The 109,443-nt window shown below is 75.6% G+C and carries 55 protein-coding genes (1 of these 55 cut by a window edge); 32 read left to right on the top strand and 23 right to left on the bottom strand.

Annotated elements, in window-relative coordinates; translation table 11 throughout:
• From AB0I11_RS05185 to AB0I11_RS05175, 3 genes are all read left to right on the top strand, one after another.
• The coding region (locus AB0I11_RS05185) for an SDR family NAD(P)-dependent oxidoreductase (protein WP_357313443.1) at nucleotides 1-20,019 on the top strand (20,019 nt) is incomplete at its 5' end.
• Nucleotides 20,020-20,045: 26 nt separating this feature from the next.
• Complete coding sequence (locus tag AB0I11_RS05180; RefSeq protein ID WP_357313438.1) at nucleotides 20,046-32,006, top strand: SDR family NAD(P)-dependent oxidoreductase; 11,961 nt, start codon at nucleotides 20,046-20,048, stop codon at nucleotides 32,004-32,006.
• Between the two features lie 91 nt (nucleotides 32,007-32,097).
• On the top strand, nucleotides 32,098-32,718 hold the full coding sequence (locus AB0I11_RS05175; RefSeq protein ID WP_357313420.1) for a TetR/AcrR family transcriptional regulator: 621 nt from the start codon (nucleotides 32,098-32,100) through the stop codon (nucleotides 32,716-32,718).
• 634 nt (nucleotides 32,719-33,352) lie between these two features.
• Here the strand turns inward: AB0I11_RS05175 and AB0I11_RS05170 are convergent.
• The 5 genes from AB0I11_RS05170 to AB0I11_RS05150 form a co-directional block, all read right to left on the bottom strand.
• On the bottom strand, nucleotides 33,353-33,652 hold the full coding sequence (locus tag AB0I11_RS05170; RefSeq protein ID WP_357313416.1) for a hypothetical protein: 300 nt from the start codon (nucleotides 33,650-33,652) through the stop codon (nucleotides 33,353-33,355).
• Nucleotides 33,653-33,763: 111 nt separating this feature from the next.
• Nucleotides 33,764-34,483 (bottom strand): 4'-phosphopantetheinyl transferase superfamily protein, encoded by a 720-nt coding sequence (locus tag AB0I11_RS05165; protein ID WP_357313412.1) that lies wholly within the window; start codon nucleotides 34,481-34,483, stop codon nucleotides 33,764-33,766.
• Nucleotides 34,480-35,331: a metallophosphoesterase gene (locus AB0I11_RS05160; protein ID WP_357313393.1), complete on the bottom strand. Its 852-nt coding sequence runs from the start codon at nucleotides 35,329-35,331 to the stop codon at nucleotides 34,480-34,482. Before AB0I11_RS05160 ends, AB0I11_RS05165 begins: the two co-directional genes overlap by 4 nt.
• A 75-nt stretch (nucleotides 35,332-35,406) precedes the next feature.
• Nucleotides 35,407-36,798, bottom strand: a complete 1,392-nt coding sequence (locus AB0I11_RS05155) for an AMP-binding protein (RefSeq protein ID WP_357313387.1) — start codon at nucleotides 36,796-36,798, stop codon at nucleotides 35,407-35,409.
• Between the two features lie 57 nt (nucleotides 36,799-36,855).
• Entirely contained in the window at nucleotides 36,856-37,140 is a 285-nt protein-coding gene (locus AB0I11_RS05150; RefSeq protein ID WP_357313382.1) for a DUF5988 family protein, read from the bottom strand.
• Between the two features lie 392 nt (nucleotides 37,141-37,532).
• Between AB0I11_RS05150 and AB0I11_RS05145 the strand changes: the two genes are divergently transcribed.
• Nucleotides 37,533-38,957, top strand: a complete 1,425-nt coding sequence (locus tag AB0I11_RS05145) for a carboxyl transferase domain-containing protein (RefSeq protein WP_357313377.1) — start codon at nucleotides 37,533-37,535, stop codon at nucleotides 38,955-38,957.
• A gap of 105 nt (nucleotides 38,958-39,062) precedes the next feature.
• On the opposite strand, the gene AB0I11_RS05140 is transcribed toward AB0I11_RS05145, so the two are convergent.
• From AB0I11_RS05140 to AB0I11_RS05120, 5 genes are all read right to left on the bottom strand, one after another.
• On the bottom strand, nucleotides 39,063-43,874 hold the full coding sequence (locus tag AB0I11_RS05140; protein ID WP_357313372.1) for a neuraminidase-like domain-containing protein: 4,812 nt from the start codon (nucleotides 43,872-43,874) through the stop codon (nucleotides 39,063-39,065).
• A 38-nt stretch (nucleotides 43,875-43,912) separates the two neighbouring features.
• On the bottom strand, nucleotides 43,913-50,881 hold the full coding sequence (locus tag AB0I11_RS05135) for a SpvB/TcaC N-terminal domain-containing protein (protein WP_357313360.1): 6,969 nt from the start codon (nucleotides 50,879-50,881) through the stop codon (nucleotides 43,913-43,915).
• Nucleotides 50,882-51,017: 136 nt separating this feature from the next.
• Nucleotides 51,018-51,815, bottom strand: coding sequence for an SDR family oxidoreductase (locus AB0I11_RS05130; RefSeq protein WP_357313356.1), 798 nt, complete (start codon nucleotides 51,813-51,815; stop codon nucleotides 51,018-51,020).
• A gap of 67 nt (nucleotides 51,816-51,882) precedes the next feature.
• On the bottom strand, nucleotides 51,883-53,088 hold the full coding sequence (locus AB0I11_RS05125) for a nucleotide disphospho-sugar-binding domain-containing protein (protein WP_357313352.1): 1,206 nt from the start codon (nucleotides 53,086-53,088) through the stop codon (nucleotides 51,883-51,885).
• A 26-nt stretch (nucleotides 53,089-53,114) separates the two neighbouring features.
• Nucleotides 53,115-53,924: an NAD(P)-dependent oxidoreductase gene (locus AB0I11_RS05120; RefSeq protein WP_357313348.1), complete on the bottom strand. Its 810-nt coding sequence runs from the start codon at nucleotides 53,922-53,924 to the stop codon at nucleotides 53,115-53,117.
• Nucleotides 53,925-54,132: 208 nt separating this feature from the next.
• On the opposite strand from AB0I11_RS05120, the gene AB0I11_RS05115 reads away from it, so the two are divergent.
• Nucleotides 54,133-56,907, top strand: coding sequence for an AAA family ATPase (locus AB0I11_RS05115; protein ID WP_357313344.1), 2,775 nt, complete (start codon nucleotides 54,133-54,135; stop codon nucleotides 56,905-56,907).
• Between the two features lie 8 nt (nucleotides 56,908-56,915).
• On the opposite strand, the gene AB0I11_RS05110 is transcribed toward AB0I11_RS05115, so the two are convergent.
• Entirely contained in the window at nucleotides 56,916-57,557 is a 642-nt protein-coding gene (locus AB0I11_RS05110) for a hypothetical protein (RefSeq protein WP_357313341.1), read from the bottom strand.
• An 895-nt stretch (nucleotides 57,558-58,452) separates the two neighbouring features.
• Between AB0I11_RS05110 and AB0I11_RS05105 the strand changes: the two genes are divergently transcribed.
• The gene (locus AB0I11_RS05105) at nucleotides 58,453-59,235 is read left to right on the top strand and encodes an alpha/beta fold hydrolase (RefSeq protein WP_357313336.1); all 783 of its coding nucleotides are present in this window, start codon (nucleotides 58,453-58,455) and stop codon (nucleotides 59,233-59,235) included.
• Between the two features lie 397 nt (nucleotides 59,236-59,632).
• Entirely contained in the window at nucleotides 59,633-62,392 is a 2,760-nt protein-coding gene (locus tag AB0I11_RS05100) for an AAA family ATPase (protein ID WP_357313333.1), read from the top strand.
• 173 nt (nucleotides 62,393-62,565) lie between these two features.
• Here the strand turns inward: AB0I11_RS05100 and AB0I11_RS05095 are convergent, their stop codons facing one another.
• Both AB0I11_RS05095 and AB0I11_RS05090 read right to left on the bottom strand, forming a co-directional pair.
• A complete protein-coding gene (locus AB0I11_RS05095) occupies nucleotides 62,566-64,224 on the bottom strand; it encodes an FAD-binding dehydrogenase (RefSeq protein WP_357313330.1) in 1,659 nt (552 codons plus the stop codon).
• Nucleotides 64,225-64,342: 118 nt separating this feature from the next.
• Nucleotides 64,343-65,677 (bottom strand): hypothetical protein, encoded by a 1,335-nt coding sequence (locus tag AB0I11_RS05090; RefSeq protein WP_357313327.1) that lies wholly within the window; start codon nucleotides 65,675-65,677, stop codon nucleotides 64,343-64,345.
• Nucleotides 65,678-65,836: 159 nt separating this feature from the next.
• Between AB0I11_RS05090 and AB0I11_RS05085 the strand changes: the two genes are divergently transcribed.
• From AB0I11_RS05085 to AB0I11_RS04990, 20 genes are all read left to right on the top strand, one after another.
• Complete coding sequence (locus AB0I11_RS05085; RefSeq protein ID WP_357313324.1) at nucleotides 65,837-66,460, top strand: response regulator transcription factor; 624 nt, start codon at nucleotides 65,837-65,839, stop codon at nucleotides 66,458-66,460.
• Between the two features lie 115 nt (nucleotides 66,461-66,575).
• A complete protein-coding gene (locus AB0I11_RS05080) occupies nucleotides 66,576-70,286 on the top strand; it encodes a VWA domain-containing protein (RefSeq protein WP_357313318.1) in 3,711 nt (1,236 codons plus the stop codon).
• Between the two features lie 3 nt (nucleotides 70,287-70,289).
• Nucleotides 70,290-70,916 (top strand): DUF4255 domain-containing protein, encoded by a 627-nt coding sequence (locus AB0I11_RS05075; RefSeq protein ID WP_357313315.1) that lies wholly within the window; start codon nucleotides 70,290-70,292, stop codon nucleotides 70,914-70,916.
• A gap of 2 nt (nucleotides 70,917-70,918) precedes the next feature.
• Nucleotides 70,919-72,940 (top strand): AAA family ATPase, encoded by a 2,022-nt coding sequence (locus AB0I11_RS05070; RefSeq protein WP_357313311.1) that lies wholly within the window; start codon nucleotides 70,919-70,921, stop codon nucleotides 72,938-72,940.
• Between the two features lie 117 nt (nucleotides 72,941-73,057).
• Nucleotides 73,058-73,861: a DUF4157 domain-containing protein gene (locus AB0I11_RS05065; RefSeq protein ID WP_357313307.1), complete on the top strand. Its 804-nt coding sequence runs from the start codon at nucleotides 73,058-73,060 to the stop codon at nucleotides 73,859-73,861.
• Nucleotides 73,862-73,934: 73 nt separating this feature from the next.
• Nucleotides 73,935-77,693, top strand: a complete 3,759-nt coding sequence (locus tag AB0I11_RS05060; RefSeq protein WP_357313304.1) for a hypothetical protein — start codon at nucleotides 73,935-73,937, stop codon at nucleotides 77,691-77,693.
• Nucleotides 77,694-78,230 carry an SUKH-4 family immunity protein gene (locus AB0I11_RS05055; protein ID WP_357313301.1) on the top strand — a complete coding sequence of 179 codons (537 nt, stop codon included), beginning with the start codon at nucleotides 77,694-77,696 and terminating at the stop codon, nucleotides 78,228-78,230.
• A 134-nt stretch (nucleotides 78,231-78,364) separates the two neighbouring features.
• Nucleotides 78,365-79,900 carry a phage tail sheath subtilisin-like domain-containing protein gene (locus tag AB0I11_RS05050; protein ID WP_357313298.1) on the top strand — a complete coding sequence of 512 codons (1,536 nt, stop codon included), beginning with the start codon at nucleotides 78,365-78,367 and terminating at the stop codon, nucleotides 79,898-79,900.
• 24 nt (nucleotides 79,901-79,924) lie between these two features.
• Nucleotides 79,925-80,368, top strand: a complete 444-nt coding sequence (locus AB0I11_RS05045) for a phage tail protein (RefSeq protein ID WP_046571933.1) — start codon at nucleotides 79,925-79,927, stop codon at nucleotides 80,366-80,368.
• Nucleotides 80,369-80,372: 4 nt separating this feature from the next.
• Nucleotides 80,373-80,822: a hypothetical protein gene (locus AB0I11_RS05040; RefSeq protein WP_357313293.1), complete on the top strand. Its 450-nt coding sequence runs from the start codon at nucleotides 80,373-80,375 to the stop codon at nucleotides 80,820-80,822.
• Nucleotides 80,819-80,977, top strand: a complete 159-nt coding sequence (locus tag AB0I11_RS05035; RefSeq protein ID WP_156313290.1) for a DUF6760 family protein — start codon at nucleotides 80,819-80,821, stop codon at nucleotides 80,975-80,977. The genes AB0I11_RS05040 and AB0I11_RS05035 overlap by 4 nt, the downstream gene beginning before the upstream one ends.
• A gap of 37 nt (nucleotides 80,978-81,014) precedes the next feature.
• Nucleotides 81,015-83,561: a hypothetical protein gene (locus AB0I11_RS05030; RefSeq protein ID WP_357313289.1), complete on the top strand. Its 2,547-nt coding sequence runs from the start codon at nucleotides 81,015-81,017 to the stop codon at nucleotides 83,559-83,561.
• A gap of 56 nt (nucleotides 83,562-83,617) precedes the next feature.
• Nucleotides 83,618-84,055 (top strand): phage tail protein, encoded by a 438-nt coding sequence (locus AB0I11_RS05025; RefSeq protein WP_357313286.1) that lies wholly within the window; start codon nucleotides 83,618-83,620, stop codon nucleotides 84,053-84,055.
• Between the two features lie 29 nt (nucleotides 84,056-84,084).
• Nucleotides 84,085-84,855: a LysM peptidoglycan-binding domain-containing protein gene (locus AB0I11_RS05020; RefSeq protein WP_046564919.1), complete on the top strand. Its 771-nt coding sequence runs from the start codon at nucleotides 84,085-84,087 to the stop codon at nucleotides 84,853-84,855.
• The gene (locus AB0I11_RS05015; RefSeq protein ID WP_357313280.1) at nucleotides 84,845-86,680 is read left to right on the top strand and encodes a VgrG-related protein; all 1,836 of its coding nucleotides are present in this window, start codon (nucleotides 84,845-84,847) and stop codon (nucleotides 86,678-86,680) included. The genes AB0I11_RS05020 and AB0I11_RS05015 overlap by 11 nt, the downstream gene beginning before the upstream one ends.
• A 26-nt stretch (nucleotides 86,681-86,706) precedes the next feature.
• Nucleotides 86,707-86,988: a PAAR domain-containing protein gene (locus tag AB0I11_RS05010; protein ID WP_357313277.1), complete on the top strand. Its 282-nt coding sequence runs from the start codon at nucleotides 86,707-86,709 to the stop codon at nucleotides 86,986-86,988.
• 5 nt (nucleotides 86,989-86,993) lie between these two features.
• Entirely contained in the window at nucleotides 86,994-87,404 is a 411-nt protein-coding gene (locus AB0I11_RS05005; RefSeq protein WP_046564914.1) for a GPW/gp25 family protein, read from the top strand.
• On the top strand, nucleotides 87,404-89,356 hold the full coding sequence (locus tag AB0I11_RS05000) for a putative baseplate assembly protein (RefSeq protein ID WP_357313271.1): 1,953 nt from the start codon (nucleotides 87,404-87,406) through the stop codon (nucleotides 89,354-89,356). Before AB0I11_RS05005 ends, AB0I11_RS05000 begins: the two co-directional genes overlap by 1 nt.
• A 28-nt stretch (nucleotides 89,357-89,384) precedes the next feature.
• Nucleotides 89,385-89,909, top strand: coding sequence for a phage tail protein (locus tag AB0I11_RS04995; RefSeq protein WP_357313268.1), 525 nt, complete (start codon nucleotides 89,385-89,387; stop codon nucleotides 89,907-89,909).
• A complete protein-coding gene (locus tag AB0I11_RS04990) occupies nucleotides 89,906-91,225 on the top strand; it encodes a zinc-ribbon domain-containing protein (RefSeq protein WP_357313264.1) in 1,320 nt (439 codons plus the stop codon). The genes AB0I11_RS04995 and AB0I11_RS04990 overlap by 4 nt, the downstream gene beginning before the upstream one ends.
• Here the strand turns inward: AB0I11_RS04990 and AB0I11_RS04985 are convergent.
• Together AB0I11_RS04985 and AB0I11_RS04980 are read right to left on the bottom strand one after the other, a co-directional pair.
• Nucleotides 91,140-94,022, bottom strand: coding sequence for a BTAD domain-containing putative transcriptional regulator (locus tag AB0I11_RS04985; protein WP_357313262.1), 2,883 nt, complete (start codon nucleotides 94,020-94,022; stop codon nucleotides 91,140-91,142). The genes AB0I11_RS04990 and AB0I11_RS04985 overlap by 86 nt on opposite strands.
• Before the next feature lie 300 nt (nucleotides 94,023-94,322).
• The gene (locus tag AB0I11_RS04980) at nucleotides 94,323-95,093 is read right to left on the bottom strand and encodes an NAD-dependent protein deacylase (RefSeq protein WP_357313259.1); all 771 of its coding nucleotides are present in this window, start codon (nucleotides 95,091-95,093) and stop codon (nucleotides 94,323-94,325) included.
• 278 nt (nucleotides 95,094-95,371) lie between these two features.
• On the opposite strand from AB0I11_RS04980, the gene AB0I11_RS04975 reads away from it, so the two are divergent.
• Together AB0I11_RS04975 and AB0I11_RS04970 are read left to right on the top strand one after the other, a co-directional pair.
• Nucleotides 95,372-96,472 (top strand): L-dopachrome tautomerase-related protein, encoded by a 1,101-nt coding sequence (locus AB0I11_RS04975; protein ID WP_357313256.1) that lies wholly within the window; start codon nucleotides 95,372-95,374, stop codon nucleotides 96,470-96,472.
• A gap of 93 nt (nucleotides 96,473-96,565) precedes the next feature.
• Nucleotides 96,566-96,724, top strand: a complete 159-nt coding sequence (locus AB0I11_RS04970; RefSeq protein ID WP_156312997.1) for a hypothetical protein — start codon at nucleotides 96,566-96,568, stop codon at nucleotides 96,722-96,724.
• Nucleotides 96,725-96,884: 160 nt separating this feature from the next.
• Here AB0I11_RS04970 and AB0I11_RS04965 read toward each other — a convergent pair whose 3' ends face one another.
• The 5 genes from AB0I11_RS04965 to AB0I11_RS04945 are packed head-to-tail and all read right to left on the bottom strand — an operon-like array spanning nucleotide 96,885 to nucleotide 102,015.
• Nucleotides 96,885-98,432, bottom strand: coding sequence for a long-chain fatty acid--CoA ligase (locus tag AB0I11_RS04965; RefSeq protein ID WP_357313253.1), 1,548 nt, complete (start codon nucleotides 98,430-98,432; stop codon nucleotides 96,885-96,887).
• Nucleotides 98,429-98,893 (bottom strand): MaoC family dehydratase, encoded by a 465-nt coding sequence (locus tag AB0I11_RS04960; protein ID WP_357313249.1) that lies wholly within the window; start codon nucleotides 98,891-98,893, stop codon nucleotides 98,429-98,431. The genes AB0I11_RS04965 and AB0I11_RS04960 overlap by 4 nt, the downstream gene beginning before the upstream one ends.
• Nucleotides 98,890-100,062: an acyl-CoA dehydrogenase family protein gene (locus tag AB0I11_RS04955; RefSeq protein WP_357313245.1), complete on the bottom strand. Its 1,173-nt coding sequence runs from the start codon at nucleotides 100,060-100,062 to the stop codon at nucleotides 98,890-98,892. Before AB0I11_RS04955 ends, AB0I11_RS04960 begins: the two co-directional genes overlap by 4 nt.
• Nucleotides 100,063-100,094: 32 nt before the next feature.
• Nucleotides 100,095-100,853, bottom strand: a complete 759-nt coding sequence (gene fabG, locus AB0I11_RS04950; protein ID WP_357313240.1) for a 3-oxoacyl-ACP reductase FabG — start codon at nucleotides 100,851-100,853, stop codon at nucleotides 100,095-100,097.
• 13 nt (nucleotides 100,854-100,866) lie between these two features.
• A complete protein-coding gene (locus AB0I11_RS04945; RefSeq protein WP_357313236.1) occupies nucleotides 100,867-102,015 on the bottom strand; it encodes an acyl-CoA dehydrogenase family protein in 1,149 nt (382 codons plus the stop codon).
• 90 nt (nucleotides 102,016-102,105) lie between these two features.
• On the opposite strand from AB0I11_RS04945, the gene AB0I11_RS04940 reads away from it, so the two are divergent.
• The 3 genes from AB0I11_RS04940 to AB0I11_RS04930 are packed head-to-tail and all read left to right on the top strand — an operon-like array spanning nucleotide 102,106 to nucleotide 105,305.
• Nucleotides 102,106-102,771 carry a TetR/AcrR family transcriptional regulator C-terminal domain-containing protein gene (locus AB0I11_RS04940; protein ID WP_357313230.1) on the top strand — a complete coding sequence of 222 codons (666 nt, stop codon included), beginning with the start codon at nucleotides 102,106-102,108 and terminating at the stop codon, nucleotides 102,769-102,771.
• A gap of 45 nt (nucleotides 102,772-102,816) precedes the next feature.
• Nucleotides 102,817-104,235, top strand: a complete 1,419-nt coding sequence (locus tag AB0I11_RS04935) for an aldehyde dehydrogenase family protein (RefSeq protein WP_357313227.1) — start codon at nucleotides 102,817-102,819, stop codon at nucleotides 104,233-104,235.
• A complete protein-coding gene (locus AB0I11_RS04930; protein WP_357313224.1) occupies nucleotides 104,232-105,305 on the top strand; it encodes an alcohol dehydrogenase catalytic domain-containing protein in 1,074 nt (357 codons plus the stop codon). The genes AB0I11_RS04935 and AB0I11_RS04930 overlap by 4 nt, the downstream gene beginning before the upstream one ends.
• A gap of 24 nt (nucleotides 105,306-105,329) precedes the next feature.
• On the opposite strand, the gene AB0I11_RS04925 is transcribed toward AB0I11_RS04930, so the two are convergent.
• From AB0I11_RS04925 to AB0I11_RS04915, 3 genes are all read right to left on the bottom strand, one after another.
• Nucleotides 105,330-108,059: an AAA family ATPase gene (locus tag AB0I11_RS04925; RefSeq protein ID WP_357313221.1), complete on the bottom strand. Its 2,730-nt coding sequence runs from the start codon at nucleotides 108,057-108,059 to the stop codon at nucleotides 105,330-105,332.
• 66 nt (nucleotides 108,060-108,125) lie between these two features.
• On the bottom strand, nucleotides 108,126-108,737 hold the full coding sequence (locus AB0I11_RS04920; protein WP_357313218.1) for a TetR/AcrR family transcriptional regulator: 612 nt from the start codon (nucleotides 108,735-108,737) through the stop codon (nucleotides 108,126-108,128).
• Nucleotides 108,738-108,783: 46 nt separating this feature from the next.
• A protein-coding gene (locus AB0I11_RS04915; RefSeq protein ID WP_357313214.1) for an acyl-CoA dehydrogenase family protein crosses the window boundary here: on the bottom strand, nucleotides 108,784-109,443 show its 3' portion. It continues 573 nt past the right edge of the window; 660 of the gene's 1,233 nt are visible here — the last part of the coding sequence; its start codon lies off the right edge, out of view — the gene reads right to left on this strand; its stop codon occupies nucleotides 108,784-108,786.

Here is a 109,443-nt window from a genome sequence, read left to right as displayed (position 1 = left end):
GGCCTCGCCACCCTCTGGCACCACCACGGCATCACCCCCGACGCCGTCCTCGGCCACTCCCAAGGCGAAATCGCCGCCGCCTACCACGCCGGCGCGCTGAGCCTGACCGACGCCATCACCATCACCGCCGCCCGCGCCACCGCCGTCACCACCCTGCACGGCACCGGCACCATGGCCTCCATCCCCCTACCCGCCGACCAGGTGGCCCCCCTCCTCCACAACCACACCGACCTGCACATCGCCGCCCACAACAGCCCCATCACCACCGTCATCGCCGGCAACCCCGACCAGGTCCAGACCCTCGTCACCGACCTGCAAGCCCGCGACATCCGCGCCCGCGTCATCGCCGTCAACTACGCCTCCCACACCCCCCACATCGAACCCCTCCACGAGGCGCTCCTCACCGCCCTCGGCGCCATCGCACCCCAGCCCTCGACGACGGCCTTCTACTCCACGGTCACCGGCACCGAGATCGACACCAGCCACCTCACCGCCGACTACTGGTATGACAACCTGCGCCAGCCCGTCCAACTGCACACCGCCACCGAAGCCCTGCTCACCGACGGGCACCACACCTACATCGAGGCCACCCCCCACCCGATCCTCACCCCCACCCTCCAACAAACCTTCGAGGCCTGGGACGGCGTCGACGAGCCCCGCGCCCTCGCCACCCTGAGGCGAGACCACAACGCCCACCGCCAGTTCCTGCACGCCCTCGCCACCGCCCACACCCACGGCCTCACCATCAACTGGCACCTCCCCGTCCCGGCCCGACACCTGCCCCTGCCCACCTATCCCTTCCAGCACCAGCGCTTCTGGCTGACCGGGTCGCCGCGCGGCAGCGCGCCCAGCCTGCACGGCCTGGCCTCCACGAGTCACCCGCTGGTCAGCGCGGCGGTCACCACGCCGGACGGGACGTACCTGGCCAGCGGCCGGATCACGGTCGAGGAGCACCGCTGGGTCACCCAGCACACCATCAACGGGCGGCCGATCCTGCCGGGCGCCGCGCTGCTCGAACTGGCCCTGCACACCGCCGCGCAGACCGAACACCGGCACGTCGAGGAGCTGACCATCCAGACGCCGGTCGTCCTCGACCCGGATGTGCCGGTCCACCTGCAGATCCACGTGCAGCCGGCGGACCGGTCCGGCCGGCGGACGATCACCATCAGCACCCGCCCGGAGAACGAGCCGGACGGACCGTGGACCGCGCACGCCACCGGCACCCTCGGCACCGCCGCCGTGGCGCCCGTGCCGCCGCCGTCGGGCTGGCCGCCGGCCGGCGCCGAGGCGTACGACATCGCGCCGTTCTACCTGGCGCTGCGCGACACCGGGCTGGACTACGGCCCGGCGTTCCGCAACATCGGTCGGGCCTGGCAGGGCGGGACCGGCACCGTGTACGCCGAGCTGACCCGGCACGCCGACCTCGACCCGACCGGGTACGCCATCCACCCGGCGGTGCTGGACAGCGCGATCCACTCGGCGGCCACGACGAGCGCCCCGGCCGCCGGCACCAGCATCGACATCCCGTTCAGCTTCACCGGGGTGACCCTGCACGGCACCGCCGGCGGCGGCCTGCGCAGCACCACCCGCACCGAGGGCAGCCGCACCGCGTTGCAGCTCACCGCGGCCGACGGCAGCCCGGTGCTGACCGTGGCGGCCGTGCACACCCGACCGCTGAACACCGCCGCGCTTTGCGCGCCGCCGGTGCACCAGCTCGTCTGGGTGGAGGCGGAACCGGTCGACCGCGCCGCCGCGTACGACATGGAGGTCTTCTCGACCGGCGCGGTCGAGGAGGTGCTGGCCGCCCCCTGGAACGCGCCCGACGTGGTGGTCTGGTCGCCCGGCGCGGACGGCGACGTGGTGGCCGCCACGCACGCGGTGGTGGCCGAGGTGATTCGGGTCGTCGGCGCCTGGTGCCGCAACGCCGACCTGGCCGACACCCGCCTGGTGGTGCTGACCCGCGGCGCGGTCGCCGCGCACGACGGCGAGGACGTGGCCGACCTGGCCGGCGCGGCCGTCTGGGGTGCGCTGCGGTCCGCGCAGACCGAACACCCGGACCGGTTCGCGCTGGTCGACACCGACGGCACGCCGGCGAGCGGGGAGCTGCTGAGCATCGCCGTGGAGTCCGGCGCGGCGCAGGCGGTGCTCCGCGCGGGCCGGCTGCTGCGGCCCCGGATCGAACGGGTCACCTCGGCCGGCGCGCCGGCCGGGCTCGACCCGGACGGCACAGTGCTGATCACCGGCGGCACCGGCACCCTCGGCGGGCTGCTCGCCGAGCACCTGGTGGCCACCGGCCGGGCCCGGCACCTGATGCTGGCCAGCCGCCGCGGCGCCGCGGCGCCCGGCGCGGAGGAACTGGTCGGCCGGCTGATCGCGGCCGGCGCGGCGGAGGTACGCGTGCTCGGCTGCGACACCGCCGACGGCGAGGCGGTGCGGGCGCTGGTCGCCGAGGCGTCCCGGGACCGGCGGCTCACCGCGGTCTTCCACACCGCCGGGGTGCTGCGCGACGCGGCGCTGCACACGCTGACCGCCGAACAGGTCGACGACGTGCTGCGCCCCAAGGTCGACGCGGCCTGGCACCTGCACGAGGCGACCGCCGGGCTGGAGCTGGACGCCTTCGTGGTCTACTCGTCGATCGCCGGCACGCTCGGCGGCGCCGGGCAGGCCAACTACGCGGCCGCGAACACCTTCCTGGACGCGCTGGCCCGCCGTCGGCGCGCTCTCGGCCTGCCCGGCACCAGCGTGGCGTGGGGTTTCTGGGCCCGGGCCAGCGGCATGACCGGGCACCTCGGGGCGGACGAGCACGCCCGGATCACCGCGTCGGGGCTGCTGCCGCTCCCCGACGAGCAGGGTCTCGCGCTGCTCGACGCGGCGCTGGACAGTGGGCTGCCGCAGGTCGTGGCGACGCTGTGGAACCTGCCGGCGCTGCGCGAGCGGGCCGGCCGCGGCGACCTGCCGGATCTGCTGCGCCCGCTGGTCCCGGCCACCGACGCCCCGGCCGGGCCGGCGGCGGCCGGCGGCGACCTGGGCGAGCGGCTGGCCGGTCTGGACCCGGCGGGCCGCCGGCAGGCGCTGCTCGAGGTGGTACGCGCCGAGATCGCCGTGGTGCTCGGGCACAGCGACCCGGCGGAGATCGGCGCGGCGCAGCCGTTCAAGGACCTCGGCTTCGAGTCGCTGACCGCGGTGGAACTGCGCAACCGGCTGGCCGCCCTGACCGGGCTGCGGCTGCCCACCACCCTCGCCTTCGACCACCCGACGCCGGCCGCGCTCGCCCAGCACCTGGCCGCCCTGCTGGCCGGGGCCGAACCGGCCGGCCCGGTCGCGACGCTCACCGGTCCGGCCGGCGCCGACGAGCCGATCGCCATCGTCGGCATGGCCTGCCGGTTCCCCGGCGCGGACAGCCCGGAGCAGCTGTGGCGGCTGCTCGCCGACGGCACCGACGCGATGGGCGACTTCCCCACCGACCGGGGCTGGCAGCTGGACACCCTCTACTCGCCGGACCCGGACCAGCCGGGCACCACGTACACCCGGCACGGCGGGTTTCTGACCGGCGCCGACCGGTTCGACGCCGACTTCTTCCAGATCAGCCCGCGCGAGGCGCTGGCCACCGACCCGCAGCAGCGGCTGCTGCTGGAGACCGCGTGGGAGGCGCTCGAGCACGCCGGCATCGACCCGGCGTCGGTGCGGGGCAGCGTGACCGGCGTGTTCACCGGCGTGGTCGCCCAGGAGTACGCCCCGGCCACCCTGGCGCCCCCGGCCGACCTGGCCGGCTACCTGCTGACCGGCAACACCACCAGCGTGGCGTCCGGCCGGATCGCGTACGCGCTGGGGTTGCAGGGGCCCGCGATCACCATCGACACGGCCTGTTCCTCGTCGCTGGTGGCGGCGCACCTGGCGATCCGCGCCCTGCACGGCGGCGAGTGCTCGCTGGCCCTGGTCGGCGGGGCGACCATCATGGCCACCCCGAAGATCTTCGTGGAGTTCGCCCGGCAGCGGGGCCTGGCCGTGGACGGGCGGTGCAAGTCGTTCTCGGCCGAGGCGGACGGCACCGGCTGGGGCGAGGGCGCGGGGCTGGTGGTGCTGGAGAAGCTCTCCGACGCCCGCCGCAACGGGCACCGGGTGCTCGCGGTGATCCCCGGCTCGGCGGTGAACCAGGACGGCGCGAGCAACGGGCTGACCGCGCCGAACGGGCCCGCGCAGCAGCGGGTCATCCAGCAGGCCCTGGCCGCGGCCCGGCTCTCACCGGCCGAGGTGGACGCGGTGGAGGCGCACGGTACGGGCACGGTGCTCGGCGACCCGATCGAGGCGCACGCGCTGCTGGCCACGTACGGGCGGGACCGGGCCGAGCCGTTGTGGCTGGGGTCGATCAAGTCGAACATCGGGCACACCCAGGCGGCGGCGGGCGTCGCCGGCATCATCAAGCTGGTCCTCGCCCTGGAGCACGACCTGCTGCCGCCCAGCCTGCACGCCGCGACGCCGAGCAGCCGGGTCGACTGGGAACTCGGCTCGGTGGCCCTGCTGACCGAGCCGCGGCCGTGGCCGCGCCGGGCGGAGCGGCCACGCCGGGCGGGCGTGTCGTCGTTCGGCATCAGCGGCACCAACGCGCACCTGATCATCGAGGAGGCGCCGGACGCGCCGGCGGCGGCGCCGGTCGAGGCGCCCGCGCCGATGCCGTGGCTGCTGGCGGCGCGTACCCCGGGGGCGCTGCGCGACCAGGCGGCGCGGCTGGTGGAGGTGCTGGACGAGCGGCCGGACCTGGCGCCGGCCCGGGTCGGGCACGCGCTGGCGACCAGCCGGACCGCGTTCGACCACCGCGCGGCGATCGTCCCGCCGGTGGACGACCCGGACGGTGAACCGCACACCACGGCGGACCTGATCGCCGCGCTGCACGCCCTCGCGGCCGGTGCGGCGCACCCCGGCCTGGTGCAGGGGTCGGTGCGGGACGGGAAACTGGCGTTCCTGTTCACCGGCCAGGGCGCCCAACACCCCGGCATGACCGCCGACCTGTACGCCCGTTTCCCGGTCTACGCGACCGCGCTGGACGAGGTGTGCGCGGCCCTCGACCCCCACCTGGACCACCCGCTGCGGGAGGTCATGTCCGGGGCGCACACCGACCTGCTCGGACAGACGCTCTACACCCAGCCGGCGCTGTTCGCCGCGGAGGTCGCCATGGTGCGGCTGCTGGACAGCTTCGGGGTCCGACCGGACTACCTGATCGGGCACTCCATCGGGGAACTGAGCGCCGCCCACATCGCCGGAGTGCTGGACCTCACCGACGCCGCGAAGCTGGTCACCACCCGGGCCCGGCTCATGAACGCCATGCCGGCCGGCGCCATGCTCGCCGTCACCGCCCCCCTGGACCGCGTCCGGCCGATCCTGAACGCCCATCCCGACGTGGCTCTGGCCGGACACAACAGCCCGACCTCACTGGTGCTCGCCGGCGACATCGACACCATCGAGTCGATCGCCGCCCAGCTCAGCACCGACGGCATCCGCGCCCGCAGGCTGCACGTCGCGCACGCCTTCCACTCCGCCCACACCGATGCGATCCTCGACGACTTCCGCACCGCCGCGGCACAGCTCACCTACCGGCCCGCGACGCTGCCGATCGTGTCCAACCTGACCGGACAGCTCGCCACCGACGAGCAGCTGTCCGACCCCGACTACTGGACCCGCCACATCCGCGACACGGTGGCCTACGTCGCCGGCACCGAGACCCTGCACGAACTCGGCGTCACCCACTTCGTCGAGGTCGGACCCGACGCCACCCTGAGCACCCTCACCCGGGAAACCGTCACCGACGCCACCGCCGTCGCCACCCAACACCGCGGACACGACGGCACCACCGCCCTGCTCACCGCCCTCGCCACCGCCCACACCAGCGGCGTCGGCGTCGACTGGACACCGCTGCTGCCCGCCGGGCCGGTCCCGCCGGTGCCGCTGCCCACGTACCCGTTCCAGCACCAGCGGTACTGGCTGCACCACGGGACGACGGTGACCGAGCCGGGGGACCTCGGCCTGGCCGGCGCCGGGCACCCGCTGCTGGGGGCGACGCTCGCCCTGGCCCACCAGGACACCCACCTGTTCACCGGCCGCATCTCCACCACCACCCACCCCTGGCTGGCCGAACACGTCATCGCCGGCACCACCCTGCTGCCCGGCACCGCCTTCGTCGACCTCGCCCTGCACGCCGGCCACCACACCGGACACCCGTACCTGGCGGACCTCACCATCGAGGCGCCGCTCGTCCTGCCCGGGCAGGGCGCGCTCGACCTGCAGGTGGAGGTGGCGCCGGCCGGCGCGGCCCGATCCGTCACCGTGTACTCCCGGCCCGCCGGCTCGGACGACGCATGGACCCGGCACGCCACCGGCACCCTCAACCCGATCGGGCCGGCGGCCACCGCGGGTGCGACGCAGTGGCCGCCGGCCGGCGCCACCCCGGTCGAGCTGAGCGACTTCTACCCCGGTCTGCACGACGCCGGGGTCGGGTACGGGCCGAGCTTCCGCGGCCTGCGCGCCGCCTGGCGGGCCGGCGAGCACCTGTACGCGGAGGTCGCCCTGCCCGACGAGGTGGACCCGGCCGGGTACGGCGTGCACCCCGCCCTGCTCGACGCCGCGCTGCACCCGATCGCCCTCACCGGCGACGACCAGGTGCGGCTGCCGTTCGCCTGGAGCGGCGTCGGACTGCACGCCACCGGCGCCCGGACACTGCGGGTGGACTTCCACCGGATCGACGCGGACACGGTCCGGCTCACCGCCACCGACCCGGCCGGCGCCGCGGTGGTGACGGTGGCCGCGCTGACCGTCCGGGCGGCACCCGAGCAGGTCGCCGGCGCCCGGGCCGGCCAACTGCTCGAGGTGGCCTGGAGCCCCGTACCGCCGGGGGTTTCCGCGCCCACCGGCGACCTGCTCTCCCCCGCCGAGTTGGCCGCGCTGCTGGACGACGACGAGCGGCCCGCGCCGGAGACGGTGCTGCTGCGCGCCACCGGCGACGGCGACGAGCCGGTGGCCGCGACCCACCAGCGGGTCGAGGAGGTTCTGGGGCTGCTGCAGCGGTGGCTCGCCGACGACCGGTCCGCCGCGGCCCGCCTGGTGGTGGTCACCAGCGGCGCGGTGGCGGCACGGGCCGGCGACGAGGTGACCGACCTGGCCGGCGCGGCGCTCTGGGGCCTGGTCCGCAGCGCCCAGGCCGAGCACCCGGACCGGTTCCTGCTGGTCGACGCCGACGAGGTCCGCGACGAGCGGCTCGCCGCGGCGACCGCCGCCGGTCAACCGCAGCTCGCCGTCCGCGACGGCGAACTGCTGGCCCCGCACCTGACCCGGCTCGCGGCGCCGGCCGAGCCGGCAGCGCCGCCGTTCGACCCGGACGGCACGGTGCTCATCACCGGCGGCACCGGCACGCTGGGCGGGCTGCTGGCCGAGCACCTGGTACGCGCCGGCCACACCCGGCGACTGCTGCTGGTCAGCCGGCGCGGCGGCGACGGCGCCGGCGACCTGCTCGACCGGCTGGCCGAGGCGGGCGCCGAGGCGACCGTGGCGGCCTGCGACGTCACCGACCCGGCGGCGGTGACCGCCCTGCTCGCCGGGATCCCCGCCGGGCACCCCCTCACCGCCGTGTTCCACACCGCCGGCGTGGTCGACGACGCGACGCTGCACACCCTCGCCCCGGACCGGCTGCACGCCGTGCTCCGGCCCAAGGTGGACGGCGCGTGGCACCTGCACCGGGCCACCCGGGACCTGCCGCTGGCCGCGTTCGTGCTCTACTCCTCGGTCGCCGGCACGCTCGGCAGCCCGGGGCAGGGCAACTACGCCGCCGCGAACGCCTTCCTCGACGCGCTGGCCGCACACCGCACCGCGCAGGGACTGCCGGCCACCGCACTGGCCTGGGGACTGTGGGCGCGGGAAAGCGGGATGACCGCCGGGTTGGGCCGGGGCGACCAGACCCGGATCGGCCGGGCCGGCCTGCGCCCGCTGGCCACCGACGCGGCGTTCACCCTGCTCGACCTGGCGCTCGACCAGCGGCGACCCGCCGTGGTCGCGGCGGACCTCAGCCTGAGCGGGCTGCGCGGGCTGTCGCCGGCCGGCAGCCGGCGCCACGCCGCGACCGCCGCCGCGTCGCAGGACCTGGCCGGCCGGCTGGCCACGCTCGGGGCGGCGGAGCGGCTGCGGCTGATGCTGGACCTGGTACGGGCGGAGATCGCCGGTGTGCTGGGCCACGCCGGCGCGGAGAGCGTGGCGCCGCAGCGGGCGTTCAAGGACCTCGGGTTCGACTCGCTGACCGCCGTGGACCTGCGCAACCGGCTCACCGCGGCCACCGGCCTGCGGCTGCCCGCCACGCTGATCTTCGACCACCCCACCGCGGAAGCCCTCGCCACCCACCTGCTCACCCAGCTCGACCCCACCGCCGCGCCCACCGCCGGGCGGGCCGTCGTCAGCACGGCCGCGGTGGACGAACCCATCGCCATCGTCGGGATGGCCTGCCGCTACCCGGGTGGGGTCGCCTCGCCCGAGCAGTTGTGGCAGCTCGTCGCCGAGGGGGTCGACGCGATCAGCGAGTTCCCCACCAACCGCGGCTGGCAGCTCGACCGGCTGCACCACCCCGACCCCGACCACCCCGGCACCACGTACACCCGCCACGGCGGCTTCCTGCACGACGCCGACGCCTTCGACGCCGACTTCTTCGACGTCAGCCCGCGCGAGGCCACGGCGACCGACCCGCAGCAGCGGCTGCTGCTGGAGGCCGCCTGGGAGGCGCTGGAGTCGGCCGGGATCAACCCGCAGACCCTGCGGCAGAGCGACACCGGCGTGTTCACCGGCATCATGTACAACGACTACGCCACCCGGTTGCAGCACCACATCCCGGACGGCTACGAGGGCCAGCTCAGCAACGGCAGCGCGCCCAGCATCGCCTCCGGGCGGCTGGCGTACACCCTCGGGCTGGAAGGGCCGGCGGTGACCGTGGACACCGCCTGCTCGTCGTCGCTGGTCGCCACCCACCTGGCCATGCAGGCGCTGCGCCACGGCGAGTGCGCCCTGGCGCTGGCCGGTGGGGCCACCGTGATGGCGACGCCCACCACGTTCGTCGAGTTCGCCCGGCAGCGCGGGCTCGCCCCCGACGGGCGGTGCAAGTCCTTCGCGGACACCGCCGACGGCACCGGCTGGAGCGAGGGCACCGGCCTGCTGGTGCTGGAGCGGCTCTCGGACGCCCGCCGCAACGGCCACCCGGTGCTCGCGGTGATCCGCGGCTCGGCGGTCAACCAGGACGGCGCCAGCAACGGCCTCACCGCCCCCAACGGCCCGTCCCAGCAGCGGGTCATCCGCCAGGCCCTCGCCAGCGCCCGGCTGAACCCCGCCGACGTCGACGCCGTCGAGGCGCACGGCACCGGCACCACCCTCGGTGATCCGATCGAGGCCCAGGCGCTGCTCGCCACCTACGGCCAGGACCGCGACGAGCCGCTGTGGCTCGGGTCGATCAAGTCGAACCTGGGGCACACCCAGGCCGCCGCCGGCGTCGCCGGCATCATCAAGATGGTCCAGGCGCTGCGGCACGGCACGCTGCCGCCGACACTGCACGCGCAGACGCCGAGCCGGCACGTCGACTGGGATGCGGGCGAGGTCGCCCTGCTGGCCGAGGCGCGGCCCTGGCCGGTACGCCCGGACCGGCCGCGCCGGGCCGGGGTGTCGTCGTTCGGCATCAGCGGCACCAACGCCCACGTGATCCTGGAGGAGGCGCCGGAGCGGCCGGTCGGGCCGGCGGCCGAGCCGGTCGCGCCGCTGCCGTGGCTGCTCTCGGCGAAGAGCCCGGCGGCCCTGCGCGACCAGGCGGGGCAGCTGGCCGAAATGGTCGACGCGGACCCGGCGCTGGACCGGGCGGCGGTGGCCCGCACCCTCGCGACGGGACGGGCGGCCCTCGCCCACCGGGCCGCGGTCGTGCCGGCGCTCGACGCGGCGGCCGGCGAGTTGAGCGCAGCGGACGGCGAGTTGAGCGCAGCGGACGGCGAGTTGAGCGCGGCGCTGCGGGCGCTCGCGGCCGGCGCGGCGCACCCGGGCCTGGTCCGGGGGGCGGTGAGCACGGTCGGGAAGGTGGCGTTCCTGTTCACCGGGCAGGGCGCCCAACACCCCGGCATGACCGCCGACCTCTACCACCACTTCCCCGTGTACGCGACCGCCCTCGACGAGGTGTGCGCCGCCCTCGACGTCCACCTCGACCACCCACTGCGCGAGGTCATGTCCGGCCAGCACACCGACCTGCTCGGACAGACCCTCTACACCCAGCCGGCCCTGTTCGCCGCAGAAACCGCCATGGTCCGGCTGCTCGACAGCTTCGGGATCCGACCCGACTACCTCATCGGGCACTCCATCGGGGAACTGAGCGCCGCCCACATCGCCGGCGTCCTCGACCTGCCCGACGCCGCCAAGCTGGTCACCACCCGGGCCCGGCTCATGAACACCATGCCCACCGGCGCCATGCTCGCCATCACCGCACCCCTCGAACGGGTGCAACCACTCCTCGACGCCCACCCCGACCTGAGCCTCGCCGGACACAACAGCCCCACCTCACTCGTCCTCGCCGGCGACACCGACACCATCGACACCATCGCCACGCAGCTTGCAGATGACGGCGTGCGCGCCCGGAAACTGCACGTCGCCCACGCCTTCCACTCCGCCCACACCGAGGCGATCCTCGACGACTTCCGCGAGGCCGCCGCAAGCGTCACCTACCGGCCCGCGGCCCTGCCCATCGTGTCCAACCTGACCGGACAGGTCGCCACCGACGAACAACTCGCCGACCCCGACTACTGGGCACGCCACATCCGCGAAACGGTCGCCTACACCGCCGGCACCGAAACCCTGCACACCCTCGGCGTCACCCACTACCTCGAAGTCGGACCCGACGCCACCCTGAGCACCCTCACCCGCGAAACCCTCACCGACGCCACCGCCATCCCCACCCAGCAGCGCGGACACGACGGAAAAGCAACCCTGCTCACCGCACTCGCCACCGCCCACACCAACGGCATCGACGTCGACTGGACACCCCTACTGCCCGCCGGGCCGACCCCACCGGCACCGCTACCCACCTACCCCTGGCAACACCAGCGCTACTGGCTGCACGCCGACACCACCATCAGCGACGCCGAAGACCTCGGCCTCACCACCGCCGGACACCCCCTCCTCGCCGCCACCATCGAACTCCCTCACGACCAGGGCCACCTGTTCACCGGACGGCTCTCCCCACAGACCCACCCGTGGCTGGCCGACCACACCATCGCCGGCACCACCCTGCTCCCCGGCACCGCCTTCGTCGACCTCGCGCTGCACGCCGGCCATCACACCGCACACCCCCACCTACATGACCTCACCATCGAAACCCCGCTCACCCTCGACCCCACCATCGGACGGCAACTACGCGTCGAGGTCGGGCCCTCCGACGGGTCGGAACAGGCGCCGCTGACCATCAGCTCCCGCGACCAGGACGACCCCGACGGCGAGTGGACCGTGCACGCCACCGCCTCCCTCTCCCGTACCGCCCCGGCCGCTGACTCACCGGCCGCCGGCTGGCCGCCGGCCGGGGAGCCCGTCGATGTCGACGCGCTCTACGCGACGTTCGCCGACGCCGGCGTCGACTACGGGCCCGCCTTCCAGGGCGTACGCGCCGCCTGGCGCGATGGCGACACCGTCCACGCCGAGGTGGTGCTGCCAGAGCAGTTGAGCAGCCGGGGGTACGGGATCCACCCGGCCCTGCTCGACGCGGCCCTGCACCCGCTCGCCCTCCTGCCGCTCGGGGACGGCGTCCGCCTGCCGTTCGCCTGGGCCGGGGTCACCCTGCACGCCACCGGCGCCAGCACGCTGCGGGTCCGGGTCAGCGCCGCCGGTACGGACACCGTCCGGCTCGTCGCCACCGACCCGGCCGGCGTCGAGGTGGTCAGCGTCGCGGCGCTGACCGTCCGCCCGGCGGCGATCGGGGACGCCGGCGGCAGCCGCGACCTGCATCGGGTGGCCTGGGTGGCCGTGCCGGGTGGTCGCGCCGGCGGCCCACTGCCGGCCGCCGTGGACCTGGCCGACCTCACGACCGGGGGCGGCCCGGACGGCGCGGAACTGGTGGTGGTCCGGGTCGAGCCGGCCGGCGACGAGGACGTCGTCGCGGCCACCCACGACCTCACCGAGCAGGCGGTCACCGCGCTGCGCGGGTGGCTCGCCGACGACCGGTACGCCACCGGCCGCCTGGTCGTGCTGACCCGGGGCGCGGTGGCGACCCGAGCCGGCGAGGACATCGACCTGCCCAGCGCCGCGCTCTGGGGTCTGGTCCGCTCCGCCCAGTCGGAGAACCCCGACCGGATCGTGCTGGTCGACGCCGACGCCGCCGGGGAGGACCTGGTCGCCGCCGCGGTCGCCACGGGCCTGCCGCAGCTGGCCGTCCGGGACGGCGCGCTGCTGGCGCCCCGGATCTCCCGCGCGCTCGCCACGCCGGCGGACGCCGCACCGGAGCTGGATCCGGAGGGGACGGTGCTGATCACCGGCGGCACCGGCACCCTCGGCGCCCTCCTCGCCGAACACCTCACCACCACCGGCCAAGCCCGACACCTCCTACTCGCCAGCCGCCGCGGCCCCAACGCACCCAACGCCACCGACCTGACCACCCGCCTTCAGAACCTCGGCGCCACCGTCACCGTCGTCGCCTGTGACACCGCCGACCCCGACGCCGTCACCGCCCTCATCGGCGGTGTGCCGGACGAGCACCCGCTCACCGCCGTCTTCCACACCGCCGGCACCACCGACGACGCCACCCTGCACACCATGACCACAGACCAGGTACACACCGTGCTGCGACCCAAGGTCGACGCCGCCTGGCACCTGCACCACGCCACCCGCCACCTCCCCCTCACCGCCTTCGTCCTCTACTCCTCCGCCGCCGGCACCCTCGGCAGCCCCGGACAAGCCAACTACGCCGCCGCCAACACCTACCTCGACGCCCTCGCCCACCACCGCCACCACCAAGGCCTCCCCGCCACCAGCCTCGCCTGGGGACTCTGGGCCCACACCAGCACCATCACCGCCACCCTCGACACCACCAACCAACAACGCCTCACCCAAGCCGGCATCCACCCCCTCCCCACCCCCGACGCCCTACGACTCCTCGACACCGCCCTCCACACCACCCACCCCACCCTCATCCCCGCCAAACTCACCCCGGCAGCACTGCGCCTGTTCAACCCCGAGGTCGCCCGGCGTACGGCGGCGGACGCCTCGGCCGGCGGCCGGGGGCTGGCCGACCGGCTCACCACGCTCACCGACGCCGAGCAGGAACGCCTGCTGCTCAACCTGGTCCGGGACGAGATCGCCGGGGTGCTGGGTCACCGCGGCGGTGATCAGGTCGACCCGCGACGGGCGTTCAAGGACCTCGGCTTCGACTCGCTCACCGCCGTGGAGCTGCGTAACCGGCTCGCCACCGCCACCGGCCTGCGGCTGCCCGCCACCCTGGTCTTCGACCACCCCACCGCCGACGCCCTCGCCGAGCACCTGCACCGGCAGCTCCGGCCCACCGGGGACGGGACGGTGGCGCGTACCGCCGCGGCGGGCGGCGCCGCCGACGAGCCGATCGCCGTCATCGGGATGGCCTGCCGCTATCCCGGCGGCGTGACCAGCCCGGACGAGCTGTGGCGGCTGGTCTCCGACGGCACGGACGCGATCAGCGACTTCCCCGCCAACCGGGGCTGGCCCCTCGACCGCCTCTACCACCCGGACCCCGACCACCCCGGCACCACGTACGCCCGGCACGGCGGGTTCCTGCACCACGCCGACGAGTTCGACAACGACTTCTTCGGCATCAGCCCCCGCGAGGCCGCCGCCACCGACCCCCAACAACGACTCCTGCTCGAAACCGCCTGGGAAGCCCTCGAACGCGCCGGCATCGACCCCGACCGGCTACGCGCCACCGCGACCGGCGTGTTCACCGGCGTCATGTACAACGACTACGCGACCCGGTTCCAGCAGGTGCCGGAGGGATTCGAGGGCTATCTGGGTAACGGCAGCGCCGGCAGCGTGGCCTCCGGGCGCCTGGCGTACACGCTCGGGTTGCAGGGGCCGGCGGTCACCCTGGACACGGCCTGCTCGTCGTCGCTGGTCGCCACCCACCTCGCGATCCAGTCGCTGCGCAACGGGGAGTGCACCCTCGCGCTAGCCGGCGGGGTCACGGTGATGGCCACCCCGGGCACGTTCGTCGAGTTCGCTCGGCAGCGGGGCCTGTCGGCCGACGGTCGCTGCAAGTCCTTCGCCGAGGGCGCGGACGGCACCGGCTGGGGCGAGGGCGCCGGCCTCATCCTGCTCGAACGCCTCTCCGACGCCCGCCGCAACGGCCACCACATCCTCGCCGTCATCCGCGGCTCGGCGGTCAACCAGGACGGCGCCAGCAACGGCCTCACCGCCCCCAACGGCCCCGCCCAACAACGCGTCATCCACCAAGCCCTCACCAACGCCCGACTGACCCCGACCGACGTGGACGCGGTGGAGGCGCACGGCACCGGCACCAGCCTCGGCGACCCCATCGAGGCCCAGGCCCTGCTCGCCACCTACGGCCAGCACCGCACCGACGACCAACCACTCTGGCTCGGCTCGATCAAATCCAACATCGGCCACACCCAGGCCGCCGCCGGCGTCGCCGGCATCATCAAAATGGTCCAGGCCATCCGCCACGGCGTACTGCCGAAGACCCTGCACGCCGAGCGGCCGAGCAGCCGGATCGACTGGACGGCCGGCGCGGTCGCCCTGCTCACCGACGCCCAGCCCTGGCCGGACACCGGTCACCCCCGCCGGGCCGGCGTGTCGTCGTTCGGGATCAGCGGCACCAACGCGCACGTGATCATCGAGCAGGCCCCGGCGGGTGACCGGCCGCCGGCCGAGGCGAGCCCCGGTTCGCTGGTGGCGGACGGGGACACCACGACCGCCGTGGCCACCGGCCCGGACCGCACCTCGCCGGCCGTGCCGCTGCCGTGGTTGCTCTCCGCGAAGACCCCGGCCGCGCTGCGCGATCAGGCGGCCCGCCTGATGGCGTACGCGCAGGGCCACCCGGAGGTCGAGCCGGCGGCGGTCGCGACGGCGCTGGTCACCGGGCGGGCCGCGTTCGCCCAGCGGGCGGCGGTGCTCCCCGGTGCCGAGCCGGTCGACGCGCTGCGGGCCCTCGCCGAGGACCGCCCGCATCCCGCCCTGCTGCAACACACCGCCACCCACGGCGGCCGGACCGTGTTCGTGTTCCCCGGCCAGGGCGGGCAGTGGCTCGGCATGGGCCGCGAACTGGCCCAGCAGAGCGACGTCTTCGCCGCGCACCTCGACGCCTGCGCGACCGCCCTGCAGCCCTATGTGGACTGGGACCTGCACCAGGTGCTGCACGACGACAACCCCGACTGGCTCACCCGCGTCGACGTCGTCCAACCCGTCCTGTTCGCCGTGATGACCGGCCTCGCGGCGGTGTGGCGGCACCACGGCATCGTCCCCGACGCCGTCATCGGGCACTCCCAGGGCGAGATCGCCGCCGCCTACACCGCCGGCGCCCTGTCGCTGGACGACGCCGCCAAGGTCGTCGCGCTGCGCGCCCAGGCGCTGCGCGGGCTGATCGGGCACGGCGACATGGCCTCCCTCGCGCTACCCGCCGACCAGGTCACCGAACTCCTCCACGGCTCGGAAGACCGGGCGTACATCGCCACGGTCAACGGGCCGAACGCCACCGTCATCGCCGGCGACCCCGACGCCGTCGCGGCAGCCGTCGCCCACTGCAAGGACCACGACATCCCCGCCCGAGTGCTGCCCGTCGGCTACGCCTCCCACACCCCCCACGTCGAAGCCCTGCGCGAGGAGATCCACACCGCCCTCGACGGCATCACCCCGACCGCAACCGACGTCGCTTTCTACTCCACCTACACCGGCGACCGCATCGACACCGACACCCTCACCGCCGACTACTGGTACGACAACCTTCGCCGCCCGGTCCAGTTCCAGACCGCCACCGAAGCGCTGCTCCGCGACGGGTACGCCACCTTCGTCGAGGCCAGCCCACACCCCGTTCTCATCCAACCCATCGAGGACACCGCGGCCGACCATGACGTGATCACCATCGCCACCGCCCGCCGAGACAGCCCGGACCAGCTCGTCACCGCCCTGGCCACCGCGCACACCCACGGTCTACCCGTCGACTGGCGACCGCTGCTGACCGCCGCGGTCCCGCCGGCCGAGCTGCCCACCTACGCGTTCCAGCGGCACCGCTACTGGCTCCAGGCGCCGCCGACCATCAGCCAGGCCAGTGACCTCGGCCAGACCCGGACCGAGCACCCGTTGCTGGCCGCCGCCATCGACCTGCCCGACCAGCAGGGCCACCTGTTCACCGGCCGGCTCACCCCCACCACCCAACCCTGGCTCGCCGACCACGCCGTCACCGGCACCGTCCTGCTCCCCGGCACCGCGTACGTCGACCTCGCCCTGCACGCCGGCCACCACACCGGCCACCCCCACCTCGACGACCTCACCATCGAAGCCCCGCTCACCCTCGACCCCGACAGCGACCTCCAACTGCACGTCGAGGTCGGGCCCGACCAGGACGGGCGACGAAGCATCGCCGTGCACACCCGGCCGGCCCAGGACGATGCCTGGACCCGGCACGCCACCGGCACCCTCAGCACCGCCGGGCCCGCCCCGGCCGGCGGCGACCCCGCCGCCTGGCCGCCGCCGGGCGCCAGCCGGGTCGCCACCGACGCCCTCTACGACAGCCTGATCGCCACCGGCCTGCACTACGGCCCCGCCTTCCAGGGCGTCCGGGCCGTCTGGCGGGACGGCGACACCCTGTACGCGGAGATCCACCTGCCCGACGAGGTGCCCGTCGGCGGTCACGGCATCCACCCGGCGCTGCTCGACGCCGCCCTGCACCCGATGGCCCTCGCCGGCGGCGCCGACGGCATCCGGCTGCCGTTCGCCTGGGCCGGGGTCGCCCTGCACGCCGTGGGCGCCCGGCAGCTGCGGGTACGGCTCGAACCGGCCGGCGACGACACCCTCCGGCTGTCCGCCACCGACCCGGCCGGCAACCCCGTCGTCACGGTCGACGCCCTGACCGTACGGCCGCTGCCCGCCGGGCAGCTCGGCGGCGACCGGGCGGTCCGGGACAGCCTGTTCCGGCTCGACTGGGTGCCGGTCACCGACCTGCCCGAGGTCTCCGCGCCGCGCTGGGCGGCCCTCGGGGCGGTGCCGTCCGGGCTCGGGGCGCCGGTCGAGGCGTACCCGGATCTGGCGGCGCTGACCACGGCGCTGGCCGGCGGCGCCGACGTACCCGAAGCGGTCCTGGTGGTCGCGGACGTCGACGGCGCGCCCGGGGCCGAGCTGGCCCGGGCCGCGACGCACCGGGCGCTGGACCTGGTGCGGGCGTGGCTGTCCGCGCCGGAGCTGGCCACGTCGCGGCTGGTGGTGCTGACCCGGGACGCGGTGGCGGCCCGGCCGGGCGACACCGCGGCGGCCCTGGCCGCGGCGGCGGTCTGGGGCCTGCTGAAGACCGCCCAGGCGGAGCACCCGGACCGGTTGGTCCTGGTCGATCTGGACGGGCACGCGGCGTCCGCGCCGGCGCTGGCCGCCGCGCTGGCCACCGGTGAGCCGCAGCTCGCCATCCGCCGGGGCGCCGTGCACGCGCCGCGGCTGGCGCACGCCGGCACCGAGGGCATGCTCGCCCTGCCCGACGGGGACGAGCTGTGGCGGCTGGTCCTCACCGGCTCCGGCACGCTGGACAGCCTCGCCGTGGTGCCGCACGACGAGGCCGGGCAGCCCCTCGCCGCCGGGCAGGTACGCGTCGCGGTGCGGGCCGCCGGCCTGAACTTCCGGGACGCGCTGCTCGCCCTGGGCATGGTCACCACCGACACCCGCCCGGTGATGGGCGAGGCGTCCGGGGTGGTGGTCGAGGTGGCGCCGGACGTCACCACGGTGGCCGTCGGCGACCGGGTGATGGGTCTGATGATCAGTGGCATCGGTCCGCTGGCGCTGGCCGATCACCGGTTGATCACGCGGATGCCGGCCGGGTGGTCGTTCGTCGAGGCGGCCGCGGTGCCGGTGGTGTTCCTGACCGCGTACCACGGGCTCGCCGACCTGGCCCGGATCCAGCCGGGCGAGACCCTGCTGCTGCACGCCGCCTCCGGTGGCGTCGGCATGGCCGCCCTGCAACTGGCCCGGCACTGGGGTGTCGAGGTCTACGGCACCGCCAGCCCGCCGAAGTGGGACGCGCTGCGCGAGCAGGGCCTCGACGAGCGGCACATCGCCTCCAGCCGCACCCTCGACTTCGAGGAGCAGATCCGCGCCGCGACCGGCGGTCGCGGGGTGGACGTGGTGCTCAACGCCCTCGCCCACGAGTTCATCGACGCGTCGCTGCGGCTGCTCGACGCCGGCGGCCGGTTCATCGAGATGGGCAAGACCGACATCCGCTCCGCCGACGACGTCGCGGCCGCCCACCCCGGCGTGTACTACCAGGCGTTCGACATCATGGACCCCGGCCCGGACCGGGTGCAGGAGATGCTGGCCACGCTCGCCGCGCTCTTCGACAGCGGTGCGCTGCGGCCGCCGCCGGTCACCGTCTGGGACATCCGCCGGGCGCCGGAGGCGCTGCGCTACCTGAGCACCGCCCAGCACGTCGGCAAGGTCGTGCTGAGCATGCCGCCGCAGCCGGACCCGGCGGGCACCGTGCTGATCACGGGCGGCACCGGCGTCCTCGGCGGCCACCTGGCCCGACACCTGGTCACCGCGCACGGGCTGACGAACCTGCTGCTGACCAGCCGCACCGGGGCGGCCGCGCCGGGCGCGGCGGAGCTGCGGGAGGAGTTGACCGCGCTGGGCGCCCGGGTGACCGTGGCGGCCTGCGACGCCGCCGACCGGGACGCGCTGGCGGCGCTGCTGGACGAGGTGCCCGCCGAGCATCCGCTGACCATGGTGGTGCACGCCGCGGGCGTGATCGACGACGGCCTGCTCGCCGCACTCACCCCGGAACGGGTCGACGCCGTGCTGCGCCCGAAGGTGGACGCGGCCTGGCACCTGCACGAGCTGACCAGCGGGCTCGACCTGGCCGAGTTCGTGCTCTTCTCCTCGGCCGCCGGCACCCTCGGCACCCCCGGGCAGGGCAGCTACGCGGCGGCCAACGCGTTCCTCGACGCGCTCGCCGTACGCCGGCACGGGCAGGGCCGCCCCGCCACCGCCCTGGGCTGGGGCCTCTGGGCGCAGACCAGCACCATGACCGGCCACCTCGGCCAGGCGGACCTGGTGCGGATGGCCCGCTCGGGGGTCAGCCCGATCCCCACCGACCTGGGGCTGGCGCTGTTCGACGCGGCCCGGGCGCTGGCCCTGCCGCACGTCGTGCCGACCCGGCTGGACGTACGCGCGCTGGGCACCGACCCGGAGGCGCTGCCGGCGGTCCTGCGCGGCCTGGTCCGCCCGGCCACGCGGCGCGCTGTCACCGGGGCCGAGGCGTCCGCCGACGGTGGCGTCGACGGTTGGGGCCGGCGGCTGGCCGGGCTGTCCCGGGAGGACCAGCACGAGCAGCTACGCGGGCTGGTCCGCGCGCAGGTGGCCACGGTGCTGGGGCACGCCTCCCCCGACGGGATCGACGAGGGGCGGGCGTTCAAGGAGCTGGGCTTCGACTCGCTCACCGCGGTGGAGCTGCGCAACCGGCTCAACGGCTCGACCGGGCTGCGGCTGCCCGCCACGGTGGTCTTCGACTACCCCACCACCGAGGTGCTGGCCGAGTACCTGCGCCAGCAGCTCGCGCCCGCCGAGGCGTCGCCGGTCGACGCGCTGCTGGCGGAGCTGGAGCAGGCCGAGCGCCGGCTCGACGACATCTCCGGCGACGGGGAGTCGCGGGGCCGGCTGGCCGCCCGGCTGCAGCACCTGCTGGCCCGGCTCGAGGAGGCCGACGCGCCGCGCGCCGACGCCCCCGAGGTGGTTGCCGAGCAGCTCGCCGCGGCCAGCGACGACGACCTCTTCGCCTTCATCGACAACGAACTGTGACCACCGACCGCCGCGAGGGGCCCCACATGTCCAACGAGGAAAAGCTCCGCGACTACCTGAAGCGGGTGACCGCGGACCTGCACAGCACGCGGCAGCGGCTGCAGGCGATCGAGTCACGCCGGCAGGAGCCCATCGCCGTCGTCGGGATGGCCTGCCGCTACCCGGGTGGGGTGCGTACCCCGGAGGACCTGTGGCGGCTGCTCGTCGCGGGCGGCGACGCGGTCGGTCCCTTCCCGACGGACCGGGGCTGGCACGTCGACGACTTCTACGACCCGGACCCGGACCGGGCCGGCCGGATCTACGTCCGGGAGTCAGCGTTCCTGTCCGACCCGGGCGGGTTCGACGCGGACTTCTTCGGGATCAACCCGCGCGAGGCGCTCACCATGGATCCGCAGCACCGGTTGCTGCTGGAGACGAGCTGGGAGGCGTTCGAGGCGGCCGGGCTCGACCCGACCCGGCTGGCCGGGACCAGCGTCGGGGTCTTCACCGGCGTGATCGCGCAGGACTACGGCCCGCGCACCCACGAGCAGGCCCGATCGTACGAGGGCTACCTGCTGACCGGCACCACCACGAGCGTGGCGTCGGGCCGGATCGCGTACACCCTCGGGCTGGAGGGGCCGGCGGTCACGCTGGACACGGCCTGCTCGTCGTCGCTGGTGGCGACCCACCTGGCCTGCCACGCGCTGCGCCAGGGCGAGGTCAGCATGGCGCTGGCCGGCGGCGCGACCATCCTGCCGACGCCGCGCGCCTTCATCGAGTTCAGCCGGCAGCGCGGGCTCGCGCCGGACGGGCGGTGCAAGGCGTTCGCCGACGCGGCGGACGGGACGAACTTCGCCGAGGGGGTCGGCCTGATCCTGCTGGAGCGGCTCTCCGACGCCCGCCGCAACGGCCACCCCGTCCTCGCGGTGATCCGCGGCTCGGCAGTCAACCAGGACGGCGCCAGCAACGGCCTCACCGCCCCCAATGGACCGTCCCAACAACGCGTCATCCGCCAAGCCCTCGCCAACGCCCGGCTGAGCCCCGCCGACGTCGACGCCGTCGAAGCCCACGGCACCGGCACCACCCTCGGCGACCCCATCGAAGCCCAAGCCCTGCTCGCCACCTACGGCCAGGACCGCTCACAGCCCCTCTGGCTCGGGTCGATCAAATCCAACATCGGCCACACCCAGGCTGCCGCCGGCGTCGCCGGCATCATCAAAATGGTCCAGGCCATCCACCACGGCGTCCTGCCCAAGACCCTGCACGTCGACGCCCCCTCCACCCACGTCGACTGGACCTCCGGCGCGGTGGCCCTGCTGACCGACACCACCCCCTGGCCCGACCAGGACCGACCCCGCCGCGCCGCGGTCTCCTCCTTCGGCATCAGCGGCACCAACGCCCACGTCATCATCGAACAAGCCCCCGACCCCGATCCCGCCGGCCAGGACGCCGGCCCGCCGACTCCGACCGCCTCCACCGCCGCCAGCGCCGCCACCGCCGCCACAGCCCCAGCCGCCAGCACGCTGGCCGGCGCGGCTGGTCCGGCGGCCGCCGTAACGGCGGCGACCGGAACGACGGCGACCGGTGCGGCTGGTTCGGTGGCGGCCGGGTCGGGCACGGTCCGGGACGAGGGCGCGCCCGACGTCGCCGGCCCGGAGGTCGCCCCGCCCTGGCTGCTGTCGGCGAAGACCCCGGCGGCGCTACGCGAGCAGGCGACCCGGCTGGCCACCCACCTCGACGAGCACCCCGACCTCGACCCCGCCCGGGTCGCGCACGCGCTGGCCACCACCCGGACCACCTTCGACCACCGGGCGGCGATCATCCCGCCGCTGGACGACCCCGACGGCGAACCGCACACCACCGCGGACCTGATCGCCGCCCTGCACGCCCTCTCCGACGGCGTAAACCACCCGAACCTGGTCCAGGGGGCGGTGAGCACGGTCGGGAAGGTGGCGTTCCTGTTCACTGGGCAGGGCGCCCAACACCCCGGCATGGCCACCGACCTCTACCACCACTTCCCCGTGTACGCGACCGCCCTGGACGAGGTGTGCGCGGCCCTCGACCCGCACCTCGACCGGCCGCTGCGGGAGGTCATGTCCGGGGCGCACACCGACCTGCTCGGGCAGACGCTCTACACCCAGCCGGCGCTGTTCGCCGCAGAGACCGCCATGGTGCGGCTGCTCGACAGCTTCGGGATCCGACCCGACTACCTCATCGGGCACTCCATCGGGGAACTCACCGCCGCCCACATCGCCGGCGTCCTCGACCTCACCGACGCCGCCCACCTGGTCACCACCCGGGCCCGGCTCATGAACACCATGCCGGCCGGCGCCATGCTCGCCGTCACCGCCCCCCTGGACCGCATCCAACCACTGCTCGGCGCGCACCCGCAGGTGAGCCTCGCCGGACACAACAGCCCCACCTCACTCGTCCTCGCCGGCGACACCACCACCATCGACACCATCGCCACACAGCTTGCAAATGACGGCGTGCGCGCCCGCAAACTGCACGTCGCCCACGCCTTCCACTCCGCCCACACCGAGGCGATTCTCGACGATTTCCGCGAGGCCGCCGCAAGCGTCACCTACCGGCCCGCGGCCCTGCCGATCGTGTCCAACCTGACCGGACAGGTCGCCACCGACGAACAACTCGCCGACCCCGACTACTGGGCACGCCACATCCGCGACACCGTCAACTACACCGCCGGCACCGAAACGTTGCACACCCTCGGCGTCACCCACTACCTCGAGGTCGGACCCGACGCCACCCTGAGCACCCTCACCCGCGAAACCGTCACCGACGCCACCGCCATCCCCACCCAGCGGCGCGGACACGACGGAACAGCCAGCCTGCTCACCGCACTCGCCACCGCCCACACCAACGGCGTCGACGTCGACTGGACACCGCTGCTCGCCGGCGAGCAGGAACCCACGATCGCGTTGCCCACCTACGCCTTCCAGCACGAGCGGTACTGGCTCAGCCCGCCCGCCATCGTCACCGACGCCAGCGACCTCGGCCTCGGCAGCGCCGGTCACCCGCTGCTCGGCGCCACGCTCAGCCTCGCCGACGCCGACACCCACCTGTTCACCGGCCGGATCTCCACCACCACCCACCCGTGGCTGGCCGACCACGTCATCGCCGGCACCCCGCTGCTGCCCGGCACCGCCTTCGTCGACCTCGCCCTGCACGCCGGCCACCACACCGGACACCCGTACCTCGACGACCTCACGCTCGAAGCGCCGCTGGCCCTCGCCGGGCCCGGCGCCGTCGACCTCCAGATCGAGGTCGGGGCGCCCGACGGCGACCGCCGGCCGGTAAGCATCCACTCCCGGCCGGCGGCCGAGGAGCAGGACGGAACCTGGACGCGGCACGCCACCGGCACGCTCAGCCGTACCGCGGTCGCGGCGGAGCCGCTGCCGGCGGCGTGGCCGCCCCCCGGGGCGGCGCCCGTCGAGGTGGACACCCTCTATGCCGAACTCGTCGACGCCGGGGTCGGCTACGGCCCGACGTTCCAGGGGGTACGCGCCGCGTGGCGGGACGGCGACGTCGTCTACGCCGAGGTCGCGCTCGCCGAGGACACCGCCACCGACGGGTACGGCGTACACCCCGCCCTGCTCGACGCCGCCCTGCACCCGATCGCGCTGGCCGCGCTGCGGGACGCCCCGGCCGGCGCGCCGCCCGCGGTGCGGCTCCCGTTCGCCTGGTCCGGGGTGAACCTGGCCGCGACCGGCGCCCGGCAGGTGCGGGTCCGGGTCGCTCCCGCCGCCGGTGGGGCGGCCACCATCACCGTGGCCGACCCGGCCGGGCAGCCCGTGGTCACCGTCGAGGCGCTGGCCATGCGGGCCGCTCCCCGGCCGGGTGAGCGGCGCGGCAGTCCCCGGGACCTGCTCGCCGTGGGCTGGGTGCCGGTCGCGCCGCCGGCCGACCCGGCGCCGGCCCGGATCGCGCTGGTCGGCTCGGCGACCGTCCCCGACGGCGGCACCGACCTGCGCTACGACAGCCTGGCCGCGCTGGACGAGGCGCTCGCGGCCGGCACACCGCCGCCGGACGTGCTGGCGTTCGCCGCCCCGACCGCCACCGGGCCGGACGTCCCGGCGGGCGCGTACGAGTCGGTCCAGCAGGTCCTCGACCTGCTCCGGTCCGGGCTGGCCGACGAGCGGTACCCGGACATCCGGCTGCTCGTGCTGACCAGCGGCGCGGTCGCGGCCGGGCCCGGGGAGACCGTCGACGACCTGGGCGGCGCCGCCGGATGGGGGTTGGTCCGCACCGCCCAGTCGGAGTATCCCGGCCGGGTGCTGATCGCTGACCTGGACGGCCGGGCGTCGTCCTGGCGGGCGCTGCCGGCGGCGCTGGCCACCGACGAACCGCAGCTCGCGCTCCGCGACGGCGAGGCGCACGCGCCGCGGCTCGGGCGGCTGCCCGACGGCGGGCGGCTCACCCCGCCGGCCGGGGCGGCCGCCTGGCGGGTCGACGTGCCGGTGCCGGGGACCCTGGAGAGCCTGGCGCTGGTGCCCTGCGACGCCGATGAGCAGCCGCTCGCGCCGGGACAGGTCCGGCTGGCCGTCCGGGCCGCCGGCCTCAACTTCCGCGACGTGCTGCTGGCACTGGACATGTACCCGGGCAGCGCGCTGATCGGCACCGAGGCGGCCGGCGTGGTCGTCGAGGTGGCCCGCGACGTCACCGGCCTGACCCCCGGCGACCGGGTGATGGGCCTGGTCACCGGCGGGATGGGCCCGTACGCGGTGACCGACCGGCGGCTGCTGACCCGGATGCCGGCGGGGTGGAGCTTCGCCGAGGCGGCCACCGTGCCGGTCACCTTCCTGACCGCGTACTACGGGCTGGTCGACCTGGCCGCGCTGCGCCCCGGCGAGACGCTGCTGGTGCACGCCGCCGCCGGTGGTGTCGGGATGGCGGCGTTGCAGCTGGCCCGGCACTGGGGTGTCGAGGTGTACGCGACGGCCAGCCCCGGCAAGTGGCCCGCGGTGCGGGCGCTCGGCGTCGCCGAGGACCACCTCGCCTCCTCCCGTACCCTCGACTTCGAGCCGGCGTTCCTGGCCGCCACCGGCGGGCGCGGCGTGGACGTGGTGCTGGACGCGCTGGCCCGCGAGTTCGTCGACGCGTCGCTGCGGCTGCTGCCGCATGGCGGCCGGTTCATCGAGATGGGCAAGACCGACATCCGGCAGCCGGACGAGGTCGCCGCCGCGCATCCGGGGGTGGCGTACCGGGCGTTCGACATGATGGAGGCCGGCCCGGACCGGATCCAGGAGATGCTGGCCGAGCTGGCGGACCTCTTCGAGCGGGGCGCGCTGCGGCCGCTGCCGTTCGCCGCCTGGGAGGTGCCGGAGGCGCCGGCCGCGTTCCGCCACCTGGCGCAGGCGCGCAACGTCGGCAAGGTGGTGGTCACCCTGCCGGCGCCGCCCGACCCGAACGGCACCACGCTGGTCACCGGCGGCACGGGTACGCTCGGCCGGCTGCTCGCCGCCCACCTGGTGCGTACCGGTCGGGCCCGGCGCCTGCTGCTGGCCAGCCGGCGCGGCGCCACGGCGGCCGGGGCGGCGGAGCTGGTCGCCGAGCTGGAAGCACTCGGCGCGACGGTCACCGTGGCGGCCTGCGACACCGCCGACCCGGCGGCGGTCGCCGCGCTGCTCGCCGGGGTACCCGCCGAGCACCCGCTCACCGCCGTCTACCACACCGCCGGCGTGACCGACGACGCCGCGCTGCACACCCTGCGTCCCGAGCAGCTGCGGGCGGTGTTCCGGCCCAAGGTGGACGCCGCGTGGCACCTGCACCGGGCCACCCGGCACCTGGATCTGGCCGCGTTCGTGCTCTACTCGTCCATCGCCGGCACCCTGGGCGGGCCGGGCCAGGGCAACTACGCGGCGGCCAACGCGTTCCTCGACGCGCTGGCCCAGCGCCGGCGGGCCGCCGGCCTGCCGGGCACCGCGCTGGCCTGGGGGCTGTGGGCCGACACCAGCGGCATCACCGGCCAGCTCGACGCCACCGACCAGGCCCGGATCGCCCGCAGCGGGCTGCGCCCGCTCTCCGCGCCGGCCGCGTTCGACCTGCTCGACGCGGCGGTGGCCGGCGGCCGGCCGGCGCTGGTGCCGGTCGCGCTGGACCTCGCCGCGTTGCGCGCCCGGGCCGCCGCCGGCCCGCTCCCGGCGATGCTGCGGGACCTGGTCCGGGCCACGGCCCGGCGGGCCGCCGCCGGCGCCGGCGGGTCCGACGGGCTGGCCGGGCGGCTGGCCCGTCTCGCCGCCGACGAGCGCCGCCCGTACCTGCTCGGGGTGGTCCGCACCGAGATCGCCGCGGTGCTGGGGCACCCGGACCCGGCGGCGGTCGACCCGCGGCGGCCGTTCAAGGACCTCGGGCTGGACTCGCTGACCGCGGTGGAGCTGCGCAACCGGCTCAACGCCGCCACCGGGCTGCGGCTGCCGGCCACGCTGGTCTTCGACCACCCGACCGCCGAGGCGCTCGCCGGGCACCTGCACGAGCTGATCGACCCGGGCACCGGGTCGGCCGCTGCGGCGGCGGCCCCGGTGACCATCGCGACCGACGAGCCGATCGCCGTGGTCGGGATGGCCTGCCGGTTCCCCGGCGGGGCCGACTCGGCCGACGCGCTGTGGCGGCTGGTCGCCGACGGGGTGGACGCCATGTCCACCTTCCCCACCAACCGCGGCTGGCCGGTCGACGGGCTGTACAGCCCGGACCGGGACCGGATCGGCACCACGTACACCCGGCACGGCGGTTTCGTCCACGACGCCGACCTGTTCGACGCGGACTTCTTCGGGATCAACCCGCGGGAGGCGGCGGCGATGGACCCGCAGCAGCGGCTGCTGCTGGAGACGGCCTGGGAGACGCTGGAGCACGCGGGCATCGACCCGGCGGCCCTGCGGGCCACCCCGACCGGCGTGTTCACCGGCGTCGTCGCCCAGCACTACGCCCCCACCACCCAGCACGGCACGTCGGAGGTGGCCGGCTACCTGATGACCGGCAACACCACCAGCGTCGCCTCCGGCCGGGTGGCGTACGCGCTGGGACTGGAGGGGCCGGCGGTCACGGTGGACACCGCCTGCTCGTCGTCGCTGGTCGCCACCCACCTGGCGGTGCAGGCCCTGCGCAGCGGCGAATGCACCCTGGCGCTGGCCGGCGGGGCGACCATCATGGCCACCCCGGAGATCTTCCTCGAGTTCAGCCGGCAGCGGGGGCTGTCGCCGGACGGACGGTGCAAGTCCTTCGCGGACGCGGCGGACGGCACCGGCTGGGGCGAGGGTGCCGGGCTGATCCTGCTGGAGCGGCTGAGCGACGCCCGGCGCAACGGCCGGCGGATCCTCGCGGTGATCCGCGGGTCGGCGGTCAACCAGGACGGGGCGAGCAACGGGCTGACCGCGCCGAACGGCCCCTCCCAGCAGCGGGTGATCCGCCAGGCGCTCACCGCCTCCGGCCTCGCTCCGGCCGACGTGGACGCCGTGGAGGCGCACGGCACCGGCACCACCCTGGGCGACCCGATCGAGGCGCAGGCCCTGCTGGCCACGTACGGGCAGCAGCGCGCCGGGGACGAACCGCTCTGGCTCGGCTCGATCAAGTCGAACATCGGCCACACCCAGGCCGCCGCCGGGGCCGCCGGCATCATCAAGGTGGTCCAGGCGCTGCGCCACGCGGTGCTGCCCCGCACCCTGCACGTCGACCGGCCCAGCGGTCACGTCGACTGGGACGCCGGCGCGGTGGCCCTGCTCACCGAGACCCGGCCGTGGCCGGCGCAGGGCCGCCCGCGCCGCGCGGCGGTCTCCTCGTTCGGGATCAGCGGCACGAACGCGCACATCATTCTGGAGCAGGCCCCCGAACCGGAGGCGGCGCCGGCACCGGCGGCGTCCGCGCCGCTGCCGTGGTTGCTCTCCGCGAAGACCCCTGCCGGGCTGCGGGACCAGGCCGCGCGGCTGCTCGGGTACGTCGCGCAGCGGCCCGAGGTGGACCGGGCGACGGTCGGCGCCGCGCTGGCCGGTGGCCGGGCGGTGTTCGCGCAGCGGGCCGCGGTGCTGCCCGGCCCGGACCCGGTCGAGGCACTGCGGGCCCTGGCCGAGGACCGGCCGCATCCCGCCCTGCTCCAGCACACCGCCGCCCACGGCGGCCGAGTGGTGTTCGTCTTCCCCGGCCAGGGCGGACAGTGGCTCGGCATGGGCCGCGAACTCGCCGAACACAGTCCCGTCTTCGCCGCCCACCTCGACGCCTGCGCGACCGCGCTGCGGCCCTATGTGGACTGGGACCTGCACCAGGTGCTGCACGACGACAACCCCGACTGGCTCACCCGCGTCGACGTCGTCCAGCCGGTGCTGTTCGCCGTGATGACCGGCCTCGCGGCGGTGTGGCGACACCACGGGATCGTCCCCGACGCCGTCATCGGCCACTCCCAGGGCGAGATCGCCGCCGCCTACGCCGCCGGGGCGCTGTCATTGGACGACGCCGCGAAGATCGTCGCGCTGCGCGCCCAGGCGCTGCGGGCGCTGATCGGGCACGGCGACATGGCGTCCCTCGCCCTGCCTGCCGACCAGGTCACCGAACTCCTCACCCGGCTGACCACCCGCCCGGCCACGCCCGACAACGCCAGCCACGCCGAAGCCGACGGAAGCAACGCCGGCCCCAACGGCCACAACACCGGACCCCAGGCCTACATCGCCACGGTCAACGGGCCGAACGCCACCGTCATCGCCGGCGACCCCGACGCCGTCGCGGCAGCCGTCGCCCACTGCAAGGACCACGACATCCCCGCCCGGGTCCTGCCGGTCGGCTACGCCTCCCACACCCCCCACGTCGAAGCCCTCCGCGACCAGATCCACACCGCCCTCGACGGCGTCCAACCCACCACCACCGATGTGGCCTTCTACTCGACCTACACCGGCGACCGCATCGACACCGACACCCTCACCGCCGACTACTGGTACGACAACCTCCGCCACCCCGTCCAGTTCCAGACCGCCACCGAAGCACTGCTGCGCGACGGGTACGCCACCTTCGTCGAGGTCAGCCCGCACCCGGTGCTCATCCAACCGATCGAGGACACCGCCGACCAGCACGACATCGTCGCGCTGGCCAGCATCCGCCGGGACACCACCGACCAACTCGTCACCGCCCTGGCCACCGCGCACACCCACGGCCTGCCGGTGAACTGGCGGCCGCTGCTGCCCGCGGTGACTGCGCCGGTCGACCTGCCGCCGTACCCGTTCCAGCGCCAGCGCTACTGGCTCACCAGCCGGCCCACCACCGGTGAACCGGCCGACCTGGGCCAGGGCGCGGCCGACCACCCGCTCCTCGCCGCCGCGATCGAGCTGCCCGACCAGGAGGGCATGCTCTTCACCGGACGGCTCACCCTCGACCGGCAACCCTGGCTCGCCGACCACGCCGTCACCGGCACCGTGCTGCTGCCCGGCACCGCGTACGTCGACCTCGCCCTGCACGCCGGACACCACACCGGACACCCCCACCTGGACGACCTCACCATCGAGACCCCGCTGATCCTCGACCCGGACAGCGACGTGCAGCTCCAGGTCGAGGTGGGCGCGCCGGACGACACCGGGCGGCGGGCCCTCACCATCCGCTCCCGTGGCGACGGCCAGGAGTGGACCCGGCATGCCACCGGCACCCTCGCCGCCACCCCCACCCCGGCCGGGCCGGACCCCGAACCGGCCGGCTGGCCGCCCGCCACGGCCACCCTCGCCGACGTGACGACCGCCTATCCCGACCTGGCCTCGGCCGGTCTCGGGTACGGGCCGGCGTTCCAGGGCGTCCGGGCGGTCTGGCGGAACGGCGACGACGTGCACGCCGAGATCCGCCTCCCCGACGAGGTGGACGTCGACGGGTACGCCATCCACCCGGCGCTGCTCGACGCCGCCCTGCACCCGCTGGCCCTGGCCGGGGACGCCGGCGGCGTCCGGCTGCCGTTCGCGTGGAGCGGCGTCACCCTGCACGCCACCCGGTCCCGGGAGCTGCGGGTGCGGCTCGCCGCGACCGGCCCGGACACCGTCCGGGTGACCGCCACCGATCCCGCCGGCGCGCCGGTGGTGACGGTGGCCGGGCTGACCGTCCGCCCGCTGCCGGCCGAGCAGTTGCGCCAGGCGGGCGGCCGGAACGTGCTGCACCGGGTGGCCTGGTCGCCGGTGGTCAGCACCGGCGCGCTGCCGTCGGCCGTACCGCCGGCGGTCGGGCTGGACGACCTGGTGGCGTTGCTGGCCGCCGCCGAGCCCGTGGCGGAGACCGTCCTGCTCCGGGCCACCGGGCCGGACGCCACCGGTGATCCGCTGGCGGTGCACGAGGTGGTGGAGCGGACCGTGGCCGCGTTCCAGGCGTGGCTGGCCGACGAGCGCACCGTGGAGAGCCAACTGGTCGTGCTGACCCGGTACGCCGTGGCCGCACGGCCCGGCGACCCGGTGGCGGATCTGGCCGGGGCGGCACTCTGGGGGCTGGTCCGCGGCGCCCAGGTCGAACACCCGGACCGGTTCGTCCTGGTCGACACCGACGACCACCCGGGCAGCCTGGCGGCGCTGCGGGCCGCGGTGGCGACCGGCGAACCGCAACTGGCGGTACGCGAGGGCAGCCTGCTGGCCCCCCGGCTGGCCCGGTACCGGGCTGTCGAGGCCGCGCAGGGTGCGGGCCAGGGTGGCGTCGCCGGGGACCGCGTCCCGGCACCCGCCGCCCTGGATCCGGACGGGACGGTGCTGATCACCGGCGGCACCGGCACCCTCGGCGCGCTACTCGCCGAACACCTCACCACCACCGGCCAGGCCCGACACCTGCTGCTCGCCAGCCGCCGCGGCCCCGACGCCCCCGACGCCGCGCCGTTGGTCGACCGGCTTCAGAACCTCGGCGCCACCGTCACCGTCGTCGCCTGCGACACCGCCGACCCCGACGCCGTCACCGCCCTCATCGGCGGTGTGCCGGACGAGCACCCGCTCACCGCCGTCTTCCACACAGCGGGTGTGCTGGACGACGCCGCCCTGCACACCATGACCGCAGACCAGGTACACACCGTGCTGCGGCCCAAGGTCGACGCCGCCTGGCACCTGCACCACGCCACCCGCAACCTCCCCCTGGCCGCCTTCGTCCTCTACTCCTCCGCCGCCGGCACCCTCGGCAGCCCCGGACAAGCCAACTACGCCGCCGCCAACACCTACCTCGACGCCCTCGCCCACCACCGCCACACCCTCGGCCTCCCCGCCACCAGCCTCGCCTGGGGCTACTGGGCCCAAGCCACCGGCATGACCGGCCACCTCGACCACACCGACCAGGCCCGCATCACCCGCGCCGGCCTGCTACCCATCCCCACCGACCACGCCCACACCCTGCTCGACACCGCGCTGACCACCGGCGAACCGGTGCTGGTGCCGGTGACGCTCGACCTGGCCGCGTTGCGCGCCGGGCCGGTCCCGGCGATCCTGCGGGGCCTGCTGCCCGAGTCCCGCCGGCCGGCGGCCGGCGCCGCGCCGCAGGTGGCGCTGGCCGAGCGGCTCGGCGCCCTCGACGAGGCCGAACGCCTGCCCTACCTGCTCGGGCTGGTGCGCGAGCAGATCGCGACCGTGCTCGGGCACGCCGATCCGCAGGCGGTCGAGCCGCAGCGCACGTTCAAGGACCTCGGGTTCGACTCGCTGACCGCGGTCGAGCTGCGCAACCGGCTCAACGCCGTCACCGGGCTGCGGCTGCCGGCCACCCTGGTCTTCGACCATCCCACGGCGGACGCCCTGGCCGGCTACCTGCTGACCCGGATCCCGGTGAGCGGGGCGGGCCGCACCGGGGACGTGCTCGACGAGCTTTCCCGGCTGGACCGGGTGCTGGCCGAGGCCACCCTCGACGAGGCCACCTTCCAGGAGGTGAAGAACCGCCTCCAGCGACGGCTGGCCCTGCTGGGCAAGCGCTGGGAGCCCGCCGAGGGCGGCGACCTGGACGACCGGATCCACACCGCGTCGACGACCGAGATCTTCGACTTCATCGACCAGGAACTGGGCCGGAAGGTGGGCTGAGCAGCGGCAGTACGGCACGGCGGCGGGACCGGCCGCCGTGCCGGCCCGAAATCCATTGACGGAGTGAGTACTCACTCCGTAGTGTGGTGGCATGACGGAGACAACGAGCCGGCGCCGGGCGCCGGGGATGAGTCCGGAAGACCGACGCGAGATGATCGTGGCCGCCGCCCTGCCGCTCCTGGTCGAGCACGGTGCCGCCGTGAGCACCCTGCAGATCGCCAAGGCGGCCGGGATCGGCGAGGCGACGATCTTTCGCGCCTTCGCCGACAAGGACGAGCTGTTGGACGCCTGCCTGGCGGCGGCCCTGCGCAACGATCACGTGCTGGCCGAACTCGACTGCGTACCGCTGGATCAGCCACTGGCCGCCCGGCTGACCGAGGCCGCCGCGACCCTGCACGCCTATCTGGAGCGGATGGGCGCGGTGACCGCCGCGATGCACGCCGGCGGCCGCCGGCGCGAGCGTGCCAGGCCGGCTGACGGCGGGGCGACCGACAGCCGGGCGAACGCGGTGGAACGCACCCAGCAAGCGGTGGTCCGGCTCCTGGAACCCGATCGGGACACGCTGCGCCTGCCCGTCGAGCACCTGGCCGTCATCTTCCTCGGCATGCTGTTCGGCCGGCGGGGAACACCCGGCGGCGCGGAGACGCCGATCGAGACGTTGGTCGACGTGTTCCTGCACGGCGTGGTCGGCAAGCCGGCCGATCCCTCCTGAGCCACCGCGCCCCGCAGCGTCGGGCCACGGCCGGGAGTGTCGCCGACCGCGCACCGCCCCGGGCGGGCAGCACCGCGGGCCCCGGGATGTCACCACCCCGGGGCCCGCGGTCATCGTGCCGAGTCGGCGGCTCAGTGCCGCACGGGCGGGTCCGTGCGGCCGTTGTCCTCATCGGAGGTGAGCCGGAGCGAGCCGGTCAGGGCCGCCCAGGTGCGCCGTTCCCGCCGGCTCAGCGGCGGCGCCGGCCGAAAGTCGGGATGAGCGGCGGACCCGCCCCCGCCGGCGGGCCGGTGCGGTGCCGGAACGGCAGGGGACGCGTGCCGACCGACCGGGCCCCGCCCGGCCGGGTCATGCGCCGCCGGGCCCCGGCCGGTCAGGTCCCGACCGACCGGACCCGGCCCGACCGGGTCCCACCCGGCCTGGTCCGGGGCGGCCGGATCCGGGGCGGCCGGGGTCCAGCCGGGCGGGGGGCCGCCGGCCGGGGCGGCCCAGCCGCCGGGCCCGCCTGCCACCGGGCCGCCGGGTGGTGTGGGCGGCACCCAGCCGCTCATCGTCACGGCGAAGTGCGGCAGGATCGCCCAGCACTCGCGCCACCAGGCGCGCAGCGCCGACCGGACCCGGCTCCGGCCGTTCACTAGGCGCGCTCGCCGGACACCTTGAAGCCGCCGAACTTGCCCGCCTTGACCTTGCCCGACAGTCCGGTGCCGTGCACGGCCAGGTCGAAGGTGACCGTCATCTTCAGGTGCGGCAGCTTGGCCTTGAACTGCAGCGCGTCGCCGTCGACCGTGCCGTCGAAGATCTCGGTCGACAGGTTCTGGCCGGTGTTGACCATCGTGCCGGTCACCGTGCCGGCGTTCTCCACGAGATCGACGGACACCTGCTGGCGACCCATCGGCGACTCGATCACCAGGTTCCACTTACCGTCCACGCTCATCGTGGGGCCTCCAATCCGTGCCGGGCGACGGGTTCGACCGGGCGGCGTAGAGGGTCATCGTCCGGTACCGGACCAAAGGCAGCTTGAAGCGCGCGTTGTGGTCGTACCCGATCAACCGGACGCCGGGCGGGCGCCCGCCGGGTCGGCCGGCCGGCGCGCGGCGGGCGGCCCGGCGACCGGGACCGCGATGGCGGCGAGCACGAGGCCGCGCCGGGCCAGCCACCGGCCGGTGAAGCCGCCGAGCGGGCGGCCGTCGGGCAGCGCCGGCGGCGGCACCAGCAGCCGGGCCCGGAAGGTACCGGCCGCGGGGTCGACCGTCACGTCGGCCTCCTCGAAGTCCAGCCAGCGCCCGGTGAGCGGGTACCAGGCCTTGTAGACCGACTCCTTGATGCTGAAGAGCAGCCGGTCCCAGCGCACCGCGGGCTCGCGCCGCAGCAGCTCGGCGACCCGCGAACGCTCCTCCGGCAGGGCGATCGAGTCGAGGACCCCGGCGGGGAGCGGTTCGTTCGGCTCCGCGTCGATCCCGGTGCTGAGCAGGGTGCCGGCCCGGGCGGCGACGGCGGCCCGGTAGCCGGCGCAGTGGGTGATGCTGCCGACCGTGCCGTCCGGCCAGCGCGGCTCGCGGCGCGGCCCGGCCAGCAGCGCGACGGGCGGCACACCCAGCTCGGCGAGGGCCCGGCGGGCCAGGTGCCGGCCGGTGGTGAACTCCCGGCGCCGCTTCTCCACCGCGCCGCCCACCAACGCCTCCTCGGCCGGCAGGAGCCGGGCCTCCGCCGGGTCGTCGTACGCCTCGGCCGCGGCCACCCCGGCGGGCAGCAGCTCCTCGATCACCGCACCGGCTCCGGAAGGAGCACCCGGCGTACCGGGCGGGGTGGGGTGGCGCGCCGCCGCCACTCCCGCGGGTAGCCCAGCGAGACCTCCTCGAAGCGCACCCCGTCGTGCACGGTGGTCCGTGGGATGTGCAGGTGGCCGTAGACCACGGCGGCGGCGCGGTGACGCAGGTGCCAGTCGGCGGTCAGCTCGGTGCCGCACCACTGCGCGAACTCGGGATAGCGCAGAATCCGGGTCGGCTCCCGGACCAGCGGGTAATGGTTGATCAGCACGGTCGGTACGGCGGGGTCGAGCGCCGCCAGCCGGCGCCCGGTCTCGGCCACCCGGGCCCAGCACCAGGCCTCCCGGCTCGGGTACGGGTCGGGGTGCAGCAGCATCTCGTCGGTGCAGACCACCCCGGCGGCGTACGCCCGCTCCAGCGACTCGGCCTTGGTGGTGGTGCCGGGGGCCCGGAACGAGTAGTCGTAGAGCAGGAAGAGCGGGACCAGGGCCACCGGGCCGCCCGCTCCGGTCCAGACCAGGTAGTCGTCCTCCGGGGTGCGGATGCCCAGCTCGCGGCAGAGCCGCACCAGCTCCCGGTAGCGCGCCTCGCCGCGCAGCTGCACCGGATCCTTCCGGGGCGTCCACAGCTCGTGGTTGCCGGGCGCCCAGACCACCGTGGCGAACCGGCTGCTGAGCAGGGTGAGCGCCCACTCGATGTCGGCGAAGAGCTCGCCGACGTCACCGGCGACGATCAGGCAGTCGTCGTCCGTCTCCGGGCGCAGGCCGGCCACCACGTCCCGGTTCTCCTGGTACGCCACGTGCAGGTCGCTGACCGCGAGCAGGTTGCCGCTGCGGGTCTGCCCCACCTCGTTCACCTCCGCTGCTGTCGTGGGTGCCGACGCTAACCACGGCGGTGCGGCCCGCCAACCCCCTAACCGCCCCTAACCGGTGGTGTCGCGCAGCAACGCCTTCTGCACCTTACCGAGCGCGTTGCGCGGCAGGCGGTCGACCAGGTGCACCCGGCGGGGTCGCTTGTGCACGGACAGGTGCCCGGCGACGAAGTCGATGAGCTGCTGCGGCTCGGCCCCGTCGGCCACCACGTACGCGGTGATCTCCTCGCCCAGGTCGGGGTGCGGGGCGCCGACCACGGCGGCCTCGGTGACCGCCGGGTGGGCCAGCAGCGCGTCCTCGACCTCCCCGGCACCGACCCGGTAGCCGCCGGTCTTGATCAGGTCGATCGAGGCGCGCCCGACGATCCGGTGCCAGCCGTCCGGCCCGATCACCGCGATGTCGCCGGTGTCGAACCAGCCGTCCGGCATCGGCACCGGCTCCCGGTGCAGGTACCCGCTGAACAGCGTCGGCCCGCGGACCTGGAGCCGGCCGATGGTGCTGCCGTCGGCCGGCACCTCGGCGCCCGCGTCGTCCACCAGGCGGGTCCGCACGCCGGCCAGCGGCAGCCCGACGTGGCCGGCGCGGCGGTCACCGTCGGCGCGTCCGCTGACGGTGATCAGCGTCTCGGTCATCCCGTACCGCTCCAGCGGCGGCTGGCCGCACCAGGCGGCGAGGCGGTGGAAGACCGGCACCGGCAGGGCCGCGCTGCCGGAGACCAGCAGCCGGGCCGGGCGCAGCGCCCGGGCGGCGGCGGGGTCGGCGGCGATCCGGGACCAGACCGTCGGTACGCCGAAGTAGAGCGAGCCGCCGGCGGCCGCGTACGCCTGCGGGGTGGGCCGGCCGGTGTGCACCAGCCGGCAGCCGATCCGCAGCGGACCGAGCAGGCCCAGCACCAGGCCGTGCACGTGGAACAGGGGCAGCCCGTGGACCAGCACGTCGTCGGGGGTCCACCGCCAGGCCTCGGCGAGGGCGTCGAGGCCGGCCGCGACGGCCGCGTGCGGGATCACCGCGCCCTTGGGCGCGCCGGTGGTGCCGCTGGTGTAGAGGATCAGGGCGGGCTGCTCCGGTGCGGGCGGCGCCCAGTCGACGTCGGCGCGCCCGGCCCGCTCGACGGGCAGCCCGGGCGGTTCGCCGTCGGCGGCCGGCTCCCGGGTCGCGGTGAGCAGCAGCGCGGCGCCCGAGTCGCGCAGGATGTGCCCCCGCTCGGTCGGGCCCGCGTCGGGCGGCACCGGGACGACGGGCACGCCGGCCAGCAGCCCGGCGACGACCGCGACGGCGGTGGTCACGGTCGGCTCCGCCCGGACCGCGACGGCGGGCGCGCCGCGGATGTCCCGGGCCACCGACCCGGCCCAGCCGAGCAGCTCCTGCCGGGACAGGTCCCGGCCGCGCAGGCGCAGCGCGGCCGGGTGGTCGGCGCCGGCGTGCAGGGCGGCGAGCAGCATGCGGATCAGGCTTTCTGGACGGCGGGCGGGGCGGGTCGGTGCGGCACGCCGGACACGCTACTCGGCGACCCGGGTGCGGCCGGTCCAGCGGAACACCACCGGCTCGCCGTCGGCCGGGGCGGCCGGGTCGCGCTCGAAGTGCTCGTAGCCGCCGTTGTGCGGGAGCTTGACCTTCTGGTCGCCGGCGGCGAGCCGTTGCAGCCGCCACTCGGCGGGCAGGTGCCGTGGCCCGCCCTCCAGGACGACGTCGATGAGCCGCGCCGCCTCCACCGCCAGGCCGAGCGGGTCGCGGCCGTCGTACGGGGCGGGACAGGTGCTGGTGGGCTGCGACAGTTCGGTCATCACGGGAACCTTTCACCTCGATTTCGCCGCACCGCTTCCGTGGGCGTACGGCGCAATTCGCCGAATCGGTGGGCCGGCGACGTGAACGTGTTTCCCCCGAATGGGGACGAACCTCGAACGACGGTGGTCGAGCCGCGGATAACGCGTGGTCAGCGGGGTGTCCTGAGTGGGCGGGAGCGCGGCGACGCCGGCCCCGACCAGGGCCAAGTTATCCACATCACACCGGCCCGCCAACCCTTATCCGGACCCCTACCGAAAATGCTGGTCGGTCGATGGCCGCGCATTGCTCCGGCTTTAGTTCGCGGTCCCATGCTGGCGCGGGCGCAGCGTCTGTTCGACGACGGTTCCGGCGCCGGCCGCCGCGCCCGCCGCGCTGGAGCTGAGGAGAGAGCATGACCGTCACCGTCGTGTCCCCCGCCGTCGACGTCGAGGCGCCCACCGATCCACGGCACCCGCTGGTCCGCCTCGGCCACCTGTTCGACCCGGACACCATGGCGGTGTTCCGGCCGGCCGACGAGGCGGGGGTGGCGGTGGCGACCGGCCGGATCGCGGGCGCGCACGCGGTGGCGTACTGCACGGACGCCACCCGGATGGGCGGCGCGCTCGGGGCGCGCGGGGCCCGCAACATCATCGAGGCCATCGACCTGGCCCTGCACCGGCGCTGCCCGGTCGTCGGGCTGTGGCACTCCGGCGGCGCGAAGCTCGCCGACGGCATCGAGTCCATGGACGGTGTCGGGCAGATGTTCGCCGCGATGATCCGCGCCTCCGGCCGGGTGCCGCAGCTCTCCGTCGTCCTCGGCCCGGCCGCCGGCGCGGCCGCGTACGGGCCGGCCCTGACCGACCTGATCATCCTCTCCGCGGCCCACGGCCGGCTCTTCGTGACCGGGCCGGACGTGGTCCGCCGGGTCACCGGGGAGCAGGTGGACATGGAGACCCTCGGCGGGGCGGGCACGCACAGCCGCTCCTCCGGGGTGGTCCATGTGGTCGCCGACTCCGAGGCCGACGCCTACCAGCGGGCCCGCCGGTTCACCGCGCTGTTCGCCCGTCCCGGCGTCTTCGACCGGGGTGCCATCGCCGAGCCGCGCGACCTGCGGGCGCTGCTGCCGGAGACCTCCCGGCGGGCGTACGACGTGCGTCCGCTGGTCCGCGCCATCGTCGACCGGGACTTCGAGGAGTTGCAGCCCCGCTGGGCGCGCAACATCGTGACCGGGCTGGGCCGGCTGGGCGGGCGCACCATCGGCGTCATCGCCAACAACCCGCTCTACAAGGGTGGCTGCCTGGACTCGCTGTCGGCGGAGAAGGCGTCCCGGTTCGTGCGGATGTGCGACTCGTTCGGGGTGCCGTTGCTGGTGCTCGTCGACGTGCCCGGCTACCTGCCCGGGGTCGGCCAGGAGAGCGGCGGGGTGGTCCGGCGCGGGGCGAAGCTGCTGCACGCCTTCGGCGAGGCCGTGGTGCCCCGGGTCACGCTGATCACCCGCAAGTCGTACGGCGGGGCGTACATCGCGATGAACTCCCGCTCGCTGGGTGCCAGCGCGGTGCTGGCCTGGCCCGACGCGGAGGTCGCGGTGATGGGCGCGCAGGCGGCGGTGGAGGTCCTGCACCGCAAGGCGCTCGCCGCGGCCTCCGACGAGGAGCGGCCGGCCCTGCTGGCCCAGCTGATCGCCGCCCACGAGGTGGCGGCGGGCGGGCTGGACCGAGGGCTGTCGCTCGGCGTGGTCGACGAGATCATCGACCCGGCGGACACCCGGCGCCGGGTGGCGGAGGCGATCGCCGCCGCGCCCGCCGGTCGCGGCCACCACGGCAACATCCCGCTCTGAGCCGGAACGCCGCGCCTCCCGGCGGGACCGGGCCGGCGCCGCCGCCGGCCGTCCCGCCGTCGACGGCGCGGGCGCCCGCGCCGGACCGGCCCGCGCGGCGGTCGGTCAGGACGGCCAGGGGGGTGTCTGCCCGGTCACGGTCAGCACGAGCACCAGGTCCTCGACCAGGCCGTCGGTGAACCAGGACCGGACCGCCGCGTCGTCGGGCAGCTGGATCTCCCAGTCGCCGCTCGGGTCGCCGCCGGTGAGCGCCTGCCAGGCGGCGCCGCCGGGGCGCCGGGTCCCCACCGTGCCGCCGGTGGTGGCCACCGGGCCGGCCGCGGCCACCCGCCCCCCGCCCGTGGTGCGCGCCAGCGAGGTCACCGTGAGCTCCTCGGTGAACGCCGGTGCGCGGACCGCGAAGAGCGTCAGCTGGCTGGTGGCCAGGTTGGCCAGGTGCGGCGGGAAGTCGTCCGGGGTCAGCGGCAGCACCACCCGCATCCGCGCGGCCGGGTCCGCGACGCTGTCCGGGTTGTTCAGCTCGTACCAGGCGTCCGGGAACTGGTTGCGGACGCTGAACGACCGGTCCCCGACGAACCGCCGGTCGAGCCGCCGGATCACCTCCTGCCGGTACTCCTCGCTGTCCAGCGCGGTGTACTCGATGGTGAGCAGCACGTCGGCGATGGTGCGGTAGTCGAACGGGTTCGCCGCCTTGGGCAGCTCGAGCCGCCACACCGTGTCCACGCCCATGCCCTCGAACGGCAGCAGCATCCCGGTCTCCGGTTCGAGGTCGAAGAGCCCGGTGGCGTTGATCGGCGCGGTGACCGCGATCGACTCGGTGTCCCGCCGCAGGGTGACCGTGTCGAAGCTGTGCCGGGCCACCACGGTCCGGGAGACGCCGGATGCGGACAGCACCGCGCGGATCCCCCGGGCCGGCGGCACCAGCGCGATCAGCGACACCTTGACCCGGTTGACCAGACGCAGGTAGTGGCCGGGGAACTCCCGGTCGAACAGTTCCTCCGGGGTGGCGAAGGTCAGCACCCCGGTCCGGCGGAACTCCTGCAGCTCGTACCCGGCGATCTGGGACAGCGACAGGGTCTGGCTCAGGTGCAGCTTGCGCCGGTTGGTCTGGAAGGCGTACTGGTCCAACCGGACGATGTCCTGCAACAGCCGGGCCGAGCCGGTCAGGCCGCGCCGGTCCACGCCCGGCCCGGTGTCGTCGCCGGCCGCCCCGGCGTCCTGCCAGTAGTCCGCCGCGACGAAACCGAGCGCCGGCTCCTGCCGCTCGAAGGAGAGCTGCGCCTGGGCGAGCTGGGCCAGCGCGGTGGCCTGCTGAAGGAAGTACGCGTAGACCCGGCCCAGCACGCCGCTCATCCACGCGTGGAGTTCGGCGTTGGTGAACTTGGTGGCCAGGAACTCCGCGACCGCCTCGGCGTGGTCCTGCTGGAGCCCGGCCAGGGCCCGCTCCCCCAGCGCCAGCGCCCGCTGGTTCTCGGCGAGCAGCACCTGCTGGCCGCCGATCGCCACGTCCCTCGTGGCCTGGCCGCGCTGCACCTGCCAGTCCTCGGCACGCCGCTCGAAGCCGGCCCGCACCTCGGCGATCCGGGCGTCCATCGCGGCCAGGTCGGCGTTGCCGGACAGGTAGTCGGTCAGCATGCCGAACGGAGAGAAGCCGCCCCCGGACGCGACGCTCGTCGCCGCCGACACGACGCTGCCGAAGAAGGAGCTGATCCGCGCCTGCTCCTGCAACGACCGCGCCTCCCTCAGCCGGTCCAGCTGGGCCCGCTCCCACGAGTTGAGCCCGGCCGCCAGCCGCTTGCCCAGCGCGGTGGCCAGGTCCTGGGCCTTGTCCCGCTGCAACGTGGCCAGCCGCACCCCGGCGTCGGCGCCGGCGACCTTGAGGTCGGAGATGCCGAGTGCGGCCTCGGCCACCTTCAGGTCGTGGCCGGCCTGCAGCAGCCCGTAGTTCTCCGCGTCCACGCTCTGCAGCGCGGCGAGGTAGCTGGACTCGACCTGCTGGGCGATCGAGACCAGGTTCTTCGCCCGGTCCACCAGCACCGGGTAGCGGTACGGGCTGGGCAGGAAGGACGTTCCGTCGGCCAGCGCGGCCGGGTCCGCGAACCCGACGATGTTCAGCCCGGCGTGGATCTTGTCCAGCCCCGCGGCCGCCCGGGCCCGCAGCGACGTCCAGACCGGGTTCGCCGGGAACGGCACCTCCGGGCCGGTCTCCAGGGCCGCCTCGGGCAGCCGGAGGAGGTCCACCACCGCCTCGTACAGCGCCCGGGCCCGGGCGTTGGAGTCGGTGCCGCCGCGGGCGAACTCCGAGTCGGCGAAGCCGAGCATGCACTCCACGACGGACAGAACGGTGAACCGGGTGTAGGCGCCCTTGCGCTTGCGGGCGGTGAAGTGCGGGTTCAGTTCCTTGATCTGGGCCAGCCAGCCGGGGAAGCGGTCGAAGTTCGACCGGGTGCCGGCCTCCAGCACCAGGCCGTGGTAGATGGGTCGCTGGGCGGGCGGCAGGTGGTACGCGAACACCGTCTGGTACCAGTCCAGCGCGGTGGCGTACTCCTGCGCCTCCTGGAGCTTGCGCCCCAACGCGACCGGGACCAGCCAGAAGATCTCCCGGAGGTGCTGCGGGATCTGCGACTCCCGGGTGATCGGCTGGGCCGGCGTGCTGGCCGACGCCACCAGGGTGGCGCAGAGCGCGCGGTGCGCGGCGAGACCGGCCGCGCTGCGCCGGTCCGTCAGCTCCAGGCCGGGCACGCCCGCGCCCACCTCGGCGCGGACCGCGGTGAGGAAGGTCTGCGCCAGCGCGCGGGCGCCGTCCGGGGTGAGCCGGCGGGCCGCGGACAGGCCGGCGAGGAGATCCCGGTACGCCTTCGTCGGCGCGAGCTGGATCTCGGCGGTCACCACGTCGGTCTGGAACAGGTCGGGCTGGAGCTGGTTCTCCGGGTACGCGAACGCGCGCATCGCCGACCGCCAGCGTCGGTAGCTGACCAGCCACTGCCATTCGAGGTCGAAGGACTGCTCGTCGGCGATGGTCAGCGCCGGCCCGGTCCCGTCCGGCGTCAACCGGCCGGTACGCGCGGACACCAGCAGGGTCTGCACGGAGTCCACGGCCTGGCCGACCCGGCTGGTCCGCCCGGCCGAGGCGCGCAGGTCGAGGCAGAGCTCGCGGGAGAGCCGCTCGGCGGCCTGCTCCGGCGACTCGGGCGTGGGCCGCCGGCGGCCGAGCTCGGCGATCAGCTCGTCGCGCAGCGCCGGCAGCGCCCGCCGTTCGACCGCGTCGACCAGCGCGCGGAAGGCCGCGTCCAACGCGTCCGCCTGACGGGACCGGGCGGCCAGGGTACGCCGCCAGTCGGCGCGCACCGCCAGGTCGACCCGCCAGCGCAGCGGCCCGTCCGGCGGGCTGTCGGCCGCGGCGACGTCCGCGACGAACGTCGCCGGTTGCAGGATGACGCCGCGGCTCTGCTCGTCGGCCCGCCACTGCGGGTGCCGCTGGCCCTTCTGCGCCTGCACCAGGATCGCGACGACGTCGGACCACTCCTGGTCCAGCGTCTCGTCGGCGGCCAGCAGCGCGCGGATGCGGGCCAGGTGACGGAACGCGTCCGGCGCGAGCGCGACCGGCCGGAGTTCAGCGGCGATGTCGTCCCCCTCGGCGTCCCGGGCGGCCAGCGCCGGCAGGTCGATGGCGCCGACGTACTCGGCGACCGCGCCGTCGAACCCGGCCAGCGACCGGCCGGTGCCGGAGAGCCGGGTCTCGACCGCGGCCTGGGTGGTGGCCACCCATTCGGTCCGTTCCGTCCACACGGCACGGGCCGGATCCGTGGCCGACGGGCTGCGCAGCTGCGCCTCGTCGACCAGGTCCGGGTCGATCACCGGCAGCGCCGTGTCCGGCCCGTCCCGCTCCGCCTCGTCGGCGGCCCGCCACCGGGAGCGCAGCGCCGCCTGCCGCCACAGCAGCACGCCGGCCACCGCGAGCGGTGGGCGCAGCGGGTCGCCCGGCGCGGTGGACCGGTAGCCGAAGAGCGCCTCCAACTGGGCATCGGTGACCTGGTCCGGCGCGACGGTCAGCTCGTCGAGGCTGTCCGGCCGGCCGTCGCCGAGGTGGAACCCGAGCCGCGCGGCGAGGGCCTGCCGGAACTCGGCCGGCTCGCGGCGGGCCAGCCGCAGCTCCTCGGACGTGGTGCCCAGCTCGTTCAGCAGGGCCTCGTACGCCAGCGCCCGGGCCTGTTGGTCCAGGGCGGCCGGGGCCGGGGTGCCCATCGTCGCGCGCAGCGCCTCGACCGCGATCCGCGCCCCCGCAACGGGTTCCGCCGCCCGCTCGTAGTTCTCGGGCCGGGTCAACCGGTCCAGCGGCTGGCCCAGCCGGGCGGCCAGCGCGGCCGGCGCCGGCCCGGGCGGGGCACCGTCGACGCTGACGTACCGGGCGGCGAGGCTCAGCAGCTCGTCCAGGTAGCTGGTCGGTTCGAAGACCCGGTCGACGGGCCCGGGCACGAACGGCATCCGCACCGTCACGTCGACCGACACGGCCTGCTCGAACGGCACCCCCTCCGGCTCGGGATCCGGTTCCGGGTCCGGATCGGGATCCGGGTCGGGATCCGGGTCGGGATCGCCGCCGTGATGCGGCGGTAGCGGGGGCGGTGCGGGGTGCGGCGCCGGATGGTGCGGGTGCGGGATCTGCTCCCCGTACGCGGTCGCGGTGATGCGGACCGTCTGCCCGCCCTGGACGGCGTCCGGCAGGTGGCCGGAGCAGCTCCACGCCCCGTCGGAGCTGAGCTGCGCCTCGACCACCGGGCCGCCGGCGCCGAACTCGACCCGCACGCCCAGCACACTGAGCCGGGGGAACCCGACGCCGCGCGCCGTCGCGATGCCGGCGACCGGGACGACGAGTCCCACCTCCTCGCCGCCGACCGGGCTCTGGATCGTCAAGAGCATCGACTGCGCCACTGTTGCGCTCCTTAGCGGTTGGTCCGTCAGAACCCGAGTGAGCCGTAGCCGTAGATCCGGGTCAGACCCGAGTAGGTCTTGCCCAGCACCTCGTTGCCCTTCTCCGCGGCCACTTCGACGCTCTTCACCCCGATGTAGCCGATCGCGACGCCGGCCACGGCGATACCGCACGCCTCCGGCGCGAAGTAGCACATGATCGGGATCACCGTGCCGTTGTGGTCCTTCGCCTCCATGATCCCGACGATCGGGTACGTGGTTTCGACCCCGATCCGCACCACGTCCTTCGCCGTCGGCATCTCGCCGGTGACCAGAAGCTGGAAGCCGATCACCAGCCCGATCGCGGCCATGCTGTTCAGCAGTTCGACGTCCACCGAGCCGCGCTGGCTCGACCGGCCGGCGCTGCCGCGCGGCTTGCGCAGGGTGGAGCGGGCGGTCATGTCGCCGGCCAGGTCCCCGCCCGCGCTGAGCTTGAACAGCGGCTTCTTGATGGACTCGAAGAACTCGCGCTGGTGCTGCGCCAGCCGCGCGTCGCCGGTCTTGTAGTCGATGCCCGCGGCCAGCACGTCCTTCGCCTTGCGGCCGACCAGCTGGTCGGTGCTGGACACGCCCTTCTCCAGGATCGCGACGTCGATGGTGACCGAACCCTTCGGGGCGCCGCCGGGCTTGCCGGCGAAGTCCCAGATGTTGCCGGACGGGTCGACGATCACCTCGGTGACGATGCGGTTGGCGGCCACGTTCGGGGCGTTGAACCGGGCGCTCTCCAGGATTCCCTGCAACATGTCGTGCATCCGGGTGCCGAACGGGCTGCTGCCTTCGCCGGACAGCCGCACCTGCGCGGGTTCCAGGAAGTCGTCCGCGAGCTGCTGCAGGAAGGTGGCGATCGCCTCCACCTGCTGGTCACCGGCGCCGCTCGGATCCTGGAAGCGCAGCGGCGAGCCGGCCGCGAACCGGTAGAGGTTGGGCTGTACCCGCGGTCCCTGCGGGTCGCAGGAGAGCCACCGGCCGAGACCCGGGTGCAGGTAGCGCGCCGCGTGGTAGTTGAGTCCGCTCTCCTCGTCCCGTTCCTTGCCGGCGTAGCGGTAGCGCTTGCGGGTGAAGCTGCCGAAGGAGGTCTCCCCATACGGGGTGAACTCCTCCCGGTTCGTCGGCAGCCCGGCGCCGTCCAGCACCACGGTGGCGCTGCCGACGTGGTCGGCGAGGTGGACCTGGACCGCCGGGCCCGTGTCGGCGGGGTGCGCCGGGCCGACCCGGACCAGGGCGACCCGCCGCCGGTTGTCCAGCACGTGGATGGTGTTGTTCGCCCCGGCCGCGCCGCCGGCCGTGGCGCCGGCCCAGCGGTGGTGCTCGAACACCTCGCCCAGGTAGTGGGTCACCTCGACCGCGCCGCCCTGCCGCCGGACCAGTTTCTTCACCCGCTGCCCGCCGGCGTCGTAGAGGTACTGCGCGTGCACCGACGGCTCGGCGCCGGCCGGTTGGACGGCGAACGAGACGAGCTGGTCGGCGTGGTTCCAGGTGAAGTGCCGCGAGGTCGTCTCGGCGCACAGATTGCCGTTCGCGTCGTACCGGTAGTCGTACGGGGTGCCGCCGGTGGTCACCCGCCGCAGCCGGTTGCTCCCCGGCTCCACCGTGTGCTCGCGGGTGAAGCCACCGGTCGAGGAGTGCGCGAGCCGGACCAGCGAGCCCGCCGCGTCGTACCCGTACGTCTCCAGGTACGGCCGGGTCCGGGTCACGTCGGTGCCGCGCGGCAGGTCCGTCCAGGGCAGGACGTCGGTGGTGACGTCCGACTCCCGGCCGGTCGCCCGGCGCAGCCGGTACGCCGGGTCGTATTCGAACTGCCGGTCCAGCGCGTCCGGGCTCAACGGCAGCCCACCGCCCGGTGTCCGGTCGCGGATGGTGAGCACGTTGCCCACCAGGTCGTACTCGTAGCCGTGGTCCTGGAGCACCTGGCCGTCCCGCGCGCTGTACAGCCGGGCCAGCCGGGACGTGCGGGAGTCGTAGGCCTGCCGGGTGACCACCCCGTTGCCGTACTCGACGAGGGTGCGCTGCCCCCTGGCGTCGTAGTGGATCCGGGCCAGGTGGACGGTGTCGTCGAGCAGCATCCGGTCCAGCTCACCGGAGCGGTTGTACGACGGCCGCAGCTCGCGCCGCCGGCCGTCCACGTCGGCCGGGAGGGTGTGCCGCATGATCCGGTTGAGGGCGTCGAACGCGGTGCTCGTCCGGTACGCGGTGGGTTCGAGCAGGTCGGCCTCGTGCTCGTCGCGGGTGCGTCCCGGCGGCGGCGTCCAGTCGACCCGGAAGGCCGGCACCTGCCAGCCGTGCGCGGCCGCCTGCGCGTACCCGGCCAGGATCGGCCCGTCCGCGATCATCCGGCGGGTCGACTCCCGGACGTTGCCCTTGACGTCCACCGATTCGACGGTGACCAGGCCGGCCTCGTCGTACTGCCGGACCGCCCGCCCGAGCAGGTTGCGCGCCCGGGCCGCGTCCCGCTCGGCGGCCGGCTGGTCGGCCCGGCCGGCGTCGCCGTACTCGACGCGCTGCCGCAGGGTGACCGGGTCGTCCGCGCCGTCGCGGGCCCAGACCCGCACCGGACGGCGGAGCGGGTCGAACGCCGCCAGGTGCAGCGCTCCCCGACCGTCGCGGCTCTCGATCGCGACGTCGGACGCGTCCGGGACGGTGTCCCGCACGCCGGCGTCGACGCTCTCCATCCGCCAGCGGCGGCCGGCCAGGTCGACCCGGAAGCGGAACGCGACCCGGTCCAGCGGGTCGGTGACGGTGACCAGGTTGCCCTGGATGTCGAAGCTGGACCGGGTGACGAACCAGTCGGCCGGGTCGGCGCCGTTGCGGGTGACGCCCCGCACGGTCCGCCCGAGCGCGTCCAGCTCCGCGCTGGCCGGGGTGTTCCAGTGCGAGCGGTACGCCTCGGCCGCGCTGCCGTGGCTGCGACCGGCGTTGTCGTTGGCGTCGTAGGTCCAGCTCTCCCACGGGGTCGGGGTGACCACGTCCGGGTCGGTCAGGTCGACCGGCACGCCGAACACCACGCGCTGTTCGCTGCCGTCCGGCTGGACGGTCCGGACCACCTGGCCGCGCGGGTCGTAGCAGGTGGTGACCCGCTGCCCCAGCTGCGCCTCCCCGGGCGCGGCGAACTCCCAGCCGGTGGCGAAGAACGGCTCGTAGGCGTGCACCGGCTGGCCCTTGTTGTTGTAGACCGTCCAGCCGCTCACCGTCACGTTGTCCGGCGCGCCGGCCGGCCGGGTACGGGTCACCACCGGCCCCACCGGGAGCGACTGGTCGGTGGGGACCACGGCACCGCCGAACTGCGGGTCGCCGGCCAGGGTGTCCTCGGCGAGGGTGCGGGTCTGCACGAGCCGGCCGAACCCGTCCGAGTACTCGACCGACACGATCGCCTCGTCGCGGCGCGGCAGCGGCACGTCCGTCTGGGTGTCGTGATAGGCCCGGTGCACGGTCCGCACCGACGCCGGCTGCCCGCGCTCGGCGAAGGCCCGCAGGTCGTACTCCAGCCGGATGGTGGGCTCGACCGCGTCGCCCTCGCCCGGCGCGCCGCGGTCGTAGCGCGCGGTCACCAGCCCGATCGGCGAGAAGGACACGCTGGTCCGGTTGCCGTTGGCGTCGACCACCTCGCGGGGAAGCAGGACCCGCAGGTCGTACGCCGCCGTGGTGGTCAGGCCGGCGGGATCCACCGCCCGGACCGGCAGCAGGTCGTGCTCGTCGTACCCGAACCGGCTCTCCGCGCCGAACGCGTCCCGCGAGGCGAGCAGCAGGCCGCGGACGCCGTAGCGGTGGCACGCCCGGGTCAGGTAGTAGCCGCCGCCGTCGTACCGGTAGCCGGCCAGCGGCGCGGTCATGGCGCGGAACTCCGGCGGGTACTCGGCCGGCCACGGGTCACCGCCCGCCGGATCCAGGAAGGGCGGCCGGCCGCCCAGCTCGGCGAGGAAGTCGTCGGTGAACGCCAGCGACTCGACGCGCACCACCAGGGCGTGCTCCCCCAACTGGCCCAGGGGCAGCCCGGTGTACGGGTCGCCGTCGTAGTAGCTGCGGGCGTGGCCGACCACCCGCAGCGGCGCGGTGCCCGCGAGGACCGCGTCCCGCAGCGCGGCCACGCTCTGCCGGCCGTCGTCGCGCACCTCGACGCAGCGCGTCTCGCAGACCCGGTCGACGAGGTACCGCCCGGCGTCGTCCCGCTGGGCGTACCGGGTGGTGGTGTAGGTGGCGAGGTAGGGCTCGGCGGCCACCGGGCCGGTGGACCACGGGTCCCGCCCGCGTGGCACGGCGACGTCCAGCTGGCCGGTGGGGTTGCCGTACCGGTCCGGCTCGGTGCTGACGGTGACCCGGGTCATCGGGTCGTCGCCGCGCTCCCACTGGGTGACCCGCCGCGCCACCGGGTACGGGAAGAAGACCCGCCGCGGGCCGGCGGCCGGCTCCTCGCGCAGCCCGGACAGCGCCTCGGTCACGGTGTACGGCCGGTGCTGCCGCGCGCCGCCGTCCAGCGCGTAGAGCTCGGTGCGCAGCACCTGGCCGCGCAGCGCCCGCAGCGCGTCGCGGCGCTCCGGCCGGGCCAGCCCGGCCAGCCACGCGGCCATCGCGGTGGGGCGGGTGAGCCGCGCCGGGTCGCCCGGCCAGTACTCGTGGCTCAGCTCCAGCTCCGCCCAGTCGGCGGCGTCGGCGGCGGCGACGGGCCCGACGTGGAACCAGGTCTTCGTCAGCGTCGGTGGAGTGTCGTAGGTGTCCGCCGGGTCGACCGTCTCGGCGTCCCGCTGCTCGACCATGGCGAAGCCGCGGAACTCCCGTTCCGCCCCGTCCCAGTAGCCGTGGTGGTAGCGGTACTCGCGGGTGACCTGGCCGCCGGAGATCTGGTCGGTGGACCGGACGCGGGCCACCACCTGCACCGGGTACGGCAGCGGGGTGCGCCACCGGGTGGCCGGGTCGGCCTCGTCCCGGCGGTAGTCGACGGTCGACGGCCGGTAGTCCACGGTGGTCCGCGCGCCCAGCTGGTTGTCGACGGTGGACAGCAGGTACGGCTTGCTCCCGCCGGTCAGGTCCAGGAACCGGGGGGCCACCCGGTGGGTCCCGGCCGCGGCCCGGCTCCACAGCAGCCCGGCCATCCCGGTGCCGAGCAGGTCGGCGAGCTGGACGGCGTCCGAGTCGACCAGGTCCGGCGTGCCGGTGACGGTGACCGGCTGCTCGGTCCAGCCGTTGCCGGCCTGGTTGCCCCAGAGCAGGACCCGGCCGTGGTCGAGGTAGACGAGATCGGCCACGCCGTCGCCGTCCACGTCGCCGAGCAGCAACCGCCGCGGGTCGTACCCGGGGGGCAGGCGGGGCGCGTGCCGCATCTGGACGGCCGGCCCCCAGCGGCCGTGGCCGAGGTTGGGCCAGTACGTCACGTTGCCGTCCCGGACCAGCACGATGTCCTGCAGGCCGTCGCCGGTCATGTCGGCGAGGCGGACCTGCGGGTCGGACAGGTCGACCGCCGGCCCGGCCGCGACGGCGGTACGCTGCCAGGCCCGCCGCGGATCGGCGTCGTTGAACCAGCACTCCAGCCTGGTGCCCGAACGCAGCACGTCGGTGAGCCCGTCGCCGTCGAGGTCGACCAGCCGGACGGCCGGGTCGGCGAGGTCCACGCTCGGCGCCTGCCGGTACGGCCGGAACGAGGATCGGCTCCAGCCGGGACCAGCGCGGTCCGCGCCGAAGCTCAGCGGGAAGTAGCCGCTGCGCGCGCCGGCGGTGACGAGCAGGTCGGGCCGCCCGTCGCCGTCCGCGTCGAGGAACCGGACGCCCGCCTGGCTCAGCGCGACCGGCGGCGCCTCGTCGATCGGTCGGGGCAGGTCGAACCGCCCGTCGCCGCGGTTGCGCCACGATCGCCAGCCGGCGCCCAGCTCGACCAGGTCGGGCAGCCCGTTGCCGCGCAGGTCGACGAGGGCCAGCTCCGGGTCGTTCAGCGGGCTCATCGGTAGCCCCGGCCCGCTGATCGGGGTGAAGCGGCGGCCGGCCGGGTCGAACCCGGAGTAGCCGAACGTCAGGGACGGCAGCGCCTCCTCGCGCCGCGTCGGGCCGGACTCGTCGATCCCGACCACCTCGAGGCCGGCGAGCAGGGACACGCCGGTGAACCCGGCCTGCGCGTACGCCAACCGGTACTCGCGGGCCACCCGCTGCTGCCCGTCGGCCGCTCGGGTGACCACCCGTACGGTCCGGCAGCGCAGCGACGTCCGGATCTCGAAGCCGGCCCGGTGGTCCGAGAACGGGTCGGGCCTCGGCTCGTACTCGAACTGCACGGCGACGAGGAACGACGGCTGCGCCGGGTCGCCGTAGTCGCCGTACTCGATGCGGGACAGCAGCGGCTGGTCCCAGCGGTGCCCGTCGGTCTCCCCCCGGTCCCGCAGATAGGTGTAGCGGACCTGGTTGCCCAGCGGGTCCACGGTCCCGGTCACCCGCCACCCGAAGATCCGGTCGGCGCGGTCCGGGTCGCGTACGGTCGCCGGGTCGGGCTCGCCGGCGGCCCGGTGCGGCGTCCCGTAGTGGGTGAGCAGCCCGCCGCGGTCGCGTACCGCCCAGTAGTCGCCGGTGTCGTCGCGGACGTGCTCGATCCGGGCGAACAGCCCCTCGGTCCGGGGGCGGTAGCGGGTCCGGCCCGGGTCGGCCCCGGGCACCGGCACCAGGTCCTCGGCCCCGGACAGCAGGAAGGTGTCCTCGCCCTGATACCTCGGCACCCCGCGCGACGTCTTGCGGGTGACCCCGGGCAGGCTCAACGCCCAGCCCAACCCGAACGGTCCGTTGCCGTGCCCGGTGCTGTAGCCGAGCGCGAGCGTGGGCTGCACGCCACGCCGGCCGGGTGGGATGGCGAGCGGGACGGAGAGGTTGCCGGTGCCGGTGAAGAGGTCGGCCGAGAACGCCTCGCCCATCCCCTTGACCGCGCCGCCTCCCGTCGGCAGCGAGATCACCGCACCACCCGCGACCGGATCCGTGCCGCCGCCGTCACCCATGCCGCCGCGCCCCCTCGGTTGGCTCGACGTCCGCCCGGCCGGCGCCACATCGATCCTCGCGACATTGTCAAGCCGGCAGCGGCGCGGATCTGTCGGGTAGCTGCCCGTCCGGCTATCCGGGAACCGACCGGCGCCGTCAGGGCAGCGAGACGCCACCGTCCACGTTGAGCAGGTTGCCGGTGATCCAGGAGCCGGCCGGCGAGGCCAGGAAGACCACCGCGGCGGCCACGTCGTCGGCGGTGCCCAGCCGGCGCAGCGGCAGGGTGTCGCGCATGTTGCCGAAGACGTCCGTGCTCTCCTGCGACGACATGCCCATCATGTTCACCGCCACCCCCTCGGTGGGGATGGGGCCGGGGCCGATCGCGTTGACCCGGATGCCGTGCGGCCCCCACTCCCGCGCCCAGGAGCGGGTCAGCGAGAGGATCGCCGACTTCGCCGCGCCGGCCGGCGAGTAGAGCGGGAAGCCCCGCTCCGGATCCGGCATGAGGATCGAGATGATGGAGCCACCGCCGCCGGTGATCATGTCCCGGACGAACGCCTGGCTGACGTGGAAGGTGCCGAACAGGTCGATGTCCACCACGGTCCGGAAACCCCGCGCGCTGACCTTCTCCGCCGCCATCCGGAAGTTGCCGGCCGCGTTGTTCACCACCAGGGACACCGGGCCGAGCTGCTCGCGGACGCTCCGGGCCAGGGCCCGCACGGCCCCCTCCTCGCGTACGTCGCAGGGCACCGCCACGCAGGTGCCACCGGTGTCCACCTTCAGCGCCTCGGCCGCGGCGGCGAGCCGCTCGGCGTTGCGCGACGCGATCGCCACGGTGGCGCCGTGCCGCAGCAGGGCCCGGCTGATGCCGTACCCGATGCCGGTGCCGCCGCCGGTCACCACCGCGACCTGCCCGGCCAGCGCATCCGGCGCGAAGACCTGTCGTTCCGTCACGTCGACCCCTTCCTTCGGTCCGGGCGCACGGCCACGAACCAGCTCCCCATCTGCATGCGTCGCCGGCTCACAGCCGGGTCAGCGCGGACACCGCCTCGGCCGGACTGGGCTGGGCGGCGATCTCGGCTCGCAGCCGGGCGGCCGCGCCCGCCCAGCCCGGGTCGGCGAGCACCGTGGAGACCGCGGCGGCGATGTCGTCCACCGTGGTCGCGTCGGCCTTCAGGGCGACGCCGGCGCCGGTGGCGGCGAGCCGCTCGGCGTTGAACGTCTGATCCGGCACCGGCGTCACCATCACCTGCGGTACGGCGCAGGCCGCGGCGGTGAGCATGGTGCCGGCGCCGGCGTGGTGCACCGCCGCGGCGCAGCCGGGCAGGATGAGGTGCAGCGGCGTCTCGGTCAGCAGCCGCACCCCGGCGCCCGGGTCGCCGAGCGCCGCCCGGTCGGACTCCTTGACGGTGACCACGATCTCCACGTCGAGCCGGCGCAGCGCGGCGATGATCTCCGGGACCTGGAAGCCGTCGGCGCCGACCGCCCGGGTGTTCGACATGCTCCAGGACACGCAGACCCGGGGACGGCCGGCCGGCTCGCCCAGCCGGGCCGGCACCGCGCCCGAGCCGTTGTACGGCACGTAGCGCACCGGGATCCGGTCCGGCAGGTCGACGCTCTGCAGGCTCGCCGGGCAGGGGTCGACGGTGGCCGCCGCGTACCGGGGCCGCTCGGGCACGCCCAGGCGGGCGTAGAGGGCGCGCAGCTCGGCGGGCCACTCGGCGGGGTCGGTACCCAGGCCCGGGAAGTGGTCCAGCCCCGGCATGTACGGGCCCCACAGGTGGTGCACCAGCGGGCAGCCGGCGGCCGCCGCGACCACCGGCCCGACCAGCGTCACCGGGTCGGTGACCACCAGCTCGGGGCGCCAGCGGTCGACCAGCTCGACCAGCTCGTCGGCCATCGCGGTGGCGGCCGCCACGTGCGGGACGTGCTGGAGGTTGCGGAAGTCGCGCAGCACCTCCGGGGGCAGCGCGCGCATGCCCTCGACGCTGGCCGGCATCCGGCCCCGGGCCTGCCGGATCCGGTCGTTGAGCCCGGCCACGCCGGCCATCAGGTCGTAGCCGGCGCCGACCGGCGCCACCACCAACCCGGAGCGCAGCACCGGCTCCACCACCGGCGGCTGCCCGGCCACCCGCACGTCGTGCCCGGCGGCGCGGAACGCCCAGGCCAGCGGCACCATCGGGTAGTAGTGGCTGGACCAGGCCATCGGGATGAACAGGACACGCACGGGTACCTCCTCGGTGGGGCGGCCGGTCAGGCCGACCGGCTCAGGGCGAGGTGCCGGTCGATGACGTCCCGGTAGTAGAGCGGGCCGAACTCGGGCAGGTCGGGCAGCAGCCGGCGCAGCTTCGCCAGGGAGACCCGGTACCGCTGGTGGCCGCCGACGAGGCGCCGCCGGGCCTGCACGCCGAGCCGCCGCTCCAGGTGGTCGACGATGTCCTCCACCGGCACCGACCGGCCGGAGGCCACATTGACCACCTGGCCGGCCACCCCGGCGGCGAGCAGGCGGTCGAGGATGTGCACCACGTCGTCCAATGCGATCAGGTCCCGGTGCGCGCCACGGAAGACGTCGACCTGCCCGGCCAGGACGGCCCGGGTCAGGAAGGGCAGCAGCTGGTGGTCCGGCTGGCCCGGGCCCACCACGTAACCGAGGCGCAGCGTGAGATGCCGCACCCCCGAGTCGCGCACCAGCAGTTCCAGGCCGAGCTTGTGCCGCCCGTACGCCGAGCGCGGGGTGACCGGCTCGTCCTCCCGGCCCGGGCAGCCGGGCGCGCCGTACACGTCGGCCGCGGCCGAGGAGAGATAGACCAGCAGCCGGCCGTCGCGGCGGCACCGCGCGGCCACCTCGGCGACCCGGCACCGGTCACGGTGGTATTCCTCGGCGGTGGCGGTGCGGGTGCTGGAGACCCCGGCGGCCAGGACGGTCACGTCCGGGTGCACGTCGGCCAGGCGGGCCAGGCCGCGGCCGAGGAAACCCCGCCCCACCACCTCCATGCCCGTCCGCCCCTCGCCGATCGCCGCAGTGTCGTCGCCGAGCGGACCATCGGGACCTGAAGGATCCACAAAGCCGACCCAACACCCGCCGCCGACGGGCCCGTCCGGCGGGCGATGCGCGGGCCGCCGGCTTGCCGAACCGACGTACGGTGGCAGCCATCGACGGGTATTGCGGTGGAAACACGCGGCGGGCAGACTTCACTCGGCACTGTCGCGCGGTCACTCTTTGCGAGCCGCAACGGAGGAACAACAACGGGTCGACCGGGGGCGTTCGAGGATGACCTTGATCGAGCGGACCGACGAGCTGAACTCGTTGATCGGCGAGTTGTCCAGCACCACCGGCGGCGACGGGCGGGTCGTCCTGGTCAGCGGCCCCACGGCGGTCGGCAAGACCGACCTGGTCCAGGCCTTCGCCCGGGCGGCGAGCGAGCGGGGCGCGGTGCTGCTCTCCGCCACCGCCACCCGCGGCCACCGGGACCGCCCGCTCGGGGTGGTCGCCCAGCTCATGCGGCAGGCCGAGCCGCACTCGGCGCCGCTGCGCCAGCTCACCGAGAACGCGGTGCTGACCGCCACGCTGCACATGCACGGCGCCGACGACGCGCACCAGGTCCGCCCGGCGGTCCTGCACGGCCTCTGGAGCGAGCTGGCCACCCTGGCCCAGGCCCGGCCGATCGTCATCGTGGTCGACGACCTCCAGTACGCCGACGTCTCGTCGCTGAGCACCCTGCTGTTCCTGGCCCGCCGGGCCAGCACCGGCCGGGTGATGCTGGTGTTCACCCTCTCCGCCGACGCCGACCCGGGGCGCTCGGCGCTCCGCGGTGAGCTGCTGCGGATGCCGCACTGCCGGCGGATCCGGCTCGTCCCGCTGTCCCGGTCCGGTCTGGCGGCCCTGCTCGCCGAGGTGCCGGGCATGCGGGAGCGACCCGGCGTGGCCGCCGAGGCGCACGCGCTCACCGGCGGCAATCCGCTGCTGGCCCGCGGGCTGCTGGTGGACAACCGGCGTCCCGCCGGGGAACCGGCGGCCGGGCTGCTGGTGGGTGACGGGTTCACCCGCGCGGTGCTCTCCTGCCTGCACCGCACCGACGGGATCGTCCGGCGGGTGGCCCAGGGCGTGGCGCTGCTCGGCGACGAGAACGACGCGGCGCTGGTCGCCGACCTGCTCGACGTGCACTCCGTGCTGGTCGACGAGGCGATGATCGCGCTGCGCGCGGCCGGCCTGCTCGGCTTCGACGGTTTCCGGCATCCCCGCGCCCGGGCCGCGGTCCTGGAGACCCTCGACCCCGAGGACCTGGTGCACCTGCACGCCCGCGCCGCCGTCCTGCGGCATCGGCAGGGCGATCCGCCGCTGGAGACCGCGCGGCACCTGGTCAGCGCCGGCCATCCGAGCGCGGAGTGGACCATCGGGGTGCTCACCGACGCCGCCGAGCAGGCCCTCGCCCGCGGCGAGCTGGACCTGGCGCTGAGCTGCCTGCGCCTGGCCGACGCCCAGTGCTCCGACGCACGGCAGCGGGCCGCCATCCGCACCACGCTGGCCACCGTGGAGTGGCGGATCGACCCCGGCACCGCCAGCCGGCACCTGCCGGACCTGGCCGACGCGCTGCGGCAGGGGCTGATCAGCGGCCGGCACGAGGCCATCGTCATCGAGTTCCTGCTCTGGTCGGGTCAGCTGGACACCGCGCGCGCGGCGCTGACCCGGCTGGTGGAGCGGCCCGGACCGCCCAGCGGCGAGGCGGCGGTCACCATCGCGGCGCTCCGCCCATGGCTCGGCCACGCCTTCCCCGAGCTGGGCCGCCTGCTGGAGAATCATCAGCCCCGCTCCGCCCTGGTACGCCCGGCGCGGGTGCTCGCCGACCCGACCCTGCACCGGGTGGACGCGTTGGCCGACGCCACGCCGCACGGCGACGGCGTGGCCCGGTCCGAGCAGCTGCTGGCCAAGTGCGACCCGGACGAGCTGACCCTCGGCACGATCGTGACCTCGCTGGCCACCCTGATGTACGCCGACGAGCTGGAGAAGGCCGACTCGTGGTGCGACCGGCTGCTACGGGCCGTCGACAGCCGGCGGGCACCGACGTGGCAGGCCCTGCTGACCGCGATGCGGGCCGGCATCCTCGGCCGGCAGGGCAACCTGCGGGAGGCGCAACAGCAGGCCAACGACGCGCTGAAGCTGCTGCCGGCGGCCAGCTGGGGGGTGGCCCTGGCGATCCCGATCGCCACGTTGATCCTGACCGCGGTGGGGCTGGGCAACCTGGACGAGGCCGCCGCGTGCCTCGGGGTGGCGATGCCCCCGGGGCTGTTCCAGACCTCGTTCGGCCTGACGTACCTGCACGCCCGGGGGCGTTACCACCTGGCCGCCCGGGACGCCTCGGCCGCCCTGGCGGACTTCGAACGGTGCGGGGAGATGTTGCGCCGGTGGGGCCGGGACGAGCCGGCGATGCTGCCGTGGCGCAGCGACGCCGCCCTGGCCCTGCTGGCGCTCGGCCGGCCCGAGCCGGCCCGGGAGTTGCTGCGCGAGCAGCTGGACCTGCTCGCGCCCGGGCAGCACCGGACACGCGGGCTGACCCTGCGGGTGATGGCCGCCGCCGTCGCGCCGGCCGAACGGCTGGCCCTGCTGCACGAGGCGCTGACCCACTTCGAGGCGTCCAGCGACCGGTTGACCCTGGCCATGGTCTTCGCCGACATCAGCCGCACCCAGGAGCTGCTCGGCGCCCGGCCGCAGGCCGAGGCCGCCGCGCGCCAGGCGCAGCTCTGGGCGCGCGAGTGCGGGGCGGAGGCCAGCGTACGGCGGCTGCTGCCGGCGACGGTGCGGGTGGACGTGACGGAGGAGGCGCTGCCCGTCGTGCCCGAGGAACGGGTGACCGACCTGAGCGACGCGGAGCGGCGGGTGGCCGGCCTGGCGGCGTCCGGGCACACCAACCGGGAGATCGCCGATCAGCTCTTCGTCACGATCAGCACGGTCGAGCAGCACCTGACCCGGGTCTACCGCAAACTCAACGTCCGGCGCCGCACCGACCTGCCGTGGGAGTTGCAGACCGAGGGCGGTCGCCGGGGCTGACGGGCTGGTCAGCCGGGCCGGCGCGGTCCGGCCCGGCGCAGCGCCGCCCGGGTGAGCGCGTCGAGGCCGGCGACCGAGGTGTCGTCCCAGGGGCGCCGGACGCCGTCGGCGGCGCTGCCGCAGTCGCCGGCCACCGCCGGATCCCGGCCGTCGCGGGCCAGCAGGGCCAGGTATTCCTGCGCGGTACGGCCGGGCGGCAGTCCCAGCGCCGCGGCCGTCGGCTGACCGGGCGGCGGCCGCAGCCCGTGCCCGGCCAGTTCCTCGTTGACCTCGGCGTCCGCGGCGACCCGCCAGCGGCGCCCCAGCGGGGGGTCGGCTCCGGTCGCCGCGCCGGGCCGCAGCGGCGACCGCCTGGCGTGCCCGCGCACCAGGTGCCCCACCTGGTGCAGCAGTCGCCAGCCGAGTTCGTCGACGGGGGTGAGCAGGGCGGTCACCGGATCCACGTACGCCACCCAACGGGGATCGGCCGGGAAGGCCGCCAGGCGGCGGTCGCGGATGGCGATGCCGGAGCCGACGTCGCGCGCCGGGCGCACCGAGGTGATCACGGCCAGGACGGCGGTGGCCGCCGAAGGCACCCGGCGCACCGCCCACAGCCGGGCGGCGGCGAGCCGATCCATCACCTCGTCCAGTTCGACCGGGTCCGGCCTCACGACCTACGCCCTGGGCGGTGTCCGCCGTCCACACCGGTCGGCCCGGCCGGGGCCGGTGGCCTCGTCCTCGGTGGAACCGGCGCGGAGTCCCGGTGGCGTCCGGGCCGGCGGCGGTCCGTCCGGACACCGGTGCCGTGGTCTCCGCACGGATCTCCGACCCGGCCGGTCGCGGCCCGGGCCCGCCGCCGGCCGGCACGGGGCCCGGACGCCGGCTGCGGGCCCGCCCACGCGCTGCGTCCGTCCCGCCGGGCGCGGATGTCGGCCATGCCAGTCCTCCCCTGTTCCCGCGCGGCCACCCGCCCGCCGGCCGGGCAACGTCGACCGGCCCGCGGCGGTGGTGGTGACCGGCGCGCCGGTCCGGGGCGTGCAGGACCTCCCGCCGCGTGTGCGTGGGAGGGCCGGCGGGGTCAGCGGGCGGGGAATTCCTACCGACCGCGCGAATCGCGGTCGGAGCCTTCCCCGCCAGGTCCGCACGGGCGAGCGCGCCGTCAGCCGACCATTCCACCACCGCGATGGTGGTCCCGATGGCGAGGCCGCCCCATTTGCCGCGCCTCGGGGCCTACTGCGGACGAAGACCGTGAATTCATAGTTTGGCCGACGTACTAAGGGCCGAACGTACGAATTGCCGCCATGCGGTCAGCCTATGGCGAATTTGTGGGCTCGTCAACCAGCACTGACTACCGGAAAGTAGCCGACCGGACACCCAGCGCGGTACTCGCGCCGACCGTCCAGACTGGAGCCGGGCGGCCCCGTTTGGGGCGGCTTTGGCGGGCCGGGCCACCATCGCCGGGTCGACCCCGATCGACAGGGAAGGAGGCGGTCCGGTGACCGACCTCGATTCGTCGTGGGCCTCGGGCGGGACGCGTCCGCGCCCCCGGGGCGGAACGGAGCGAGCATGCTGACCCCGTACCTGCTGCGCGCCCCGGCCGCCACCGACGGGCTGCGGCTGTTCTGCTTCCACCACGCCGGCGGCTCGGCGGCCGCGTTCGGCACCTGGCAGCGCGGGCTCGGGCCGCGGGCGGAGGTGCTGCCCGTGCAGTTGCCGGGCCGCGAGGGCCGACTGTCCGAGCCCCGGGCCACCGACATGGCCGGGCTGGCCGACGACCTGGTGCGGGAACTCGGGGACCACTTCCGCCCGCCGTTCGCCTTCTACGGGCACAGCATGGGCGCGCTGCTGGCGTACGCCGTGGTCCGCCGGCTGCGCGACCGGGGGGCCGCGCTGCCGACGCTGCTCGCGGTCGGCGCCTATCCGGCCCCGGAACGCCCGGGACTGCTGACCGAGGTGCCCCGGATGGCGGCCGACGATCTCGCCGCGCTGCTGGTCCGCATCGGCGGCATGTCGGAAATGCTGCTCGACTACCCGGAATGGCGCGACGCCGCGATCGACCTGCTCCGCGACGACCTGCGGGTGTGCCACAGCTACCGGCACGTCCCGGACGCGCCACTGCCCACGCCGATCGCGGCGTTCGTCGGCGACCGGGATCCGTTGATGACGCCCGCCGAGGCCGCGCCGTGGGCCGGGCACACGACGGGCGGGTTCGAGCTGCAGCCGGTCCCCGGCGGGCACTTCTTCATGCGGGAGTCGGCCCCGGTGCTGCTGGGGGCGCTGCGCCGGTCCCTGGCCGCGGCCACCGCCCGGCGCGGTGTCGCGCACGCCGCACCCGGCGAGCGGGACTGATCCCGACCCGGCGCGGTGTCGCGCACGCCGCACCCGGCGAGCGGGACCGATCCCGACCGGGCACCACACCCAAGACCGAGAAATGCGACGTGTCCGCTGTCGACGGAAAGGTCACCTCGTTCATTTGTCGACCGCATTCCGTGCATCGACAACAATCCGACGTCGGTTGCCCACCCACTGGCACGGTGGCAGAATGATCGTCCTGGGGAGGAATTGTTTTGCCGCCCGCAGTTCGGTTGCATTCACCGACCTGCGGACCGCTTCATAACGTCCGGAATTGCGCCGCAGTGGGGAGGTGAATAACGCCTCCGGGGGCCGCCTCTCGGCGGCGGAGCACCCGTGTCGGCGGAACCGTTCCCCCCGCCTGAGCGCAACCTGGGGGGCTGCCGTGGGGCTGGTGGAACGGGATGCGGTGCTGTCGCGGCTGCGGACGGCGCTGCGGGACACGCTGTCCGGCCACGGCCGGCAGGTGGTGGCGGTAGGCGCGGCCGCCACCGGCAAGACGGCGCTGCTGTCCGCGTTGGCCGCCGAGTCCCGGGACGCCGGCGCCACCCTGCTGCTCGCCACCGGGTCACGGCGCGAGGCCAGGCTGCCCTACGGCGTCATCCGGCAACTGCTCGCCGGTGGCGCCGAGGAGCCGGCGCTCGCCTCCGCCGCCCGCTTCCTCGACGGCACCATCGCCCTCGGCACCATCGCTCTCGGCACCATCGCTCTCGGCACCATCGCCCTCGGCACCGTCGCCGGGTCGCCGGACCGGGCCGACCCGTCGCTGGTCGACCGGGTCTGCGCCGAGGTGCTGCGCGCCGCGCGCGCCAACCCGCTGGTGATCGCCGTCGACGACGTCGACCAGGCCGACCTCGCCTCCGTGCACTGCCTGGTCGAGCTGGGCCGGCGGATCACCGACAAGCCGATCCTGCTCTTCCTCGCCGCCTCGCCCGGCACCGACGCCGCATACGCGGCGCTGATCGACGCGCCCCGCCGGCTGCTGTTGCCGCTGGAACTGCTCTCCGCCGACGGGGTCGCCATGCTGTTGGCCCAGCACACCGACGGGCTGCTCGACGCGGCCCTGGCCACCGCGCACCACGCGGTGAGCGGAGGCAATCCCCTGCTGGTCAAGGCGCTCGTGGAGGACACCCGCAACAGCCGGGACGGCCGGCCCGGCTCGGTCGTCATCGGGGACGCCTTCACCGAGGCCCTGCTCGACTGCCTCTACCGGGGCACGCCGGCCACGCTGCGGGTGGCGCGAGCGCTCGCCGTGCTGGGTGACGCGAGCCGGCCGACCACCCTGGGCTGGCTCGCGGACGTCGACGCCGCGGCGGCACGCTCCGCGCTGGACCTGCTCACCGCGTCCGGGCTGCTGCGCGAGGGCCGCTTCCGCCACCCGGCCGCCCGCGAGGCGGTGCTGCGTCACCTCATCGCCGAGGAGGGCCCGGAGCAGCACCGGCGGGCCGCCGAGCTGCTGCACCGGGAGGGCGCCGACCCGGCCGAGGTGGCCCGGCAGCTCGTCGCCGCCGGCACACCGCCGGAGAGCTGGGCGGTGCCGGTGCTCCGGCGGGCCGCCCGGCAGGCGGTGACGGACGGCGAGCTGCACCGCGCGGTCGACCTGCTGGAGCTGGCCCACACCGGCGCCACCGAGGCGACCGACCGGACCACGCTCAAGGTGATGCTGAGCAGCGTCGAGTGGCAGCTCGACCCGTCACTGGCCGCCCGGCACCTGGCCGCGCTGGTCGCGGTGGCCCCGGACGTCGGGTTCGAGGCGAAGGCTGGGGTGACCACCGCCCAACAGCTGCTCTGGCACGGTCGGGTGGACGAGGCCATGGAGGTGCTGCGGCACGCCCGGTTCACCGGCGACGACCCGCGCACCACCCGCCTGCTGTCGCGCGCCCGCAACCTGCTCGCGTACGCGTACCCGGCGGTCGGGCGGCGGCTGCGGCGGCTGCTCGGCGATGCCTGCGGATCGCCGCCGCAGGCCACTCCGGACGGCGGGGCGGCCGAGTTGCTCTTCGCCGCCGTCGACGGGGTGAGCGGCCGGCACCGGCAACTCGAACAGCTGCTGGAACGCCGGCACGACCAGCTCAACCCGGTGGACCTGACCGCGGCGCTCATCGCGCTGATCTGCGACGACCGGGCCGACCGGGCGGCACGGTGGGCCGCCCGGCTGGTCGCCGGACGGGGCGCGGCGCTCCCGCCGACCTGGCAGGCGATCCTGGCGGCGCTGCACGGCGAGGCGGCCCGCCGGGAGGGCGACCTGCGGGTCGCCGCCGCCGAGTCCGAGCGGGCGCTGACGCTGGTCGGCCGGGACGGTTGGGGGGTGGCGATCGGCGGTCCGGTCGCCACCCGGGTGTTGACCCTGGTCTCCACCGGGCGCCTGGACGAGGCCGCTCAACTGGTCAACCAGCCGGTTCCACCGGCGACCTTCCAGACCCCGTTCGGCCTGCACTTCCTGCACGCCCGGGGCCGCTACTACGCCGCCACCCAACGCCCGGAGGCCGCGCTGGTCGACTTCCACACCTGCGGCGAGCTGATGCGTGCCTGGGAGGTCGACCTGCCCGCGCTGGTCCCCTGGCGCACCGAGGCGGCCCGGGTCTACCTGGCGTTGGGCCGGGCCGCGGAGGCCGCCCGGCTCGCCGAGGAGCAGATGCGGATGGTCGGCGACCGGCGCAGCCGCAGCCGCGGGCTCACCCTGCTGGTCGCGGCGGCCGTCAGCCCGCTGCCCGAGCGGCTGCCGCTGCTACGCGAGGCGGTGGACATCCTGGAGGCGGCCGGGGACCGGCTCGCCCTGGTGCGGGCGCTCAACGACGAGGCGGCGGCGCACCAGGCCGTCGGCAACACCATCCAGGGCCGGATGTCCACCCGCCGGGCGCGTCAGGTCGCCGAGCAGGGCGGCTTCCCCGGCTCCGGGCGGCGGACCCACGACGACGGCGGCAGCGCCGCGCTGCGGGTCGACGCCGAGCAGGTCGCCGCGCTCAGCGAGGCGGAACGCCGGGTCGCCACCCTCGCCGCCCAGGGCCTCACCAACCGGGAGATCGCCGACCAGCTCTCCGTCACCATCAGCACCGTCGAACAGCACCTCACCCGGGTCTACCGCAAGCTGCGGGTCCGCCGCCGGGCCGACCTGCCGTACCGGCTCGGCGCGGCCTCCTCAGGCCCGTCCTGACCGGCTCAGCGCGGCCTCCTCGGGTCCCTCCTGACCAGCTCGACCCGGCCCCCTCGGGTCCCTCCTGACCGGAGCCGCCGGCCGGTCGGGCGGTCCGCCGGTCGTGGTCGGTCGGTCATGGTTCGTCGGTCACGGTCGGTCGGTCCTGCCCGGAGGGCCGGTCCGCGGCGGGCTCAGGCGACCTCGGCCGCGGCGGCCCGCCCGGCGGTACGCCCGGAGAAGAGGCACCCACCGAGGAAGGTGCCCTCCAGCGCGTTGTACCCGTGCATCCCGCCGCCGCCGAACCCGGCGACCTCGCCGGCGGCGTACACCCCGCCGAGCGGTTCGCCGTCCGCGCCCAGCACCCGGCCGGACAGGTCGGTGTGCAGCCCGCCGAGGGTCTTGCGGGTGAGCACGTGCAGTTGGACGGCGATCAGCGGGCCGGCCGCCGGGTCGAGCAGCCGGTGCGGGGTGGCCACCCGGATCAGCCGGTCTCCCCGGTAGCGCCGGGCGCCGCGGATGGCCTGCAGCTGCGCGTCCTTGCCGAACGGGTTGGCGAGTTCCCGGTCCCGGGCCTCCACGAGCCGGCGCAGCGCGGCGGCGTCGAGCTGCGGGCCGCCCGTCGCGGCGGCCAGCTTGTTCATCCCGTCGACCAGCTCCGGCAGGCGGTCGGCGACCACGAAGTCGGCGCCGTGCCGCTTGAACGCCTCCACCGGCCCCGGCGCGCCGGGGCGGACCCGCTGCAGCACCTGCCGGACGCTGCGGTCGGTCAGGTCGGGGTTCTGCTCGGAGCCCGAGAGCGCGAACTCCTTCTCCAGGATCTTCTGGGTGAGCAGGAACCAGCTGTAGTCGTGCCCGGTGGCCCGCAGGTGGCGCAGCGTGGCGAGGGTGTCGAAGCCGGGGAAGAGTGGCGCCGGCAGCCGCTGGCCGGTCGCGTCGAGCCACAGCGAGGACGGGCCGGGGAGGATCCGGATGCCGTGGCCCGGCCAGACCGGGTCCCAGTTGCGCAGCCCTTCGGTGTAGTGCCACATCCGGTCGGGATTGATGACCCGGCCGCCGGCGGCCTCGGTGATGGCCAGCATCCGGCCGTCGACGTACGCCGGCACCCCGGTGACCATCCGCTCCGGCGGGGTGCCCAGCCGGGCCGGCCAGGCCCGCCGGACCAGGTCGTGGTCGCCGCCGATCCCGCCCGAGGTGATGATCACCGCCTGGGCGGCGTACCCGAAGTCGCCCACCACGGTGCGCGAGGTGGGCCGGCCCCGGGGCGCGTCGTCGGGCGCGAGCACCGCGCCCCGTACGCCGCTGACCACGCCGCCGCTGGTGACCAGCTCGTCGACCCGGTGCCGGAAGAGCAGCCGGATGCGGCCCTGCTCGACGGCGGCGCGGACCCGGCGGGCGAACGGCTCGACCACACCCGGCCCGGTCCCCCAGGTCACGTGGAACCGGGGCACCGAGTTGCCGTGCCCGTGCGCCGCCCCGCCGCCCCGCTCGGCCCAGCTGACCACGGGGAAGACGCGGAGGCCCTGCGCGCGCAGCCAGGACCGCTTCTCCCCGGCCGCGAAGTGCACGTACGCCTCGGCCCACCGGCGCGGCCAGTGGTCCTCCGGGCGGTCGAACGCGGCGCTGCCGGTCCAGTCCTGCCAGGCCAGCTCGACCGAGTCCCGGATGCCCATCCGCCGCTGCTCGGGCGAGTCGACCAGGAAGAGCCCGCCGAACGACCACCACGCCTGGCCGCCGAGGTTCTGCTCGGGCTCCTGGTCCAGCAGCAGCACCCGGCGGCCGGCGTCGGCGGCCTCGGCGGCGGCGACCAGGCCCGCGAGGCCCGCCCCGACCACGATCACATCGGTGTCCACGCCCCGACGGTAGTTACCGGGGCCTGGAAACCCCCGGCCGGGGTACGCGGGATCCGCCGTCGTGACGTTCGGGTCGCACCGGACGGGGAGCGCACCGCGCGGCTGCCGTGGCGCCCGGTCAGGTCGCCGGGGCGGCGCTGCGGGTGTAGCCGTTGAGCAGGGCGAAGTCTCGGCACTGGCCGCCGCCGCCCCCGGCGCCGTCCAGGGCCGTGCCGGCGCGCCGGCAGGTCGCCCGCAGGCTGATCACCCGGCCCGCGGGCACCTCGATCGGCGAGACCATGTGGTAGTCCAGGTCGCGGAAGTTGTTCAGGGCCACGGTCAGCACGGTCGTGCCGTCCACCACGAGATCGAGGCGTCCCTCGTCGCCCTGCGGGTTCTGCAGGAAGATGTCGGTCAGCACGAACACCCGCCGGGACGCCACCGTGTAGCGGTCGGTGCGGGAGCTGCCGGCGCCCGTCGTGACCGCGAGTCGCCGGCTGAACGACTCGCCGCCGTCCGGGATGGCCGGCACGCCGGCGCGGGCGCTGGGGCTCGGCGAGGGCGGCCGGGCCGGGTTGCTCGGCGCGGGCAGCGACGGGCGCGCCCCGGGGGCCACCGCGTCGACCGCCTGCTGAGCCTTGCTGTCCGCCTGCTGGGCGCGGTTGTCGGCGGCGCTGGCCTGCTGCGCCACCGGGGCGACCTGCTCCTGGGCGGCCTCCTCGGCCAGCGACTTCACGGTCGGGCGCAACAGCGCGTACCAGAGGCCCGCGCCGAGCAGGGCCAGCACCAGCAACGCCGCCAGCACCCGGGGCAGGCCCCGGGGCAGGACCGGCTCCTGCACGGTCGCGGCGTCCAGCGTGGCCGGCGGCGTCTCGTCGGAGGCGACCCCGACCTGGAACGGGAGGGTGACCGGGTGGCCGCGCCAGAGCAGCCGGCGGGTGCGGGCGCGCACCTGCACGAAGGCGGCCTCGCCGGGGGCCACGGTGAGCTGCGCCGGGCGGATCGCGACGGCGAGCCGGTTGTCCGGGTCGCTGCCGGTGAGCGCCAGCCCGAGCGGCACGTTGCCCAGGTTGGCCACGGAGAGCTCGTGCCGGCCGCCGCGCCGGCCCCGGGAGGTGCGGGGCAGGATCTCCGGTGCCAGCTCGGCGAAGGGCAGGACCCGCACGACGCCCTCCGGGACGACCTGCGCGTCCGGGGTCTCGGTCGGGCTCACCCGCACGGCGAACGGACGCTCGCCCGCCACCACCTGCGGCGCGCGGGGCGGGTGGAACCGGACGGCGACCGACTCGGTGGCGCCGGGGTAGACCGCGACGGTCGACGGCTCGACCGTGGTCCAGCCGGCCGGCTCGCCGAGCACCTCGATCACGTACGACTCCACGATCGGCCCGGCGTTGCGGATGTCGAGCCGGCAGCTCGCCGCACTGCCCGGGCTGACCTCGACGAGGTCGGCGTCCAGGTTGGCGTCCGTGGTCATGGCCGCGACTCTAGGAGCGTTCGGCCCGGTTCAATCAGGCGTAGAGGAAGACCTTCGGGCAACCCGGGAGGGCCGTTGAGCCCACGTTGACTGCACGATTGGTGCCGGCGGCGATACTCAGCGCGACATCCGTCCGACCGAGCGCTGCTGGGGGAGCCGATGCGCCGTCTACCGATCCACCTCTACTCCACCGATGTGATCTCCCGGGCCGGCGTGGTCAGCCAGCTCCGGCCCCGCCCGGAGGTGCTGCTGCTCGACGAGTCCGAAGCGGACCAGGCGGCCGTCGCGGTGATCGTCAGCGACAACATCGACGAGCCGACCCTGCGCACCCTGCGCGCGCTGCGCAGCCGGTCCCGGTCGGCCCTGGTGCTGGTGGTGACGCAGGCCGACGACGCCGGCCTGGTCGCCGCGGTGGAGCACGGGGTGGCCGGGATCGTGCGCCGGTCGGAGGCGAGCGCGGACCGGCTGGTCGCGGTGATCCGGTCCGCCGCGGCCGGCGAGGGCGCCGTGCCGCCGGACCTGCTCGGCCGGTTGTTGCAGCAGGTCGGGGCGTTGCAGCGGGAGGTGCTGGGGCCGCGCGGGTTGACCTTCTCCGGGCTGGCCGAGCGGGAGGTGGAGGTGTTGCGGCTGGTCGCCGACGGGTTCGACACCGCCGAGATCGCCAGCCGGCTGTCCTACTCGCAACGGACCATCAAGAACATCCTGCACGACGTGACGAACCGGCTGCACCTGCGCAACCGCTGCCACGCGGTGGCGTACGCGCTGCGCAACGGCCTGATCTGAGCCTGGCTGCCCGTTCGGGCAGCCCGCGCTGCCCCCAGGCCGGCACCGACCGGCACCACCTCACCGCCGCCCGCCCGCCACGGTGGTGGCGACAGGTGTGACCACGGGAGGTGTCGTGCGCTGGGGCAGCCGCCGCTGGGTAGTCGTGGTGCTCGGCCTGCTGGCCGGGCCGGCCGTGGCCGCGGCACCGGAGCCGCCGGGGCCGCCCGCGCCGGCCCCGCCGCCGGCCGCCGACGCCGGATACCGCCTGGGCTACACCAGCCCCGAACGCCCGACCCTGCTGGTCGCCGGCGGCGGCACCGGCCCGGCCCAGCCGCTGCTCACCGGCGCCGAGCGGGGCGACGCCGAGCAGGACGCCGACGCCCGGGCCGGCCGGCTGGTCTGGGTGGGCCGGCGGGCGGTCGACGGGAGCGCCGACCGGAACGGTGCGCTCTACCTGCGCCGGCCGGGCGCGGCACCGGCTCGGCTGGTCGGCGGGGCGGGCACGGTCGGGCAGCCGGCGCTCTCCCCCGACGGTCGACGGGTCGCCTTCACCAGCGACCGGGCCGGCAACGCCGACATCTGGGTGATCGGTGTCGACGGCACCGGGCTGCGCCGGCTCACCGACCACCCGGCCGAGGACAGCTGGCCGACCTGGTCCCCCGACGGCGGCCGGATCGCGTTCGCCAGCACCCGCGCCGACCTCGCCGGCGACATCTGGGTGGTCCCGGCCGCCGGCGGCGCCCCGGTCCGGATCACCGACGGGCCGGCCGCGGACGGGCAGCCCGCCTGGTCACCGGACGGCCGGCGGATCGCCCTCACCACCACCCGGTTCGCCCCGGCCGGCACCCCCGACGTCCGTACCGTGGCCACCGTGGCACCCACCGGCGGGCCGGTGACCCGCGCGGTGCCCGGCCCCGGCGACGCCGCCGAACCGGCCTGGTCGGCCGACGGCGCCCGGCTCGCCTTCACCACCACCCGCGACGACCCGGCCGGCGACGTGTACCTGCTCCGGGACGGTCGGGTCACCCCGGTCGCCACCGGACCGCTGCCGCAGCACGACCCGGCCTGGCGCGGCGCCGACCTGCTCTGGACCGGCACCGACGAGGCCGACAGCACCGACGTGTGGAGCGCCGACGCCACCGGCGGCGACCGCCGGGACCACACCGCGCGGCCCGGGCGGAACGAGACCGGGCCGGCGTTCAGCCCGGACGGCACCCGGCTGGCCTACAGCGCCGACCGGGCCGACGGCGGCGCCCGCGTCGTGGTGGCCGACGCCACCGGCGCCGACCCGCAGGTGCTCGCCCCGCCGGGCACCGCCGACGGCGACCGCGACACCGATCCGACCTGGTCCCCGGCGGGCGACGCGATCGCCTTCAGCCGCCAACCGGCCGACGGCGACGAGCCGTCCCGGATCCTGGTCGTCGCGGTCGCCGACGCGCGGCTGCTCGCCGAGGTGCCGATGCCGGCCTATCTGCGCGGCAGCGACGCCGAGCCGGCCTGGTCGCCGGACGGCCGGCAGCTGGCCTTCGCCCGGTACGCCACGACGCGCGACAGCGACCTGGAGACCCCGGTCGTGGACCGGCCGGCGCTGCCGGGGAGCACCTTCACGGTGACCCAGTCGGTGCGTACCCCGGAGATCCCGCCCCGGCCGGACATCGTCTTCCTGGTCGACGACACCGCCTCGATGGCCCAGCCCGGCGAGGGTGGCTCGAGCGTCATCCAGCAGCTCCGGGCCCGGCTGCCCGAGGTGATCGAGAACGTCCGGAGCAGCCAGCCGGAGGCCCGGTTCGGGCTCGCCACGTTCAGCGGGGTCGACGGCGAGGGCGGCCACGACCCGCTGATGTACTTCCCCCGCCAGCCGGTGACCGCCGACGACGCGGCCGTGCGCCGGGCCGTCGACGGCCTCACCGCGCAGAGCCCGTACGGCGTGGAGAACTGGTTCTACGCGCTGCGGCAGCTGGCCCGCAACGACCGGATCGGCTTCCGCCCGGACAGCAGCCGGGTGGTGGTCCTGATCAGCGACACCGACAGCGTGGACAAGACCGTGCCGCCGCCCGAGGAGGGCAGCATCGCCGAGGCCGACCTGACCCGGGAGTTGCAGGCCGCCGGCATCGCGCTGATCGGCGTACCGATCGTCGGGGCCGACTTCGAGCGCGGCCTGAACTACGACGGGGCGGCCGGGCGGATCACCGCGGCCACCGGCGGCCGGCTCACCGACGACAGCGACCCGGGCGGGATGATCGACGCGGTGCAGCGCGCCATCCGGGAGCTCACGGTCACCGTCCGGCCGGCCGCCACCTGCGCGGACGGGCTCTCCGTCGGGTTCGACCCGGATCCCGCGCGGGTCCCCGCCGGGCAGCCGGCGGTCTTCCGGGAGACCGTCACGCTCGCACCGGGCGCGGTCCCCGGCACCGTGCTGCGCTGCACCGTGCGCTTCGACCTCGACCCGCCGGAGGCCGGCGCGGACGCGGTGCAGGAGCTGCTGGTGCGGGTGGTCCCGCCCGGCCTGCCCCTGGTCCGCGTCGACGACGTACGGGTGGCGCCGGCCGGGCCGGACGGCGCCCGGGTGAGCTACCAAGCCTCGGCCGTGGACGCCACCGGCCGGCCGTTGCCGGTGCGCTGCGTGCCGGCCTCCGGATCCCTGTTCCCGGTCGGGCAGACCGTGGTGACCTGCACGGCGACCGACGGCGCCGGCCGGACCGGGTCCGACACGGCGCTGGTCGTGGTCGCCGATCCGGCGACCCAGGGCAGCCGGATCTGGCTGGCCGGCCTCGACGCCGGTCCCGGCGGCACGCTGACCGTCACCGACCAGCGGGACCTCAGCGCGCGGGTGGGTCCGGCCTGCCCGAGCCGCTCGGCGGACCGGGCGCCGGCCTGGTCACCCGACGGCGCCGCGCTCGCCTTCGCCGACAGCGGCTTCGACCTGTGCGTGGTGACGCCGGAGGGCGCCGACGCGCGGCATCCGCTCGCCGCCGCGGACCGGGCCGGCCGTACGGTGGCGGACCCGGCGTGGTCACCGGACGGGCGACGGATCGCCGTGGCGCTGAGCCGCCCCGAGTCGCCCGGTCTGCGGGCCGCCGAGCCGACCGACATCGTGGTGCTGCCCGGGCGCGGCGGCCCGGCCACCCCGGTGATCCGCGCGGTGGGCAGCCAACCGGCCTTCCAGCGGCTGCCGGTGCCCGACCTGAGCCTCGCCGTCTCCGTCGGCGGCCTGCCCGGCTACCTCGGCGGCGACCCGCTGCCGGTCACCTTCACGGTGCGCAACGCCACCCGGCTGCCGGCCGACAACGTCTGGCTGGACGTCGCCCCGCCGGCCCCGCTGCTGCCCCTGACCACCGCCGACCCGCGGTGCGACGCCGGCCTCCGGCTCTGCCGGCTCGGCACGCTCGGTCCCGGCGCCCAGCAGGTGGTCACCGTGCTGCTGCCGGCCCGGGCGGCGGTCACCGCCACGGTCACCGGGCGGCTCACCGCCACCGTCCGGCAGGTGCCGGCCAGCCGGATCGCGCAGGCGCCGGTCCGGGTGCTGGCGCCCCGGGTCCGGCTCGACCCGGCGATCGGCCCGCCCGGCTTCGTCACCACCGCGATCGGCGCCGACTTCCCGCCCGGCGCACGGGTGCGGCTGAGCTGGACGCCAGGCATCACCACCACCCCGGACACGGTGACCGTCGGCGCGGACGGCAGCTTCCGTACCCCGGTGCTGGTGTTGCGCAAGGACACCCTCGGCCCACGGGACCTGACCGCCGGCCGGGTCGCGGGCCGGCCCTTCGCCCCGGTACGCGCGCCCGAACCATTCCTGGTGGTGCCGCGCGACCTCGGCCCGCCGGTCTTCAGCGGCCGGGGGTGACCGGTGATCCACGAGATCGACGACGCGCTGCGCCGGCTGGTCCGCGAGGAGGCGCTGCCGAGTTCCAGCGTGGACATCGTGCTGGAGGCGCCGACGAAGGAGTGGGCGGCCCGGCGCAACGCGCCCACCGTCAACCTCTACCTCTACGACATCCGCGAGGACCTGCGCCGCCGCTCGCGCGGCCTGATCAACGAGTACGACGAGCGCGGCCAGGTGGTCCGGCGGATCGCCCCGCCCCGGTACATCAAACTCTCCTACCTGGTCACCGCCTGGACGCAGCGACCGGAGGACGAGCACCGGCTGCTCTCCGCGCTGCTGCTGTGCTTCCTGCGCTTCGACGCCGTACCGCCGACCGTGCTGACCGGCTCGGTGGCCACCACCGGGATGCCGGTGCCGATGACGGTCGCGTTGCCGCCGCCGGAGGACCGCGCCTTCGCCGACGTCTGGACGGCGCTGGGCGGCGAGCTGAAACCCTCGCTGGACCTGGTGGTCAGCACGCCCGTGGACAGCGGCCGGGAGCTGCCGGTCGGGCCGCCGGCCCGCGAGGGCGTGGTGGCCGACGTCGCGGACCGGACCATCGACGGCACCGGCGACCGGGTGCGGCACCGCCCGGCCCGCGCCGGCGGCTGACCGTGGCCGGCCACGCGGCGGCGCTGCTGCGCCGGCTCCAGCATCTGGAGCGGGCGGTACGCGCCGCGGTGGCCCGCCGCCGGGAGAGCGATCCGCAGCCGGACGACCCGTTCCGTGGGCTCTACCTCTCCGACGAGGCGGTGGACGCGGCGCTGGCCGCGGCCCGCGACCCGTTCGACCCGTGGCCGGCCGGCGACCGGACGGTGCCGCCGGGGGACGACCGGCTCGCCGCGCTGGCCGCCGCGGCCGGGCTCACCCCGCTGGACGAGGCGCTGCTGCTGGTGGCGCTCGCGCCCGACGTGGACAGCCGGTTCGAGCAGTTCTACGGCTACCTCAACGACGACGTGACCCGCCGCCGCCCCTCGGTCGGGCTGGCGCTGCGGCTGTGCGGGCTGCCCGAGTCGACCGCGCCGGCCCGGCTCCGGCTCGCCGCCGGCGCGCCGCTGGTCGACCTGGCGCTGCTGCGGGTGGACTCCCCCGACCGGCCGGTGCTCAGCCGCGGGCTGTGGGTGCCGGACCGGGTGGGCGGCTGGCTGCTCGGCGCGGACGCCCCCGAGCCTCTGCTGGTCGGCCTGGCCGAGCCGGCCACCCCGGCCGGGCCGCTCCCGCCCGGCGCGGCGCCGCTCGGCCGGGCGCTGGACCGGGCCGGGGCCCGCCTGGCGTACCTGCGGGAGCGGCCGGGCGGCAGCGCGACCGCGCTGGCGGTGGCCGCCCTCGACGGTGCCGGGCATCGGGCGATCGTGGTGGACCTGCCCCGGTTGGCCGCCGACCCGCAGCCGGCGGAGCTGGCCACCGCCCTGGTCCGGGAGGCCGTGCTCACCGGGGCGGGTCTGGTGGTGGGGCCGGTGCAGGGCGACGAGCCGTGGGCGGTCTGGTCCCGGCTGACCGCGGCCGGCGCGCCGGTGCTGGCGTACGGGGCGCAGCCGTGGGACCCGGCCTGGACGGCGCTGGCCCCGTTGCAGGTGGAGGTGGCGCCGTTGACCGCCGACGAGCGGGCCGCGGTGTGGCGGGCCGCCCTCCCCGGCGGGCTGGCCGACGGGCTGGACCCGGCCGGGGCCACCGCGCAGTTCGTGCTGGGAGCGCCGGCGATCCGGCGGGCCGCCACGGTGGCGGTGCAGCTCGCCACGGCGGCTGGCGAACCGGTCGGCGAGGCGCACCTGCGCGCCGGGGCGCGTACCCAGAACGCGGCCGGTCTGGAACGGCTGGCCCGGCGGATCGTCCCGGAGGTCGGTTGGGCGGACCTGGTGCTGCCGGCCCCGACGCTGTCGCTGCTGCGTGAGCTGGCGGGGCGGGCCCGGCACCGGGACCGGGTGCTGCGCGAGTGGCGGATGCGCCCCGGCGGCGGGCGCGGGCACGGGGTGACCGCGCTGTTCGCCGGGGATTCCGGCACCGGCAAGACCATGTCGGCCGAGGTGGTGGCCGCCAGCCTGGGGCTGGACCTGTACACGGTGAACCTGGCCACCGTGGTGGACAAGTACGTCGGGGAGACCGAGAAGAACCTGGAGCGGATCTTCGCCGAGGCGGCCGGGGTGAACGGCGTGCTGCTCTTCGACGAGGCCGACGCGATCTTCGGCAAGCGCTCCGAGGTGCGCGACGCGCACGACCGGTACGCCAACATCGAGAGCGCGTACCTGTTGCAGCGGATGGAGACCTTCGACGGGTTGGCGGTGCTCGCCACCAACCTGCGGGCCAACCTCGACGAGGCGTTCACCCGGCGGCTGGACGTGGTGGTGGACTTCCCGGTGCCCGACGAGGCGGCCCGGCGGGCGCTCTGGGACCGCTGCCTGGGCGAGCGGGCGCCGCGCGCCCCCGACCTGGACCTGGACTTCCTGGCCGGCGCGTTCGAGCTGGCCGGCGGGCACATCCGGTCGGCGGCGGTGACCGCCGGTTACCTGGCCGCCGGGGCCGCGCGGCCGGTCGGGATGGCGGAGCTGATCGGCGCGGTCGGGCGGGAGTACCGCAAGCTCGGCCGGCTGACCCTGGAGAGCGAGTTCGGCCGGTGGCTCCCGCTCGCCGTGAGCTGAGCCGTCCCGGTGCCCTTTCGGGCAACCGGCGTTGCCCACACGGCGGGTCGGTCGGCGCTGGCCGGCCGGGCGAGCGGGGTGCACGGTCGAAGCAGGCCCGGCCCGAGGGGGTAGACCATGCGCGGACACCGTGAGTTCGACTCCGAGGGGGCGGTACGCCCGGCCGGTGACCGGCCGACCGGCCCCGAGCGGGACGGCGAGTCCCTGATGTACGCGGCCGCCGCGGCCGGCCGCCCCGACGTGCTCGGCGCACCCGGCCTGCTCGGCCTGCAGCGGGCCGTCGGCAACCAGGCCGTCGGTGAGCTGCTGGAGCCGACCGCGCCGCGCTCACCCGTGCACGACGTGGTCACCTCCGGCGGCACGCCGCTGGCCCCCGAGATCCGGGCGGACATGGAGGCCCGCTTCGGCGGGCAGGACTTCGGCGACGTCCGGGTGCACACCGACCAGGCCGCGCACGACTCGGCGCGCGCGGTCAACGCGCAGGCCTACACGGTGGGCTCCAACATCGTCTTCCAGCGCGGCGGCTACGACCCGACCTCCCCGGCCGGGCAGCACGTGCTCGCCCACGAGCTGACGCACGTGGTCCAGCAGCGCAGCGGCCCGGTGGACGGCACCGACACCGGCGGCGGGGTGAAGGTCAGCGACCCGTCCGACCGGTTCGAGCGGGAGGCGGTCGCCACCGCCGACCGGCTGATGTCCGCCCCGCCCACGGCCGCCCCGGCAGCGGCGGCCAGCCCGGCCACGGCCGCCCCGGCCGCTGCCGCGCCCGCGTCGGCCGTGCAGCGCGCGGTCGACCACGACGGGCCCGACCACCCGCCGGTGCAGCGCGCCGAGGAGATGTCCGAGGAGGACGAGTCGGCCCAGACGTACGTGCAGCGGCAGGAGGCCGGCGGGGAGGAAGAGGAGACCGCCGAGCAGTAGCGGCCGACCAGCGACCTGGGCGTCGGCGAATCGTTGGGCCACTGGTGGACCCGCCCCGACCGGGAGGTGTGAGGTGAAGGCACCGGCCGAGGAGCGGGGCGGCACCCCGCACCGCGCGGCGCCCGCCCCGCCACGCGCGGCCGTCGACGCCGAAGCCGCCACCGGCGTACGCGAGCCGGCCGAGCGACCACTGAGCCGCGCCGCCGTGCAGCGGTTGCAGGCGGGGGCCGGCAACCGGGCCGTGGCGGCGCTGGTCGCCCAACGGCGGGCCACCGCCCCGCGTACCCCCGCCGCGAAGCGGCCCGCCTCCGGCGCCGGCCGTGCCGCCGCCGGGTCCGTGCAGCGCTCCGCCGCCCCGACCGCCGCGGCGAGCGGGCCGACCACCGCCGGCCCCGCCTCCGCGCCCGTCACCGTCCCCGCCGGACCGGACCTCGGCGGGCCGGCGGCCCCCGTACAGCGGCTGGCCACCGAAGCGGGCCCGGTGCAGCGGCCGGGGCCGGCGGCGGACCCGAAGTTCGCGGCGCTGAAGGCCGACGTGCGGGGCAAGCAGAAGCTGCTCGCCGCCCACCCGCCGGCCCGATCGGAGGCGGCGAAGGCGCAGGGCGCGGCGAAGCCCCCGCAGGACGACAAGGAGGCCCAGGGCAAGGCGGCCAACGCGGAGAAGATGAACGCCGCGAAGCCGGGCGAGTTCGACAAGGCGGCCTTCGTCCGGGCGGTCAACGAGGCCATCGCGGCCCAGGCGCCGAAGAACCTCGACGAGGCCGACAAGTTCGGCGGGTCGGGGAAGGCCGAGGCGGTCAAGGGGCAGGTGCAGGGCCAGGTCACCGACGGCAAGAAGGCGTCGGCCGGTCCCATCGAGACCACCACCAAGGCGCCCCCGGACACCTCGAAGGCGGTCGAGAAGCCGGTCACCCCGCTGACCGCCGACAAGCCGCCCGGCACGCCCGGCACGCCGGACCCGGCGAAGGCCGTACCGGACAAGGCGCCGCCGGAGGCGACGGACTTCTCGGCCGGGCCGAAGCAGGTCGACCAGCAGATGGCCGACGCCCAGGTCACGGAGGAGCAGCTGGCCCGCTCGAACGAGCCGGAGTTCACCGGGGCGCTGAAGGAGAAGAGCGCGGTCGAACAGCACGCCGCGACCGCGCCGGGGCAGGTACGCGCCGCCGAGGCGCGGACCCTGAACGGGGCGAAGGCGGCGGCCGGCGCGGCCGGCGCGGCCGCGATGACCGCGCTCGCCACCCAGCGCGGGAAGGCGGGACAGTCCGTCGGGGCGGGCAAGGAACAGGCGAAGTCCGCCGACGAGGCCCGGCGGGCCGCGGTGACGGCCACCCTGCAGAAGGTCTTCGACGCCACCAAGAAGGACGTCGAGGACATCCTCTCCGGCCTGGACAAGAAGGTCGACGAGAAGTTCACCACGGGCGAGAAGGCGGCGCGGGACGCGTTCACCGCCGAGCACCAGCGGCGGATGGACGAGTACAAGGACAGGCGGTACTCGGGCCTGCTGGGCAAGGGCCGGTGGCTGAAGGACAAGTTCGCCGGCCTGCCCGAGGAGGCCAACCAGATCTTCGTCACCGCCCGCAAGGGCTACGTCGACCGGATGCAGCAGGTGATCTCCGGCGTCGCGGACCTGATCGGGGCGGAGCTGACCCGGGCCAAGCAGCGCATCGCGGCCGGCCGGGAGCAGTTGCAGGCCGAGGTGAAGAAGCTCCCGGCCGACCTGCGGGCGATCGGTCAGGAGGCGGCCGGGGAGTTCTCCGGCAAGTTCGACGACCTCACCGAATCGGTGAACAACAAGGGCACCGAGCTGGTGCAGACCCTCGCCACGAAGTACAACGAGGCACTCTCGGCGGTCGACGAGGAGATCGCCGCCGAGAAGGAGAAGAACAAGGGCCTGGTCGCCAAGGCGGTCGACGCCGTGGCCGGAGTGATCAAGACGATCCTCCAACTCAAGGACATGCTGCTGGGCGTGCTGGCCAAGGCCGCCCAGGCGGTCATGGCCATCATCAAGGATCCGATCGGGTTCCTCGGCAACCTGGTCAGCGCCGTCGGTGCCGGCCTGCGTGGGTTCCTGGCCAACATCGGCGAGCACCTGAAGAAGGGCCTGGTCGGTTGGCTCACCGGGGCGATGGCCGGGGCCGGGCTGGAACTGCCCGCGAAGTTCGACCTGCGCGGCATCGTCATGATGATCGGCTCGCTGCTCGGCCTCACCTGGGCCACCATCCGCGGCCGGATCGTGCAGAAGGGCGTGCCCGAGCCGGCGATGGGCGCCGTCGAGCAGTCCGTGCCGCTGGTGCAGAAGGTGCAGGCGCAGGGGCTCGGGGGGCTGTGGGAGGAGATCCAGGAGAAGGTCGGCGACCTCAAGGCCAACCTCTTCTCGAAGATCAGCGAGTACCTGATCCCGACCATCCTGATGGCCGGCATCACCTGGATCATCTCGCTGCTCAACCCGGCGTCCGCGTTCGTCCGCGCGGTCAAGATGATCATCGACTTCGTCTCGTTCATCGTCAACCAGGGCGCGCAGATCCTCGAGTTCGTCAACTCCGTCCTCGACGCGATCGTCGCGATCGCCGGTGGCGGCGCGGGCGGGGTGCCGGCGCTGATCGAGAAGGCGCTGGCCCGCTCGGTGCCGGTGCTGATCGGGGCGCTCGCGGCGATCCTCGGCATCGGCGGGATCGCCGAGAAGGTCAAGAAGTTCTTCCAGGCGCTCAGCCGGCCGGTGATGAAGGCCGTGGACTGGGTGGTCGGGAAGATCGTCGGGCTGGGCAAGAAGCTCTGGGCGAAGCTGCGCGACCGCCGGGGTGGCCGGGCGGCCGGGGGTGAGCCGACCACCGCGCGGGAGAAGGAACGCGTCGCGCGGCAGGCCGCCGACGACGGGTACCGGGCGATCACCCAGGTGCCGGTCAGCCAGGTCCCGGGCGCCCTCGACGCGGTCTACGCCCGGTGGCAGGGCCGGGGGGTCAAGCGGCTCGAGGTGGTGCCGCTGGGCAACCACGAGTTCACCGTCGAGGCCAGCGTCAACCCGACCACCCGGTCGCAGAAGAAGGCGTCGGTGGACGTCCCGGTGCCGCCGGAGGAGCTGCGGGTGGAGCAGGTGACCGCGACGAGCTTCGCCTCCAGCACCACCGCGGCCAGCGGCAGCTTCAGCGCCGACTCCCCCGCCGAACTCACCGCGATCCTCAGCAGCGGCGCCAGCCAGCGGGACCTGGCGCTCACCGACAGCCAGCAGGGCGCGCACGCCGAGGAGCAGGTGGCCAACCACTTCCACGGCAGCTGGGAGCGGCGGCGCAACGAGATCGTCGCCGCCCTGGCGGCCCGGCGGCGACGGACCGACATCCCGCTCTTCGAACACGTCCGCATGCTGATGAACGTCAGCAAGAGCAGCTGCATCAACTGCGCCAGCTACATCGCCCGGTTCACCCGGGAGCTGCGCGGATCGTCCTCCTCGGTGCGGGTGGCGATGAAGTTCGCCTCGCTCTACAAGGGCGCCCAGGAGGTGCCCAAGTCGAACATGGACGACCACGGCGAGCTGATCCGGCTCTTCGTGGAGCAGGGACAGCTCAAGGGCACCAACCGGCTCGGCCGGCTGTGGGGGCGGATGTCGGTCTTCGGCAACCGGTCGGAACGGGTCACCGAGGTGTCCGGCACGTACAACGCGGGCAAGGCCGGCGTCGCGATCCTGCGCGACGCGGGCATCGAGGTCGACGTGCTCGACGAGGACGACGTCCGGGGCCGGGGGACCCCCGAGCAGCGCACCATCCTGGAACGCCGCAACACCCGGCTCAAGGCGGCGCTCGACGAGGTCGACGAGAAGCTGAAGGTGAGGAAGGGCTAGGTGTTGAAGCGCCGCGAGTTGGAGAGCTGGTTCCCCGACGACGAGATCGTGACCGTCCCGGAGGACGTGGTACCCGCCGGGATCACCGACCCGGACACCCGACGGACGCTCAGCGAGGTGGGCATCCCCGAGTCGTTCCTGGAGGTGCTGGAGATCGACTTCGACCTGCCGGAACGGATCCGGACGGTCGGCCAGGTCTACCGGGCCCTCGAGGAGCCGGTCCCCGACGGCGTCGACGACCTCTACCTGCTGGGCAACGCCGGCCAGGCCATGCTGGCCGTGGACGGGCGGACCGGCGCGGTGCGGCAGGTGCACCGCTCCTTCGGCTCCCGCCCCATGGCGAGCAGCCTCGAGGCGTTCGTCCGGCTGCTGGCCGCGGTGGCCGGCGAGGTCCGCCGCCGCAGCCGCCGCGAGCTGGCCGACCGGCTGCCGGACAAACTGCCCGGCTGGCTGCGCGAGCTGGACCCGCCGTCCGCGCCGGCGGCGGAGCCGGCCTGGTCGGCCTTCCTCGCCGACGTGGCCGCCAACGCCGAGTGACCCGGGTGCCCGCCCCGGCACCGGCGCTGCCCCTACGGGCAGGCAACCCTTCCCGATCACGCGTCCGCCCGGACGTGTGACCGGGCCCGGGTACGCGGGAGGCTCGTCTCGACCCTGAGGGACGAGGAGGCGTGATGCCCAACTACCTGGCGCCGGGCGTGTACGTCGAGGAGGTGGAGTCCGGCTCCCGCCCGATCGAGGGCGTCGGCACGGCGGTCGCCGCCTTCGTCGGCTTCGCCGCGCAAGGGCCGTTCAACACCCCGACCCTGGTGACCAACTGGAGCCAGTATTCGCAGATCTTCGGCGAGTTCGCCCCGGACTGCTACCTGGGCCACGCCGTCTACGGGTACTTCATGCAGGGCGGCGGCGCGGCGTACATCGTGCGGGTCGGCGGCGACCGGGCCAGCGACGAGGCCCTGCCGCCGGCGCCCGAGCCGACCGCGATCCTGGGCACCTACCGGGTGGTCGCCCGCGCGCTGCCCGAGGGCACCCCCGAGGACCTGACCGTCGAGGTCGCCGATCCACCGGAGGGTGCCGGCGACGACCGGTTCAACCTGGTGGTCAAGCGGGGCGGGCAGGTCGTCGAGACGTTCGAGTCGGTGACCACCAAGCGCGGCAAGGAGAACGTGGTCGCCGTGGTCCGGGAACGGTCCAAGCTGATCACCATCGAGGAGGCGGCACCGACCGGGCAGCTCGCCCGGCCGCGCGGCGGCGAGGTCGCGCTGAGCGCCGCCCCGCCCACCGTGAGCGCGCCGGAGAACGTCTCCGCCGACGAGTACGTCGGCGACGCGGCGGAGCGGACCGGCTTCGGCGGCCTGGAGGCGGTCGACGAGGTGACCATGGTCGCGGTGCCCGACCTGATGGGTGCCTACCAGCGCGGCGCGATCGACCTCGAGTCGGTGAAGGCGGTGCAGTCGGCGATGATCGCCCACTGCGAGCTGATGGGTGACCGGATGGCCGTCCTGGACCCGCCGCCCGGCCTGTCGCCGCAGCAGGTCAAGGAGTGGCGCACCGACCAGGCCGGGTACGACTCGAAGTACGCCACCCTCTACTACCCGTGGATCAAGGTGTTCGACCCGGTGACCGGCACCAACCGGTTCATGCCGCCGTCGGGGCACCTGGCCGGGGTCTGGGCGCGCAACGACGGCACGCGGGGCGTGCACAAGGCCCCCGCCAACGAGGTGATCCGGGGCGCGGTGGCGCTGGAGACCCAGCTGACGCGCACCGAGCAGGAGCTGCTCAACCCGCTCGGGATCAACTGCATCCGGGCCTTCCCGGGCCGGGGCATCCTGGTCTGGGGCGCGCGCACCCTCTCCTCCGACCCGGCCTGGCGCTACCTGAACGTCCGCCGGCTCTTCAACTACCTGGAGGAGTCGATCCTGAACGGCACCCAGTGGGTGGTCTTCGAGCCCAACGACGACATGCTCTGGGCGCGCATCCGGCGCACCATCAGCGCGTTCCTGGTCAACGAGTGGCGGCGGGGGGCGCTGTTCGGGCTCACCCCGGACGAGGCGTTCTTCGTCAAGTGCGACCGGGAGACCAATCCCGCCGAGAGCATCGACGCCGGCCAGGTGGTGTGCCAGATCGGCGTGGCGCCGGTCAAGCCCGCCGAGTTCGTGATCTTCCAGCTGGCCCAGATGTCCGGTGGCACCAGCCTGGTCAACGAGTAGTCCCCGTAGCGTGAGGAGGCAGTCGTGCCGCTCCCCGATTTCGACTCCGCCGTCGGCCACTCGTTCGGCCTGGAGGTGGACAGCATCGTCATCCGGCAGATCACCGAGGTGACCGGCCTGAAGATGGAGCAGGACGTCATCGAGTACAAGTCGAACACGGCGGACGGCAAGTTCGTGGTGCGCAAGGCGCCCGGCGCGCCGAAGGCCGGCGAGGTCACCCTCACCCGGGGTCTGACCTCCGACAACAGCTTCGAAAAGTGGATCAAGGACTGCCGGTTCGGCAAGATGGGCGACGCCCGCAAGGGCGGCGCGATCATCGTCTTCGACTACGAGGGCATGCCGATCAAGCGGTACAAGCTCACCAACGCGTGGGCGAAGAGCCTGGAGATCAGCTCGCTCAAGGCCGGCGACACCAGCGTGCTCACCGAGAAGCTCGTGGTGACGTACGAGGCGATGGAGGTCGAGTAGTCCGATGCGCCGCACCTCGTCCCTCGTCCCGCCGCCCGGCCCGGAGCAGGCCGAGGCACCGGCCGTCGCCCCTCGGCGCGAGACGCTGCGTACGGAGTTCCCGTTCGAGCTGCCCCGCGGGTACGTCGACGGGGCCGGCACGGTGCACCGGGACGGGGTGATGCGGCTGGCCACGGCCCGGGACGAGCTGGTGCCGCTGCGCGACGACCGGGTACGCGAGAACCCGCCGTACCTGACCGTGGTGCTGCTCAGCCGGGTGATCACCCGGATCGGCACGGTGGTGGACGTGCATCCCGGCGTGGTGGAGGACCTGTTCGCCTCCGACCTCGCGTTCCTGCAGGACATGTACCGACGGATCAACAGCGAGGGCCACACCCGGGCCAGCGTGGTCTGTCCCGAGTGCCGGCACCGGTTCGCGGTCGACCTCGCCGGTGGTCGCCTGGGGGAATCGTGACGTACGCGGCCGACCGCATCTATGCCGAGGTCGCGTACGTCGCCTACCACCTCCACTGGTCACTCGAGGAGATCCTCGACCTGGAACACGGCGAACGGCTGCGATACGTGGCCGAGATCGCCAGCATCAACACCCGGATCAGTCAGGGACGGTGACCCGATGTGGCCGTGGCGCCGGCGATCGCAGCGGACCGTGCAACGGTCCGCCGCCGACGCGACCCCCGGTCCGGCCTCGGTGGGACCCGGCGCCGCAGCGCCCCCGGAGCCGGCCGGCGCGGCCGGCCGCAGTGAGCCGCCCGCCTGGCAGGCACTGCCGCCGATCCAGCGGGTCACCCCGACGGAGCCACGGCTGAACCTGCCGGAGACGTTCACCGGCGCGCTGACCGCCTGGCGAGATCCGTCCTACCTGGCCCCCCTCGGTCACCTCGTCGGCGCGGCCGAGCCGTCGGGGGTGCTGCACGACGCCGCCCTGCCCGCCCCGGAGCCGCGCCGGCCCGAGCCGGAGCCGGCCGCACGCCCGTCCCCCGACGTCGCGACGCCGCTGCCGCTCGCCACCCCGCCGGCGCGGGGCGGCCGGCTCGCCACGCCGGTGCAACGACGGGTCGGCGACCTGCCGACCCCCGGCCTGCCGTCGGCGGAGACCGGTGCCGGACCGGCCCTGGCCGGGCCGGACGGGCCAGCACCGGCGGGTGCCCTGCCGTCGGCCCGGCCGGTGGCGCTGGAACCCGTGCCGGTCAGCCGGCTGGTGACCGCTCCGCCGCCCGCCGTGGAGCTGCACCTGCCCACCGTCGACGCCCCGGTGTGCGCCGCGGAGCCGCCCGCCGAGCCGGTCCCCGGGCCGGCCGGCCCGGCGGAGCCGGCCGACCCGCCGGCGGCACCCACCCTGGGCCAGGACCTCCCGCCGGCCGGCCTGCCGGGACCGGCCGGCGGCGGCGACGTGACCGGACCGGCGGCCGGGGTCACGGCACCGGCCACCGCCGGACCGTCCACCGTCGACCTGCCCGTGCAGCGCCTTCCGGGGGAGGCGGCGCGGCCACACCGCCGGCTCGGTCTCGGCGAGCCGATCGTGTCTCCCCTGCCCGGCCCGACACCGTCCGCGACCGGGCCCACGGACATCCCGACGGCGCAGCGCGCCCTCGACGGTGCGGCGGGCCCACGCCACCCGCCCGCCCCGGTCGACGCCGCGATGGCCGCGCGGGTGCCGCCGACCGACACCGCCCTCCCCCTCGCCCAACGGACCCCGGCCGACACCGCTCAACGGACCCCGGCCGACACCGCCCAGCGGACGCCGGAGGGCACCGCTCAGCGGACGCCGGAGGGCACCGGCCCGGCCGCGATCACCGGGCCGGCCGACGGGCCCGGTGATCCGGCCGGTGCCGTCGGCTCCGCGCCGGACCTCGATGCCCGCACCGACCCCGGCGCCGCCGTCGCCGGCCCGCACGACGCCGGCAGTGCGGCAGCGGCGGCCACTTCCGCCCCGGCGGACCAGTTGGCCGGGCTGGTCGGCGACACCTCCGTCGCCCGCCTACCGGCCGACGCCCCCGCCGAACCCGGGCCCCGGACCGGCCCGCCGGCCGCCGGCGACCTGCCGGTGACCGGCCCGGCACCCGGCGGGTCAGCGCCGTCCGGCGACGCCGCCGGCCCGCCATCGCCAACCGCGCCGGGGACCGGCGTCCCGGTCCAGACGTACCTGCCACCGGACGCCGGGGCCCCCACCGGTGCCCGGGTCGCGCCGCTGCTCTCCACCGGCGGCGGACCTGCCGGCAGCGGTGTCGACCCCGGCCGGGCGGCGCGCCCGGCCGCGCCCGGCGACCTCGGGTCGGCCGGCCCCGACCTGCCGGTGGTGTCCCGGCTGGAAGGCCCCGGCGCGGCGGCCCGGGACGCCGGGGCCGGACCCGCCGGCCAGCCGGTCACACCGGGCGATCCACCGGCCGACGGCACGCCGTTCCCCGGCCACGACGAGGCTGCGCCCGGACCGGACGGCGCGGAGCCGGGCACGGCGGCGCTGGTCGGTGGCTACGGCGAGCCCACCGGCACCCCCGGCGACCCGACCGGCGGCAGCGAGCCGTCCGCCGCCGCCCCGCTCCCGGTGGTGGCTCGGCTGGTCGGCGACCGCCCGCTGCGGCCGTTGACCGGGGAGGTGCCCGACCTGAGCGGGCCGGTGGCCCCGCCGCCGGTGCAGCGGGTGTCCTGGCAGCACGAGTCCGTCGCGGCGCCCGTCGCCGTGCCGGCGCCGTCACCCGATCCGCAGGGCCTGGCGCCGACCCACCACGACCTGCCTACCGTCGCCGGTCAGCCCGGCGCGACCGGCCCGCTCGGCACCGGCGCGGGCCACGGTCCGCTGCCCGTGCAGCGGTGGGTCGGCGCCCTGCCCGGCACCACCGCCAACCCGGGTGGGGGCGGCCCGTCGGCGACGTACCCGGGCGGCGGCGGGATTCCGCCGGCGTACCCGGGCGGGGCCGGCATCCCCCTGGCGTACCCGGGCGGGCCGGCGGACCCGGCCCGGACCGACCCGGGTGAGCGGGCCGTGCAGCGGGCCGAGACGGTCGAGCCACCGCCGGCGGACCCGCCGGCCGGGCCGGCGGCCGCACCGGCCGCCACCGCTCCCCTGCCCGGCACGGCCGCCGGGGCCGAGCCGGAGGAGCTGCTGAAGAAGTTGTACGACCCGCTGCTGCGCCGGCTGAAGACCGAGCTGCGCCTGGACCGGGAGCGGCACGGGGTCCTCGGCGGACCGGGCTGACCGGGGCCGACCCAGCTACCGAACAGTTACCAGCGCCGACCGATCAGGAGGGGTGGATGGCCAAGGACGAGGTCGCCGTCGCGATCGCCTTCGTCGTCAAGATCGACGATCAGGATCTCGGCGCGTTCAACACCTGTGACGGGCTGGGCTGCGAGGTCGTGGTCGAGCAGCGCGAGGAGGGCGGCAACAACGGGCACATCTGGCAGCTGCCCACCCGGATGAAGTTCTCCAACGTCAAGCTCTCCCGGCCGGTCACCGCGGACAGCACCAAGCTGATGCGCTGGTTCGGTGGCATGGCCAACGGGATCACCCGCAAGACCGCCACGATCGAGGCCCGCACCCTGGAGGGCACCGTCATCGCCCGGTGGGGGCTGCTCGACGTCATCCCGGTGAAGTGGACCGGGCCGCAGCTCAGCCCGGACAACCCGAAGGTCGCCGTGGAGACCTTGGAACTGGCCCACCACGGCTTCTTCGGCCCCGGAACGGGCGGCTGAGCCATGCGCGAGCAGAGCGAGGTGGCGGCGTGACGGCCTCCCCGGTCACCTTCACCGCCGCCGGCAGCCCGGCCGGCCGGGGCGGCGGCCCACCGCCGCAGCTCACCCACGCGTACCTGCAACTGCACGAACCGCCGCGCAACGGCGGCACGGCGTCCCCCGGGCCGAAGCTGGGCCAGATCCCGTTCCAGTTCAACCCGAAGGAGCTGGCGCTGACCAAGACCGCCAAGTGGAAGCGGGACGCGCAGCGCAACGCCAAGAAGAGCGGCGTGCCCGAGTTCACCGGCTCGGACCCGTGCAAGCTGAGCCTGGAGATGTTCTTCGACGCCACCGACACCATGGACAGCTCGGTGGTGAAGCGGGTGGAGGAGCTGTTCGCCTGCTGCGTGCCGACCGACGCGAGCCGCCAGCAGAAGAAGGGCTCCCCGCCGTGGGTGGTGTTCCACTGGGGCGGCATGGTGGGCTTCCCGTCCTTCGTGTCCAGCGTCAGCGCCAAGTACACCCTGTTCACCCCCGGTGGCACCCCGGTGCGGGCGCTCTGCACGGTCACCCTCGAGGAGATCTCCGGCGAGCAGCCGGGGCAGAACCCGACCTCCGGCGCGCTCGCCGCCCGGGACATCCACGTCGTCGTGGCCGGGGACACCCTGCACTCGGTGGCCTACCAGGCGTACGGGCGGGCCGGGCTGTGGCGGCAGATCGCCGAGGCCAACGACATCGACGACCCGATGCGGCTGCGGCCCGGCACCGCGCTGCTGGTGCCCGCCCCCGAAGAGCTGACGGGTGGTGCCCGTGGCCAATGAGCAGTTCGCCAACGCCCTCCTCGTCGAGGTGGGCGGCAGCCCGCTGCCCGCCGAGATCGCGTCGCTGCTGACGTACGCGGCGGTGGACGACAGCCGCAACCTGCCCGACCGGTTCGTGCTGCGCTACCGCGACCCGGACCGCAGCGTGCTGGCCAAGGGCGGGTTCGCCATCGGCGTACCGGTGCGGCTGACCGTGCAGACCTCCGACCCGGGCGGTCCCGCGCCGCTGCTGCGCGGCGAGGTCACCGCCCTGGAGTGCGAGCTGGACGCGACCGGCACGTTCACCGAGGTCCGCGGCCTCGACCTGGCCCACCGGCTGCTGCGCGGGCGGCGGGTCGCCGCGTACCCGGGAATGAGCGTGCCGGACATCGTGCGGAAGGTGGCCCAGCGGGCCGGGCTGAAGGCGGGCCGGATCGACCCGGTGGCCGGCATCGGCGGCGAGCCGGAGGCGCAGCTGAGCCAGGACAACGTCAGCGACTGGGCCTTCCTGCACCGGCTCGCCGAGCTGGTCGGCGCGCAGGTGACGGTCCGCGACGGCGAGCTGCACCTGCGGATGCCCGAGCCACCCACCGGCGCCCCGGACCCGTCCGCGCGGGCCAGCCAGGACCCGCTGGTGCTCGAGGTCAACCGGAACCTGATCGCGCTTCGGGCCGGGGTGACCGCGACCGCCCAGGTGCCCGAGGTGGGCGCCCGGGGCTGGGACCCGGCCACCAAGCGGGCGGTCAGCGCGACCGCCACCCCGACCGTGCCGGGCGCCGACGGGATCGGCGTCGACCCGGCCGAGCTGGGACGGAAGCTCGGCAGCCCGGCGTACCTGGTGGCCGACCCGACGCTGGGCACGGACGCGGCGGTCCGGACGGTGGCCGGCGCGCTCGCCGGCGACCTCGGCGGCGGGTGCGCCGAGATCGAGGGGGTGGCCAAGGGCAACGCCCGGCTGCGCGCGGGCGCCGCGGTCGCGCTGGCGAACGTCGGTGCGCCGTTCCAGGGCCGGTACGTGCTGACCAGCACCCGGCACGTGTTCAGCGAACAGGCCGGCTACACCACGGCGTTCACCGTCTCCGGCCGGTCCGACCGCTCGCTCTACGGCCTGGCCGCCGGCGGGTCCGCCGCCGAGCCCGCCGGTCGGGGCCTGGTCCCGGCCGTGGTCAGCGACGTGAAGGACCCGAAGAAACTGGGCCGGGTCCGGCTCACCCTGCCCTGGCTGGACGGGACGTACACCACCGGTTGGGCGCGGGTCGTGCAGCCGGGGGCGGGCGCGGACCGGGGCACGGTGCTGCTGCCGGAGGTGGGTGACGAGGTGCTGGTCGGCTTCACCGGCGGCAACCTCGACGCCGCGTACGTACTGGGCGGGCTGCACAACGGCACCGACGCGCCGCCGAAGCTGGACACCGACCCGGTGGACGCCGGCACCGGCCGGATCGCCGCCCGGGCGCTGGTGTCCCGCACCGGGCACCGGCTGGAGCTGCTGGAGGCCGGCAGCGGCCCGGACGGCATCCTGCTCGCCACCGGGGACCGCAAGTTCACCCTGCGGCTGGACCGCACCGGCCGCCAGATCGAGATCGTCAGCGACGGCAAGGTGAGCGTCCAGGCCCGGGACGGGATCACCCTGGACGCCGGCACCGGCCCGCTGGAACTGGCCGGCCAGCGGGTCACCGTCACGTCGAAGAGCGACGTCGGGATCGAGGGCCAGGGCCGGGTGAGCGTACGCGGCACCGGCGGCGTGGCCGTGGAGGGCGCCACCGTGAAGGTCGCCGGCCAGGGCGGCGCCGAGCTGACCGCCAGCGGCCCGGTGACGGTCCGCGGCGCGGTCGTGCGGATCAACTGAGACACCGGTGACGAAGGGAGAGAGCCGTGCCACCAGCCGCTCGCGTCGGTGACCCGACCGCCCACCCGGGGACGGTCGGCGGTCCCGGGGTGCCCACCGTCCTCATCGGCGGGCAGCCCGCCGCGACCGTCGGCACACTGCACGCCTGCTCCTTCCCCGGCACCCCGCCGCATCCGCCGTCGCCCCTGCTGCCACCGGGCTGCCCGACGGTGCTGATCGGTGGCCGGCCCGCCGCCCGGCTGGGCGACCTCGCCGGCTGCGGCGCCCCGATCCTCGCCGGCTGCCCGACCGTGCTGATCGGAGGTTGACCGGCATGGCCACGGACTTCATCGGCGCCGGCTGGGCGTTCCCGCTGCGCACCGACCCGACCGGCGGGGTCGCCCTGGTGCGCGGCGACCGCGAGGTGGTGGAGAGCATTCGGCTGATCCTCGGCACCGCCCCCGGCGAGCGGCCCGGCCGACCCGAGTTCGGCTGCGCCATCCACGAGCTGGCGTTCGCCCCGGCCGACCCGTCCACCGCCGGTCAGGTCGCCTACCAGGTGCGGCTGGCGCTGGAACGGTGGGAGCCGCGGATCGAGCTGGACGACGTGCTGGTCGACTTCGCCGACGCGGACCGCGGCACCCTGCACATCGACATCCGCTACCGGCTGCGCCAGGACAACGACCCCCGCAACCTGGTCTTCCCGTTCTACGTCATCCCCGCGCACGATCCCGGAGCCGAGTGATGGCCCTGCCCGCGCCCCACCTCGACGACCGCCGGTTCCAGGACCTGGTCGACGACGCCAAACGCCTGGTGCAGCGGCGCTGCCCGGAGTGGACCGACCACAACGTCTCGGACCCGGGGGTCACCCTCATCGAGACGTTCGCCTACCTGGTCGACCAGCTCCTCTACCGGCTCAACCGGGTGCCCGACCGGCACTACGTGAAGTTCCTCGACCTGCTCGGCATCACCCCGTTCCCGCCCGCGGTGGCCTCGACCGACGTGACGTTCTGGCTGTCCGCGCCGCGCGAGGCGGCCGTGGTGGTGCCGGCCCGCACGCACGTGGCGACCGTGCGGGCCGAGAACGTCGAGCCGGTGACCTTCGAGACGTTGCGCGAGCTCACCGTGCCGCCGTGCCGGCTGGTCCGGGTGCTGACCGTGCCGGCCGGCGGGCAGCCCACCGACCGGACCGGCGAGCTGGGCGGCCCGGACCGGGTGCCGGCGTTCGCCGATCCGCCGGCGGCCGGCGACGCCGTGCTGTTCGGGCTGGACACGGCGGTGCCCGGCTGCGTGGTGCTGCTCACCATGGACTGGGCGGTCGCCGGCCGTGGCGTGGACCCGACGAACCCGCCGCTGGTCTGGGAGGCGTGGACCGACGACGGCTGGGTGCCGTGCCCGGTCGAGCGGGACACCACCGGCGCGCTGAACCGGGCCGGTGAGGTGGTCCTGCACGTACCGGCCGGCCACACCGCGTCGGCGGTCGCCCGGCACCGCGCCGGCTGGCTGCGCTGCCGGCTGCGCGAGCCCGCCGCCGGGCAGCCGTTCTTCCACGCCCCGCCCCGGCTGGGCCGGGCCGAGGCGGCCACCGTGGGCGGGACGGTCGAGGCCTGCCACGCCGAGCTGATCGCCGGGGAGACCGTCGGCGCGGCCGAAGGGGTGCCGGGCCAGCGGTTCACCGTGCAGCGCGCCCCGATCGTCGCCGCCGACGGCACGATCGAGATCGAGGTCGGCACCGCCGAGGGCTGGCAGACCTGGCGGGAGGTGCCGAGCTTCGCCGACTCCGGGCCGGAGGACCGGCACGTCTGCGTGGACCGGGCCGGCGGCGAGATCCGCTTCGGGCCGGCCGTGCGGCAACCCGACGGCACGGTCCGGGGGTACGGGGCGGTGCCGCCGAAGGGCGCGGTGGTGCGGATCCCGGCGTACCGGACGGGCGGGGGCCGGCAGGGCAACGTGGCGGCCCGGTCGTTGACCGTGCTGCGCGACCCGGTGCCGTTCGTCTCCACGGTGACGAACCGGGCCGCCGCCACCGGCGGGGTGGACGGCGAGTCGCTGGCCGAGACGTCGGTACGCGGGCCGTTGACCCTGCGGACCCGGGAGCGGGCGGTCACCGCCGAGGACTACGAGCAGTTGGCCCGGCAGGCCGCGCCGGAGGTGCTGCGGGTGCGGTGCGTACCGGCCGGCGACGGCTCGACCGCGGTGCGGGTGCTGGTGGTGCCGGCGCTGGGCGAGCACCGGGACAGCGACGACGACGCGGCCCGGTTCGCCGCGCTGCGGCCCCGCGAGGAGACCCTGGAGCGGATCCGGGCCTTCCTCGACGTACGCCGCTGCGTCGGCGCCCGGGTGCTGGTGGAGCCGCCCTTCTACCAGGGGGTGACGGTGGTGGCGCAGGTCCGGGCCCGGTCCCGGTCCGGGTCCACCGCGGACCTGCGCCGCCGGGCGCTGCGCGCGCTCTACGACTACCTGGATCCGGTCCGGGGTGGACCGGAGGGCACCGGGTGGCCGTTCGGCCGGCCGGTGCAGTCGGGCGAGCTGCACGCCGTGCTCCAGCGGGTGGCCGGCATCGACCTGGTGGAGGACGTCCGGTTGTTCGGCGCGGACCCGACCACCGGGGACCGGGGCGAGGCCGTGCAGCGCATCGAGCTGGACGTCAGCGCCCTCGCCTTCTCCTACGGCCACCAGGTGCGGGTCACCTCGTGAGCCGGGGCGCCGAGGTCAGGAGGGGATGATGCGGGGTTCCGTGCCGGGGCTGGTCAGCCCGCACCCGATCGGGCAGCAGTTGCCCGCCATGTACCTGGAGGACGACTTCGCCCAACGGTTCACCGCCGGGCTGGACGAGGTGCTGGCCCCGATCCTGCTCACCCTCGACTGCCTCGACACCTACTTCGACCTCGAGCTGGCCCCGCCGGACTTCCTCGACTGGCTGGCCGGCTGGGTGGCCGCGCCGGTGGACGGGGACCGGTCGCCGGACGTCCGCCGGGACCTGGTCCGGCACGCCGTCGAGGTGCACCGCTGGCGGGGTACGGCCCGGGGGATGGTGCTGGCCCTGCGGGTCGCCGCCGGGGTGGCGGCCGAGGTCACCGACAGCGGCGGGGTGACCTGTTCGGCGACGCCGACCGACGCGCCGCCGCCCGACGAGACGCCGGAGGTGCGGGTACGGATCCGCGGGGAGGCCGACGAGGCGCTGGTCCGCCACGTCCTGGCCGCCGCCGTGCCGGCCCACGTCCGGGTGATCCTGGAGGCAGCCCAATGATCATCTGCGCCGAGTGCGGGGCCAGCAACGGCGACGCCGACCAGTTCTGCGGCACCTGCGGCGAGTTCCTGCGCTGGGACGCCGGTGACCCGCCGTCGGGCGGCCGGTCCACCGGGGCCGACCGCCCGGGACCGGGCCCGGGGACCGGCGACCGGTCGGGGACGGCCACCGACGTCGAGGGGCGCCCGGCCGACGGCCGGGCCGGGAACGGGCCGGCGGACGATGCGGACGCCGACCGGCGGCCGAAGCGCGACCCGCGCGCCGGCGGGCGGACCGAGGACGTCGCGACCAACGCCGGGACCACCGCCGCGACCAGCGCCGGGACCGCCGCCGCGACCACCGCCGCGACCAGCGCCGGGACCAGCGCCGGGGCGGCCGCCGGGATCAGCGCCGGGGCGGCCGCGCGGACGGGACCGGAGGCAGGCCGGGCCGTGGCGGCGCCGGACGGGACCGACCCGGATCCGGGCGGGCGAGCACCGGCTCCCCGGCAGCCCGGCGCGCCGGACCGGCGCGCCGAGCCGACCGACGCCGCGCCCGTGCCGGTGGCGCCGGCCGACGGTCCGACCGCGCCGCCGCCCCGGCTGGTCTGCCCGTCCTGCGCGGCCGAGAACGCGCCCGGCCGGCGGTTCTGCCGTGCCTGCGGCGCCGAACTGGTCGCCGCCGCCGGGCCCGCCGCCCCGCGACGCACCTGGTGGCAGCGCTGCTGGGACCGGCTGCGTCGCCGGTCGCCGGAACGCCGCTCGCTGCGCGAGCAGCGCCGCGCCGCCGGGGCGGCCCGGCGGACCCTGCTGATCGTGCTGACGCTCTGCCTGGTCGGGGTCCTGGCCATCGCCGGGCCGCCGCTGGTGCGCCGCGCCATCGAGGCGGTGCGCGACCGCACCCAGGACCCGACGCCGCTGGTGCCCGCGGCGGTGGTGGCGTCGTCCGAGGCGCCGGGGGCGACCGCGGGCCGGCTGACCGACGGGGCGAACAACCGGTACTGGGCGCCGAACGGGGTGGCCCGGGGCGCCTGGGTGGAGGGCCGGTTCGCCGAGCCGGTCCGGCTGCTCACCGTGGTGATCACGCCGGGCGTCAGCCCGCGGCGGCAGGCCTTCCTGGCCGCCGGGCGGCCGCGCGGGCTCACCGTGATCGCCGTCGGCCCGGACGGCCGGCAGGAGAAGACCGACATCGAGCTGCGCGACGAGCCCGGGGAGCAGCACTTCGACGTGCCGGCCGCGAAGGTGGTGCGGATCAGGTTGGTGGTCCGCTCGACGTACGGGCCTGGACTGCTTCCGTCCGTGGCGATCGGGGAAGCGGAATTCTTCGGTCGACGCTGATCGGGGCGGCGGCGACCACGGCCGGGTCCAGCCCGAGGGAGACGAGCACGTCGGCGTAGCGGCGGCGGGCGTGCTCCGCGGCGGCCGCGTTGCCCGCCCGGTCGTGCGCGGCGATCAGCAGCCGCCAGCCGGCGTCGTGGCAGGGGTCGATCTCGACGCAGCGGGCCGCCATCGCCACCGCCGGCCCGGCCGTCGCGCCGCTCAGGGCCGCCTCGGCGAGGCGGGCCGCCGCGTCGGCCGCCTGCCGGCGCAGCGCCTCCCGCTCGGCGACCACCCATTCCGCCGGGCCGTCCTCCGGCAGCAGCTCGCCGGTGTACGCGGCCACCACCACCCGCAGGTCGTCCAGCGCCTCCGGATCCTGCGGCGAGGCCCGCCGGGCGGCGCGTTCCACCGCCCGCCGGAACTCCCGCACGTCGCACCAGGCGTCGGCCGGCAGGGCCAGCAGGTACGCGTCCCCGTCGCGGTGCAGCAGCGTCTCCCCGCCGCCGGCCGGCAGGTGGGTGTCGAGGAACCGGCGCAGGCTGGACAGGGCCACATGCAGGGTGCGGGTCGCCGTGCCGGGGTCGGTGTCCGGCCAGAGCGCGTCGAGCAGCCGGTCGCGGTGCACCGGCCCGGCGTACATGGCGAGGATCCGGGCGACCGCGCGGGCCCGGGGGCGCAGCGGCGACCAGTTCAGCGGCTCACCGTCCAGGCAGACCTGGAAACCGCCGAAGCAGCGTACGGTCAGCCGGGCCGTGCCGGCCGTGGCGGGTGACGGCTGGGGCTCGGCGGCGGTCCAGGCGGTCACCGCCGCCCGGGGCAGCCCGGCCTGCTCGGCGACGGCGTGCACGGCGGAGAGCGCGGCGGCCCGGCCCGGCCCGGTGGGCGTACCGGCGGCCAGGGCGAGCACCCGGGCGCCCGGGGCGCCGGCGGCCCGGGCGGTGCTCTCCGCCCGGCGTACCTCGACGTCGGCGTCGGGCAGCCGGGCCCGCACGGCGGCCAGCGCGAGCAGCGACTGGGCCCAGGCGGCGAGCACTCCGGCGTCCGCCTCCCGGGCCCGGTCGAGCAACCGGCCGGCCTCCTCCGGATCGGGGCCGCCGCGCAACGACCGGGACAGCGCGGCGCACCCCGCGGCGAGCAGGGCGCCCCACCGGTCGCCGAGCCGGTCGCACTCCTCCACCACGGCGGCCGCCTCCTTGAGGTCGGCGTCGGCGCCGGCCAGGGACGGTACGGCCCGGGCGACCCGGGCGAGCCACGGCAGGCCGGCCCGGTCCGCCTCCAGGCCGACGGCGCCGACCGTGGCCGCCCCGTGCGGGTCCCCGGCGGCCAGCGCGACGGCGGCGCGCAACAGCCGGCAGGCCACGCCGACCGGACCGTCGGCGGCGGCGGCGCGGTCGAGCACCCGCACCGCCTCCACGGCGTGGCCGGCGAGCAGCAGCGCGCCGGCGCGCACCAGGGTCGCGCCGGCGCCGGCCAGCCGGTCCGCCTCGCCCACGACGACCATCGGGTGCCGGCGGGTGGCGGTCCGCAACCAGCCGGACCAGTGGCCGCGCCAGTGCGGGCCGTCCGGCAGCCAGGGGGTGACGTCGGCGCGCAGCGCGCGGCAGCGGGACCCGCCCGGTCCGGCGCCGAACATCTGCTCGGCCCGGCGCAGCAGCGGCACCGCGGCGGCGAGCTGGCCCTCGTTGATGCGGTGCTGTGCGTCGGCGAGGACCAGCCACGGGTCCTCCGCGATGAACCAGCCGGGCAGCAGGTCGGTCCACGGGTCGAGGCCCCGCACGGCGACCGCGGCACCGGCCGCGTCGAGCAGCCGGTGCACCTCGGACCACTGCTGGGCGCGGGCGAAGCAGCGGGCCGCCTCCAGGGCCACGCCCTCATCGGCGAGCAGCCGGCCGGCGCGGGCGTGCCACTCCCGCGCCTCGGCCTCCCCCAGCTCCTCGACCAGCGCCGCGGCCAGGTGCGCGCGCAGCACCTCGTGGTAGGCGAAGGACCGGCCACCGTCGTGGGTGACGGTGAACGCGTGCCGGCGCTCCAACTCCTCCAACGCGGCCTGGCCGTCGCCGCCGCCGAGCAGGCGGTCACAGCGTTCGGCGGTGAGCACCTCGAAGACGCAGGTGCGGACGAGGAACCGGCGCAGCGCCGGAGCCAGCTCGGCCAGGACCGTCCGGGTGAGATAGTCCCGGGACAGCGCCGAGCGTTTGGCCAGCGCGGCGACGGCCCGCCGACGGTCGGGCAGCGGCTGGCCCCGGGTGGAGAGGTAGTAGAGCTTCAGCCCGGCCGCCCACCCGCCGAGCCGGCGGGTCAGGGCCGCGACGTCGTCGGCGGGCAGTGGCTCGCGGTAGACGTCACGCAGCAGCCGTTCGACCTCCCAGGCGCGGAAGCGCAACTGTTCGGCGTCGATCACGACGCTGTCGGAGAACTCGTGCCGGGCCAGGATCGGCGCCGGGGCGCGGCGGGTGCCGATCAGCACGCGTACGCCCTCGCGGGTGAGCGCGTGCGCGCGGTCCAGCAGCACGGACTCCCCCGGGGTGCCCTCGATCAGGTGCAGGTCGTCGACGACCAGCAGCCCACCGGGGCCGTCGAGCAGGGTGGCGGCCATCCGCTCCAGCACCCGGAGCGGGTCGGCGTCCGACGGCACGGTGCGCAGCCAGGACATCGGCCCGGTGACGCTGCCCGCGTACTGGGCGAGCAGGGTGGTCTTGCCCGCGCCGGCGGGCGCCACGACCAGACCGAGCGACCTCGGTCGGACGTCCAGCGCGGCGAGCAGGCGCGACCGGACGAGGCTCAAAGACGGGTTGCGGGCCGTCTCCGTCGGCATCAGGCACCTCCCCCGGAGCCGACGTCCATCGAACAGTGTGCTGTGACGGGGACACCGCTCATCGTAGTCATCGAAGCACGTTCACAACCGTCGGTGATTACACACATACGACGAGACGTCAGACGATTGACGAATGCCGATCGGAGCGCATCAGGTGGCCGCCCGGCGCCGGGCGGCGCCGGCGTTGCGGGACACCGGGGCGTCGGGCGGCGCCGGCGTTGCGGGGCGTCGGGCGGTGGCGGCGTTGCGGGGCACGCGGCGGGCTTCGTACCGGCCGGGCCGGGCGGATCGCCGGGCGGGTCAGCGCTGGCCCGCGTCACCCCAGGCGGTGGCGACCAGGGCGGGGAGCACCTCGGCGGCCGGGGCGCGCAGGTTCACCGCGGCGACCGCGTCCAGCGGCGTACGGTCCGGGTTGACCTGGATGACCGAGCCGCCGAGGCGGGCCGCGACCAGGGGAATCTCCGCGGCCGGGTGGACCAGGCCGGAGGTGCCGACGGTCAGCAGCACGTCGCAGTCGGACGCGGCGTCGACCGCCGCCGCGAGCGCGTCCCGCGGCAGCGCCTCGCCGAACCAGACGACGCCGGGGCGGACCGCGCCCGCGCAGCGCGCGCAGCGGGGTGGCGGCAGCCGGCGGCCGTCGGCCGGCTCCGGGGCCCCGTCCGGCACCGGCGCCGGGTGGTCGCAGGCCGAGCAGCGCGGCGCGAACAGGCTGCCGTGCAGGTGGAGCGGGGCGCGCGAACCGGCCCGCTCGTGCAGGTCGTCCACGTTCTGGGTGATCAGGACCGTCGGCACGCGAGCCTCGATCGTGGCCACGGCGCGGTGTCCCGGGTGCGGCTCGGCGCGCCGGACAAGCTGGCGTCGCCACTCGTACCAGCCCCAGACCAGGGCCGGGTCGGCGTCGAACGCCTCGGGGGTGGCCAGGGCGTGGGCGTCGAACCGCTGCCACAACCCGGTGAGGGCGTCGCGGAACGTCGGCACCCCGCTCTCGGCCGACATGCCGGCACCGGTGAAGACGACCACCCGCCGTGCCCGGCGGAGCAGGTCCGCCGCGTCGCCCTCCGCCGGCCCCATCCCGGTCGTCCCCCTCCCGCCACGCGAGGCCAGCGTACGCCCGCCAGCGCCAGCGCCAGCGCCAGCGCCAGGGCCGGCGTCGGCGCCGGCACCGGCGACGCGGCCGCGCCGGCCGGCGGGGCGATCGGCCGGGTTGGCGAGGGCGGGGCGATCGGCCGGGTTGGGCAGGGGCAGGGCGATCGGCCGGGTTGGTAAGGGGGCCGCAGCGGCGCCGGTGGGCGGGGTTTGCCGGGTCGGGGCCCGGGAAGGACACCCTGTTGTCTCGGGTGGGAGGGCGGATGAACGGGCCGGTCAGCGACGAGTCGGTGGGTGAGCTGGAACTGGTGCACACGTTCGGCGGGGCGATGCCCACCGGGGTGAGCGTGTCGCACACCGGCCGGATCTTCGTCAACTTCCCCAAGTGGGGCGACGAGGTCCCGGCGACGGTGGTCGAGCTGCGCGGCGGCCAGGAGGTGCCGTTCCCGGACCCGGCCTGGAACAGCCCGGCCGGCGACGACGACGCGAACGCGTTCGTGTCGGTGCAGAGCGTCGTCGTGGACCCGGCCGACCGGCTCTGGGTGCTCGACACCGGCAGCCCTCTGTTCCAGCCCACCCGGCCGGGCGGGCCGAAACTGGTCCGCGTCGACCTGGACACCGACACCGTCGGTCAGGTGATCACCTTCCCGGCCGACGTCGCGCTGCCCACGACGTACCTCAACGACGTCCGCTTCGACCTGCGGCGCGGCGACGCGGGGCTGGCCTACATCACCGACTCCGCCGACTCCGGGCCCAACGGCGTCATCGTCGTGGACCTCGCCACCGGCGCGTCCTGGCGGCGGCTGCACGACCACCCGTCCACCAAGGCCGAGCCGGTGCGCACCTTCCGCCCGGTGGTCGAGGGGCGGCCGTTCCTGGAACGCCCGGCGGACGGGCCGGCCAAGCCGGTCGGCATGGGCTCGGACGGCATCGCCATCTCCGCCGACGGGTCCCGGCTGTACTACTGCCCGCTCGCCTCGCGGCGCTGGTACAGCGTCGGCACCGACGCCCTCGCCGACCGCGGCCTCGACGACGACCAGGTGGCCGCCACGGTGGTGGACGAGGGCGACAAGGGCGGCGGCTCGGACGGCCTGGAGACCGACGACTCGGGGGCGCTCTACCTGACCTCGTACGAGCAGAACGCGGTGCTGCGCCGCCGGCCGGACGGCGAGTTCGAGACCGTGGTCCACGACCCGCGGCTACTGTGGCCCGACACCATGTCCGTGGCCGCCGACGGCCACCTGTACGTCACCGCCAACCAGTTGCACCGGCAGGCGAAGTACCAGCGTGGACAGGACCTGCGCCGCCGGCCGTACGCGCTGTTCCGGGTCCGGATCGACGCCGGGCCGGTGCGTTTGCGCTGAGCCGGGCGGCTGTTTGCCGCCGGCCGGCACGGGAAGACGATGCGCCGGTGGGCGTGGGGATCGGCCTCGCGCCACGGATCAGGAGGTGCGGACATGGGTGACCGGAACCGCCTGCACGAATTGCGACAGCAGGCGCACGACAAGGGCATCGAGGGCAACTCCAAGATGACCGAGGAGCAGTTGCGCGACGCGCTGCGCAGGGTCGGCAAGGGTGAGCGGCCGGAGATGGCCAAGCAGCAGGCCCGGCGCTGACCCGGGGGCGCCGGCGCCCCCGGTGCCGGCGCCGCACCCGTCGCCGTACGCCGCTGAGCGCGCCCGGGGCGGCCGGCCGCCCCGGGTGCGGGACGCCGGCCGCCGGGAGCGGAGCCGGCAGCCGCGGGTGTCGTAGCGGACGGCCCAGTGGTTCCGCCGGTCAGTCCGTCGGCGGGGCCAGGGTCCGGCGCAGCTCCCGCTTGAGCACCTTGTGGCTCGGACCGATCGGCAGCGCGTCGACGTAGCGGACCTGCCGGGGGTACTTGTGCCGGCCCAGGTGCTCCCGCGACCAGTCGATCAGCTCCTGCTCGTCGGGCAGGCCGGGGCCGGCCGGATCCGCCACCACCACCGCGCAGACCTCCTCGCCGTGCCGCCGGTCGGGCACGCCGATCACGGCCACCTGGCCGATCGCCGGGTGCCGGGCGAGCACCTCCTCCACCTCGCGCGGGTAGACGTTGAAGCCACCCCGGATGATCATGTCCTTCTTCCGGTCGACGATGGTGATGAACCCGTCGGCGTCCTTGCGGCCCAGGTCGCCGCTGCGGAACCAGCCGTCCACCACCGCCTCCGCGGTCGCCTCGGGCCGCCCCAGGTAGCCGGCGAAGACGTTGTGCCCGCGGATGACGATCTCGCCGAGCTCGCCGGCCGGCAGCAGCTCGATCCGGTCCTCCACCTCCGCACGGGCGATCTCCACCTCCACGCCCCAGACCGGGTGCCCGATGGTGCCGGGGCGGGTGCCGAAGTGCGGCTGGTTGGTGGTCGCGGTGGGTGAGGTCTCGGAGAGCCCGTACCCTTCGAAGATCGTTGTCTGGAACGCGGCGTGGAACCGTTCGAGCACGGCCACCGGCAGCGACGCGCCGCCGGAGATGCAGAGCCGCAGCCGGGGCAGTTCGTCGCGGTCCCGGGCGGCGTCGAGCAGCGCCACGTACATGGTGGGTACGCCGTGGAAGACGTTCACCCCCTCGCACAGCATCAGGTCGATGGCCGCCGGCCCGGTGAACCGGCTCAGCAGCACCAGCGTCGCGCCGATCCGGAAGGTGCCGTTCATCGCCACGGTCTGGCCGAAGCTGTGGAACAGCGGCAGGCAACCGAGCACCACGTCCGTGCTGCGCGCGTCGTTGGCGTCGAAGACGTTGACGGTGGCGTTCATGACCAGGTTGAGGTGGGTGAGCAGGGCGCCCTTGGGCACCCCGGTGGTGCCGCTGGTGTAGAGCACCACCGCCGGATCCTCCGCGGACCGGGTGAGGTACGACGGCAGCGGTGGCAGCGGGCCGCTCAGCTCCTCCAGCCGGGGCGCGACCGCGCCGGCCGCCGCCGGCCCGACGGTCACCAGCGCGACGCCGGCCGCCGCCGCGGCGGCCGCGCCGAGCGCGAGTTGCGAGCTGTGGCAGACCAGCAGCTTCGCGCCGCTGTCGGCCAGCACGTGCACTGCCTCGTCGACGGTGAGCAGCAGGTGCACCGGCACGAGCACCGCGCCGGCGGCGAGGGCGCCGTAGTAGACCCGGGGGAAGTCCACGACGTTCGGGGCCAGCAGGGCCACCCGGTCGCCCGGGCCGATGCCCAGCTCGCGCAGGCCCGCGGCGTAGCTGCGCGCCTCCAGCCACAGCTCCGCGTAGGTGACCCGCTGCTCGCCGTCGACCACGGCGACGGTGTCGGGGTGCCGGCGGGCGGACTCGGCCAGCACCATGGCCAGCGACAGCGCGGTCACCGGGCCGCCCCCCGCAGCAGGCGGCTGACCGTCTCGGCGACGCAGACCGGCTTGCCGCCGGCGTCGCTCTCCACGGTCACCGCGGTGACGACCTGCACGCCGCCGTCCACCGGGGACACGTCGGCGACGGTCGCGGTGGCGCGTACCGCGCTGCCGACCCGGACCGGGGCGGGAAAGCGCACCCGGTTGAGCCCGTAGTTGACTCCCATGGTCACTCCCTCGACCCGGTACAGCCCGCTGACCAGCGCCGGCAGCAGGGACAGGGTCAGGTAGCCGTGCGCGATCGTGCCGCCGAACGGGCCGGCGGCGGCTCGTTGCGGGTCGATGTGGATCCACTGGTGGTCGTCGGTGGCGTCGGCGAACCGGTCGACGCGCTGCTGGTCGATCCGGAGCCAGGGGCCGGGGCCCAGCGTCTCGCCGGTCGCCGCGGCCAGTTCCTCGATGGTGGCGAAGGTCCTCATGCCAGGTGCCCGCCCAGCTTGGTGTAGCCGCGCAGCAGGTCGCGCGAGATGATCAGCCGCTGCATCTCGTCGGTGCCCTCGAAGATGCGGTACAGCCGGACCTGCCGGTACCAGCGCTCGATGGGCAGCTCCCGGGTGTAGCCCATGCCGCCGTGGATCTGCAGGACCCGGTCCACCACCCGGTTGACCATGCCCGCGCCGTAGAGCTTCGCCATCGACGAGGCGTGCCGCGGGTCCAGACCCTGGTCGACGGTCCAGGCGGCGCGCAGGATGAGCCAGCGGGCCGCCTCCAGCTCGGTCTCCGAGTCGGCGATCATCCACTGGATGGCCTGGTTGGTGCCGATCTTCGCGCCGAAGGTCTCCCGGGTGTTGGCGTAGTCGATGGCCATCCGCAGCGCCCGCTCGGCGATGCCGACCGCGTGCGACGGGATGGTGTAGCGCCCCTTGCCGATCCACTCCATGCCGAGGCTGAAGCCCTGCCCCGGCTCGCCGAGGATGTTGCGGTGCGGCACCCGGACGTCCTCGAAGACGAGCGCGGCTGGCCCGCCCTCCCCCATCGTCTGGATGAACTCCGACCGCCAGCCCATCGACCGGTCGACCAGGAAGGCGGTGGCGCCGCCGTTGCGGGCCCCCTTCTCCCGGTCGGTCACCGCGATCACGATGGCGAAGTCGGCCTCGTGGCCGCCGGTGATGAAGGTCTTCTCGCCGTTGAGGATCCAGTCGTCGCCGTCCCGGCGGGCGCTGAGCTTGATGTTGGCCGCGTCGGAGCCGGCGCCCGGCTCGGTGATCGCGAAGCAGCTGCGCCGCTCGCCCTCGATGGTCGGGACGAGGAACTCGCGCTTCTGCTCGTCGTTGGCGTGGAACAGGATGTTGTCCGCCTCGCCACCGAAGCGGAACGGTACGAACGAGCGGCCGAGCTCGGTCCAGATCAGCGACTGGGTGACGGCCGGCAGGTCCATGCCGCCGTACTCCTCCGGGGTGGCCAGCCCCCAGAAGCCGAACTTGCGGGCCTTGAGCTGCAACTCGCGCAGCTCGCTGTGCTCCAGCCCGGGCTGGTGCGCCCGTTCCCGGCGCAGCAGCTCCTGCTCCAGTGGCATCACCTCCCGGGTGATGAAGTCGCGGGCGGTGTCGCGGATCGCCCGCTCGGTGTCGGAAAGCGCGAAGTCCATGTCCCCTCCGGGTGCTGGTCCGCCGGCGCGCCTCAGCGCGCGCCGCCGTTGACGTACAGGGTCTGTCCGCTGACGTACGACGCGTCGTCGCTGGCCAGGAAGGCGATCACCGAGGCGATCTCGGTCGGCTGGGCGACCCGGCGCAGCGGGGTGTGCTCGGCGACCATCCGCTGGTGCTCCTCGGGGCTGCTGCCGACCCGCGTGGCGGTGGCGGCGGTCATCGCGGTGGCCACGTAGCCCGGCGCGACGGCGTTCACCGTGACGTTGTACGGGCCGAGCTCGATGGCGAGGGTGGACGTGAGGCCCTGCACCCCGGCCTTGGCGGCGGCGTAGTTGACCTGGCCCCGGTTGCCGAGGGCGGAGCGGCTGCTCAGGTTGACGATCCGGCCGTAGCGGGCCGCGACCATGTGCTGCTGGGCCGCCTGGCAGCAGAGGAACATGCTGGTCAGGTTGGTGGTGAGCACTGCCTCCCAGTGCGCCAGGGGCATCTTGAACAGCAGGTCGTCGCGGGTGATGCCGGCGTTGTTCACCAGCACGTGCAGCCCGCCGTACGCCTGCACCACCCGGTCGGTCATGGCGGTGACGGCCGCGGGATCGGTCACGTCGCAGCCGATGCCGACGGCCCGGCCGCCGGCCGCGGTGATCTCGGCGGCGACCGCCTGGCTGCGCGCCTCGTCGAGGTCGACCACGGCGACGGCGGCGCCCTCGGCGGCCAGCCGGTGCGCGGTGGCCGCGCCGATGCCCTGCGCGGCGCCGGTGACGACGGCGACCCGGTCGGCGAATCTGGTCACGGGTTCTCCTTGGCTAGAAGGCGTTGACGCCGGTGAGCGCGCGTCCGATGAGCAGCTGCTGGATCTGGCTGGTGCCCTCGTAGAGGGTGGCGACGCGGGCGTCGCGCAGGTACTTGCCGACCGGGTACTCGTCGATGTAGCCGTACCCGCCGAAGACCTGGACGGCGTTGTTGGCCGCGCGGACGGCGGCCTCGCTGGCGAAGAGCTTGGCCATCGACGCCTCGGTGGCGAACGGCTCGCCGCGGTCGACGAGGTCGGCCACCCGCCACACCAGCAGCCGGGCGGCGGCGGTGTCGACGGCGATGGCGGCGAGCAGTTGCTGCACCAGCTGGTGCCCGGCGATGGGCTTGCCGAACTGGGTGCGCTGCCCGGCGTAGCGGACCGCCGCGTCGAGGCAGCCCTGCGCGACGCCGACGCAGCCGGCGGCCACCGACATCCGACCCTTGGCGAGGGTGGCCAGGGCGATCCGGAACCCGCCGCCGGCCGGGCCGAGGCGGGCCGTGTCCGGCACCCGGACGGCGTCGAAGCGGAGTTCGCCGGTGGCCTGCCCGCGCAGCCCGAGCTTGCCGTGGATCTCCCGCCGGGTCAGCCCGGCGGCGTCGGTGGGCACCAGGAAGGCGGTGATGCCCTGGTGCCCCGCGCCGCCGGTGCGGGCGAAGACCAGGACGACGTCGGCGGTGGTGCCGTTGGTGATGAACGTCTTCGCGCCACTGATCAGCCAGTCACCGCCGTCGCGGACGGCCCGGGTGGTCAGCGCGGCCGCGTCCGAGCCGCTGTCGGGTTCGGTGAGGGCGAAGCAGCCGAGGGCGGTGCCGGCGCAGAGCCGGGGCAGCCACTCGGCCCGCTGCCCGGCGGTCCCGTGCGCGGCAATGGCCTTGGCGACCAGGCCCAGCGACACCGAGACGATGCCCCGGACGGCGGAGTCGCCCCGGCCCAGCTCCTCCAGCACCAGGCAGTAGGAGAGGTGGTCGCCCCCGGAGCCGCCGTCGTCCTCGCCGATGGTGAGCCCGAGGAAGCCGAGCCGGCCGAGCTTTCCCACGATCTCCGGGTCGACCGACTCGCGCCGGTCCCAGGCCGCCGCGTACGGGGCCACCTCCCGGTCGACGAACTCGGCGGCCAGTCGCCGGACGGCCGCCTGCTCCGGGGAGAGCTGAAGGTCCATGGGCATAAACTAGCGCTGCAAGTTTAATTACGTCCAGACCCCGTTGTGGCAGAGTTGCGGCGAACCGACGAGCGAACGAGGGAGGCGCGGATGCCCCGGCCGAGGCAGGCACTGCTCAGCCGGCAGCGGATCGTCGAGGCCGCCGCGGCACTGATCGACGCGGACGGGCTGGAGGGGTTCTCCACCCGCCGGCTCGCGGCCGAACTCGGGGTGCGCGGACCCTCGCTGTACAACCACTTCGCCACCAAGGACGAGATCCTCGACGCGGTGGCCGACAGCGTCACGGCGCAGGTCGACGTCTCCTTCTTCGGGAAGGTCGACTGGCGCGAGGCGCTGCGCCGCTGGGGGCACTCCTACCGGGCCGCGCTGGCCGCGCACCCGAACATCGTGCCGTACCTGGCCCGCGGTCCGGGGCGGCGGCCGGCGGCGCTGGCCATGGCCGACGCCGTCTACGGCGGACTGGTCGCGGCCGGCTGGCCGCCCTCGCGCGCCACCCACATCGGCGCGCTGATGCGCTACTTCGTGGCCGGGTCCGCGCTCGGCTCGTTCGCCCGCGGCTTCGTCGAGGACCCCGGGCTGTACGCCGAGCAGTACCCGCACCTGACCCAGGCGCACCGGCTCGCCGAGCACCAGCAGCAGGTGGACGAGGGCGCCTTCGCGCTCGGCCTCGACGCGCTGATCCACGGGCTCTGCCGCACCTACGAGGCGCACATCGGGCCGCTGCCACCCCTCCCGCCGGCCGGCGAGGCGCACTAGAGTCGAAACTTGCAGCGCTAGTTTTCGACCAGGGTGAGGGGTGCGATGGAGCCCGCACGGACCGACATCTATCTCGACGGTGCCTGGGTCGCCCCCTCCTCCGGGGGGCACATCCCGGTGCACAACCCGACCACCGAGGAGATCCTGGCGACCGTGCCGGCCGGCACGGCGGCCGACGTCGACCGGGCCGTGGCGGCCGCCCGGGCCGCCTTCCCCGGCTGGGCCGACACCGCCCCGGCGCAGCGGGCCGCCGCCCTGGACCGGCTGCACGCCGGGCTGACCGCCCGGGCCGACACCGTCGCCGAGACGGTCGCCCGGGAGCTGGGCACCCCGCTGAAGGTCGCCACCCGGGTGCAGGTCGGGCTCCCGCTGACCGTGCTGCGCAGCTACGTCGAGCTGGCCGCCCGGCCGCCCGCCGAGGAGACCGTCGGCAACTCGCTGGTGGTCCGCGAGCCGGTCGGCGTGGTCGGGGCGATCACCCCGTGGAACTACCCGCTGCACCAGGTGATGGCGAAGCTGGCGCCGGCCCTGGCCGCCGGGTGCACCGTGGTGCTCAAGCCCAGCGAGCTGACCCCGCTGACCGCGTACCTGCTCGTCGACGCGATCCACCAGGCCGGCTTCCCGCCCGGGGTGGTCAACCTGGTGCCCGGCACCGGCGCCGAGGTGGGCGAGGCCATCGCCGCCCACCCGGACGTCGACATGGTCTCCTTCACCGGCTCGACCGCCACCGGCCGGCGCATCTCCCACCTGGCCGCCGACCGGGTCGCCCGGGTGGCGCTGGAGCTGGGCGGCAAGTCCGCCAACGTGATCCTCGACGACGCCGACCTGGCCACCGCCGTGAAGGTCGGCGTCGGCAACGCCTTCCTCAACTCCGGCCAGACCTGCACCGCCTGGACCCGGATGCTGGTGCACCGGGACCGCTACGACGAGGCGCTGGCCCTGGTCGCCAAGGCCGCCGAGGGCTACCGGGTCGGTGATCCCTTCGCGGCCGAGACCCGGCTCGGCCCGCTGGTCTCCGCCGCCCAGCGGGACCGGGTGACCGGCCACGTGACCCGAGGGCTCGCCGACGGCGCCCGGCTGGTCGCCGGCGGCCCGGACGCGGTGCTGCCCGACCGGGGCTGGTTCGTCGCCCCGACCGTGCTCGCCGACGTCGACCCGGACAGCGCGCTGGCCCAGGAGGAGGTCTTCGGGCCGGTGCTCGCGGTCATCCCGGTCGACGACGAGGAGGCCGCGGTGGCGGTGGCCAACAACTCGCGGTACGGCCTGGCCGGCGCCGTCTGGTCCGCCGACGAGCAGCGGGCGCTGCGGGTCGCCCGGCGGCTGCGCACCGGAGCCGTCGACGTCAACGGCGCGCCGTTCAACCCGCTCGCCCCGTTCGGCGGCTACAAGCAGTCCGGCCTCGGCCGGGAGCTGGGCCGCTACGGGCTGGACGAGTTCCTGCAGACGAAGGCGATCCAGCGATGAGGGCCCTGGTCGCCCGGGGCGCCGGCCAGCCGCTGGCGGTGGAGGACGTGGAGTTGCCCGCCCCCGGTCCGGGCGAGGTCCGGGTGCGGGTGCGCGCCGCCGGGGTGTGCCACTCGGACCTGTCCATGGTCAACGGCACGCTGGCGGCGCCGTACCCGCTGGTGCTCGGCCACGAGGCCGCCGGCGAGGTGGTCGAGGTCGGCGCCGGCGTGGACCGGGTCCGGCCCGGCGCGCACGTGGTGCTGAACTGGGCCCCGCCCTGCCGGCGGTGCTGGTACTGCGGGCGCGGCGAGCCGTGGCTCTGCGAGCGGGCCGGTTCCCCCGCCACCGCCCGCGGCCGGACCTCGGCCGGGGAGGCGCTGCACGTCACGCTCGGCCTCGGCGCGCTGGCCGAGGAGGTGGTGGTGCCGCAGGAGGCGGTGATCGGCGTACCCGCGGAGCTGCCGTTCGCCACTGCGGCCCTGCTGGGCTGCGCCGTGCTCACCGGGGTCGGCGCGGTGCGGCGTACCGCCCGGGTGGCGCCCGGTGAGTCGGTGGCGGTGATCGGGCTCGGCGGGGTCGGCCTGTCGGTGGTCGCCGCCGCCCGGGCCGCGGGCGCGGACCCGGTGCTCGCCGTCGACGTCTCCCCCGCCAAGGCCGCGCTGGCCGCCGCCGCCGGGGCCACCGACTTCCTGCTGGCCGACGACGCGCTGAGCCGGGCGGTGCGCGACCGCACCGGTGGCCGCGGCGTCGACCACGCGCTCGAGTGCGTCGGCCGCGGCGTGACCATCCGCGCCGCCTGGCGGGCCGCCCGGCGCGGCGGGCAGGTGACCGTGGTCGGGATGGGCGCGCGCGACGACGTGGTCCAGCTGAGCGCCCTGGACATCTTCCACTCCGCGCGGACGCTGCGCTCCTCGGTGTACGGCTCGTCCGACCCCGACCGCGACGTGCCCGAGCTGGCCCGCGCCGTGCTCGACGGCCGCCTCGACCCGGCCGCCCTGATCACCGACCGGACCGGCCTGGACGGCGCCGCGGCGGCGTTCGACCGGATGGCGCGCGGCGAGGGGGCTCGCACCGTCGTGCTGCCCTGACCGTCCCCGGCCCGACCGCCCCGCTCAGTGCAGCGCGCGGGCCAGTTCGGTACGGGACCGGATACCGAGCCGGTGGAAGATGTTGCGCAGGTGGTGGTCGACGGTCCGGGTGGAGAGGAACATCCGGGTGGCGATCTCGCGGTTGGTGGCGCCCTCGGCGACCAGTTGCGCGATCCGCAGCTGCTGCCCGGTGAGCAGCCGGGCGGCCGGCAGTTCGGGGGTGCCGACCGACTCCCCGGCCGCCCGCAGCTCCGTGGTGGCCTGCTCGGCCCAGACGGTCAGCCCGAGCAGGCCGAAGGTCTCCCGGGCGGCGTGCAGGTACGCCCGGGCGTCCCGGGGCCGGCGGCTGCGGCGCAACTCGCGGCCGAGGAGCAGTTCGGTGCGGGCCCGTTCGAACGCGCCCGCGTCCGTCGGGTGCAGCCGCAGCGCGGTACGGAAGCCGCGTTCGGCCTCGGCGCTGCCGCGCGGGGCGAGGAGCCCGTGGCAGCGGGCGGAGAGCGCCCGCCGGGACGGGCTGGCGGTGCTGCTGGCCCACCGGTCGAAGACGGCGAGCGCGGCCGTGGCGGCCGGTTGCCGGGCCGCGCCGGCGGCGGCCTCCACCAGGTAGGGCGTGGCCATCACCTGGATCAGCACCTGCCCCCGGCCGGTGCCGGGACGGGCCAGCGCGCTGAGCCGGGTGGTGGCGGCGTCGTGCCGGCCGTCGACCAGGTCGAGCACCGCGAGGGCCCACTGGGCCAGGGCGCGCGGCCGGCTGTGCGGGGCGGGGCCCTCGCCGATCTCACGGATCCGGCGCAGGCTGGCGTCCCGGTCGGCGCGTACGGCCGCGAGCACCGCCAGCATGCCCAGGTGGACGCCGGCGGAGTTGACCTGGCCGCTGTCCCGGGCGATCCGCAGCCCTTCGCGGGAGGTCTCCGCCGCCGTCTCGTGCCGGCCCAGCCAGTACTCGGCGATCGCGCGCAGCTCCAGCGCCCGGGGCAGCGCGGACACCTCGCCGTGGGCCCGGGCCAGCTCGACGGCCCGCTCGGCGAGCCGGTGCGCGGCACTGTCCACCGCGACCAGCAGGCCGGCCACCGCGGCGCCGATCAGCCCGGCCGGGGTGAGCGCCGGTCCGGTCAGCCGGTTGCCGAGCACGACCGCGCGGCGCAGCGCCGGCCCGGCCCGCTCGTGGTCCCCGCGCAGGGTCGCCGCCACCCCGGCGGCCAGCGCGCTCAGCAGCTCCGCCTCGGGCGGGTCGCCGGGGCGGCGCAGGGCGGCCACCCGGCGCGCCACCTCGGCGTAGCGGAACTGGTCGCCGGTGTGGCAGACCGCCTCGCCGGCCCGGACCAGCGCGCCGAGGGCGGCGAGGCGGTCCCCGCCGGACACCGCCCGGGCGGCGGCGAGCAGGGTGGTCGCGGCGGCCGAGGGCGAGCCGCAGCGCAGCTCCAGCTCGCCGCGGATCAGCTCGGCCCGGCCGGCCACCACGGGGTCGACCGGACCGGCCGCGGCGGCGTCGGCGAGCAGCCGGCCGGCCCGCCGTGGCTGCCCGGCCGCCCAGGCGCGACCGGCGGCGGCGACCAGCCGGGCGGCGGCCTGCGCTGGCTCGGTGCTGAGTTCGGCGGCCCGGTGCAGGGCGGTCACGGCCACCTCTCCGCCGGCGGTTCCGGCCGCGGCCTCCAGCTCCGCGGCCAGCGCCGGGTCCGGGCGCTCGGCCGCGGCGGCCCGGTGCAGGGTGCGGCGCAGCAGTTGCCCGGGACCGTCGAGCACCCCGGCGAGCAGCAGGTGGGCGGCGCGCCGCTCGGCCAGCGGCGCGTGTGCCGCCACCACGGCCCGGGCCAGCGGTTGCGGCAGGCTCACCCGGTGCGGGCCGACCCGGACCAGCCCGGCCGCCTCGGCCGGGGCGAGCGCCTCGATCCCGGTGCCGGCGGCGCGGGCGGCCCGCACCAGGGTGGCCGGATCGCCGTCCTCGTCGAGCGCGGCGAGCAGCAGCACCCGCCGGGTGTCGGTCGGCAGCCCGGCCAGCCGGGCCCGGTAGCCGCGGCCCAGCGCGCCGTCGAGCGGCGGCGCCTCGGGCAGCCGCTCCTCGCCCCGGCACTGCCCGGGGGTGAGAGCGTCGGCGAGGTCGACCAGAGCCTGCGGGTTGCCGCCGGCGACCGCGGTCAGCTCAAGGGCCACCCGGGGGGCGAGCCCGGGCAGCCGGGCGGTGAGCAGCGCGGCGCCGGCCCGATCGTCGAGGGCCCGGAGCCGGTGCCGGGGTACGCCGCCGGCGACCGCGTCCGTGCCGGCGGTGAGGAGGAGGGCGACCGGCAGGTGGCCGAGCCGGCGGGCCACGAAGCCGAGCACCTCCGCGGTCGCCGGGTCACCGCGGTCGACGTCGTCGACCGTGCAGAGCAGCGGCTGCTCCCGGGCCACGGCCGCGAGCAGCCCGAGCACCCCCATCGAGAGGGCGAGCCGCTGGTCGGCCGGGCAGTCCGCCCCGGCCAGCGTCCGCCGGAGCACCTCGCGCTGCGGCTCGGCCAGGCGGTCGGCCAGGTCCAGCAGCGGGTCGAGCAGGCGTTGCAGGCCCGCGTACGGCAGGCTGGCCTCGTCGGCCAGGCCGGCGCCGGCCAGCACCTGCCAGCGGGCGGCGTGCCGGTGCGCGTAGCCGACGAGCGCGCTGCGCCCGGTGCCCGGCTCGCCCCAGACCAGCAGCGCTCCCCCGGCCTCGGGCAGGCCGTCGATCAGCCGACGGACCGCGGCGCACTCGGTGTCCCGCCCCGGCAGTCCAGCTATTTGCACTGTCGATGCAGCAACCATGCATCGAGTGTCACCTATCCGAAACCGGATGGAAAGAGCACCGGCCGGTCAGCGGGGAAGGGCCTCGGCCAGCAGCGCGCCCACCGTGCGGGCCATCACCGCCCGCGCCTGGTCCACGCCCAGCCCCAGCCCGTCGCGCAGCATCGACCAGGCCGGCCACATGCTCGCCGCGACCACCGCCTGCACCACCTGGTCCCGGCCGGCCCCGGCCTGGGCCAGCTCGGCCGCGAAGAGCTGCTCGACCTCGTCGCGGACCCGGGAGATGTGCACCAGCCGGTTGCGGTGCAGCTGCTCGGAGACCGGCTCGCGCATCTGCGCCGCCCGCGCGGACGGCGCGATCAGCTGGAGCAGCCGCGCCCGCTGCCGGCAGTACGCGTCGACCCGCTTGGCCAGCGGCAGCGCCGGCGAGATCGGCCGGTACGCGGCGTCCTGCTGGCGGAGCACCTCGGCGCCGCTGGCCTCGAAGAGCGTCTCCATGTCCTTGAAGTTGGTCCAGAGCGTACGCAGCGACACGCCGGCCCGCTCGGCGATGCGCTCACCGGTCGGCCGCAGATCGCCCTCGGAGATGAGCGCGAGGTGCGCCTCGACGATCGCCGCCCGGGTCCGCGCCGCCCGGGCCGTCCGCCCGTCCACCCGGCCGGGCGCCTGGACCCCACCCATCCGCGCTTCCCCCCTCGACGCTGCCACGCCCCACCGCCCGCCGAGTCTAGACGCGCGCCGGCGACGGGTCGGCGTGGTGTCGGCGCAGCTCCCGGCGGGCCAGCGACTGCCGGTGCACCTCGTCCGGGCCGTCGGCCACCCGCAACGCGCGGGCCCGCACCCAGAGCCCGGCCAGCGGGGTGTCCTGGCTGAGCCCGGCCGCGCCGTGCGCCTGGATGGCCCGGTCCAGCACCCACTCGACGGTCCCCGGCACCACGATCTTGATGGCCTGGATCTCGGTCTGCGCGGCCCGGTTACCGGCCGTGTCCATCAGCCAGGCCGTCTTGAGCACCAGCAGCCGGGCCTGTTCGAGGCGGACCCGGGCCTCGGCGATCCAGTCCCGGACCACGCCCTGCGCGGCGAGCGGCCCGCCGAACGCGTGCCGGTCGGCGACCCGCCGGCACATCAGCTCGACGGCCCGCTCGGCCATGCCGAGCAGCCGCATGCAGTGATGCACCCGGCCCGGCCCGAGCCGGGCCTGCGAGATGGCGAAGCCGTCCCCCTCGGCGCCGATCAGGTTCCCCACCGGCACCCGGGCGTCGACGAAGTCGATCTCCGCATGGCCACCGTGGTCGCTGTCGTCGTACCCGAAGGTGTGCAGGCCCCGGCGGACCGTGACGCCGGGGGTGTCCCGGGGGACCAGGAGCTGGCTCTGCTGCCGGTGCCG

Origin of the sequence: Micromonospora sp. NPDC050495 (assembly GCF_040655175.1) — a bacterium.
Classification (GTDB): Bacteria; Actinomycetota; Actinomycetes; order Mycobacteriales; family Micromonosporaceae; genus Micromonospora.
Note: the sequence above shows the minus strand (reverse complement) of the source record. Positions and strands in the feature narration are given on the sequence as shown.

Bases quoted from the DNA above. Each gene is read 5' to 3' on its own strand.
- AB0I11_RS05180 (WP_357313438.1), top strand. From the start codon at position 20,046: ATGTCCAACGAGGAAAAGCTCCGCGACTACCTGAAGCGGGTGACCGCG.
- AB0I11_RS05175 (WP_357313420.1), top strand. From the start codon at position 32,098: ATGACGGAGACAACGAGCCGGCGCCGGGCGCCGGGGATGAGTCCGGAA.
- AB0I11_RS05170 (WP_357313416.1), bottom strand. From the start codon at position 33,652: ATGAGCGTGGACGGTAAGTGGAACCTGGTGATCGAGTCGCCGATGGGT.
- AB0I11_RS05155 (WP_357313387.1), bottom strand. From the start codon at position 36,798: ATGCTGCTCGCCGCCCTGCACGCCGGCGCCGACCACCCGGCCGCGCTG.
- AB0I11_RS05150 (WP_357313382.1), bottom strand. From the start codon at position 37,140: ATGACCGAACTGTCGCAGCCCACCAGCACCTGTCCCGCCCCGTACGAC.
- AB0I11_RS05145 (WP_357313377.1), top strand. From the start codon at position 37,533: ATGACCGTCACCGTCGTGTCCCCCGCCGTCGACGTCGAGGCGCCCACC.
- AB0I11_RS05140 (WP_357313372.1), bottom strand. From the start codon at position 43,874: ATGCTCTTGACGATCCAGAGCCCGGTCGGCGGCGAGGAGGTGGGACTC.
- AB0I11_RS05135 (WP_357313360.1), bottom strand. From the start codon at position 50,881: ATGGGTGACGGCGGCGGCACGGATCCGGTCGCGGGTGGTGCGGTGATC.
- AB0I11_RS05115 (WP_357313344.1), top strand. From the start codon at position 54,133: ATGACCTTGATCGAGCGGACCGACGAGCTGAACTCGTTGATCGGCGAG.
- AB0I11_RS05105 (WP_357313336.1), top strand. From the start codon at position 58,453: ATGCTGACCCCGTACCTGCTGCGCGCCCCGGCCGCCACCGACGGGCTG.
- AB0I11_RS05090 (WP_357313327.1), bottom strand. From the start codon at position 65,677: ATGACCACGGACGCCAACCTGGACGCCGACCTCGTCGAGGTCAGCCCG.
- AB0I11_RS05085 (WP_357313324.1), top strand. From the start codon at position 65,837: ATGCGCCGTCTACCGATCCACCTCTACTCCACCGATGTGATCTCCCGG.
- AB0I11_RS05065 (WP_357313307.1), top strand. From the start codon at position 73,058: ATGCGCGGACACCGTGAGTTCGACTCCGAGGGGGCGGTACGCCCGGCC.
- AB0I11_RS05050 (WP_357313298.1), top strand. From the start codon at position 78,365: ATGCCCAACTACCTGGCGCCGGGCGTGTACGTCGAGGAGGTGGAGTCC.
- AB0I11_RS05040 (WP_357313293.1), top strand. From the start codon at position 80,373: ATGCGCCGCACCTCGTCCCTCGTCCCGCCGCCCGGCCCGGAGCAGGCC.
- AB0I11_RS05025 (WP_357313286.1), top strand. From the start codon at position 83,618: ATGGCCAAGGACGAGGTCGCCGTCGCGATCGCCTTCGTCGTCAAGATC.
- AB0I11_RS05005 (WP_046564914.1), top strand. From the start codon at position 86,994: ATGGCCACGGACTTCATCGGCGCCGGCTGGGCGTTCCCGCTGCGCACC.
- AB0I11_RS05000 (WP_357313271.1), top strand. From the start codon at position 87,404: ATGGCCCTGCCCGCGCCCCACCTCGACGACCGCCGGTTCCAGGACCTG.
- AB0I11_RS04995 (WP_357313268.1), top strand. From the start codon at position 89,385: ATGCGGGGTTCCGTGCCGGGGCTGGTCAGCCCGCACCCGATCGGGCAG.
- AB0I11_RS04990 (WP_357313264.1), top strand. From the start codon at position 89,906: ATGATCATCTGCGCCGAGTGCGGGGCCAGCAACGGCGACGCCGACCAG.
- AB0I11_RS04985 (WP_357313262.1), bottom strand. From the start codon at position 94,022: ATGCCGACGGAGACGGCCCGCAACCCGTCTTTGAGCCTCGTCCGGTCG.
- AB0I11_RS04980 (WP_357313259.1), bottom strand. From the start codon at position 95,093: ATGGGGCCGGCGGAGGGCGACGCGGCGGACCTGCTCCGCCGGGCACGG.
- AB0I11_RS04975 (WP_357313256.1), top strand. From the start codon at position 95,372: ATGAACGGGCCGGTCAGCGACGAGTCGGTGGGTGAGCTGGAACTGGTG.
- AB0I11_RS04970 (WP_156312997.1), top strand. From the start codon at position 96,566: ATGGGTGACCGGAACCGCCTGCACGAATTGCGACAGCAGGCGCACGAC.
- AB0I11_RS04960 (WP_357313249.1), bottom strand. From the start codon at position 98,893: ATGAGGACCTTCGCCACCATCGAGGAACTGGCCGCGGCGACCGGCGAG.
- AB0I11_RS04955 (WP_357313245.1), bottom strand. From the start codon at position 100,062: ATGGACTTCGCGCTTTCCGACACCGAGCGGGCGATCCGCGACACCGCC.
- AB0I11_RS04945 (WP_357313236.1), bottom strand. From the start codon at position 102,015: ATGGACCTTCAGCTCTCCCCGGAGCAGGCGGCCGTCCGGCGACTGGCC.
- AB0I11_RS04940 (WP_357313230.1), top strand. From the start codon at position 102,106: ATGCCCCGGCCGAGGCAGGCACTGCTCAGCCGGCAGCGGATCGTCGAG.
- AB0I11_RS04935 (WP_357313227.1), top strand. From the start codon at position 102,817: ATGGAGCCCGCACGGACCGACATCTATCTCGACGGTGCCTGGGTCGCC.
- AB0I11_RS04930 (WP_357313224.1), top strand. From the start codon at position 104,232: ATGAGGGCCCTGGTCGCCCGGGGCGCCGGCCAGCCGCTGGCGGTGGAG.
- AB0I11_RS04920 (WP_357313218.1), bottom strand. From the start codon at position 108,737: ATGGGTGGGGTCCAGGCGCCCGGCCGGGTGGACGGGCGGACGGCCCGG.